At 70.8% G+C, this 111908-nt stretch carries 113 protein-coding genes (2 of these 113 only partly in view); 54 read left to right on the forward strand and 59 right to left on the reverse strand.

What is annotated here, in order from left to right; genetic code table 11:
- Together ACIBI9_RS15250 and ACIBI9_RS15255 are read left to right on the forward strand one after the other, a co-directional pair.
- Nucleotides 1–61, forward strand: the 3' portion of a protein-coding gene (locus tag ACIBI9_RS15250) for a type 1 glutamine amidotransferase domain-containing protein (RefSeq protein WP_397222658.1). The gene continues 608 nt to the left of window position 1, outside the view; only the last 61 of its 669 coding nucleotides appear in the window; the start codon falls outside the window, past its left edge; it ends in the stop codon at nt 59–61.
- Between the two features lie 85 nt (nt 62–146).
- On the forward strand, nt 147–1112 hold the full coding sequence (locus ACIBI9_RS15255; protein WP_397222659.1) for an alpha/beta hydrolase: 966 nt from the start codon (nt 147–149) through the stop codon (nt 1110–1112).
- A gap of 32 nt (nt 1113–1144) precedes the next feature.
- Here the strand turns inward: ACIBI9_RS15255 and ACIBI9_RS15260 are convergent, their stop codons facing one another.
- Nucleotides 1145–2200 (reverse strand): helix-turn-helix domain-containing protein, encoded by a 1056-nt coding sequence (locus ACIBI9_RS15260; RefSeq protein WP_397222661.1) that lies wholly within the window; start codon nt 2198–2200, stop codon nt 1145–1147.
- Between the two features lie 62 nt (nt 2201–2262).
- Here ACIBI9_RS15260 and ACIBI9_RS15265 point away from each other — a divergent pair, with 62 nt between their 5' ends.
- Genes ACIBI9_RS15265 through ACIBI9_RS15275 form a run of 3 tightly spaced genes read left to right on the forward strand, consistent with a single transcriptional unit; the run spans nt 2263 to nt 5143 of the window.
- Nucleotides 2263–3366, forward strand: a complete 1104-nt coding sequence (locus ACIBI9_RS15265) for an acyl-CoA dehydrogenase family protein (RefSeq protein WP_397222662.1) — start codon at nt 2263–2265, stop codon at nt 3364–3366.
- The gene (locus tag ACIBI9_RS15270; protein WP_397222663.1) at nt 3363–4325 is read left to right on the forward strand and encodes an acyl-CoA dehydrogenase family protein; all 963 of its coding nucleotides are present in this window, start codon (nt 3363–3365) and stop codon (nt 4323–4325) included. The genes ACIBI9_RS15265 and ACIBI9_RS15270 overlap by 4 nt, the downstream gene beginning before the upstream one ends.
- Complete coding sequence (locus tag ACIBI9_RS15275) at nt 4322–5143, forward strand: TIGR03619 family F420-dependent LLM class oxidoreductase (protein ID WP_397222664.1); 822 nt, start codon at nt 4322–4324, stop codon at nt 5141–5143. Before ACIBI9_RS15270 ends, ACIBI9_RS15275 begins: the two co-directional genes overlap by 4 nt.
- Before the next feature lie 7 nt (nt 5144–5150).
- Here ACIBI9_RS15275 and ACIBI9_RS15280 read toward each other — a convergent pair whose 3' ends face one another.
- The 7 genes from ACIBI9_RS15280 to ACIBI9_RS15310 form a co-directional block, all read right to left on the reverse strand.
- Nucleotides 5151–6995, reverse strand: a complete 1845-nt coding sequence (locus ACIBI9_RS15280; RefSeq protein WP_397222665.1) for a CHAP domain-containing protein — start codon at nt 6993–6995, stop codon at nt 5151–5153.
- Nucleotides 6996–7273: 278 nt separating this feature from the next.
- Nucleotides 7274–8023, reverse strand: a complete 750-nt coding sequence (locus tag ACIBI9_RS15285) for a glucose 1-dehydrogenase (protein WP_397222666.1) — start codon at nt 8021–8023, stop codon at nt 7274–7276.
- On the reverse strand, nt 8010–10025 hold the full coding sequence (locus ACIBI9_RS15290) for an acetate--CoA ligase family protein (RefSeq protein WP_397222668.1): 2016 nt from the start codon (nt 10023–10025) through the stop codon (nt 8010–8012). The genes ACIBI9_RS15285 and ACIBI9_RS15290 overlap by 14 nt, the downstream gene beginning before the upstream one ends.
- Nucleotides 10022–11530, reverse strand: coding sequence for a class I adenylate-forming enzyme family protein (locus ACIBI9_RS15295; protein ID WP_397222669.1), 1509 nt, complete (start codon nt 11528–11530; stop codon nt 10022–10024). Before ACIBI9_RS15295 ends, ACIBI9_RS15290 begins: the two co-directional genes overlap by 4 nt.
- A 15-nt stretch (nt 11531–11545) precedes the next feature.
- Nucleotides 11546–11869 (reverse strand): VOC family protein, encoded by a 324-nt coding sequence (locus tag ACIBI9_RS15300; protein ID WP_397222670.1) that lies wholly within the window; start codon nt 11867–11869, stop codon nt 11546–11548.
- Nucleotides 11866–12228 (reverse strand): Zn-ribbon domain-containing OB-fold protein, encoded by a 363-nt coding sequence (locus ACIBI9_RS15305; RefSeq protein WP_397222671.1) that lies wholly within the window; start codon nt 12226–12228, stop codon nt 11866–11868. Before ACIBI9_RS15305 ends, ACIBI9_RS15300 begins: the two co-directional genes overlap by 4 nt.
- A 127-nt stretch (nt 12229–12355) precedes the next feature.
- A complete protein-coding gene (locus ACIBI9_RS15310) occupies nt 12356–14077 on the reverse strand; it encodes a serine/threonine-protein kinase (RefSeq protein WP_397222672.1) in 1722 nt (573 codons plus the stop codon).
- Between the two features lie 167 nt (nt 14078–14244).
- Between ACIBI9_RS15310 and ACIBI9_RS15315 the strand changes: the two genes are divergently transcribed.
- Together ACIBI9_RS15315 and ACIBI9_RS15320 are read left to right on the forward strand one after the other, a co-directional pair.
- Nucleotides 14245–14850, forward strand: a complete 606-nt coding sequence (locus ACIBI9_RS15315) for an isochorismatase family cysteine hydrolase (RefSeq protein WP_397222673.1) — start codon at nt 14245–14247, stop codon at nt 14848–14850.
- Nucleotides 14850–15587: an SDR family NAD(P)-dependent oxidoreductase gene (locus tag ACIBI9_RS15320; RefSeq protein WP_397223305.1), complete on the forward strand. Its 738-nt coding sequence runs from the start codon at nt 14850–14852 to the stop codon at nt 15585–15587. Before ACIBI9_RS15315 ends, ACIBI9_RS15320 begins: the two co-directional genes overlap by 1 nt.
- A gap of 15 nt (nt 15588–15602) precedes the next feature.
- Here ACIBI9_RS15320 and ACIBI9_RS15325 read toward each other — a convergent pair whose 3' ends face one another.
- Nucleotides 15603–16748 (reverse strand): serine hydrolase domain-containing protein, encoded by a 1146-nt coding sequence (locus ACIBI9_RS15325; RefSeq protein WP_397222674.1) that lies wholly within the window; start codon nt 16746–16748, stop codon nt 15603–15605.
- A 38-nt stretch (nt 16749–16786) separates the two neighbouring features.
- Between ACIBI9_RS15325 and ACIBI9_RS15330 the strand changes: the two genes are divergently transcribed.
- Together ACIBI9_RS15330 and ACIBI9_RS15335 are read left to right on the forward strand one after the other, a co-directional pair.
- Complete coding sequence (locus ACIBI9_RS15330) at nt 16787–17695, forward strand: cyclase family protein (RefSeq protein WP_397222676.1); 909 nt, start codon at nt 16787–16789, stop codon at nt 17693–17695.
- Nucleotides 17696–17801: 106 nt separating this feature from the next.
- Nucleotides 17802–18944, forward strand: a complete 1143-nt coding sequence (locus ACIBI9_RS15335; protein WP_397222677.1) for a phosphatidylinositol-specific phospholipase C1-like protein — start codon at nt 17802–17804, stop codon at nt 18942–18944.
- Between the two features lie 9 nt (nt 18945–18953).
- On the opposite strand, the gene ACIBI9_RS15340 is transcribed toward ACIBI9_RS15335, so the two are convergent.
- Complete coding sequence (locus ACIBI9_RS15340) at nt 18954–20102, reverse strand: cytochrome P450 (protein WP_397222679.1); 1149 nt, start codon at nt 20100–20102, stop codon at nt 18954–18956.
- Nucleotides 20103–20200: 98 nt separating this feature from the next.
- Here ACIBI9_RS15340 and ACIBI9_RS15345 point away from each other — a divergent pair, with 98 nt between their 5' ends.
- Nucleotides 20201–20785: a TetR/AcrR family transcriptional regulator gene (locus ACIBI9_RS15345; RefSeq protein ID WP_397222680.1), complete on the forward strand. Its 585-nt coding sequence runs from the start codon at nt 20201–20203 to the stop codon at nt 20783–20785.
- Nucleotides 20786–20960: 175 nt separating this feature from the next.
- Here the strand turns inward: ACIBI9_RS15345 and ACIBI9_RS15350 are convergent, their stop codons facing one another.
- The 6 genes from ACIBI9_RS15350 to ACIBI9_RS15375 all read right to left on the reverse strand — a co-directional run bounded on the left by ACIBI9_RS15350 (nt 20961) and on the right by ACIBI9_RS15375 (nt 26982).
- Nucleotides 20961–22445 carry an AMP-binding protein gene (locus ACIBI9_RS15350; RefSeq protein ID WP_397222681.1) on the reverse strand — a complete coding sequence of 495 codons (1485 nt, stop codon included), beginning with the start codon at nt 22443–22445 and terminating at the stop codon, nt 20961–20963.
- 17 nt (nt 22446–22462) lie between these two features.
- The gene (locus ACIBI9_RS15355; RefSeq protein WP_397222682.1) at nt 22463–23518 is read right to left on the reverse strand and encodes an LLM class flavin-dependent oxidoreductase; all 1056 of its coding nucleotides are present in this window, start codon (nt 23516–23518) and stop codon (nt 22463–22465) included.
- 414 nt (nt 23519–23932) lie between these two features.
- Nucleotides 23933–24457 carry an NUDIX hydrolase gene (locus tag ACIBI9_RS15360; RefSeq protein WP_397222683.1) on the reverse strand — a complete coding sequence of 175 codons (525 nt, stop codon included), beginning with the start codon at nt 24455–24457 and terminating at the stop codon, nt 23933–23935.
- A 39-nt stretch (nt 24458–24496) separates the two neighbouring features.
- A complete protein-coding gene (locus ACIBI9_RS15365; protein ID WP_397222684.1) occupies nt 24497–24760 on the reverse strand; it encodes a hypothetical protein in 264 nt (87 codons plus the stop codon).
- Between the two features lie 85 nt (nt 24761–24845).
- Nucleotides 24846–25823: an aminoglycoside phosphotransferase family protein gene (locus ACIBI9_RS15370; RefSeq protein WP_397222685.1), complete on the reverse strand. Its 978-nt coding sequence runs from the start codon at nt 25821–25823 to the stop codon at nt 24846–24848.
- Nucleotides 25810–26982, reverse strand: coding sequence for an MFS transporter (locus tag ACIBI9_RS15375; RefSeq protein ID WP_397222686.1), 1173 nt, complete (start codon nt 26980–26982; stop codon nt 25810–25812). Before ACIBI9_RS15375 ends, ACIBI9_RS15370 begins: the two co-directional genes overlap by 14 nt.
- Nucleotides 26983–27055: 73 nt before the next feature.
- Here ACIBI9_RS15375 and ACIBI9_RS15380 point away from each other — a divergent pair, with 73 nt between their 5' ends.
- Nucleotides 27056–28078, forward strand: coding sequence for an ROK family transcriptional regulator (locus tag ACIBI9_RS15380; protein WP_397222687.1), 1023 nt, complete (start codon nt 27056–27058; stop codon nt 28076–28078).
- 250 nt (nt 28079–28328) lie between these two features.
- On the opposite strand, the gene ACIBI9_RS15385 is transcribed toward ACIBI9_RS15380, so the two are convergent.
- The 5 genes from ACIBI9_RS15385 to ACIBI9_RS15405 all read right to left on the reverse strand — a co-directional run bounded on the left by ACIBI9_RS15385 (nt 28329) and on the right by ACIBI9_RS15405 (nt 36016).
- The gene (locus ACIBI9_RS15385) at nt 28329–29552 is read right to left on the reverse strand and encodes a pentapeptide repeat-containing protein (RefSeq protein ID WP_397222688.1); all 1224 of its coding nucleotides are present in this window, start codon (nt 29550–29552) and stop codon (nt 28329–28331) included.
- A 628-nt stretch (nt 29553–30180) separates the two neighbouring features.
- The gene (locus tag ACIBI9_RS15390; protein ID WP_397222690.1) at nt 30181–31314 is read right to left on the reverse strand and encodes a M20 family metallopeptidase; all 1134 of its coding nucleotides are present in this window, start codon (nt 31312–31314) and stop codon (nt 30181–30183) included.
- A 10-nt stretch (nt 31315–31324) separates the two neighbouring features.
- The gene (locus tag ACIBI9_RS15395) at nt 31325–32869 is read right to left on the reverse strand and encodes an AbgT family transporter (RefSeq protein WP_397222691.1); all 1545 of its coding nucleotides are present in this window, start codon (nt 32867–32869) and stop codon (nt 31325–31327) included.
- A 70-nt stretch (nt 32870–32939) separates the two neighbouring features.
- Nucleotides 32940–34370, reverse strand: a complete 1431-nt coding sequence (locus tag ACIBI9_RS15400) for an ATP-binding protein (RefSeq protein ID WP_397222692.1) — start codon at nt 34368–34370, stop codon at nt 32940–32942.
- Entirely contained in the window at nt 34367–36016 is a 1650-nt protein-coding gene (locus tag ACIBI9_RS15405; RefSeq protein WP_397222693.1) for an FAD-dependent oxidoreductase, read from the reverse strand. The genes ACIBI9_RS15400 and ACIBI9_RS15405 overlap by 4 nt, the downstream gene beginning before the upstream one ends.
- Before the next feature lie 78 nt (nt 36017–36094).
- On the opposite strand from ACIBI9_RS15405, the gene ACIBI9_RS15410 reads away from it, so the two are divergent.
- Nucleotides 36095–36667 (forward strand): TetR/AcrR family transcriptional regulator, encoded by a 573-nt coding sequence (locus ACIBI9_RS15410; protein ID WP_397222694.1) that lies wholly within the window; start codon nt 36095–36097, stop codon nt 36665–36667.
- Between the two features lie 6 nt (nt 36668–36673).
- Here ACIBI9_RS15410 and ACIBI9_RS15415 read toward each other — a convergent pair whose 3' ends face one another.
- Together ACIBI9_RS15415 and ACIBI9_RS15420 are read right to left on the reverse strand one after the other, a co-directional pair.
- Nucleotides 36674–37435 carry an SDR family oxidoreductase gene (locus tag ACIBI9_RS15415; RefSeq protein ID WP_397222695.1) on the reverse strand — a complete coding sequence of 254 codons (762 nt, stop codon included), beginning with the start codon at nt 37433–37435 and terminating at the stop codon, nt 36674–36676.
- A gap of 50 nt (nt 37436–37485) precedes the next feature.
- Nucleotides 37486–38340, reverse strand: coding sequence for an RNA polymerase sigma-70 factor (locus tag ACIBI9_RS15420; protein ID WP_397223306.1), 855 nt, complete (start codon nt 38338–38340; stop codon nt 37486–37488).
- A 100-nt stretch (nt 38341–38440) separates the two neighbouring features.
- Here ACIBI9_RS15420 and ACIBI9_RS15425 point away from each other — a divergent pair, with 100 nt between their 5' ends.
- Nucleotides 38441–39115, forward strand: coding sequence for a ThuA domain-containing protein (locus ACIBI9_RS15425; protein ID WP_397222696.1), 675 nt, complete (start codon nt 38441–38443; stop codon nt 39113–39115).
- On the opposite strand, the gene ACIBI9_RS15430 is transcribed toward ACIBI9_RS15425, so the two are convergent.
- Complete coding sequence (locus ACIBI9_RS15430) at nt 39105–39518, reverse strand: TIGR03668 family PPOX class F420-dependent oxidoreductase (protein ID WP_397222697.1); 414 nt, start codon at nt 39516–39518, stop codon at nt 39105–39107. The genes ACIBI9_RS15425 and ACIBI9_RS15430 overlap by 11 nt on opposite strands.
- Before the next feature lie 77 nt (nt 39519–39595).
- On the opposite strand from ACIBI9_RS15430, the gene ACIBI9_RS15435 reads away from it, so the two are divergent.
- On the forward strand, nt 39596–40483 hold the full coding sequence (locus ACIBI9_RS15435) for a hypothetical protein (protein ID WP_397222698.1): 888 nt from the start codon (nt 39596–39598) through the stop codon (nt 40481–40483).
- Here the strand turns inward: ACIBI9_RS15435 and ACIBI9_RS15440 are convergent.
- Together ACIBI9_RS15440 and ACIBI9_RS15445 are read right to left on the reverse strand one after the other, a co-directional pair.
- Complete coding sequence (locus ACIBI9_RS15440) at nt 40480–41100, reverse strand: MerR family transcriptional regulator (protein WP_397222699.1); 621 nt, start codon at nt 41098–41100, stop codon at nt 40480–40482. The two genes, ACIBI9_RS15435 and ACIBI9_RS15440, sit on opposite strands and share 4 nt — an antisense overlap.
- Before the next feature lie 15 nt (nt 41101–41115).
- Nucleotides 41116–41964, reverse strand: a complete 849-nt coding sequence (locus tag ACIBI9_RS15445) for a LysR family transcriptional regulator (protein WP_397222700.1) — start codon at nt 41962–41964, stop codon at nt 41116–41118.
- 202 nt (nt 41965–42166) lie between these two features.
- On the opposite strand from ACIBI9_RS15445, the gene ACIBI9_RS15450 reads away from it, so the two are divergent.
- From ACIBI9_RS15450 to ACIBI9_RS15460, 3 genes are all read left to right on the forward strand, one after another.
- Nucleotides 42167–43237, forward strand: coding sequence for a thiolase C-terminal domain-containing protein (locus ACIBI9_RS15450; RefSeq protein ID WP_397222701.1), 1071 nt, complete (start codon nt 42167–42169; stop codon nt 43235–43237).
- Nucleotides 43238–43325: 88 nt separating this feature from the next.
- Entirely contained in the window at nt 43326–43859 is a 534-nt protein-coding gene (locus ACIBI9_RS15455; RefSeq protein ID WP_397222703.1) for an RNA polymerase sigma factor, read from the forward strand.
- Nucleotides 43856–44752, forward strand: a complete 897-nt coding sequence (locus tag ACIBI9_RS15460; protein WP_397222704.1) for a hypothetical protein — start codon at nt 43856–43858, stop codon at nt 44750–44752. The genes ACIBI9_RS15455 and ACIBI9_RS15460 overlap by 4 nt, the downstream gene beginning before the upstream one ends.
- 6 nt (nt 44753–44758) lie before the next feature.
- Here ACIBI9_RS15460 and ACIBI9_RS15465 read toward each other — a convergent pair whose 3' ends face one another.
- Nucleotides 44759–45757 carry an N-acetylglucosamine kinase gene (locus tag ACIBI9_RS15465; protein ID WP_397222705.1) on the reverse strand — a complete coding sequence of 333 codons (999 nt, stop codon included), beginning with the start codon at nt 45755–45757 and terminating at the stop codon, nt 44759–44761.
- Nucleotides 45758–45817: 60 nt separating this feature from the next.
- Between ACIBI9_RS15465 and ACIBI9_RS15470 the strand changes: the two genes are divergently transcribed.
- The 6 genes from ACIBI9_RS15470 (at nt 45818) to ACIBI9_RS15495 (ending at nt 51826) form a co-directional block, all read left to right on the forward strand.
- A complete protein-coding gene (locus ACIBI9_RS15470) occupies nt 45818–46687 on the forward strand; it encodes a MurR/RpiR family transcriptional regulator (protein ID WP_397222706.1) in 870 nt (289 codons plus the stop codon).
- A complete protein-coding gene (locus ACIBI9_RS15475) occupies nt 46684–47433 on the forward strand; it encodes a sugar isomerase domain-containing protein (protein ID WP_397222707.1) in 750 nt (249 codons plus the stop codon). The genes ACIBI9_RS15470 and ACIBI9_RS15475 overlap by 4 nt, the downstream gene beginning before the upstream one ends.
- 78 nt (nt 47434–47511) lie before the next feature.
- Nucleotides 47512–48873, forward strand: a complete 1362-nt coding sequence (locus tag ACIBI9_RS15480; RefSeq protein ID WP_397222709.1) for a cellulose binding domain-containing protein — start codon at nt 47512–47514, stop codon at nt 48871–48873.
- A gap of 11 nt (nt 48874–48884) precedes the next feature.
- Entirely contained in the window at nt 48885–50132 is a 1248-nt protein-coding gene (locus ACIBI9_RS15485) for an extracellular solute-binding protein (protein ID WP_397222710.1), read from the forward strand.
- Complete coding sequence (locus ACIBI9_RS15490) at nt 50133–51011, forward strand: carbohydrate ABC transporter permease (protein WP_397222711.1); 879 nt, start codon at nt 50133–50135, stop codon at nt 51009–51011.
- Nucleotides 51008–51826, forward strand: a complete 819-nt coding sequence (locus ACIBI9_RS15495; RefSeq protein ID WP_397222712.1) for a carbohydrate ABC transporter permease — start codon at nt 51008–51010, stop codon at nt 51824–51826. The genes ACIBI9_RS15490 and ACIBI9_RS15495 overlap by 4 nt, the downstream gene beginning before the upstream one ends.
- Here the strand turns inward: ACIBI9_RS15495 and ACIBI9_RS15500 are convergent.
- Entirely contained in the window at nt 51816–52766 is a 951-nt protein-coding gene (locus tag ACIBI9_RS15500; protein WP_397222713.1) for an N-acetylglucosamine kinase, read from the reverse strand. The genes ACIBI9_RS15495 and ACIBI9_RS15500 overlap by 11 nt on opposite strands.
- A 79-nt stretch (nt 52767–52845) precedes the next feature.
- Here ACIBI9_RS15500 and ACIBI9_RS15505 point away from each other — a divergent pair, with 79 nt between their 5' ends.
- The 9 genes from ACIBI9_RS15505 (at nt 52846) to ACIBI9_RS15545 (ending at nt 60599) form a co-directional block, all read left to right on the forward strand.
- Entirely contained in the window at nt 52846–53715 is an 870-nt protein-coding gene (locus tag ACIBI9_RS15505; protein ID WP_397222714.1) for a MurR/RpiR family transcriptional regulator, read from the forward strand.
- Nucleotides 53716–54450 carry a sugar isomerase domain-containing protein gene (locus ACIBI9_RS15510; RefSeq protein ID WP_397222715.1) on the forward strand — a complete coding sequence of 245 codons (735 nt, stop codon included), beginning with the start codon at nt 53716–53718 and terminating at the stop codon, nt 54448–54450.
- Nucleotides 54451–54469: 19 nt separating this feature from the next.
- Nucleotides 54470–55882, forward strand: coding sequence for an N-acetylglucosamine/diacetylchitobiose ABC transporter substrate-binding protein (gene ngcE, locus ACIBI9_RS15515; protein WP_397222716.1), 1413 nt, complete (start codon nt 54470–54472; stop codon nt 55880–55882).
- Nucleotides 55882–56793, forward strand: a complete 912-nt coding sequence (locus ACIBI9_RS15520) for a carbohydrate ABC transporter permease (protein WP_397222717.1) — start codon at nt 55882–55884, stop codon at nt 56791–56793. Before ngcE ends, ACIBI9_RS15520 begins: the two co-directional genes overlap by 1 nt.
- A complete protein-coding gene (locus ACIBI9_RS15525; protein WP_397222718.1) occupies nt 56793–57710 on the forward strand; it encodes a carbohydrate ABC transporter permease in 918 nt (305 codons plus the stop codon). The genes ACIBI9_RS15520 and ACIBI9_RS15525 overlap by 1 nt, the downstream gene beginning before the upstream one ends.
- A gap of 20 nt (nt 57711–57730) precedes the next feature.
- Nucleotides 57731–58576 (forward strand): phosphotransferase family protein, encoded by an 846-nt coding sequence (locus ACIBI9_RS15530; RefSeq protein ID WP_397222720.1) that lies wholly within the window; start codon nt 57731–57733, stop codon nt 58574–58576.
- Between the two features lie 190 nt (nt 58577–58766).
- Nucleotides 58767–59132, forward strand: a complete 366-nt coding sequence (locus tag ACIBI9_RS15535; RefSeq protein WP_397222721.1) for a type II toxin-antitoxin system RelE/ParE family toxin — start codon at nt 58767–58769, stop codon at nt 59130–59132.
- Entirely contained in the window at nt 59129–59446 is a 318-nt protein-coding gene (locus ACIBI9_RS15540) for a helix-turn-helix domain-containing protein (protein ID WP_397222723.1), read from the forward strand. The genes ACIBI9_RS15535 and ACIBI9_RS15540 overlap by 4 nt, the downstream gene beginning before the upstream one ends.
- A 652-nt stretch (nt 59447–60098) precedes the next feature.
- A complete protein-coding gene (locus ACIBI9_RS15545; protein WP_397222725.1) occupies nt 60099–60599 on the forward strand; it encodes a hypothetical protein in 501 nt (166 codons plus the stop codon).
- Between the two features lie 722 nt (nt 60600–61321).
- Here ACIBI9_RS15545 and ACIBI9_RS15550 read toward each other — a convergent pair.
- Entirely contained in the window at nt 61322–61495 is a 174-nt protein-coding gene (locus ACIBI9_RS15550; RefSeq protein ID WP_397222726.1) for a CsbD family protein, read from the reverse strand.
- Nucleotides 61496–62137: 642 nt separating this feature from the next.
- Between ACIBI9_RS15550 and ACIBI9_RS15555 the strand changes: the two genes are divergently transcribed.
- The gene (locus ACIBI9_RS15555) at nt 62138–62275 is read left to right on the forward strand and encodes a hypothetical protein (protein WP_397222727.1); all 138 of its coding nucleotides are present in this window, start codon (nt 62138–62140) and stop codon (nt 62273–62275) included.
- Here ACIBI9_RS15555 and ACIBI9_RS15560 read toward each other — a convergent pair.
- Nucleotides 62272–62694 carry a hypothetical protein gene (locus ACIBI9_RS15560; protein ID WP_397222728.1) on the reverse strand — a complete coding sequence of 141 codons (423 nt, stop codon included), beginning with the start codon at nt 62692–62694 and terminating at the stop codon, nt 62272–62274. The genes ACIBI9_RS15555 and ACIBI9_RS15560 overlap by 4 nt on opposite strands.
- Nucleotides 62695–62709: 15 nt before the next feature.
- Complete coding sequence (locus ACIBI9_RS15565) at nt 62710–63459, reverse strand: FHA domain-containing protein (protein ID WP_397222729.1); 750 nt, start codon at nt 63457–63459, stop codon at nt 62710–62712.
- 181 nt (nt 63460–63640) lie between these two features.
- Here ACIBI9_RS15565 and ACIBI9_RS15570 point away from each other — a divergent pair, with 181 nt between their 5' ends.
- On the forward strand, nt 63641–64192 hold the full coding sequence (locus tag ACIBI9_RS15570; RefSeq protein ID WP_397222730.1) for a GNAT family N-acetyltransferase: 552 nt from the start codon (nt 63641–63643) through the stop codon (nt 64190–64192).
- On the opposite strand, the gene metE is transcribed toward ACIBI9_RS15570, so the two are convergent.
- Nucleotides 64183–66330, reverse strand: coding sequence for a 5-methyltetrahydropteroyltriglutamate--homocysteine S-methyltransferase (gene metE, locus ACIBI9_RS15575; protein ID WP_397222731.1), 2148 nt, complete (start codon nt 66328–66330; stop codon nt 64183–64185). The two genes, ACIBI9_RS15570 and metE, sit on opposite strands and share 10 nt — an antisense overlap.
- An 87-nt stretch (nt 66331–66417) precedes the next feature.
- On the opposite strand from metE, the gene ACIBI9_RS15580 reads away from it, so the two are divergent.
- Nucleotides 66418–67257 (forward strand): LysR family transcriptional regulator, encoded by an 840-nt coding sequence (locus ACIBI9_RS15580; RefSeq protein WP_397223307.1) that lies wholly within the window; start codon nt 66418–66420, stop codon nt 67255–67257.
- Here the strand turns inward: ACIBI9_RS15580 and ACIBI9_RS15585 are convergent.
- Together ACIBI9_RS15585 and ACIBI9_RS15590 are read right to left on the reverse strand one after the other, a co-directional pair.
- Complete coding sequence (locus ACIBI9_RS15585) at nt 67250–67930, reverse strand: DNA alkylation repair protein (protein WP_397222732.1); 681 nt, start codon at nt 67928–67930, stop codon at nt 67250–67252. The genes ACIBI9_RS15580 and ACIBI9_RS15585 overlap by 8 nt on opposite strands.
- Nucleotides 67927–68595, reverse strand: coding sequence for a TetR/AcrR family transcriptional regulator (locus ACIBI9_RS15590; RefSeq protein WP_397222733.1), 669 nt, complete (start codon nt 68593–68595; stop codon nt 67927–67929). The genes ACIBI9_RS15585 and ACIBI9_RS15590 overlap by 4 nt, the downstream gene beginning before the upstream one ends.
- A gap of 100 nt (nt 68596–68695) precedes the next feature.
- Here ACIBI9_RS15590 and ACIBI9_RS15595 point away from each other — a divergent pair, with 100 nt between their 5' ends.
- From ACIBI9_RS15595 to ACIBI9_RS15605, 3 genes are all read left to right on the forward strand, one after another.
- Entirely contained in the window at nt 68696–69853 is a 1158-nt protein-coding gene (locus ACIBI9_RS15595) for an acetyl-CoA C-acetyltransferase (protein ID WP_397223308.1), read from the forward strand.
- 66 nt (nt 69854–69919) lie between these two features.
- Nucleotides 69920–71398 carry a glycoside hydrolase family 3 protein gene (locus ACIBI9_RS15600; RefSeq protein ID WP_397222734.1) on the forward strand — a complete coding sequence of 493 codons (1479 nt, stop codon included), beginning with the start codon at nt 69920–69922 and terminating at the stop codon, nt 71396–71398.
- A 4-nt stretch (nt 71399–71402) separates the two neighbouring features.
- The gene (locus ACIBI9_RS15605; RefSeq protein ID WP_397222735.1) at nt 71403–72074 is read left to right on the forward strand and encodes a pentapeptide repeat-containing protein; all 672 of its coding nucleotides are present in this window, start codon (nt 71403–71405) and stop codon (nt 72072–72074) included.
- Nucleotides 72075–72123: 49 nt separating this feature from the next.
- On the opposite strand, the gene ACIBI9_RS15610 is transcribed toward ACIBI9_RS15605, so the two are convergent.
- From ACIBI9_RS15610 to ACIBI9_RS15625, 4 genes are read right to left on the reverse strand one after another with little or no spacing between them, the layout of a single operon-like run.
- Nucleotides 72124–73164, reverse strand: a complete 1041-nt coding sequence (locus tag ACIBI9_RS15610; RefSeq protein ID WP_397222736.1) for an NAD(P)H-dependent flavin oxidoreductase — start codon at nt 73162–73164, stop codon at nt 72124–72126.
- Entirely contained in the window at nt 73161–73880 is a 720-nt protein-coding gene (locus ACIBI9_RS15615; protein ID WP_397222737.1) for a CoA-transferase subunit beta, read from the reverse strand. The genes ACIBI9_RS15610 and ACIBI9_RS15615 overlap by 4 nt, the downstream gene beginning before the upstream one ends.
- Nucleotides 73864–74634, reverse strand: a complete 771-nt coding sequence (locus ACIBI9_RS15620) for a CoA transferase subunit A (protein WP_397223309.1) — start codon at nt 74632–74634, stop codon at nt 73864–73866. Before ACIBI9_RS15620 ends, ACIBI9_RS15615 begins: the two co-directional genes overlap by 17 nt.
- A gap of 8 nt (nt 74635–74642) precedes the next feature.
- Nucleotides 74643–75371 (reverse strand): enoyl-CoA hydratase family protein, encoded by a 729-nt coding sequence (locus ACIBI9_RS15625; protein WP_397222738.1) that lies wholly within the window; start codon nt 75369–75371, stop codon nt 74643–74645.
- Between the two features lie 46 nt (nt 75372–75417).
- On the opposite strand from ACIBI9_RS15625, the gene ACIBI9_RS15630 reads away from it, so the two are divergent.
- Nucleotides 75418–76155 (forward strand): SDR family oxidoreductase, encoded by a 738-nt coding sequence (locus ACIBI9_RS15630; RefSeq protein WP_397222739.1) that lies wholly within the window; start codon nt 75418–75420, stop codon nt 76153–76155.
- 52 nt (nt 76156–76207) lie between these two features.
- Nucleotides 76208–77089: an SDR family oxidoreductase gene (locus tag ACIBI9_RS15635; protein WP_397222740.1), complete on the forward strand. Its 882-nt coding sequence runs from the start codon at nt 76208–76210 to the stop codon at nt 77087–77089.
- Between the two features lie 10 nt (nt 77090–77099).
- On the opposite strand, the gene ACIBI9_RS15640 is transcribed toward ACIBI9_RS15635, so the two are convergent.
- Nucleotides 77100–77753: an NIPSNAP family protein gene (locus tag ACIBI9_RS15640; RefSeq protein ID WP_397222741.1), complete on the reverse strand. Its 654-nt coding sequence runs from the start codon at nt 77751–77753 to the stop codon at nt 77100–77102.
- Nucleotides 77754–77952: 199 nt separating this feature from the next.
- Between ACIBI9_RS15640 and ACIBI9_RS15645 the strand changes: the two genes are divergently transcribed.
- From ACIBI9_RS15645 to ACIBI9_RS15655, 3 genes are all read left to right on the forward strand, one after another.
- The gene (locus ACIBI9_RS15645) at nt 77953–78240 is read left to right on the forward strand and encodes a hypothetical protein (RefSeq protein WP_397222742.1); all 288 of its coding nucleotides are present in this window, start codon (nt 77953–77955) and stop codon (nt 78238–78240) included.
- Nucleotides 78241–78284: 44 nt separating this feature from the next.
- Nucleotides 78285–78551: a hypothetical protein gene (locus ACIBI9_RS15650; RefSeq protein ID WP_397222744.1), complete on the forward strand. Its 267-nt coding sequence runs from the start codon at nt 78285–78287 to the stop codon at nt 78549–78551.
- 66 nt (nt 78552–78617) lie between these two features.
- The gene (locus ACIBI9_RS15655; protein ID WP_397222745.1) at nt 78618–79433 is read left to right on the forward strand and encodes a RimK family alpha-L-glutamate ligase; all 816 of its coding nucleotides are present in this window, start codon (nt 78618–78620) and stop codon (nt 79431–79433) included.
- Here the strand turns inward: ACIBI9_RS15655 and ACIBI9_RS15660 are convergent.
- The 7 genes from ACIBI9_RS15660 to ACIBI9_RS15690 are packed head-to-tail and all read right to left on the reverse strand — an operon-like array spanning nt 79416 to nt 86046.
- Nucleotides 79416–80627: a RimK family alpha-L-glutamate ligase gene (locus tag ACIBI9_RS15660; RefSeq protein WP_397222746.1), complete on the reverse strand. Its 1212-nt coding sequence runs from the start codon at nt 80625–80627 to the stop codon at nt 79416–79418. The two genes, ACIBI9_RS15655 and ACIBI9_RS15660, sit on opposite strands and share 18 nt — an antisense overlap.
- Before the next feature lie 39 nt (nt 80628–80666).
- Nucleotides 80667–81962, reverse strand: coding sequence for a DUF2252 domain-containing protein (locus tag ACIBI9_RS15665; protein ID WP_397222747.1), 1296 nt, complete (start codon nt 81960–81962; stop codon nt 80667–80669).
- A 58-nt stretch (nt 81963–82020) separates the two neighbouring features.
- On the reverse strand, nt 82021–83031 hold the full coding sequence (locus ACIBI9_RS15670) for a hypothetical protein (RefSeq protein ID WP_397222748.1): 1011 nt from the start codon (nt 83029–83031) through the stop codon (nt 82021–82023).
- Between the two features lie 49 nt (nt 83032–83080).
- Nucleotides 83081–83488: a PadR family transcriptional regulator gene (locus ACIBI9_RS15675; RefSeq protein ID WP_397222749.1), complete on the reverse strand. Its 408-nt coding sequence runs from the start codon at nt 83486–83488 to the stop codon at nt 83081–83083.
- Nucleotides 83489–83520: 32 nt separating this feature from the next.
- Nucleotides 83521–84291 carry an SDR family oxidoreductase gene (locus ACIBI9_RS15680; protein ID WP_397222750.1) on the reverse strand — a complete coding sequence of 257 codons (771 nt, stop codon included), beginning with the start codon at nt 84289–84291 and terminating at the stop codon, nt 83521–83523.
- Between the two features lie 11 nt (nt 84292–84302).
- Nucleotides 84303–85472, reverse strand: a complete 1170-nt coding sequence (locus tag ACIBI9_RS15685; protein WP_397223310.1) for an acyl-CoA dehydrogenase family protein — start codon at nt 85470–85472, stop codon at nt 84303–84305.
- Nucleotides 85473–85524: 52 nt separating this feature from the next.
- Entirely contained in the window at nt 85525–86046 is a 522-nt protein-coding gene (locus ACIBI9_RS15690) for a flavin reductase family protein (protein ID WP_397222751.1), read from the reverse strand.
- Between the two features lie 295 nt (nt 86047–86341).
- Here ACIBI9_RS15690 and ACIBI9_RS15695 point away from each other — a divergent pair, with 295 nt between their 5' ends.
- The 5 genes from ACIBI9_RS15695 (at nt 86342) to ACIBI9_RS15715 (ending at nt 91862) form a co-directional block, all read left to right on the forward strand.
- Nucleotides 86342–87511, forward strand: coding sequence for a thiolase C-terminal domain-containing protein (locus ACIBI9_RS15695; RefSeq protein WP_397222752.1), 1170 nt, complete (start codon nt 86342–86344; stop codon nt 87509–87511).
- Nucleotides 87508–87954, forward strand: coding sequence for a Zn-ribbon domain-containing OB-fold protein (locus ACIBI9_RS15700; RefSeq protein WP_394489763.1), 447 nt, complete (start codon nt 87508–87510; stop codon nt 87952–87954). Before ACIBI9_RS15695 ends, ACIBI9_RS15700 begins: the two co-directional genes overlap by 4 nt.
- Before the next feature lie 1205 nt (nt 87955–89159).
- Nucleotides 89160–89897, forward strand: coding sequence for a GntR family transcriptional regulator (locus tag ACIBI9_RS15705; RefSeq protein ID WP_355201549.1), 738 nt, complete (start codon nt 89160–89162; stop codon nt 89895–89897).
- 208 nt (nt 89898–90105) lie between these two features.
- Nucleotides 90106–90708: a GNAT family N-acetyltransferase gene (locus ACIBI9_RS15710; RefSeq protein ID WP_397222753.1), complete on the forward strand. Its 603-nt coding sequence runs from the start codon at nt 90106–90108 to the stop codon at nt 90706–90708.
- A gap of 473 nt (nt 90709–91181) precedes the next feature.
- Nucleotides 91182–91862, forward strand: a complete 681-nt coding sequence (locus ACIBI9_RS15715; RefSeq protein ID WP_397222754.1) for a copper homeostasis protein CutC — start codon at nt 91182–91184, stop codon at nt 91860–91862.
- A 5-nt stretch (nt 91863–91867) separates the two neighbouring features.
- On the opposite strand, the gene ACIBI9_RS15720 is transcribed toward ACIBI9_RS15715, so the two are convergent.
- From ACIBI9_RS15720 to ACIBI9_RS15745, 6 genes are all read right to left on the reverse strand, one after another.
- A complete protein-coding gene (locus ACIBI9_RS15720; RefSeq protein ID WP_397222755.1) occupies nt 91868–93010 on the reverse strand; it encodes a DUF6986 family protein in 1143 nt (380 codons plus the stop codon).
- A complete protein-coding gene (locus ACIBI9_RS15725) occupies nt 92994–94295 on the reverse strand; it encodes an FAD-dependent oxidoreductase (RefSeq protein WP_397222756.1) in 1302 nt (433 codons plus the stop codon). Before ACIBI9_RS15725 ends, ACIBI9_RS15720 begins: the two co-directional genes overlap by 17 nt.
- Nucleotides 94296–94314: 19 nt before the next feature.
- On the reverse strand, nt 94315–95460 hold the full coding sequence (locus tag ACIBI9_RS15730) for a class I adenylate-forming enzyme family protein (RefSeq protein ID WP_397222757.1): 1146 nt from the start codon (nt 95458–95460) through the stop codon (nt 94315–94317).
- 99 nt (nt 95461–95559) lie between these two features.
- Entirely contained in the window at nt 95560–97059 is a 1500-nt protein-coding gene (locus ACIBI9_RS15735; protein ID WP_397222758.1) for an AMP-binding protein, read from the reverse strand.
- A 45-nt stretch (nt 97060–97104) separates the two neighbouring features.
- Nucleotides 97105–98142 (reverse strand): hypothetical protein, encoded by a 1038-nt coding sequence (locus ACIBI9_RS15740; protein WP_397222759.1) that lies wholly within the window; start codon nt 98140–98142, stop codon nt 97105–97107.
- A 55-nt stretch (nt 98143–98197) separates the two neighbouring features.
- A complete protein-coding gene (locus tag ACIBI9_RS15745; protein WP_397222760.1) occupies nt 98198–99265 on the reverse strand; it encodes an LLM class flavin-dependent oxidoreductase in 1068 nt (355 codons plus the stop codon).
- A gap of 91 nt (nt 99266–99356) precedes the next feature.
- Here ACIBI9_RS15745 and ACIBI9_RS15750 point away from each other — a divergent pair, with 91 nt between their 5' ends.
- Nucleotides 99357–99842, forward strand: coding sequence for a hypothetical protein (locus ACIBI9_RS15750; RefSeq protein WP_397222761.1), 486 nt, complete (start codon nt 99357–99359; stop codon nt 99840–99842).
- Between the two features lie 295 nt (nt 99843–100137).
- Here the strand turns inward: ACIBI9_RS15750 and ACIBI9_RS15755 are convergent, their stop codons facing one another.
- Nucleotides 100138–101073 (reverse strand): acyl-CoA dehydrogenase family protein, encoded by a 936-nt coding sequence (locus ACIBI9_RS15755; protein WP_397222762.1) that lies wholly within the window; start codon nt 101071–101073, stop codon nt 100138–100140.
- Nucleotides 101074–101205: 132 nt separating this feature from the next.
- Between ACIBI9_RS15755 and ACIBI9_RS15760 the strand changes: the two genes are divergently transcribed.
- On the forward strand, nt 101206–101877 hold the full coding sequence (locus ACIBI9_RS15760; protein ID WP_397222763.1) for a hypothetical protein: 672 nt from the start codon (nt 101206–101208) through the stop codon (nt 101875–101877).
- A gap of 93 nt (nt 101878–101970) precedes the next feature.
- Nucleotides 101971–103713, forward strand: a complete 1743-nt coding sequence (locus ACIBI9_RS15765; protein WP_397222764.1) for a proline--tRNA ligase — start codon at nt 101971–101973, stop codon at nt 103711–103713.
- 593 nt (nt 103714–104306) lie between these two features.
- On the opposite strand, the gene ACIBI9_RS15770 is transcribed toward ACIBI9_RS15765, so the two are convergent.
- The 4 genes from ACIBI9_RS15770 to ACIBI9_RS15785 are packed head-to-tail and all read right to left on the reverse strand — an operon-like array spanning nt 104307 to nt 108130.
- Nucleotides 104307–105806 carry a tripartite tricarboxylate transporter permease gene (locus ACIBI9_RS15770; protein WP_397222765.1) on the reverse strand — a complete coding sequence of 500 codons (1500 nt, stop codon included), beginning with the start codon at nt 105804–105806 and terminating at the stop codon, nt 104307–104309.
- A 1-nt stretch (nt 105807) separates the two neighbouring features.
- Complete coding sequence (locus tag ACIBI9_RS15775; protein WP_397222766.1) at nt 105808–106302, reverse strand: tripartite tricarboxylate transporter TctB family protein; 495 nt, start codon at nt 106300–106302, stop codon at nt 105808–105810.
- Entirely contained in the window at nt 106299–107285 is a 987-nt protein-coding gene (locus ACIBI9_RS15780; RefSeq protein ID WP_397222767.1) for a Bug family tripartite tricarboxylate transporter substrate binding protein, read from the reverse strand. The genes ACIBI9_RS15775 and ACIBI9_RS15780 overlap by 4 nt, the downstream gene beginning before the upstream one ends.
- Nucleotides 107282–108130 carry a hypothetical protein gene (locus tag ACIBI9_RS15785; RefSeq protein ID WP_397222768.1) on the reverse strand — a complete coding sequence of 283 codons (849 nt, stop codon included), beginning with the start codon at nt 108128–108130 and terminating at the stop codon, nt 107282–107284. The genes ACIBI9_RS15780 and ACIBI9_RS15785 overlap by 4 nt, the downstream gene beginning before the upstream one ends.
- Before the next feature lie 26 nt (nt 108131–108156).
- On the opposite strand from ACIBI9_RS15785, the gene ACIBI9_RS15790 reads away from it, so the two are divergent.
- Nucleotides 108157–109266: a DUF5937 family protein gene (locus ACIBI9_RS15790; protein ID WP_397222769.1), complete on the forward strand. Its 1110-nt coding sequence runs from the start codon at nt 108157–108159 to the stop codon at nt 109264–109266.
- A 22-nt stretch (nt 109267–109288) separates the two neighbouring features.
- Here ACIBI9_RS15790 and ACIBI9_RS15795 read toward each other — a convergent pair whose 3' ends face one another.
- Nucleotides 109289–109762, reverse strand: a complete 474-nt coding sequence (locus tag ACIBI9_RS15795; RefSeq protein ID WP_394489725.1) for a ferritin-like domain-containing protein — start codon at nt 109760–109762, stop codon at nt 109289–109291.
- A complete protein-coding gene (locus ACIBI9_RS15800; protein ID WP_397222770.1) occupies nt 109759–110226 on the reverse strand; it encodes a hypothetical protein in 468 nt (155 codons plus the stop codon). Before ACIBI9_RS15800 ends, ACIBI9_RS15795 begins: the two co-directional genes overlap by 4 nt.
- Before the next feature lie 299 nt (nt 110227–110525).
- Between ACIBI9_RS15800 and rimP the strand changes: the two genes are divergently transcribed.
- Nucleotides 110526–111011 carry a ribosome maturation factor RimP gene (gene rimP / locus ACIBI9_RS15805; RefSeq protein WP_397222771.1) on the forward strand — a complete coding sequence of 162 codons (486 nt, stop codon included), beginning with the start codon at nt 110526–110528 and terminating at the stop codon, nt 111009–111011.
- 12 nt (nt 111012–111023) lie between these two features.
- Nucleotides 111024–111908 carry the 5' portion of a transcription termination factor NusA gene (gene nusA / locus ACIBI9_RS15810; RefSeq protein WP_397222772.1) on the forward strand. Its footprint extends 120 nt past the window's final position, so the window shows 885 of its 1005 coding nt (coding positions 1–885); the start codon lies at nt 111024–111026; the stop codon falls past the right edge of the window.

Raw genomic sequence — 111908 nt, forward strand, 5'->3', positions numbered from 1 at the left:
GGCCAGCGCAGCGCCGCTCGCGGAGCGCGTCCTCGACGTCCTCGCCGAACGGCGGGGCTGAGGAGCGGAATCGCCGCCGGATGGCGGTTGTTTGCCACGGCGCGGGCTCTGACCATCGAGGAGTGGCCCCATGGAAGGAATAACAGATGGCATTCCACCCCAACCTCGACCCAGAGATCCGCGCCTTTCTCGAGCGGACTCCGCTCCCGGCGTTCGACACGGCGAACATGACGCCCGAGGAGCTGCCCGGGCACCGTGCGCAGATCAACGCGTTCCTCGCGGCCGCGCCGCCGGCCAATACCGACGTGGTGATCGAGGACCGGCACGTGCCGGGGCCTGACGGCGCTCCCGACGTGCGGGTACGGATCTACCGCCCGGCGGGCGACGCCGAGGGGCGGCCGGGTCTGTACTGGATCCACGGCGGGGGGATGATCATCGGCACGCCCGAGATCGACGAGGCGATGATGATCGGCTACGTCGAGGAGCTCGGGTGCGTGGCGGTCTCCGTCGACTACCGGCTGGCGCCCGAGAATCCCCATCCCGCGCCGGTCGAGGACTGCTACGCCGGGCTGGTGTGGACCGCCAAGGCGGCGGGCGAGCTGGGCATCGACCCGGCCAGGATCGTGGTCGGCGGCGCCAGCGCGGGCGGCGGGCTGGCCGCCGCCACCGTGCTGCTGGCCCGAGACCGGGGCGGCCCCGACGTGGCGTTCCAGCTGCTCGTCTGCCCGATGCTGGACGACCGCAACATCACCCCGTCCAGCCACGAGTTCACCGAGGCCGTGGTCTGGGACCGGAGCGCGAACCTCTTCGGCTGGACCGCCCTGCTGGGCGACCGGATCGGCACCGACGACGTGCCCCCGTACGCGGCCCCCGCCAGGGCCACGGATCTGGCCGGGCTGCCGCCGGCGTTCATCGACGTCGGTGAGCTGGAGGTGTTCAGGGACGAGGACGTCGACTACGCGCTGCGGCTGTCGCAGGCGGGCGTGTCCACCGAGCTCCACCTCTACCCGGGGGCGTTCCACGGGTTCGACGGGATGGTCCCGGACGCCGAGCTCTCCAAGCGGGCGCGGGCGGCCCGGCTGGCGGCGCTCAAGCGGGCGTACGGGCTCTAAGGGCTCAAGCGGGCGTACGGGCTCTTAAGGGCTCAAGCGGGCGTGCCGGACCTGAGGTTGGCGCGCAGCCGTACCAGGGCGAGGGCCAGGTGGGCGCGCAGGCGGCCGGCCGCGTCGGCGAGCGAGAAGCCCAGCACGGACTCGGCCCGGGCGATGCGCGCGGCCATCGAGCTGTGGTGCAGGTGCACGGTGGCGGCCGCGCCGCGGACGGAGCCCGCCAGGCACAGCGCCCGCACCGCCGCCAGGGACTCCTCGCCGAGCCGCTCCATCGCCCGGACGTCGGCCAGCCCCGCGACCGCCGGCTCCGGCAGGTCGGCGAACAGCGCCAGGGCACCCAGCTCCGACCAGCGCATCACACGATCGTGCGGGCCGGTGAAGCGGAGCGCGGTCCGCGCGCCGGCCCACGACTCGGCCGCCCGCGCGCCCGGCAGCTCGGGTCCGATGCCCACCCGCGACCCCTCGGGAAGGTCGCGGGGCAGGGTGGTCGCCACCAGGACCGCTTCCGTGTCACCGATCCTGGTGGCGCGCACCTGGTGACCCATGGCGCGCAGGCCGGCGGCCAGCCCCCGGTCCGGCCCCCGGTCCGGCAGGGCGATCGCCAGGGCCTGGAGCGGGGCGGAGGGGGCGAAGCCGAGCAGGCGCAGGGCGCGGGCGCGTTCGGCCTCGTCGGTCTCGGCCGACAGCACCAGCTCCACCAGCGCGGGGTCCTGGCCAGACCGCGCCAGCGCGGCCGCGCGTTCCAGGGTGACCTCGGCGGCCACCGCGTACCGTTCGAGGACGATCTCGTCGAGCCCGTGCGCCGGCCCCTCGCGCTCCATCCAGACCGCCCCGAGCCCGTCGCTCAGCTCCCTGACCTGGGCTGGGGCCTCGGCGGGCGTGTCCACGGCGCCGCGGGGCGACGTGCGGGTGCGGCGGCCGGTGGCCGCGTCGAGCAGCCCGACCGGGCATTGCGCCAGCCGCGCCGTGGCCGCGAGCAGCGTGGGCACGCTCACGTGGTCGCGAAGCAGCGAGTCGAAGTAGGCGATCACCCGCACCGCGCTCTCCGCGTCGGCGTCGAGCGTGGACAGCTTCAGCAGCAGTCCCTGCATGGCCAACAGACTATGTCCGCAAACCGCTGTTCGAGCTACCAAGCGTGCGCTAGGTTGGTTATGTGGATCTCGACTTCTCCCCGGCCGAGCAGGGCTTCCGCGCCGAGGTTCGCGACTGGCTGCGCGCGCACGTGCCGGGATCGCTGCCGTCCATGGACACCTCCGAGGGCTTCGCCGCGCACCGCGCCTGGGAGGCGCTGCTGGCGGACGTGCGGCTGTCCGTCGTCTCCTGGCCCGAGAACTACGGCGGGCGCGGCGCCTCCCTGATCGAGTGGCTGATCTTCGAGGAGGAGTACTGGGCCGCCGGAGCCCCCGCCCGGGTCACCCAGAACGGCATCTTCCTGCTGGGCCCCTCGCTGATGCGCTTCGGCACGCCAGATCAGCGCAGACGGTGGCTGCCGAGGATGGCCAGAGGCGACGACGTGTGGGCCCAGGCCTGGTCGGAGCCGGAGGCGGGCAGCGACCTGGCCGCCCTCACCTCCCGCGCCGAGCCCGTGCCCGGCGGCTGGCGCCTGTACGGGCACAAGACGTGGAGCTCGCGGGCCGCCTACGCCACCCACGGGTTCGGCCTGTTCCGCACGTCGGGGACGCGGCACAAGGGACTGACGTACTTCCTCTTCCCCCTCTCGGACGTCGCCGTGCGGCCGATCGCGCAGCTCGACGGGCTGCCGGGGTTCGCGGAGCTGCACTTCGACGGGGTGTTCACGGCCGATTCGATGGTGCTCGGCGAGGTCGGCGAGGGCTGGCGGGTCGCGATGGCCACCACGTCCTCCGAACGCGGCCTCACCCTGCGCAGCCCCGGCCGCTTCCTGGCCACGGCCGACCGGCTGGTCGCGCTGGCCCGCGCCTCGGGCGACCCCGTGGCGGCCGACCGGGCCGCCAGGTGCTGGGTCGAGGCGGAGGCGTACCGGCTGCACACGTTCGCGACGGCGCGGCGGCTCATGGCGGGGGAGGAGATCGGGTCCGCGGCCAGCATGGGGAAGGTGTTCTGGTCCGAGCTGGACCTGCGCATGCACGCCCTGGCCATGGAGCTGCTGGGGGACCGGGCCGGGGAGGAGGGCTGGCTGGACGGGTTCCTGTTCTCGCTGGCCGGGCCCATCTACGCGGGCACGAACGAGATCCAGCGCAACATCATCGCCGAGCGGGTCCTGGGGCTGCCGAGATGAACTTCGGATTCACCGACGAGCAGCTCGCGCTGGCCGCCACTGTGCGGGACGTGCTGCGGGCGCACTGCCCACCGGCCGCGCTGAGGTCCGAGCGGCGGCCGGCCTGGGAGCAGCTGGCCGCGCTGGGGTTCTTCGGCCTGCTGGTGCCTCCCGAGTCCGACGGGCTGGGGCTCGGGCTGGCCGACGTCCTGCCCGCGCTGGAGGAGACCGGGCGGGCATGCCTGCCTGGGCCGGTCGTCGAGACCGCCGTGGTGGCGCCGTACCTGCTGCCGGACAACCCCAAGCTGGCCTCCGGCGCCCTGTGCGTCGCCGTGCTGCCGCCGGGGCAGGCGTACGCGCCGGACGCCGACCTGGCCGACCTGCTGCTGGTGGCCCGGGACGACGGGTGGCGCCTGGTCGCCAGGGAGTCCGTACGCCTCGTGCCCAGGACCGGGGTGGACGCGTGCCGTCCCGTGTTCGAGGTGGCCTTCGACGAGTCCGAGGAGCTGGGCGGCTCGGTCGCGCCGGCGCTGCGGCGGGCCACGGTGGCGACGGCGGCGCAGCTCGTCGGGGTCGCCAGGGAGCTGCTCGGGGTCACTGTCGCCTACGCGCGGGTCCGGACGCAGTTCGGCGCGGCGATCGGGTCGTTCCAGGCGGTCAAGCACCAGCTCGCCGACGCCGCCGTGGCGGTGGAGTTCGCCGCGCCGCTGGTGCACCGGGCGGCCCTGTCGGTGGACCGGGCCGTCGAGAGCGCCGACCGGGACGTGAGCGCCGCCAAGGCCGCCGCCGGCGAGGCCGCCGTGCTGGCGGCCCGGGTGGCGCTGCAGGCGCACGGCGCTATCGGGTACACCGAGGAGCTGGACCTGCGGTTCTGGCTCGCGCGGGCCTGGTCGCTGTCGGCCGCGTACGGCACCACGGCGGCGCACCGGGAACGCGTCCGCACCGCCCTCCTGGGCGACGACCCGCGGAGGTGGCCATGAAATACGGGGTGCCGCTCGGACTGGTGCATCCGGCCGCGTGGAAGGACGTGGCGGTGGCGGCGGACGAGCTGGGGTTCGAGTCGGTGTGGCTGCCCGAGCACCTCGTCTTCGCCACCGACCTGTCGCTCGCCCACTACCCGGGCACGTCCGACCCGGGGATCAAGCCCGGCACGCCACTGTTCGACGCGCCCGCGTACCTGTGCTGGCTCGCCGCCCTCACCTCCCGCGTCAGGCTCGGTACGGCGGTGCAGCTCCTCGCCCTGCGCCACCCCTTCGTCTCCGCCCGCGCGTTCGCCACCCTGGACGTGGTCTCGTCGGGGCGGGCGATCTGCGGGGTCGGCGCGGGCTGGTACCGGGGCGAGTGGGAGGCGGCCGGCGTCGAGTTCCGCACCCGGGGAGCCCGGCTGGACGAGGCGATCGAGGTCGTCAGGCGGCTCTGGAGCGAGCCGGTGGTCGCCCACTCCGGGAGGTTCTACTCCTTTCCTGAAGTCGCGTTCGAGCCCAAGCCGGTGCAGCCGCGGCTGCCGGTGCTCGCGGGCGGGGAGTCGGCCGCCGCGCTGCGCCGGGCCGCGCGGCTGTGCGACGGGTGGATCAGCATGCCGCACACCCTCGAGTCCATCAAGCCGCAGCTCGACCGGCTGGGGGCGGGGGTGCCGGTGACCGCGCACGCGTACGCGCTGGCCTCGCCCGACGAGGTGCCCGCCTGGGCGGCGCTGGGCGTGGAGCGGCTGATCGTACGGCCCTGGAGCCGCAGCCGGGACGCGGTGTCCCGGCTGGCGGCCTTCGCCGCCGACTACGGGGTCGGCGACGTGGCGTGAGGGTCGCTCAGGCGCGGTGACGTCCCCGCCTCCGGGGCTGGCCGGAGGCGTTCCGGCCGGGCTGGCTCGGGGCGTTCCGGCCGGACTGGCCGGTGGTGCTCCTGGCCGGGTGGCCGGAGGCGGCCCTGCCGGCGCCGACCAACTGGCGCTCGTCCTCGCGCCGGTACGGCTGCGGGGACCCGGCGGAGGCGTGGCGGCGGCCCGCCAGAGGGGCGTCCTGCGCGAACGGCTGCGCGCCGCCGATGTGCATGCCCTGGGTGGGCGCAGGACGGCGGTGGCGGCGGCCACGCGGCGGGAGGTCGGCCGTTCCGGACTCGTCGGCGGGGCGCCCGTGGCGGCGGCGACGTCCCTGGTACGTGGCGCCGATGTCGGGAGTGTCGCCGCCCCGGACGGCGGTCGGGCCGAAGGCGTCGAACGCGCTGGTCGCCTGGGGGATGACGATGCGCTCGAACGGCCCGGTGTCCACGAAGCGCTCCAGCGGTCCGGTGTCCACCAGGATCTCGACCGGCCCGCTCCGGGCGGGCTCGACCGGTCGGGAGCCGAAGAAGGCGTCGAACGGGTCGGCGTCCGCGGCTGCGCTGCGGGGCGCGTCCGTGGAGAGGTCGAAGGGGCGCGTGTCGAGCGGGCGCCTCCGGCGTCCGGCGGCCCGGGCGGCGGGCTGGACGGCGTCCAGAGCCGCGGCCGGCTGGAAGGCGTCCTGGGCGCCGGCGGGCTGGAGGGCTTCCAGGGCCGCGGTGTCCAGGGCAGCTGCGTCCAGGGCGGTGGTGGCCTTGAGGGTTTCCAGGGTCGCGGCCGGCTGGAGAGCGGCCGTTCGGCGGCTCGTACGGACCGGCTCGGCCTCGAGCTTGCGGCGGCGACGGCGGCGGTTGGCGGCCGGGCGGGGCGCCGTGGCCTCGGCGGCGACCGGGGCGGTCCGCAGGCGGCGGGTCTTGGCCACGGCCAGCAGCGCCAGGGCCGCCACCAGGGCCGAGCCGACCAGCGTCGGAGAGGAGATGGCGGGCATCGGGCCGGTGGCCGAGGCGTCCGCGTGCGTGGGGAGGGGCTCGGCGGTCGCCGCCGTGGTGTCGGCCGTCGTCGGCTTGGCGTGCTTGGCCTTCTTCGGCTGCTTGGGAGTCTCGGCGGCCGTGCCGTCCGAGACGGAGCCGGTGGCCACCTTGGGGGAGGCGGGCGAGGGGGCGGCCTGAGGCTCCTTCTTCGCGGGGGAGCTACCGGTCTCGGGGGCCTGGGCGGGCTCCTCGATCTCGCTGCGGGGGATCAGGGAGGTGAGCAGCTCGTTCCCGGGGGACTGGAGCACGCCGACGTCGGTGCCCGGCCCCTGCTTCAGCGCGGCCTGCTCCTCGGCCTTCTTCTGGGCCTCCCGCTGCTGCCGGGCCGCCTCCTCGTCCAGGCGGGACTTGATGCGCTCCGGATAGCCGTACCCGACGACCTTGCTTGTGTCACGTTCCTTGCGCTTGGCGACGCCTCCGTCGATGTTGCCCTCGATGGTGAAGATCGTGTCGCCCTCGACCCTCGTCACGATGCCGACGTGGTCGATGTTGTCGATGCTGTTGGAGCCGCTCCAGTCGTAGAAGACGAACGCGCCGGGCTTGGGCTTGTGGCCCCACGCCCCCTGCTCCTTGAACCACTCCGCGTGCGACACCGTCCACGCGAACTGCCCCATCCAGTCCTCGTACCCGAGCTTGTGGGCAGCCCAGGAGAGGTACATGTCGCACCATGGGGCGGAGCTGTAGTCGGCGTCGAACTCGACGTTCTTGCCGTACCAGGCACCGAACTTGGTGTACGCCCCTGATTTTTCGGCATACCCGAGCTGACTCTCCAGCAGCTCGATGAACTTCTGCATCTCTGGCGTCATGGAAGTATGGGGACACCTTCCGGGCAAGACCGGGTTTGCCCGCATAGATCCCGGGTAAAGGGACACCCCGTGACTAGTGGGACAAAACCGGAGGCTTGTCGTCTTCCGTGATGAGCGAGGCTACCGTGCCGTCTCGGCAGGTCAAGCCAGCACCAAGTGACGTTCAAGCTTTCCTAGACCAAGAACCCGCTGGTCAAAGATGCTGCCAGAAATGTCCAAGCTAAGGTGGTTTAATCCAAAAAGATCTACCTTGTTCCAGGTGAGAGCCTTGCCCCGAGTCAGTAGCCCGCGCCCGTGAGCAGCCCGCCGTCCACCGTGAACTCGCTGCCCGTGCAGTAGCTGGCCCGGTCCGAGGCCAGGAAGGCCACCACGTGGGACACCTCCACCGGCTTGGCGAAGCGCTTGATGACCATGGACTTCACGAAGGCGTCGGCGTCGACCTCGTTCATCAGGTCGGGATCCATCGCCATCGAGGTGTTGATCGCGCCGGGATGCACCGAGTTCACCCGGATCTTGAACCGGGCCAGCTCCCGCGCCGCCGACTTGGTGAGCCCGCGCACCCCGAACTTCGACGCCGAGTACGCCGACAGCCCCTCGGCCCCGACGTAGCCCTCGATCGAGGAGATGTTCACGATGGCGCCCCGCCCGGCCGCCTTCATGGGGTCGATCACCGACTTGATCCCGAGCCAGGTGCCCTTGAGGTTGACGCCGATCACCCGGTCGAAGTCCTCGGGCGACATATCGCTGATGCGCCGAAATTTCAGGATCCCGGCGTTGTTGACCAGCACGTCCAGCCGACCGTGCAACTCGGTGGCCGTCGCCACCGCCCGCTCCCACTCCTCGACACTCGTCACGTCGTGATGGACGAACGCGGCCCCGGTCTCCTCGGCCAGCGCCTTCCCCTCCTCGTCCAGCACGTCACCGAACACCACCCGCGCCCCCTCCTCGAGGAACAGCCGCACGTGCGCCGCCCCCATCCCGCGAGCCCCGCCGGTGATCAACGCGACCTTGCCGTCAAGCAACCCCATAACGCCCTCCAGCCGCGACGGCCACCGCCGCCGCCTCCATGGAGCGGTAGACGGGGATCCCCGCCGCCGCCGCGATCCGCCTCACTTCGTCCTCGACGCCCGGGGGCGCGCACTCGCCGTTCCTGGTGACGAGGGTGATCCTGGTGCCCGGCAGCGCGGCCTGCGCCTGCGCCACGGCCCGCGCGTACGCGTACAGGGGCTCCGCCGCGTCCCCGTACGTGAAGAACGCCTGGACGTTCACGTGCAGGACCACGTCGCCGTACGGCCGGCACCGCAGCAGCGCGGAGACCACCTCGGGCACGAGCCCGGCCCGCCCCAAGGGCCCAACCGGCACTTCGAGCGGGTTGCCGGAGGCCACCACCCCGAGCCCGCGCAGCGCCTCCAGCGCTTCCGGGGGCAGCGGATCCAGCCGTACCCCCGCCAGGTCGAACGCGTCGGCCGCCAGCACGCTCGCGCCCCCGCTCGGCCCCACCACCAGCACGCCGCCGGAGGCGTCGCGCGAGCCGTGCGCCTGGAAGTACGCCAGCACCCCGATCAGGTCGTCCTGGCTGGAGACCAGCACCGCGCCCGCCTGCTCGGCCACCGCCTCCCACACCCGCCGGTCGCTCACCATGCCGCCCGTGTGGGACGCGGCCGCCTCCTGCCCCTGCCCGGTCCGCCCGCCGACGAGCAGCACCACCGGCAGCTCCGCGGCCTGCAGCGCCTCGAACAGCTCGCGCCCGTCGCGCGGGTCCTCCAGGTACAGCCCGACGGCCCGCGTCTCCTCGTCCCGGGCGAGCCAGCGCAGCAACTCGGCGGGGGTCACGTCGGCCGAGTTCCCCACGGTGACGACCCGGCTGAAGGCCAGCCCGCGCCGTTCCCCGACCTTGATCACCTCGCCCGCGAGCCCGCCGCTCTGCGAGATCAGCGCCACCGGCCCGGCGGGACCGAGCCCGCCCCCGACGAACGTCTGCCGTCCCCGAGGGCTGTACACGCCCATGCAGTTGGGCCCCAGCAGCCGCGTGCCCGCCGCCCGCGCCGCCTCGGCCAGCTCCTCCTCCAGGTCCGGCCGGCCGACCTCGGCGAATCCGCCGCTCATCACCTGCACGAACGGCACCCCGCGCGCCTCCCGCAGCACCTCGGCGCAGCGTTCGGCCGGCACCGCCACGAGGGCATAGTCCACGTCCGCCTCGGCGAGAGACGGCACAGCCGGCACCCCGGCCACCTCGTCCGCCGTGGGATGCACGGCCACCAGCGGGACGCCCGCGGCTCGGTAGAAGCCGAGGAACATGTTCCCGAAGTTCGGCCTGGTCGTGGAGGCCCCGACGACGGCCACGGCTTTGGGCTCGAAGAGCGGCAGGAAGTCCGTCGCCGCACCGGACGCGCCCGCCACGGGCCCAGGAGAGGGCAGGTAGCGGGCGTCGACCGCGATCACCCCGGAGGAGCCGGCGATCACCGGGTTCAGCTCGAACTCGCCCAGTTCGAGCCGTTCCCACAGCCCGCCCGGGCCGCCGACCGTCATGAGCAGCTTGACCACCGCGTCCACGTCCACCGGCGGACCGCCGCGGCTCCCGTACAGGACGGAGGACCCGCGCAGCGACGCCAGCATGCGCCGCGCGTCCTCCTCCGAGATCGGGCAGAGCCGCAGCGCCGTGTCGCGCAGCGCCTCCGTCCACACCCCGCCCAGCCCGGTGAGGAGCACCGGCCCGAACCCGGGGTCCCGCACCAGGCCCACGATGAGCTCCACGCCGGCCTCGGCCTGCTCCTCGACGAGGAACCCCGCGACCTCCAGCCTGGCCCGCATGTCGGCTGCCCGCGCGGCGAGGTCCTTCCTGGAGAGCCCCAGCGCGACGGCGCCGACGTCCGACTTGTGCACCAGTCCCGGGCCGAACGCCTTCAGCACCAGCGGCTCGGCCAGCTCCCCGGCCCGGTCGAAGTCCAGGCCGTCCACCACCACCCCGCGCGGCACCGGCACCCCGGCCGCGCCGAGCAGCGCCTTGACCTCGTGCTCGTACGCGCTCACCCGAGCAGCTCGCGGATCTTCCCGCGCAGCAGCTTGCCGGGGCCGCCGGAGGCGTCCTGCGAGTGCGGCAGCGCGTCGGCCACCACGATGTGGTCGGGCCGTTGATGGGCGGGCAGGGTGTCGGCCAGGGCGAGCGCCAGCTTGGACGCGTCCAGCGTGTGCCCCGCGCGCGGCACGACCGCCAGCAGGACCTCCTGCTCGGAGGCCCCCTCGGGCACGCCCACCGCGCCGGCCTCGGCCACGCCGTCCAGCGCCGAGGCCGCCTCCTCGATCACGACCGGCTGCGTCCAGACGCCGCCCTTGAGTATCGAGTCCTCCCGCCTGCCCAGCACGCGCAGCACGCCGTCGGGGGAGAGCGTGCCGAGGTCGCCGCCGACGTACCACTCGCCGCGCAGCACCTCGGCCGTGCGCTCGGGCAGGCCGTCGTAGCCGGTCATCCGGTGCGGCCCGGCCAGGTTGATCTCGCCGACCTCGCCGACCACGCGCTCGCCGTTCGGATCCGTGATCCGCACCGCGTTGCCGGTGCGGGCGCGTCCCGAGGAGCCGAGCGGGATCGTGCCGTCGTCCACGCGGCCCATGCACGTGTACGGGGCCTCGGTCTGGCCGTAGTACGAGTACACGCCCGCCTGCGGCAGCCTGGCCTTGATCCGTTCGAGCATGGTGGCGGTCAGCGGCTCGCCGCCCAGCATGATCACCTGGATGGACGACAGGTCCACGTCCTCGTGCTCGGGGGAGGCGAGCAGGGCCGCGTAGAACGAGGGGATCTGTGAGAGATGCGTGACCCGCTCGCGGGGGACGACGCGCAGGAAGTTCGCCGGGCCCCAGTCCTGCTCCAGCACCAGCCGCATCCCGGCGTACAGGGCGGGCCCGACGATGGCGGGGAAGCCGATGCCCCAGATGATCGCGCCCGTACCGAACACCGAGTCGGGGCCGCGCGGCACGTCCAGCCAGATCTGCGCCGTGGCCAGCGACGACGCGTGCGTGTGCACGACCGCCTTCGGGAGCCCCGTCGTGCCCGAGGTGTAGTAGAGCGCCAGCGGGTCGTCGTACCGGCCGCTGATCGGCGGCTCCTCGTCGGAGTCGCCTTCGAGCTCCCGCACGTCGATCCACGTGGTCACGGCCGGGAGCGACTCCCTGATCTGCCCGACCACGCCCTCGACCGTCGCGTCGTACACGAACGCCGTGCACCCCGAGGCCGCCACCACGTCACGCAGCGTCTCCACCGGCCAGTACGGGTTCAGCGCCGCCGTCACCGCCCCGATCTTGGCCTGCGCGAGGTAGACCTCGGCCACCCGCAGCGTCTCGTTGAGCAGCGCCGCCACCCGCCGGCCCGGCCCCACCCCCTTCTCCAGGAGGGCGTGGGCGCGGCGGTTGACGTTCCTGTTGAGCTGGTCGTAGGTGAAGCTCTGCTCGCCGCAGTACGTGAGCGCGACCTGGTCGGGCGTGCTCAGCGCTCCGGCGGTCAGGATCGCGTGGCCGTAGTTGCCGTAGGGTGATCGCGCCATGGGGGAGGCCTCCAGTCAGAGGGGCTGATAGAGCACGAAGACGTTTCCTGAGGGGTCGCGCAGCACGGCCCGGACCTCATGCGGCCCCTTCTCGGGCTCCCGCACCACCTCGCCGCCGCGCGCCGTCAGCTCCCGCACGGCGTCCGCCACGTCGTCCACCTTGTACGACGGCGCGACCGAGGTCGTGACGTGCTCGGCGGGCCCGGCCAGCGCCACGGTAACCCCGCCGCCGTCGAGCGCCGCGAACCTGTCGCCGTCCCTGAACTTCACCGGCAGCCCGTAGAAGGCGATCGCCTCGTCCAGGTTCGCGACGGGGATGAGCACGTTGCCGAGCTTCACACGGACCTCCAATGGGGGAGTTCGTCGATGAACGTCACGCGTACCGGCATGCCGACGCGTACCTCGCCGGGGGCGCATCCCACCACGTGCCCGAACGCCCGCACACCGGCCGGCAGGTCCACCCAGGCCATCACGTACGGCTCCCGGCCCCGGTAGGCGGGGGCGAACGAGCGGTGCACGACGGTGAAGGTGTGCACGACGCCCTCGCCCTCGACCGGCTCGAAGACGAGTTCTCCGCCACCGCACCAGGGGCAGGCCGCCTCGGGGAAGTGGACGCGGCGGTCGCAGGACGTACAGCGCTGGACGACCAGCTCGCCGCGCTCGCAGGCGGCCCAGTACGCAGAGGTGTCACCGCTCATCGCTTGCCAAGCTAGCGCACGCTTGGTTACCCCACAAGGCCCCCACCGCCGCTTCGGCCCCGCCTCCGTTCCCCGCAGGGACCTCGGCTCCCCTCCTCTCCGAAAGGACCTCGGCCGAAGTATGGCGCTAAAGGGGCGGCTCCTCCGTGGGCGTCGACAGGGGCACCAGCATGGGCTCCTCGGAAGGCTCGTCCGACGCCCCGGCGAGGGGTTCCTCCGACGGCGTGGGCGTCCCGACGGCCGTCCTGCTGTGCTCCTCGCTCGGCGTAGGCGTAGGCGTGGGCGAGTGGGAAGGCGGCGGCGTGGGCGTGGGGCAGGCGGGACCGTCGACGGCGACCTCGCTCACCTGCGGCCCGTTCCCCGCCGCCGGCTCCGTCATCACCACGATGCCGACATACACCCGCTTCCCGCAGGAAACACCCCCAGGATCATGCGTGACGGCACTGCTGTAAGCCGTGCTCCCCCGCAGGGTCCGCGTCTCCTGCCGCACTGTCCGGGCCGCCCCGCCCTCTCCCTCCCGCCGCGTGTACGAGATCCGCAACCGTACGGGCCCCGTGCCGTCCGCCGAGACCTTGATCGCCCCCGCCGTGCCGGTCCAGCCCACGATGCCGGCGGCCTGCACCGAGGTGGGACGCGGCACCGAAGTCCCGCCCTGCCGCACCGTGGGAGGAGGGCTCGGGGGAGGGGAGACCGTGCGCGCGGGCGTGCTGCGCCGGGGAGCCGCGGACGCCCGGGTCCGGGTGGGCGTGGCCGCGTCCACGGGCGTCGGCTCCGGCTCGCTCTGCGCCGTCTTGGGCGGCGGCATCAGGATCGTGCCGGGCCCGGGAGGCATGCGCCCGCCCGACGCCATGAGCGAGATCGCCACGGCGACCACCGTCGCCCCCGCCACCCACAGGTGCGGCGGCAGCCGGGGCATCCGGAGCACCCGGTCCCGGAGGGTGGTCGTGACGCCGGAGGCCCGCTCGGTCCTGGCCAGCGGGAAGCGCAGGGCCAGCAGCGTGGCCAGCTCGCCCAGGTGCCGCCGCCCGCGCTTCTCCCAGTCCGGGCCGTAGCCGGCGACCGCGTCCTCCTCCAGCTCCGCCGCGAACTGCCTGGCCGAGGCGTACCTGGTCGCCGGGTCCTTGGCCATCCCGCGCCTGAGCAGGTCGCGCAGCGAGTCGGGCGCGACCTCGAGCGGCACCGGCTCCACCAGGTGCTTGTCCCGCATGCCCGGGACGTCCAGCGCCCCGTCCTCGCCCTCCTTGACGGCCCGGTACGGAGGCCGCCCCCTGACCGCCTCGAACAGCACGCACGCCGCCGCGTACACGTCCGCGGGCGGCCCCGCCCGGCCCTGCGTCCACAGCTCGGGAGACATGTACTCGGGGCTGCCCGCGGGCACGCCCGGCTCCTCCGCGTGCACGACCACGCCGAAGTCGGCCAGCTTGCTGGTGCCGTCGGCCTGGACCAGGATGTTCTCCGGCTTGACGTCGCGGTGCGGGACCCCTCGCTCGTGCGCGGCGGCCAGGGCCAGCAGCGTGCTCTTCAGCACGGTGAGGGCCGCCTCCGGGCTGATCCCGCGGCGCTCGGCCAGCAGGGTACGCAGCGACACGCCGTCCACCAGCTCCATGACGACGGCCGCCCTGGTGGGGGTCTCGACGTACTCGTAGAAGCGGACCACGTTAGGGTCGTCGATCTCGACGAGTTCGTGGGTGTCCGACCGGAAGCGGTCCATGAACTCGGTGTCCCTGCGCAGGGTGGCGTTCAGGTACTTGATCGCCACGTAGGCGCCCGTCTGCTGGTAGGTGGCGAGGAACACGCGGCCGGTACGGCCGGCGCCGAGCTGGCGGACTTCACGGTAACCAGGGACCAAGTCGAACCCCCATCAGCAGCCGTCAACGATTCGACGGTCTCACCCGGGGTTCGGGTTGTCACGACTGGAGATATTTCGCCGGGCGTTAATGCGAAATAACCCTGTGTCGCGGGTGATATGCTGAGGCGTCCCAAGCAAGCGCTCGGCTAAATCGACGGAGGTCGCCCGTGGAGCGCGTGGCCGTGCTGGTGATGGAGATGCAGAGGGGCGTCGTCGGCGATCTCACGAAATTTCCAGATCTGGTGGCGGCCTGCGCGCGGCACGACGTCGTCGCCAACGCCGCCCGCCTCCTCCACACGGCCAGGTCGGCCGGCATCCCGGTGATCCACTGCACGGCGGCATTCCGCCCCGACCGGGCCGGCTCCCACGCGGACAACTGCCCGTTCATCGTCGCCCTGCTCAAGGACCCCGCCCACATGCTGGAGGGCACGGCCGCCACCGAGGTCCTGCCGGAGCTGTGGGACGGCGGCGACCTGGAGAGCCGCCGCCACCACGGCTTCTCCCCGTTCACCGGCACCTCGCTCGACATGACGCTGCGCTCGCTGGGCGTCTCCCACGTGGTCGCGCTGGGGGTCTCGCTCAACCTGGGCATCCCCGGGCTCGCGCTGGAGGCGGTCAACCTGGGCTACCGGGTGACCGTGGTCAGGGACGCGGTGGCGGGCATCCCGGAGGAGTACGCGCAGGCCGTACTGAAACACACGATCAGCCTCCTCGCCACCCGCGCCACCACCGCCGACCTGGTCGAGGCCCTGGGAGAATGGGCGGGGAAGTGATGGACGGGCTGCGCCTGGACGGGCGCGTCGCGGTGGTCACCGGGGGAGCAGGCGCGATCGGCGCGGCCATCGCCACGGACCTGGCCGCGCTGGGCGCCGAGGTCGTCGTCGCCGACGTGGACCTGCCGAACGCGGAGAAGGTGGCCTCCGGCCTGCCCGGCGCGCGGGCGCTGGCCGTCGACCTGGCCTCGCCGGCGTCCGTCGAGGAGTTCGGCGGCGCCGTGGGCCCCGTGGACATCCTGGTGCACAACGCCGGGGTGTCGATCGTGGAGCCGTTCACCGAGAGCGACCCGGCGAACTGGGACCTCATGTGGCAGGTCAACCTGCGCGGGCCGATGCTGCTCACCAAGCTGCTGCTGCCCGGGATGGCGGCCAGGGGCCGGGGGCGGCTGGTGTTCATCTCCTCGGACGGCGCCAGGGCGGGGTCGGGCGGCGAGGGCGCGTACGCGGCGACCAAGGCGGCGCTGTTCGGCCTGGCCAAGACGCTCGCCCGGGAGGCCGCCAGGGCGCACGTCACCTCGAACGTGGTCTGCCCCGGCCCCACGGACACGCCGATGCTCCGCCGGGTGTCGGCGGCCGAGCCGGGGCTGGTGGACAAGATCGCGCGGGGCATCCCGCTGCGCCGTCTCGGCACGCCCGCCGACGTGGCGGGCCTGGTGGCCTACCTCTGTACGGATCGCGCCGCGTACATCACCGGGCAGACGCTGTCGGTGAGCGGCGGCGTGACCATGCACTGAGCGATCATGCGGCGGTCAGAGCGAGTCGTAGACGGCCTGCACCAGGCGCAGGCCGCGCAGGTTGCCCGAGACGGCGTTGGCCATCTTGTTCATGACGTAGCCGATGCCCAGGCCCCGCTCCGGGTCGCCGATGCCGAGGGAGCCGCCCAGCCCGGAGTGGCCGAACGCGGTCTCGGACGGCATCGGGAACGTCATCGACGGCCGCATGTAGCCGAGGCCGAACGACGTGTCCAGGAAGAGGACGCGGTCGGGGCCGTGCACGCGGGGGCGCACGGCGTCCCGCAGCGTCTCCGGGCGCAGCAGGTCGCCCGCGATCAGCGACCGGTAGAACCCGGCCAGCCCCCTGGCCGTGGTGACGACCCCGGCCGCGGGCCAGCCGGCGCGCAGGATGGCGGGGTGGTTCGCGCCGCCTTTGAGCCGGTGCATGCCGGGATTGCCGAGCGCCCGGTTCATGAGGCTGTGCGGATCGAGCGCGGCCTTGGCCATCTCGGCCGGCACCGTGTCCGTCTGCCCCTCGGTGGCCGCCGTTCGGGGGCGTTCACCTGCTTTGAGGCGGGCCGTGCGGGCGATCACCGTGTCCGGCGCGCCCACCCACAGCTCCAGCCCCAGTGGCCCGGCGATCTCGGCGGACACCAGCTCGCCGACCGACTTGCCCGTCACGCGCCTGATCACCTCCCCCACCAGGAACCCGTACGACAGCGCGTGATACCCGTGCGCCGACCCCGGCTCCCACAGCGGCGCCTGACCGGCGAGCCGGGCGGCGATGGCCGCCAGGTCCCCGAACTCCTCCACTGGCACCGGCTCCTCCACCACCGGCAGCCCGCTCTGGTGCGTGAGCAGGTGCTCGACGGTGATCGCCCCCTTGCCCCGGGCCGCGAACTCCGGCCACACGTCCGCGACGGCCCCCGGGACGTCCACCAGCCCCCGCTCGGCGAGCTGCAGCAGCACGGTGGCGGTGATCGCCTTGGTGCAGGAGTAGGCGAAGGCAGGCGTGTCGTGCTCCCACGGCCGTCCCGTGTGCCGGTCGGCGACGCCGCCCCACAGGTCCACGACCAGCTCGCCGTCCAGGTGGACGGCGAAGGCGGCGCCCAGCTCCGCACCGTCGGCGAGCTGCCGCTCGAACACCTCGCGCACGCGGGAGAAGCGCGGATCGCAGTGCATCACACCTCCGTGTGAGACAGGAGAAAGGAAGCGCTTACTTGGTTCACGAGCCTAACAACTGGGGACGATTCGGCCCAGACGATCAGCGCGGCACCCTCAACCTCCTCACCCCGGCCGTGGTGCTCGACGCCCTGCGCAGCGCCACCACGGGCGAGGTGCTGAGCCTGGCCATGCCGATCAAGGGCGCCACCTCCTCGCCCGCTCCCACGACGGTGCCGCACCTGCCGGGCCGTCCGCTGCCGCAGCACTTCATGTCCGTGGACGGCGGCGACTACGCGGCCGGCGCCCGCGCGATCGGGGAGGGCCTGTACGTGGCCGACGACGCGCTGGTCGTCAGCCACCACGGCACCACGACCCACATGGACGCGCTGTGCCACATGTGGTCGGGCGACGAGCTCTACAACGGCCACCCGGCGGCCCGGGTCCGCTCCTACGGGGCGACCAGGTGCGGCATCGAGCAGGTGGGCGGCGTGGTGGCCAGGGGGGTGCTGTTCGACGTGCCCCGGCGCCTCGGCCTCGACCACCTGCCCGCCGACTTCCGGATCCCGGCGGAACTGCTGGCCGAGATCGCCACGCCGCGGTCGGGGGACGCGGCGGTGATCCGTACCGGATGGCCTTCGGTCTGGGGCCGCTCGCGCGAGGAGTACTGGTCGGGCCAGCCCGGGCTGTCGGCGGAGGCGGGCCGCTGGCTCGCGGCGCACGACGTGTCCGTGGTGGCCTCGGACAACGCCGCCATCGGCGGGCTCAACGCCCGCGGCCTCGCCGACGAGGGCCTCGCCGACGACCTGCACCTCATCCTGCTGCACCGGCACGGTGTCCACCTGATCGAGATGCTCTGGCTGGAGGAGCTGGGGGAGAGGGGGTGTACGGAGTTCGTGTTCGTGGTGGCGCCGCTCAGGATCGAGGGCGGCACGGGCAGCCCGGTGACTCCACTGGCCATCCTCTGATCCTGACGTTTCCGCATATTTCCTAGCGCGTTTGGATATTTCGTGATCGACCGTTAACCCCTGACTCCGATGGTCTGTCCCGGTAAGCCCCCGTGCTAGGAGACCCATGCGCCGCCTCGCCCTCGTCGGCATCGCCGCCGCCCTGACCGCGCTCGCGTCCGTACCCGCCGCGAGCGCCACCACGGCCGGCCGCGGGAACCTGCGGATCAACCAGATCCAGACCATGGCCACCCACAACAGCTACCACCGCGAGCTGACCGACGCCGAGAAGGACGTGCAGCGCAGGACCGACGCCAACTGGTGGAACCTGCAGTACTCGCACACCGCCCTGCCGAACCAGTTCGGCGCCCAGCACGTGCGCGGCATCGAGCTGGACGTCTTCCCCGACCCGCAGGGTGGCCTCTACGCCAACCCGCTGGTCAGGCGGGACGCCGGGCTGCCGCCGCTGAACGACCCCGTGCTCGCCAAGCCCGGCTTCAAGGTGCTGCACTGGGCCGATCACGACTACGGCACCAACTGCTCGGCCCTGGTCACCTGCCTGCGCCAGGTGCGCGAATGGTCCGACGCGCACCCCGGGCACGTGCCGCTGACGATCCTCACCGAGTTCAAGAGCACCGACCCGGCCAAGGAGGCGATGGGCGGCGCCAAGAGCCCGGCGTGGGACACCGCGCTGATGGACGCCCTGGACGCCGAGATCCGGTCGGTGTTCCCCGACGACCGGCTCATCACGCCCGACGACGTCCGCCGGCCGGGGCTCACCCTCGAACAGTCCGTGCTCAAGCACGGCTGGCCCGAGCTGTCGTTGTCGCGGGGCAAGGTCATGTTCTTCATGGACAATCAGGGCGAGAACATCCAGACGCCCTACAAGGCGGGCCGGCCGAGCCTGGAGGGGCGGGTGCTGTTCACGAACTCGCGTCCGGGCCGCCCCGACGCCGCCTTCGTCGGCTGGAACGAGCCGCAGGGCGCCAACACCGCGCAGATCCAGGACCTCGTACGGAAGGGTTACTACGTGCGCACCCGGTCCGACGTGCCCTTCACCGAGGCCAGGTCGGGCGACACGAGCAGGCTGAAGGCGGCGCTGGACAGCGGCGCGCAGATGGTCAGCACCGACTTCCCCGTGATCGGCCTGTCAGCCAGAAACGGCAGCGACTACGTGGCGGAGCTGCCCGGCGGCGCCACGGCCCGCTGCAACCCGGTGAACGCGCCCTCCGGCTGCCGCGACCAGACCCTGGAACGCCTCAGCCGGTAGTAGCCGGCTTCATTCAGTTGTCGGCCAGGTCACCGGCAGGCACCGCACCCCGTACACCGAGGCGTCGTGCTTCAGCGGCACCTCGGTGGCGGGGACGGCCAGTCGTAGCCCGGGGAAGCGCTCGAACAGCGCCCGGTAGCCGATGCGCAGCTCGTTCCTGGCGAGCTGCTGCCCCAGGCACTGGTGTACGCCGTGGCCGAACGCCAGGTGCCGCCGCGCGTCCGGCCGGTCCAGTCTGAGCACGTCCGGATCCTCGAACACCGCGTCGTCGCGGTTGATCACGGGCAGGGACAGGGCGACCGTCTCGCCCTTCCTGACCAGCTCGCCCGCCACCTCCACGTCCTCGAGCGCCGCCCTGGACGGCGCCCCCTGGTGCAGGATCGACAGCCAGCGCAGCAGCTCCTCCACCGCGTTCTCCTGAAACGGCAGTCCCTCCTTCAGCAGCGCGAACACGCCCAGGGCCAGCATGTTCGCGGTGGTCTCGTGGCCGGCCACGAGCAGGATCAGCGCGACGTAGGTCAGCTCCTCGTCCGTCAGCTCGCCGGTCAGGCCGCTGATCAGGTCGTCGTCCGGCTCGACCCGCTTGCGGCGTACCAGCTCGCCCAGGTACGCGGTGAGGTCGGCCGTCGCCTGCGCGCCGTCCCTGCCTGGGGTGACGAGGGCGGCGCTGCGGTCCTGGAAGAAGTCGTGGTCGGTGTACGGCACGCCGAGCAGCTCGCAGATGACCAGCGACGGGATCGGCAGGGCGTAGGCCGTCACCAGATCGACCGGCGGGCCCGCCTTCGCCATGGCGGCCAGGTGGTCGGCCGCGATCTGCTCGATGCGCGGCTCCAGCAGGCGCATCCTGCGCACCGTGAACTGCCCGGTGAGCAGGCGGCGGTAGCGGGTGTGCTCGGGCGGGTCGGTGGCGGCGAAGAACCCCGGCGGGGCGGGCCTGGCGGGACCGCCGGGGCGCACGACGTGCATGGCGGAGTGCTTGAGCTCCTGCCTGGCGCTGAACCGCGGATCGCCCAGCACGGCGCGGGCCGCCGCCATCGTCGTGGCCAGCCAGCCCAGATGCCCGTCGGCCATCTCCAGCCGGGTCATCGGCGGCAGATCGGGCAGCGGCGCGGGCGGGTCGAAGGGGCACTCCTGGTTGCGTTCGATGGGAAGTCGCATAATTGTGAGAGTAGACTTTCATTTAAGAGTTGTATAGCGAATCAGTGTCTTCTCCTACGATTGGACTCGGGAGGTCGTAAACCGGAGAATGCGGAGTCATGAGCGATCGACCGGGCCTGCGCGAGCGGAAGAAGGCCAAGACCAGGGCGCTGATCCAGAAGGAGGCGCTGCGGCTCTTCCGGGAGCAGGGCTACACCGCGACGACGGTCGAGCAGATCGCGGAGGCGGCGGAGGTGGCGCCGAGCACCGTCTTCCGCTACTTCGCCACAAAAGAGGACCTGGTGCTGGTCGACCAGTTCCCGCCCTTCATGGAGGCGCTCCAGTCCGTCCCCGCCCACCTCAAGCCCGTGCCGGCGGTACGGGCCGCAATGCGGGCGGTGCTGGCCGGGCAGACGGCGGAGGAGTTCGCGGAGAGCATGGAGCGGGAGAAGCTCATGTTCATGGTGCCCGAGCTGTGGGCGGCCGGCCTGGACAACATCAGCGGCGTGGTCAGAACCATGCACGAGCAACTGGCGGCCAGGGAGGGCCGACCGGCGAACGATCCGGAGCTGCGCAATGTCACGGGGGCGATCGTGGGGGTGCTCATGGCGGTCTGGCTGGACCTGGTGAAGGACCCGACCCTGGACGCCCCGGCTGAACTCGACAAGGCCCTGGCCCACCTGGAAGCCGGCCTCCCCCTGTAACTCCCACCCACCCGGCCATGCCCGTGGTGACGCCACCGACAGGGCTGCCCCGCTCGGGTCCGCCTGCCCGCTCGCAACCGCCTGCCCGCCCGCCGTCGTCGGTCCGCCGGCGCTCGTCCCCGCGCCCGTTCCCCTGCGTCCGTGCGGTCGTCGGCTGGTCGCGGAGCCGTCTGGGTCAGGTGCCTGGGTAGTTGCCGCCGCCGTGTGCCGAGTCCAGGGCGTCGTAGTCGGGCGTGAAGCCGCGTTTCGGTATCGCGTCCACGAACGCCACGTGGCTCGGCTTCTTGTACGACGCCAGCTGCGTCCTGACGTGGTCGACGAGCTCGTCCGCGGTGGCGGTGGTGTCCGGTTTGAGGGCGACGACGGCCTTGACCGCCTGGTGCCAGGTGGGGTCGGGGACGCCGATGACGGCGGCGTCGGCCACGGCCGGGTGGGACTTGAGGGCGCGTTCCACCTCGGCCGGGTAGATGTTCTCGGCGCCTGATTTGATCATCCGGAGCTTGGGGCCGATGAAGGTGATGGTGCCGTCGGGTTCGCGGCGGCCGAGGTCGCCGGTGTGGTGCCAGCCGTACGCGGACTTGGCCGCATTTAAGTCGGGTCGGGCGAAATATCCGGAAAAGAGGGTCTTGCCGCGGGCGCAGATCTCGCCCACCTCGCCGGCCGGCAGCTCGCTCCCGTCCGGGCCCAGGATGCGTACCTGGACCAGCGGAGACGGACGTCCCGCGAACCCCGAGCCCCCATCGGCCAGCCCGAGGAACGTGAGCATCCCGCCGACCTCGGTCTGCCCGTACCCGCCCATCTTGGACCGGCACCACGGAGAGTCGTCCACCGTGATCATGCTGTCCCACTCGGCCGAGTGCGAGACGAACCTCAGCGACGACAGGTCGTACTTGCCCCCGGCGTTCGCGGCCGTCACCGCGTCGATCATCGGCCCGAACAGGAACGCCTGCGTCACCCGCTCGGCGTCGATCAGGCGGCAGACCTCCTCGGCGTCGAAGGCGGGCGTGAACACGTTCGTGCCGCCGATCTGGAACGTGGCCAGGCAGAACATCATCGTGCCCACATGGAAGAGCGGGCCGTTGTTGAGGAACGTGAAGCCGGGCTCCATCTGGCGTACGACGAGGAGCGAGGCGCTGTGGGCGACCAGGGCGGCGCTGCTGAGCAGGGCCGCGTTGGGGCGGCCGTCGAAGGCGGCGGTGTAGAGGGCGAGGACCGGCTCGCCGTCGTCCACCTGCGGGAAGTCCCTCGGGGATCCGCTCGCCACCAACTCCTCGTACTCGTCCCCGGCCCGCACGCACGTGCTCTCTGACACGGCCGTGGTGGCGTCCGAAGGCTCCCATACGACGATCTTTGGGGTCAGATCGGACAGTACGAACCGCAGCTCGTCCTCCGACTGCCGCCAGTTGGCCGGGCAGAGGATCGCGCCCAGCCGCGAGCAGGCCAGCAGCAGCTCCAGTACGGCGTGGGAGTTCTGGCCGAGCCACACCACCCGCTCCCCGGCCGCCACACCTCGTCCCGCCAGGGCGTCGGCCAGCCGGGTCACCCGGGCGTCGAGCTCGGGGTACGTACGCCGTACCTCCCCGTCCACCACCGCCGTGACCAGGGGACGGCTGCGGGCGTGATCGGTGAGGAGGTCTGACAGGGACAGGCTGTGGATCATCTGAGCCTCCCGAGGAGTTACCGGAACGCGGGCATGACTTCGGCGGCGAAGAAGCGCATGATCCGCTTCATCTCCTCCAGCGGCATCGGGCGGGTGCTGCCGAAGTCGCACAGGAGGTTCGAGAAGCCGGAGTCGCGCAGGAGGGAGATCTGCTGGATCACCCGCTCCGGGTCCCCGATCACGTCGAGCTGTTCCCACCGGAAGTCGGTCGACAGTGTGCCGCCCTTGAGGTAGCGGTCCTGGTAGTACTCGAAGCCCTGCGCGGCCCGGCCGGTCTTCGGGTCGATGGGGGCGCTGCGCTCGTTGAAGATCCGCGAGCGGTCGAACGACGCCTCGAACCGCGCCTGGTCCTCGCGCGCCTGTTCCAGCGTCGGGGCCACGTACACGCTGCGCGCCACCACCAGCTCCGCGCCCTCGGCGTGGCCCGCCTGCGCGGCCGTCTCCCGCCAGGTCTCCGCCGCCTTGACGACCTTGCGGAACGGCGCCGCCGGGTCGGCGAGGATGGGCAGCCCGCGCTCGGCGTACATGGTCACGGTCTCGGGGGAGACGGCCGCCACGTGCAGCGGCGGGTGCGGCGACTGCAGCGGTCCGGGGACGAGGCTCACCTCGGAGCCGGTCTTGTAGAACTTCCCCTCATGCTGGTACGAGTCCTGCGTCCAGAGGCCGACGATCACCTCCAGCGCCTCGTTGAACCGGTCGCGCGCCTCCGCCAGGTCTATCCCGAACCCCTCGAACTCGAAGCTCTGATACCCCCGCCCGATCCCCAGGTCCAGCCGCCCTCCGGACAGCACGTCCACCATCGCGGCCTCCTCGGCCACGTGGACCGGGTTGTGCAGGGGCAGCACCACGATGCCCGTGCCGAGCCGGATGCGGGAGGTGCGGGCGGCGGCGTGGGCGAGCATCGTGAACAGGTTGGGGACGACGCCGTAGTCCCGGAAGTGGTGCTCGGCCAGCCGTACCCCGTCGAACCCCAGCTCCTCGGCCAGCTCGACGAGCTCCAGATGGTAGTCATAGACGTCCTTGAAGCTTTGGTCGTCGAAGCGGTGGAAGAGGTGGAAGGTCGAGAACTTCATGCGGCGACCCCTCGGCAGGCGGCTAAACCAAGCGCTCGCTTGGGAGCGTACCACGCCCGCCAGGGTTGCCCTAGGGAGTCCCGGGGGAAACGCAAGGTCCTCCGCCGATGCGCGCGCTCCGCGCGACGGGAGCTCCAGGCTCCGCCCCCCTTCGACCCCCCGAAAACCCCGCTCGCTTCGCTCGCCAGCCCCCACCCCTTGCCCGGCTACCGGCTTGACCTGCTGGAGCCCACCCAAACCCCGCTCGCTTCGCTCGCCAGTCAACCGCCCGTTGCGTGGTTACCGGATGGGCTCGTTGGAGCCCTCTCCCGCCCGCGAGAGGACGGTCAGCCTACGGATCGGTGCGGCAGGCGCCTGTACGAGGCGACCGAAGGCGTGGAGCGGTGTTGCCGGCGGAACCGCGGTCGTGGGCGTCTACGCCTCTGTAAGGGCGTAGAGCAGGGCGTTCATGCTGGTCGCGCTGACGAGGTCACGCTTGTCGATCAGACGGCGGATGTCCGTGAGCGGCACCCACTCGATGCGTTCGGCCTCCCATGCCTCGGTAGGCGGGCCGATGTACCGGGCGTGGTCGGCGCGGAAGATGTGGTGCTCGGAGTCGGAGATGCCGCTGGTGGGCTGTGTATAGAGCAACGGACGCAAGGGGCCGGGCCGCCAGCCGGTCTCTTCCTCGACCTCCCGGGCAGCGGCCGCGATCGGCTCCTCGCCGTCGTCGATCTTGCCGATGGGGATCTCCCACCCCCAGGTGTCGGTGATGAAGCGGTGCCGCCAGATGAGCAGCACGCGATTCTGCTCATCTGTGACGACCGCACCGGCTCCGGGCGCGGTACGGATGAGCCGATGATCGAGATGCCTTCCATCCGGAAGCTCCACATCAGCCACCCGGACATCGAGCCATGGATCGGTGTAGAGCTGTTCTTCGGAGTGGACCTGCCAGCGCATGCGGCTGCTCCCATGATGGACGCCTGAATCGGCACCACGCTACAAGGGGATATCGGCCTGCTGCCTGGCGCGAGCGACGAACGCCTTGACGAACTGGGTGTCGGAGGCGTTCAGCGCCGTTGTCGCCGCCTCGATGCGTTCGGCGAGGCGCTCGGATTCCATGCCGGCGGTGCAGTCGAGCATGCGCTCAGCAGTGGAGGTGGCCTGTTTGAGCTCCCCTCGCTCGGCCAGGATGAGGGCGAGCGTCGCCAGCCGGTGCGCCTGCCCCCGCAGGTGGCAACTGTCCGCGAGGCGCAGTTGCACGGGTACACCGGCTGATCGGTCAACGTAACGGACCGTTCGGATGGATGGCGATCATCGGGCCGAGAACCCGCATGATGCTGGGATTTCAGGTGGCACGGAAGTCGGCGATGATCTCCTCCAGGTGCCGCAGGGCGGTCTCGGCGCGTACGGGATCGGCGTAGTAGGGGTCGTCGGGCACCGGGAGCGACGAGGCGAGGCCCCAGCCGCGGCCCCGCGCCCATGTCGCGTCGTCCACGCCGAGCGTCTCCCGGTAGACGTCCCGAGCCGCCGGAGGCAGGAACGTCCATGCGGGCAGCAGGTCCACGGCGGGATCTCCGACGGCGAGCGTGCCGAAGTCGATGATGGCGCTCAGCCTGCCCTCGACGGTCAGGAAATTCCCGGGCGCGAGGTCGCCGTGGATCCACACCGGCGGACCGGCCCAGGCGGGGGCCGCCAGGGCCGCCTCCCACACGGCCGTCACCGCGCCGGCGTCCACGATCCCGCGCAGCGCTTCGATCTTGGGGCGTACGCGGGCCTCGGCGGCGACCGAGTCGCGTTCGTCGCCCATCGGTACGCCGCGGAACGCGTTGCTCCACGACGGGCCGGGGCCGCCGGTCGCGTCGATCCGCTGCAGCGCACTGACGAACCCGGCCAACTGCTTGGCCGCCTCGACGGGATCGGCGAGGTCTTCCGTGGTCTCGCCCGGCAGCCACCGATAGACCGACCAGGGGAACGGGTAGCCCTCGCCGGGCTCCCCCTTCGCGAGCGGCTCGGAGATCGGCAGCGGCAGGTGCGGGGAGATCCGCGGCAGCCATTCGTGCTCGCGGTCCACCTGCCCGACCCATCGGCGATAGCGCGGCAATCGTACGGACATATTTGCGCCGAGCCGGAACGTCGCGTTGTCCATCCCGGAGCGCGGCACGGGAGAGAGAGGCAGATGGGCCCACTGGGGGAACTGCGCCGCCAGCAGGCGGCGTACGAGGGCCTCGTCGATCAGCGGGTCGCCGGGGCTTGACGTCGGCACGGACGGCTCCTTCTGGGTAAGAGGTGCGATCAGCGGGTCGTCGGGATCAGGCGTCGACACGGACGGCTCCTTCGGGGGAGAGGTGGGAGGGGCGCACGACGGGGGCGAGCACCGTCAGCAGCACGACCACGCACGTGATCAGCGCGAACGCGGCGGGGTAGCTGAGCGCGCCCGCGACCCAGCCCGTCACGGCCGGGGCGATCAGACCCGACAGGTACGTGATCGTCGCCACGCCCGCCACGCCCTCGCCCGGAGTCGTGCCCGCGTTGCCCGCCGCCGCGATCACGAGCGGCACGATCACCGCGATCCCCAGTCCGACCAGGGCGAACCCGGCGATGCCGAGCGCGGGCGTGCGGGCCGCGACCACGAGGGCGCCGCCGACCGCCGCCACGGCACCGCCCGCCCGGACGGTCGCCGCCGGACCGAGCCGACGGATGACGTGGTCGCCCAGCAGTCGCGCGCTCGCCATGCAGAGCATGAATACGGTGTATCCGGCGGCGGCCAACCCGGGGCCGGCGTCGGCGACGGCGGTCAGGTAGACGGCGGACCAGTTCGAGCTGGCGCCCTCGGCGAACGTCGCGCAGAACCCGACCAGCCCGATCGCCAGGACCCCGCGCGTGGGGAGCGCGAAGCGCCGCGGCGGAGGTGCGTCGCGTACGGAACCACCTGTCATCCCGCTGTCGGGGAGGAGGCCGCGCCCGGCCACCGCTCCGAGGCCGAGTAACGCGAGCGACATGGCCCCGAGGTGGATCCGGGCGTCGAGGCCCGTGTGCGCGGCCAGGGCACCGAGTCCGCCGGCGGCCAGGCTGCCGACGGACCACATGCCGTGCAGCCCCGACATGATCGAGCGGCCCAGCTGCCGTTCGAGGAGGACGGCGTGCGCGTTCATCGCGACGTCGCACATGCCCGCCGCCGCCCCGAACAGCAGGAACGCCCCGAACAGCCACACGGGCGACGGCGAGAGCGCGGGAAGGGCCAGGCCGGCGCACCACAGCGCGAGGAGGACACGTGTGGCGGCGCGGTTGCCGAAGCGGTAGGCGAGGCGGCCGGCCATCGGCATGCCCACGAAGGCGCCGATCGACGGGCACAGCAGCGCGAGGCCGAGGGTGCCCGGGGTGAGATGCAGGTGCTCCTGGATCCAGGGGATACGCGTGGACAGGCTGCCGGCGACGGCGCCGTGCGCGACGAAGACAGCCGCGATGGCGCGGTGATGGCTCATGACCCGAAAATTATCAGGCAGGGTTCCTGATGAAAAGAGGTTTTAGGCAGGGTCCCTGATTATTATGAGGACCGTGAAGACCGCCACCCCCGCCCTGGCCCGGGCGATCAACGACCGGCTGGCCCTCGACCTGCTGCTGGAGCACGGGCCGCTGACCGCGCCCCAGCTCCGCACGCTGACCGGGTTGTCCAGGCCCACCGTTTCCGACCTGATCGAACGGCTCATGGCAGGCGGCCTCGTCGAGGTCACGGGTGAGAGCGGCGAGGCCCGGCGGGGCCCGAACGCCCGCCTGTACGGGCTGGTGACGGACCGGGCCCACGTGGCCGGGGTCGACGTACGGCGCGACGCCGTCAACGTCACGGTCGCCGACATCACCGGCCGAGTGGTCAGCGAGGCCACGACGACGATCGGCGCGAGAGCCGACCTGGCGGCCCTCATCGCGAAGGTGGTCGGGGACGCGGTGGGGCGGCGCGCGCTGGACACGGTCGTGGTCGGGGCGCCGGGGCTGGTCGATCCGCGTGACGGGGAGCTGGTGTCGCCCAACGACGTGCCCGGGTGGCGGCGCGGCATGATGGGGTCCGTACGCGAGCACCTGGGCGTGCCCGTGATCCTCGAGAACGAGGTGAACCTGGCCGCCATCGCCGAGCTCCGCACCGGAGCCGCCCTCGGGAGCGAGGACTTCGTACTCCTCTGGCTGGACGACGGGGTGGGAGCGGCGGTCGTACTCGGGGGCCGGCTGCGCCGGGGGGTGTCGGGCGGCGCGGGGGAGATCGGGTTCCTGGAGGTCGGGGGCGTGGCGTTCTGCGATCTGGTGAACGCCGAGGTCCTACGAGGGCTTGACCAGGACGAACTGGGCCGGCGGATCGCCCGGGGCGCCTTCGCCTACGCCACCCTCCTCGACCCGGGCCTCGTCGTCCTCGGCGGGACGACGGGCCATGAGGGCGGGGGCGGGCTGGCGGAGCTGGTGGCCGACCACCTGCGCGCCCTGGCCCCGGCGCCCACGGAGGTCCGCGCCAGCACGGTCACGGGCAACGCGGTCCTGCAGGGCGCCGTCCTGACCGCCCTGGACCTGGCCCGCGACCACGTCTTCGGCTGACTTGGTCACCAGTGGCAAGCAAGACCATGCTCAACGAAGAGTCTGTCCGGTAGGGAGCATGGTGGCGTGAGCGCAGAGAACGCCATGCCCGCCGAGACGGCCCGCTCGCTGCTGTTCGCCCTCGCAATCCCTCCTCCGTCGATCTGGTCACGGTGGCCCATCTGGCGCAGGCCGCTCGGCGCGGCCTCCAGGCGGTTACCCGGGGGCCGTTGCCGTGTGCAGGGTCAGCCCAGTTGATATTCCGAGAGGTCTACGCTTCAACTATTACGCCGGCCGTCCGAGGATCGAAATTCGGCGGCCAACGTGTTGTGCTATCGCATCTTGCGCTGACGAGAATGGCTCCGTCGAGCACCGCCCTGGAAAGATCGGCCTGACGTAGGTCCGCACCGCGTAAATCGCAGGCATCAAACGATCGTCCGTCGGCCAGTACCTTTGGAGAAAGAAAACCATGGTGGGCCAGCAGACTGAGAGATTGATTGGTTTGCCGATGGGCGTAGTCGACGGATTGCGGGTCGGGGTGACTCGACAGCGAATCATCCTCCCAGTCTGTTGCCAAGTCGCATTTGGCCAAATATGCGCCGGCAAAGGTTGCCCCTCGCAGATCTGCATTGCGGAACGAGGCCCCGGACATGACTGTCATGGTGAAGTTGACATTCATGAGATTGGCGCTATCCATTTTGGCTTTCAGTAGATATGCTTGACCAAAATGTGCGTCGGCAAGTTGGGCGTGAGCAAACTTTGCGGCGCTCAGATTGGCGCCCATAAAATTTGCTCCCACCAGGTTTCCATAAGACAGGTTGCTGTTCTGTATGTCGCACAGCTGTAGGTTCCCATACCGAAGATCCAAACCCCGCAAGTCCAGATCCATGAGAGTTGCCGCCCGGGATCGACGCAGTCTTATCGCCTCTCCGATCTGCTCCGTGATCGCAGACCAATCCAATGTAGGACGGATCAGTGAGAACAACCGCATGGCTTCCTCTACATCGCGAGATGGAGCCTTCGCGGGCGGATCAGAATTTACTGTCGAGTCGGCGGGATCTGCTCTACGATCGATAAAGGCTTCCAGGATTCGGATGATGTCCTCTGACGGCACCGACCCTCGGTCTGATGCCTGTTGTAGGCCCTGCAGTCCGGCGATGCGTGCTTCTACTGAGTCGCTGTCGACTCGATTTAATGACGTCGCGTATTCGGTGGTGGCCTGGGTGGCATGGGTCATCCGCACCTGCAGGTAGCCGAAGAATGCAGTGAGCAGGAACAGGGTTCCGGCCGTCGCCTGCACCAGAGTTCCTCTGATCTCGTTCTCCAGCTTGATGCGGTCGGCTCCGACGGGAATGGAAGTATTTGCAATGAGAAGGCTCGGCCCGGCGATTGCAATCAGTACGACAGCCCCGATGCCGACCAAGGCGAAGATTGTGACGCTGTACCTGATGCCCTTGATGGTGGGTCCGGAGTTTGAACGGCGCATTCGAGGCATGTCGGCTCCCTGTGGCTTGCTGTCGTGGAACAGCTATACGGCAGAGATGGGCAGTGACCACGAGTTGGTGTAGGCCAGTATCGGGCAAGTTCTCTTGAGTGTGAAGGCCTTGGCGACTGTAAGCCGCATTTACTGAGCGGCCACCCTGCACCTATCGGGTACGCAATCCATCTCATATCGCATTGCGTGCCTTCGAAAAGGGCGCTGGGCACATCTCATGCCGAACTCGTCTCGGCGGTTACGACTCTGGATCCCGGCTGCCAGGCCAGGACAGGCTTCATACACCTCGTTCAGTCATACATACGGCTACATCAGTTCGATCGTCGACGTCGACCCGGTTGGGCTTGGGCGCACGAGGTCCGGGAGCGATCACCACGCGGGAGATCACCTTGGGCAGCACTTCGAGCCTCTCGCGCGGGGTTGCCTCATCCCACGCGTCGGCCACGTCCTTCCAGTGTCGAATCGCGACCGTCCCCTCGGGTGACGCCGCCGCGTCCCGCCTGATGGTCAGACCGCGGGCCCGGGCCACATTCGCCGTCCGGGCCGTCGACGTGCCACCTGCGGTGCCCCGCTCGCGGGGGTCGCCCCGTCCCAAGGCCACGTCCCGTGGGGGAGCCGCCGTGGGGCGTCAGGCGAGGGCGGTGATCAGGCCCATGGTCAGTGCCGTGCGCTCCGCGATGTGCTCCACCAGCACGTGCTCGTGCCGCGCATGCGCCCCGTCCCCCACCGCCCCCATCCCGTCCAGCACCGGCCGGCCCAGCGCGGAGACGAAGTTCCCGTCGCTGGCGCCCCCCACCGACGCCTCGTCCAGCAGCCATCCGAACCCGGCCGCCACCTCCTGCGCCTCCTTGAACAGCCGCTGGGAGGACGCGTTCGGCGTCATGGGCGGGCGGTTCCACTCCCCGGTGGCCGAGATGGTCACCCGAGGGTCCGACACGCTCAGGCCGGCGAAGACGTCGTCGATCCGTCCCATCTCGGCCGGATCAGTGACGCGTACGTCGATCCCGCAGCTCGCGTCCCCGGCTGTCACGTTGCGCCCGGTGCCGCCGCTGATCAGGCCGACGTTCACGGTGGTGCCACGTTCGCGGGAACCGGCCCGGGCCAGGGCGGTGACGATCTCGGCCAGGGCGTGGATGGCGCTCGCCCCCGCGTACGGGTCGAGCCCCGCGTGCGCCTCCACGCCGGTCACGCTCACGTTGAACAGCCCCACGCCCTTCCTGGCGGTCTTGAGCGCGCCGTCCTGGGAAGCCTCGAAGACCAGGGTCGCCAGCGCGTCCGCACTGGCCGCCTCGATGTGCGCGCGGGAGGCGGGGCTGCCGATCTCCTCGTCCCCGTTGAAGAGGTAGCGCACGCTCGGATGCGGCAGCCCGATCTCGCGCAGCCCGCGCAGGGCCCAGATCGACTGGACGAGGCCCGTCTTCATGTCGAACACGCCGGGCCCCGTCGCCTTGCCGTCCACCACCGCGAACGGCCACCCGGCCAGCGTCCCCGTCGGCCAGACGGTGTCGTAGTGGCTGAGCAGGAGCACGGTGCCGGGCGCGGTGCCCCAATAGGTCAGCTCCAGGATGTCGCCGTACGACCCGCCGTCGTGCAGGACCTCCTCGTCCGGTGTCCCGAGGCGTTCGACGGCCCGGCCGCGGATCTCGCGCAGCCCCTTGACCAGCATGGGCTTGTCGTAGCTGTGGGTTTCCAGCTCCACCGCGGCCTTGAGGTCGTCGAGCATGGCCGGGAGGGCCTGCCGGGCCCAGTCGGTGATCAACACGAGGTCCTTTCTAGGGAGTGGGCGCTCCGGGGCCGAGCGGGATGCCGAGCCACCAGAACACGAAGAACAGCAGCGTCCAGACGACGAGCAGGGTGAACGAGAGCGGGATGGTCATCGAGGCCAGCGTGCCGATCCCGGCCGAGCGCCGGTAGCGCTGGAGGAAGCCGAGCGCCATCACGAAGTACGGGCTCATCGGCGTGATCGCGTTGGTGCACGAGTCGGCGATGCGGTAGAGGGCCTGGGTGTACTCGGGCGGGATGCTCAGCAGCATCAGCATCGGCACGAAGACGGGGCCGACGAGCGCCCACTGCGCGGATCCGCTGGTCACCACCAGGTTGATCAGGGTGACCACGACCAGGATGCCCAGGAACACCACGGGCCCGCTCACCCCGGCCGACTTCAGCAGGCCGGCCCCGTCGATCGCGATGATCTCGCCGATGCCGGTCCACTTGAAGTACGCCAGGAACTGCGAGATCGCGAAGAACAGCACCAGGATCGGCGCCATCTCGCGGAACCCGTGGGCCATGAAGCCGGGGATGTCCCGGCTGCCGGTGATCGTCCCGGCGGCCTTCCCGTACGCCCACCCGACGGCCAGGAACGCCAGCGCGAGGAAGATCGCGATGGAGGTGAGCAGCGGCGACTGCACGATGCCGCCGTCCTTGCCGCGCAGCGGCGACCCGGCGGGCAGCACGGCCGCCACCACGGCGGCCACGTACACCACCAGCGCGATCAACGCGGCCCGCAGCCCCCTGCGCTCGGAGGCGCTGAGCGCCAGCGTGCCCAGATCGTCCTCAGAGGTGTCGGGGTCGATGGGCATCGACTCGACCCGGCGCGCCAGCACGCGCTCGGTGACCAGGGTGATCGTGGCGGCCAGCACCAGGGAGGAGGCCAGCGAGAAGAAGTAGTTGGCCAGCGGCGTGACCGTGTAGGCGGGATCGACCGTGTGCGCGGCGGCCGTGGTGAGCCCCGACAGGATGGCGTCGGTCGGCGTGATCAGCGGGCTGGCGTCGTAGCCTGCCGAGATCGACACGAACGCCACCACGATGCCCAGGATCGGGCTGCGGCCCACCGCGCGGAAGGCCAGCGCGCCGAGCGGGATGAGCACGACGTACGCGGCGTCGGAGGCCACGTGCGCCACCATGCCGGTGAACGCCAGCGCGAACGTCACCCACTTCGGCGACACCCTCGACACCCCGGAGCGCAGCACGGCGGCCAGCAGCCCCGAGCGCTCGGCGACCGCGACGCCGAGCATGACGACCAGGATCGTGCCGAGCGGCGGGAACGAGGTGTAGTTCGTGACCGCGTCGCCGACCATCATCCGGACGCCGTCGGCGGACAGCAGGTTCTTGGCCACGACGGTCTTGCCCGATGCCGGGTTGACCGCTGACACCCCCGCCGCCGCCAGACCCCAGCTGGTCAGCGCCAATAACGCGGCCAGGATGACGAACAGCCAGAACGGATGGGGCAGCCTGTTGCCCAGCCGCTCGATCCCGCCCAGCACCCGGAGGAGCGCGTTCAGGGACCGCGAACCTGACACCGTCTCGGACGCGCTCACGGGCACGCCTCCTTCCCGCATTTCGGTCAACCATTACACGCGGTAAGGAAGCGTCCTGACAAGAGTCAGGTCAAGAGACGGCGGCGACCGGCTCCCGGAGCGGCAGCCGTACCTCGAACCAGGTCTCGCCCGGAACCGAGCGCACCTTGATCTCCCCGCTGTGCCGCCCGGCCACGATCCGGTACGAGATGTCCAGGCCGAGACCGGTGCCCTGACCCACGCTCTTCGTCGTGAAGAACGGCTCGAAGATCCGGTCCTTGATCGCCTCGGGCACGCCGGGCCCGGTGTCGCCGATCTCGACGATGGCCTCGTCCTCGTCGTGCGCCGTGCGGATGGTGAGCGTGCCCTGGTCGCCCATCGCGTCGAGCGCGTTGTGGATGAGGTTCGTCCAGACCTGGTTGAGCTCGCCCGCGTAGCAGGGGATGGGGGGCAGCGTGCGGTCGTAGTCGGTGACCACGGTGATGCCCGGGGGGATCTTGCCGCGGAAGATCGCGACCGTGCTGTCGAGCAGGTCGTGCACGTCGGCCTGCTGGAACGGCGCCCGGTCCATCTGCGAGTACTGCTTGGCCGAGCTGATCAGCGACGTGATGCGCTCGGTGGCCTCGGTCACCTCGTTGAGCATCTGGGAGATCTCGATCGCCTTGGCCAGCCACTGCACCGCGGCGGGAGCGCGGTCCTCGCCCACCTTGCCGCGGATCTTCTCCAGCGCCTCGGGCGTGAACCCGGCGGTGACCAGCGCGGGAGCCAGGTCCCACGCGTCCTCGACGCCCAGCTCGTCCAGCGCGTCGCCCAGCTCGTCCTCGGCGTCGGACATCTCCAGCGGGCTGCGCTGGGGCATCTTGCCCAGGGCGGCGGTGCAGGACTCCTGCCACTCGATCAGCGTGCGCAGCTTCTCCGGCGGGATGCCCTCCTCGGCGAGCTGGGCGAGCTGGAGCCGCGAGGTCTTGATCAGCGAGCGCAGCTCGCTCGCGGCGCGCACCGCCGCGGCGGCCGGGTTGTTCAGCTCGTGCGTGAGCCCGGCCGTGATCGTGCCGAGCGCGGTCAGCCGCTGCCGCCGGTCGATGATCTCCCGCTGCATCCGCCCGCCCGACAGCATGCCGTCGAGCAGGTGCATCGCCATCGGGAACCACTCGGCCACGATGTAGGCGAACTTCTTGGCCGGCAGCATGAACATCCGCGTCGGCGCGGTCGTCCGCAGCGTGTGCTGGTAGGTCTGCGGCGCCCGGTCGCCGAGGTAGGCGCTGGTGGCGCCGCCGTAGACGCCGGGCTGCGACGCACGGGGCATCGCCACGGTCCCGGCGCTGACCGTCTCGCTGATCATCTGGATCTCGCCATCGAGCAGCACCGCGAAGCACTCGGCCGGGTCGCCCTGCTGGAGGATCACCTCGTCCTGGCCGAACGTGCGCACCTGCCCGCTGTTGGCCAGCTTGGTGAGCTGCTCGTCGTTCAGCCGCTCGAAGAGGAAGAGTTTGCGCAGTTCGTCGATGTCGATGTTGGTCATTGCTTCTCCAAGTAGCGATGCACGAGCGCGACGGCCATCGCGCCCTCGCCGACGGCGGAGGCCACTCTCTTGATCGAGTCGGCGCGTACGTCACCCGCGGCCAGCACCCCGGGCACGTTCGTCTCCAGGAAGTACGGCTCGCGCCGCAGCGGCCATTTACGCGGCCGCTTCCCGCCCTGCACCAGGTCGGGCCCGGTCAGCACGAACCCCTTCTCGTCGCGCTCGACCGTCTCGCCCAGCCACGACGTGTAAGGCTCGGCCCCGATGAACACGAACAGCCACTGCGCGTCGACCGTGCGCTGCTCGCCCTTGGTCGAGAGCGTCAGCCGCTCCAGGTGGTCGTCGCCTTCGCCACCGACGACCTCCGTCTGGAGGTGCACCTCGATGTTGGGGATAGCGGCGATCTGCTCGATGAGGTAGTGCGACATGGACTTCTCCAAACCGTCACCCCTCACCAACAAATTGACCTTGCTCGCGAATCCCGACAGGTAGACGGCCGCCTGCCCGGCCGAGTTGGCCGCGCCCACGATGTACACGTCGGTGTCCTGGCAGGACGGCGCCTCGGTCAGGGCGGCGCCGTAGAAGACGCCGCGGCCGGTGAACTCGTCGAGCCCCGGCGCGTCCAGCCGGCGGTAGGTGACGCCGGTCGCGAGGATCACCGCGTGCGCGGCGATCTCCCCGCCGTCCTTGAAGCCGATCACGCGTGCCTGCCCGCGCGGCTCCAGCGAGACGACCTTGCGCGCGGTCAGCAGCTCCGCCCCGAACTTCAGCGCCTGCCTGCGCGCCCGGTCCGCGAGCTGCTGCCCGGAGACGCCGTCGGGGAAGCCCAGATAGTTCTCGATCCTGGAGCTCTGCCCCGCCTGGCCGCCCGAGGAGTAGGCCTCGACCAGCACGGTCTTCAGCCCCTCAGAGGCGCCGTAGACGGCCGCGCCGAGCCCGGCAGGGCCGCCGCCCACCACGATCAGGTCGTAGAAGTCGGTGGCCGGCGTGGTCGACAGGCCCACCGCCGCCGCCAGCGTGGCCTGGTCGGGCGACTCCAGGGTGGTGCCCTCGGCGGTCACCACGAGCGGCAGGTGGCAGCCCTCGCCGGCCGCCTTCACCAGCTGCGCGCCCTCAGGGTCCTCCGACAACATCCACCGGTACGGCACATGGTTGCGGGCCAGGAAATCACGCACCTTGTACGACTGCGCCGACCACCGGTCACCCACCACACGCAGCTCGGACCGCTCCACCCGGTCCGTGCGCATCCAGGCGTCGAGCTGGCCGTCGATCACCGGGTAGAACTTCTCCTCCGGCGGGTCCCACGGCTTGAGCAGGTAATGGTCCAGGTCCACCACGTTGATCGCCTGGATCGCGGCGTCGGTGTCGGCATAGGCGGTCAGCAACACCCTGCGCGCGTACGGATACATGTCCATGGCGGCCTCGAGGAACTCCACGCCGTTCATCTGCGGCATGCGGTAGTCGGCCAGGATCGCCGCCACCTCGTCGCCCCGCAGCCGCATCTCCCGGACGGCCTCGATGCCGTCCCGAGCCGCCTCGGCGCGGACAATCCGGTATTCCTGGCCGTAGCGACGTCTCAGGTCCCGGGCCACCGCCCGCGAGACGCCCGGATCGTCATCAACAGTAACGATGACCGGCTTGTCCATGTCTTCTCCCCACTCGTCCCTACAGGAAGCATGTTATGTGCGGGGGAGTCAGTGAGCACTCGCTCATATCATGGTCGGATGCGTACACGCGATCGCATCATCGACGCCGCCGAGCAGGCGATTCGGGAGTTCGGCATCGCGGGTGCCACCACCAAGCGTATCGCCCAGCAGGCCGGTTGTTCCGAGGCGCTGCTCTACAAGCACTTCGCCGGCAAAGAGGCGCTGTTCCTCGCGGTCCTGCTGGAGCGGCTGCCCGCGCTCGGCCCCGCGCTGGAGCGGCTGCGGGAGAGCACCGGGCAGGGCGACCTGGCCGGCAACCTCACCGAGTTCGCGCTGATGGCGCTGGAGTTCTACACCAAGGCCGCGATCATCGCCTCCGGCCTGCTGGCCGACCCGTCGCTCATGGCGGGGTTCAGGGGCATGCTGGTCGCCAACGACATGGGCCCGCACCTGCCGATCCGGGCGCTGGCCGAGATCCTCCGGGCCGAGCAGCGCGGCGGCCGGCTCGACGAGGGGATCGACGCCGACGCAGCCGCGTCGATGCTGATGGGCGCCTGCTTCCACCGGGCCAACCTGTCGTACTACATCGAGCTCCCGGAGGCGGACGAGACCTGGGCCGCCGCGATCGCGCGCACGCTGGTGCGGAAGTGACGCCCGTTACGCGATGACGCGGCTCTCGCCGCCGTCCACCAGCATCGAGATCCCGTTCACGAACGAGGCCCGCTCGCTGGCCAGGAACGCCACCACGTCACCGACCTCCTCCGGGCTGCCGACGCGCCCGATCGGCACCGCCTCGCCCCGCCGGGCCAGCCCCTCCTCGTCGCCTGCCAGCGACCGCAGCCGATCGGTGTCGATCGGGCCCGGCATCACGTTGTTGACCAGCACGCCGTCGCGGGCGACCTCGCGGGCCAGCGTGCGCACGACGCCGGCCACGGCCGAGCGGGTGGCGTTGGACAGCGCCAGGCCGTCCAGTGCCTCGCGGGCCGACCTGCTGGTGATCGTGACGATGCGGCCCCAGCCGCGCGAGCGCATGTCGGGCAGGACCGCATACATCAGGCGTACGGTGCCGAGCAGGTTGCGCTGGACGGCGACGTCCCAGTCGGCCAGGCTCGTCTCGTCGAAGCGGCCGGACGGCGGCCCGCCGGAGCTGGCCACCAGGATGTCGATCGGGCCGAGCACGTCACGCGTCTCCTCGACCACCCGCCGGGCCGCGCCCGGGTCCTCCACGTCGGCCAGCACGGCGTGCACGACCTTGCCGTACTCCTGCAACTGCACGACCGCCTCCGCGAGCCGCTCCGGGTTGCGGGCGGAGACGCAGACGTCGCAGCCCTCCCGCGCGAGGCTCTTGGCGGCGGCGAGCCCGATGCCCGCGCTGCCTCCGGTGACGAGGGCGACCTTGCCCGAGATGCCGAGATCCATAGGGGCGACTATAGATCGTGCGGGCCATGGCCCGAGCGGCACCGCCGCGCTCAGCCAGGGGTGACGTGGGTGAGCTTGTCAGGGTTGAGCAGGCCGTAGATGCGTGTGATGAGGCCGTCGCGGACGTCGATCAGCACGACCTGGCGGTTGCCCGCGACCCGGGTCCAGAGGGCCGGCTGGCCGTTGAGCTCGATCAGCCGGGTGTCGGAGAAGTCGTACCGGCTGAGCAGGCCGTTGAGGAAGGCCGCCACCTTGTGGCGCCCGAGGATCGGCCGCAGCGCGGCCCTGACCCTGCCGCCGCCGTCGTTGTAGGACACGACGTCCTCGTGCAGCAGCTCGGTGAGCGCCGCCAGGTCGCCGCCCGCCGCCGCGTCCATGAACTTCGTCAGCAGCTTGGTGTGGTCCTCGATCGACGGGCGGAACCTGTCGCGCCCTTCGGCGAGCCGGACGGAGGCCCGGCGGTGCAGCTGCCTGGCGTTGGCCGCGGAGGTGCCGACGATCTCCGCGATCTCGTCGTACGGGAGCTCGAACGCCTCCCGCAGCACGAACACCGCCCGCTCCGGCGGCGACAGCCGCTCCATCATGTGCAGCGTCGCGTACGAGACGGTGTCACGCAGCTCGGCCGTGTCCAGCGGCCCCGCGTCCGACGTCATCACCGGTTCGGGCAGCCACGGCCCCGTGTACGCCTCGCGCTTGACCCGGGCCGAGCGCAGCTGGTCGAGCGCCAGCCGCGAGACCACGGTCACCAGGAAGGCGCGCGGCTCCTTGATCTCGCTCCGGTCGATGCCCTGCCAGCGCAGCCAGGCCTCCTGCACGACGTCCTCGGCGTCCCACATGCTGCCGAGCAGGCGGTAGGCCAGCCCGAGCAGCATGGGGCGGTGCTCCTCGAAGTCCACGGTTGGCATCATGCCCGGTCACCGCAGAGGGGGCCGAAGCGGGGGCAGCCGCGCGGAACGTGACAGTTCACGGGTGGAAAAGCCGCGGTAAGCATGATGAGCTTGGCGGGTGGCGAGAAATCTGATCCTGTCAGGAGGCCCGTTCCACGACTTCGCCGCCACGTCGGCCGCACTCGCCGGAGTGCTCGCCGAGGTGGGCGTCGAGTCGGAGATCACCGAGGACATCGCGGGCGCGCTGAGCGAGCCGTCGGAGGTCCAGCTCATCACCGTCAACGCGCTGCGCTGGCAGATGGGCCAGGACCGCTTCGCCGACCTGCGTGACGAGTGGCGCTTCGCCTTACCGGCGCAGGCCCGCACCACGCTCCTCGATCACCTCGACCGGGGCGGCGGGCTGCTGTGCATGCACTCGGCGTCGATCTGCTTCGACGACTGGCAGGGCTGGCCGCGCGTCCTGGGCGGCTGCTGGACCTGGCCCAAGTCCCACCACCCGCCGCTGGGGTGGACGGGCGTGCGGGTGCACGGCGATCACCCGGTGGTCGAGGGCCTGCGGGACTTCGACGTGGTGGACGAGGTCTACAGCGACCTCGACATCCTGCCGGACGTCGAGCCGCTGGCGTCCTCGAACGGCCAGCCGCTGGTCTGGGCGCGGCCGGTGCGGCGCGGCCGGGTGTTCTACGACGCGCTGGGCCACGACACCAGGTCGTACGACAACGAGGTGCACCGCACGATGCTCCAGCGGGCCGCGCTGTGGCTGCTGAAGCGGCCCGTCACCGTCACGGAGTGAACGACCAGCCGCTCCAGCGGGTCACGTCCACGAGGATCACGGGGCCGACAGGCCGGTGCTCGCGATACTGGCCGTATTTCGCCGCCAGCGCGTCGATCGCCGACTCGCGCTCCGGCCCCTCCTCCACGACCGCGGCCAGGCCGTCGGCGCGGGCCCACCACAGCCGGGCCCAGTCGTCCTCGTAGTGGTCGGCCAGCAGGCTGACCCGCGGGTTCTCCCGGATGTTGCGCACCCGTCTCAGGTCGGTGGTGGTCTTCGGCTTGTGATCGATCGCGGTCACCACCCGGTCCGCGACGACGGCGAAGGTGACGGGCACCAGGTGAGGTGTCCCGTCGCCGCTCGCCGTGGCCAGCCGCGCCACCCGCTCGCCCCGGAACCTCGCGCGGGCCCGCTCGCCGTCCATGCGCCCCATTCTCACCTCCGGCGAACCGGTCCGGAACTTACAAGACCGCATGTCGCGGACGTGGGCACGATGACGTCATGAACGTGAACCTTTCCGCGATCCCCGGCTTCCTCGCCGGGCACGCCCGTGTTCTGGACCGCCGCCGCTACGACCTGCTCATCGGCGACGGCGACGCGGCCTCCGTACTGGGTGCGCTGGAGGCCTACCGCAACCCCGACGGCGGCTACGGCTGGGGCCTGGAGCCGGACCTGCGCTCACCCGAGAGCCAGCCGGGGGCGGCGCTGCACGCCTTCGAGGTGTTCGAGAACGTCGCCCCCGCGACCTCGCCGCGGGCGGTGGCGCTGTGCGACTGGCTGGACTCGGTCACGCTGCCGGACGGCGGGCTGCCGTTCTCGCTGCCGCTCACCGTCGGCGAGGCCACCGCGCCCTGGTGGGCGGGCGGCGACCCGGACACCTCGTCCCTGCAGATCACCTCGATCTCCGCGGCCGCCGCCCACCGCGTCGCGGTTCATGACCCGGCCGTCGCCGCGCACCCGTGGCTGGAGCGGGCCACGCGTCACTGCCTCGACGCGATCCAGGAGCTCGACAAGGCGCCGCACGCGTACGTGCTGGCGTTCGCGGTGCGCTTCCTCGACGCCGTGTACGACACCCAGCCCAGGGCGGCCGACCTGCTCAAGCGGCTCGCCGCGCACATCCCCGCGGACGGGCGGGTGCCGGTCGAGGGCGGCACCGAGAACGAGGCGCTGCGGCCGCTCGACTTCGCGCCTCATCCGGGCCGGCCGGCGCGCGACCTCTTCGAGCCCGACGTGATCGCGGCGGACCTCGTACGGCTGGCGGGGGAGCAGAAGGACGACGGCGGATGGGACGTGGACTACGCGCGTATCTCCCCGGCCGGGGCGCTCGACTGGCGCGGGGCCGTCACCGTGAACAACCTCGCGTTGCTGCGCGAGAACGGCCTGGTCTAGGGGGACAGGCGGCGGGCCGACTCCGACTCCTGGGCCATGCGGCGCAGGGCCTCGAACGCCTTGCCGTACAGGACGGTGCCGAGCACCAGGGCCTCCACGGCGGCGTCGCGCGGGCCGTCGAAGGGGATGGTGTTCATCTCGACCTCGGAGACGAGCTTCTGCGCGATCTCGACGTACGGCTTCAGGTCGACGGGCAGGCCGAGCTGGCGCATCCGGACGATCGTCTGGGCCAGCTCGTCACGGGCGGGGGCGGTCGGCGAGATGTCCCAACCCTGGTCGGCGATGAGGCGGTCGACCTGGTCGCGGGCGAGCTGCCACTCCTCGCCGGGCTCGGGCTCGACCGCGGCGCTCAGGGCGTAGTGGGCGGTGCCGAGCATCAGGTGCATGGGGAGCGACTCGTCCTCGACGGCCTCGATGATCTTCTTGATCGAGGCGACGGGGAGCCGGCCCACTTCGAGCAGGGCTCGGATCAGGCGGAGTCTGCGCAGGTGGGACTCGTCGTACTCGGCTCTGGTCGCGGCTGTCTGCTCACCCTGGTGCAGCAGGCACTCGCGGAGGTAGTACTTGATCGTCGGGATGGCCACACCGGACTTGGCGCTGAGTTCGGAGATGCGCATCGCTAGATAATAGCGCTATCCAGATCGCGCGAGGTGCCGGGCCGCACTGAGGAGCTCGTGGACGTCCGTCTGGCGGTTCCAGAGAAAGACCACCTCCAGTGGCGGCACGTCCTCCTTTATAGGGACAAATGTGAGCGTGTCGGGGATCGAGGTGCCCTCGTGGACGCACAGCGCGTAGCCCGCGCCCTCCTCCACCATGTTGATGACCAGGTCGTGCGTGGCGGCGGCTGGGCCGAGGCGGGGGTGGAGGCGGTGCCGTACGAAGCCCTCCAGGAAGCGGCGGGCCCCGGCCACCGCGTCGGACTCCGGCATCACCAGCGGCTCGCCCGCCAGGTCCGCCAGCGACAGCGCCTCGTACGCCGCCAGGGGGTGATCGCGGTGGAGCAGGGCGCGCACCGGGAAACGGTGGATCAGCATGCGGGCCACGCCCCTGGGCAGCGAGCCCGGCGCGTAGCCGAGCCCGGCCTGCAGGGTGCCGTCCGCGATGGAGACGATCTGCTCGGCCGTCCCCATGGGAGCCACGCGCAGGTTGGAGGTCTGGAGCTGGGAGAGCAACCGGGCGACCACGTCCGCCAGCCCGTCGGCCACGCCCAGGCGCGCGGTCGTGACCTTGTTCCTGGCGGCGGCCACGGCGCGGTCGAAGGCGTCGACCGCCACGGTGGCCTGGGCCAGGAAGGCCTCGCCCGCCTCGGTCAGCTGCACGCCGCTGGACGAACGGCTGAACAGCTCGACGCCGATCTCCTTCTCCAGGGCTCTGAGCTGCTCCGACAGCGTGGGCTGTGCGATGTGCAGCGCGGTGGCGGCGCGGCGGAGACTGCCCGCGCGGGCGATCGCCATCGCGTACCGGACGTAGCGTAGATCCATCCCTCACCTCAGCGTGATGATGGGCTTATCGGTTGATCACTCCTCCGTATTACAAGAGGACCTGCCTCCCGTGAAGATACTCAGTTAGTCACTGGTGGCGACATTTCCGGATTGAATGCGGTTGCCGAGCAAGCGCTTGTCTCGACGGTCGGCGCGGGCTAGCGTGCGTCTACGGACCGGGCCACAGCGAGGGAGGCCGAGGATGCAGCCGTTCGGGGGGTTGGCGGCGGTGGCCGGGGTCGGGATGACGGCGCTGACCAGGGAGTCCGGGCGGAGCGAGCTGGAGCTGGCGGTCGAGGCGTGCCGGGCGGCGTGCGCGGACGCGGGCATCGGACCCCGTGACGTGGATGCGATGCTCAGCTACCACCTGAACGACTCCGCACCCGTCGTCCAGGTCGCGCGGGCCCTGGGGATCGAGCGGCTCGGGTGGCACAACGACATCGCCGGGGGAGGCACGCAGGCGGCGTCGATCCTGGGCGACGCGGCGATGCTCGTACACGCCGGTTTAGCGCGAAATATCGTGGTGTATCGGGCGCTCAATGGCCGCTCCGGCAAGCGCATGAACACCGTCTCCACCGGCCCCCAGGAGCGTTTCACGTACGGGCTGGCGGGCCCGATCCCGCTGTTCGCCCTGGCCGCGACCCGCTACCTGCACGACACGGGCCTCACGGAGGAGCACCTGCACGCGGTCGTCGCCCAGTCCAGGGAGAACGCCAAGGCCAACCCCCGGGCCCTGCGCCGCGAACCCCTGGAGCTCGCCGACTACCTCGCCCGGCCGTACGTGAGCACCCCCCTCCGCACGGTCGACTGCTGCCAGGAGACCGACGGGGCCTGCGCCCTCGTGGTCAGCGGCGTGCTCGACGGGCCGCGCATCCGGGCGGTCGTGCGAGGGGGAGGCCCCGGCTGCTCGTCGATGGACCGCGCCCCGGACGTCACCGCGATCTTCTCGGCGTACGTGGCGCCCATGCTCTGGGAGGCCTCCGGCATGCGGCCGTCGGACGTGGACGTGGCGCTGCCGTACGACGCCTACTCGTGGCTCGTGCCCCGGCAGCTGGAGGACTTCGGGCTGGTCGAGCGCGGGGACCTGGGGGCGTACCTGCTGGAGCGCCGCCACGCCTGGGTGAACCCGCACGGCGGGCTGCTCTCGGAGGGCTACGTGCACGGCCTGAACAACGTGGCCCAGGCAGTGAGGGAGCTGCGTGAGGGGCGTGAGGTGGCCCTCGTGACGGGGTTCGGCGGCAGCTACGGGAGCGCGGCCCTGCTCGTACGGTGAAAAATCGGCTGAAATGCCGATGGCGCCTCCGACATGTACGGGGTGATCCGATCCCGAGACCCGAGGAGGCCGACCATGGGGACCGCCCGTGGATGACGACCGGAGAACCCGGTTCGAGGCCGTTTACCAGCAGACGTACGAGCACATACTCGGCTACGCCATGCGCCGCTGCGACTCGCCGGACGACGCGGCGGACGTGGTCGCCGAGACGTTCGCGATCGCCTGGCGACGGATGGACGCGCTGCCGCCGGGCGGCGAGTCCAGGCTGTGGCTGTACGGGGTGGCCAGGAACGTGCTGGCCAACCACCGCCGCGGCCAGGCCAGGAATCGGCACCGGAGCATGGAGCTCGACGCCGACCTCGCCGACCTGTACGCCCACTCGCCCGAGACCGGCCTCGAACTGAGCGCGATAGCGCGGGCGTTCGGGGAGTTGCCCGAGGACGACCGGGAGCTGATCTCGCTGGTGGCCTGGGAGGGCCTGGACCGGGCCCAGATCGCCACCGTGCTCGGCTGCTCGCGCAACGCCGTGCGCATCCGGCTCCACCGGGCGCGCAAGCGCTTCTCCAAGGCGCTGGCCGCGGAGGGCGTGACCGTCAACCACCTGATCATGGAGTCCGCATGAACGAGTTGCAGCACCTCGCCAGGGTCCGCGACGAGGATCTGGCGGGTCAGGCGTCCGGCGCGGGGGCGCGGGCGCTCCTGTCCTCGATCACCTCCGAGGAGCCCGCCGCCGAGCCGGCCCGCCGCCGGACCCCTCGGTGGCGTGCCCGCCTGGTCGTGGGCGCCGTGGCCGTCACCGGGCTCGCCGCGGCCGCCGTGATCGCCCCCGCCGTCCTCGGCGCGCGCGGCCCCGCCACCTCCTACGCCAACTCCGCCATCGACATCGAGCTGCGCGGCGACATGTACGTGGCCACCATCAAGGACCCGTTCGCCGACCACGCCAAGTACACGCAGGGCTTCAAGGCCGTGGGCCTGGACGTGAACCTGGAGGTCGTGCCGGTGTCTCCCACCCAGGTGGGTCAGATCACGGGCATGCGGCTGAGCGGCCGGCTGGCGGCCAACGGCGAGTCCATCACCAACAGCACGACGCCCGAGGGCTGCGCCTTCGGCAGTACGGGCTGCGCGATGACCATCGAGGTGGCCCGCGGCTGGACCGGCTGGGCCTCGGTCCAGCTGGGGCGGGCGGCGCGGCCGGGGGAGAGGTACCAGAACTGGCGCTCGGCCATGAAGAAGGGCGAGATGCTGGCGGGCTACCGCGCCGACGGGAAGACCGTGGGCGAGGTCATGACCGAGGTTCGCCGGCGCGGCCTCAAGGCGGTCTTCCAGATCATCACCCCCGCGCCGGACAACGACGGTTACGGGGTGGACCCGAAGCAGCAGTCGGCCAAGGTCGGCGACGACTGGATGGTCTGGGAGGTCCAGTCGGAGCAGGCCGGCGTCGTGCGCCTGATGGTGACCAAGGAGCGACTGCGGAAGAACCCCGTCTACGGCGACGCGAAGATCGCGGACGAGTAGCCGGGGTCAGGCGGTGAAGGCGGCGTGCCGGGCCCGCGCCTCGGCCTCCGGGAGCAGGTCGCGGGCCGCCAGCCAGGCCGCGCCGTTCGCCGCGTCGCCCGACGTGACCGCGTCCGCCAGGAGGTCGTGGACCGCTCGCTTGACGGGGCCCTCCGCCGTGAGCACGCCACCTGCGAGCACGATGGGCAGGCCCGGCTCGTGCACCTGGGCTGCCGTGCTCGCCAGCCGGGCCGCGGCCTCGGCGACGAGGGCCTGCGCGACCGGGTCGCCCGCCTCGGCGGCCTGGCTGACGAGGGGCGCCAGCTCGGCGAGTGCGAGCGGCGGCCGGTCGTGCACCGCCCCCGCCAGCCGCGCGACCGGATCCTCGCCCACGCCTTCGGGTAGCAACTGCCGGACGACGAGCACCGCCAGCCGCCCGTCTGCGGCGTGCCCCTTTGCGAGTGCGGTGGCTGGAGTCGGTGGGCGGATCGGGGCAGGTGGGCAAGAGGAGGGCGGCTGGGGGGCGGCGAGGGCGCGGATGGTGGCGCGGGCGGCGGCGTGGCCGAGCCAGAAGCCCGACCCCTCGTCCCCGAGCAGCCATCCGTACCCGTCGGCGGTCGCCGTCTGCTCGTGGTCGGTAATTTTTGCCGCGATCGCCCCCGTCCCTGAGATCAGCACGGTGCCCGACGGTGCAGAGGTCCCGGCCGCGAAGGCGGTCACGGTGTCCCCGACAACCCGTACCGGCGGCCCCTGGGGGAGGAGCGGGCGCAGGACGCGCTCGGCCAGCTCCCGGCACGCCCGTGGATTGCCCGCCAGCCCGACAACCACCGCGCTGACGTGCGGTAACGAGGACGCAGCCGCTTCCTGGACGGCGGCGGTCAGGTGCGCGCAGGCCCGGTCCATGCCGAGGGTCACCGGGTTGGCGCCCGGCGCGTGCCCTCGCCCGACCGGCGCTCCGTCCACCGTGAACAGGGCGGCCCGCGACGAGGTGCCGCCGGCGTCAACCCCGAGTACGAGCTGTCGCATGTCAAAAATTATTGCCCAAATGCCTTGACGATGCCAGGGTCTGGGCATAATTTTCATCGCGTGGAACTACTCAACCGCATCCAGGCCGAGCAGCCCGACATGCCCGAGGCGCTGCGCAAGGTGGCCGAGGTGATCCTGGCCGCGCCCGCCGAGGCCGCCCGGCTGACCATCGTCGACCTGGCCGAGCGGAGCGGGACGTCCACGGCGACCATCACGCGCTTCTGCCGCGCCCTCGGCTTCACCGGGTACGCCGAGCTGCGCGTGGCCGTCGCCACCGAGACCGGCCGCAAGGCCCAGCAGACCTGGCACACCGACATCGGCCAGGAGATCCTCCCCGACGACAGCCTCGACAAGGTGCTCGGCGTCGTGTCCGGCAACGACATCCGCCTGATCCAGGAGACCGCCGACCAGCTGGACCTGGCCGTGGTGGAGAAGGCCGCCCAGGCGGTGGCCAGGGCCGGGCGGGTGCTGCTGTTCGGCGTGTCGAGCAGCGCGGCCGTGGCCAGCGAGATGGAATACCGGCTGCAGCGCATGCGCGTACCGACCTGGAGCAGGTCCGACGCCCACAGCGCGCTGACGGACGCCGCGCTGCTCGGACAGGGCGACGTGGCGATCGGGATCTCGCACAGCGGCCGGACCCGCGAGGTCATCGAGGTGCTCGCGGAGGCGAGCAGCCACGGCGCGATCACCGTGGCCGTCACCTCGCAGCCGCGCTCCCCGCTGGCCGAGGTGGCCGAGCTGGTGCTGACCACGGCCAGCCGCGCGACGAGCTTCAGGTCGGAGGGGTTCGCCGCGATCCACTCGCAGCTGCTGGTGCTCGACGTCGTGTACGTGTCGGTGGCCCAACGCACCTACGAGCGCACCAGGCAGGCATTCGACGTGACAGTCCGCGCGGTGGCCGGACATCGACTCCCGGAAGGGGATTTATGACAGTAGATCCAGCAAAATTCGCTCAGCACATCGCCGACCTCGTCCGGACGATCCCGGAGGACCCGGAGATCGTCCGAGCAGCCGGCCTCTTCACCAAGGCGGTGAGCGCAGGCGGCGTCATCCAGGCGTTCGGCTCCGGCCACTCGGAGGCCGTCGCGATGGAGATCGCCGGCCGCGCGGGCGGCCTCGTGCCCACCAGCAAGCTCGCGCTCAGGGACATCGTCCTGTACGGCGGCGCCCCCCGCTCCGAGCTGGACCGGTACGACCTCGAACGCGACCCGTCCATCGCCCGCGCCATCCTCGACCTGGCGCCCGTCCACCCCGGCGACCTGTTCGTCATCATCTCCAACTCGGGCGTCAACGGCGTGGTCGTCGAGCTGGCCACGCTCGTCAAGCAGCGCGGTCACGACCTGATCGCGATCACCTCGCGCGCCCACGGCGAAGCCGTCGCGTCCCGCCACCCCTCGGGCCGCAAGCTCATCGACCTGGCCGACGTCGTCCTGGACAACCGCGCGCCCTACGGCGACGCCGTGCTCCCCCTGCCCGACGGGGGCGCCTGCGTCGGAGCCGTCTCCACCATCACCTCGGCGCTGCTGGCCCAGCTCGTCGTGGCCCAGACCGTACGCAACCTTCTCGAAGCGGGCGAGGTGCCGCCGGTCTACCTGTCGGCCAACGTCCCCGAGGGCGACGCCCACAACCTCAAGCTGGAGGCGCTGTACGCCGGTCGCATCCGGCGCGGCGCCTGAGCGCCACACCAGAAGCCCCCACGAGCTCTGTTCGGCATGCCCGAAATCTGGGGCCGCACCTCGCAAGGAGAACCCCCCATGTACCGAAATATCGGAAAAGTTGTCCTCTCCTTAGCCCTCCCTCTCGTCCTCGTCGTCGTGGCCCTGGTCGCCCCGGCCAGCGCCCAGCAGTCCGTACGCCTCCAGTACCGCACCAGCGCTCCCGGCGCGAGCACCGCCCAGGCCGAGCCCTGGTTCCAGCTCTTCAACGACGGCACCACCACGATCCCGCTCAACCAGGTCAAGATCCGCTACTACCTGACCGGCACGGAGACCTACCGCTTCGCCTGCTCCTGGGCCGTGGTGGGCTGCTCGACGGTGACCGGGCAGTTCGTCCGCCAGTCGGGCGCCGACCAGTACCTGGAGGTCGGCTTCGCCTCCGGCGCTCTGGCCCCCGGCGCGAACACCGGCGACATGCAGCTGCGCTTCTACCGCGCGGACTGGCAGACGTTCACGCAGAGCGACGACTACTCCTACGGGCCCAACACCGCCTACACGAACTGGGACAAGGTCACCGTCCACGTCAACGGCCAGCTCGCGTGGGGCCGGCCGAACGGCACCGAGCCCACCCCCACTCCCACTCCCACTCCCACGGTTCCCCCGACGGGCTCGGCGGGCGTGCTGTTCGACGACTTCACGTACTCGGGGTCGAGCGACCCGCTCCTCGCCCAGCGCGGCTGGACGGTGCGCTCCAGTTCCGGAGGCCCCGGCGTGCCCGGCGCAACCTGGTCGCCCTCGGCGGTCTCGTTCCCCGGCGGCCTGCTGACGCTCGACTCCACCACGAACGGCACCGCCGCCGGCACCGTGCAGACCGAGCTGTCCACCGCGAACCGCAAGTTCTTCGAGGGCACCTACGCCGCCCGCGTCCGCTTCAGCGACGCCCCGGCCAGTGGTCCCGACGGCGAGCACGTGGTGCAGACGTTCTTCACCATCACCCCGCTGCGCTACAACCTGGACCCCGACTACGGCGAGCTCGACTTCGAGTACCTGCCGAACGGCGGCTGGGGCGAGCCGTCCAACATCCTCTACACCACCAGCTGGGAGACCTACCAGGCCGACCCCTGGCAGGCCGTCAACACCCACACCGAGGAGCGCGCGAGCTTCGCCGGCTGGCACGACCTCGTGATCCAGGTCTCCGGCGGCCGGATCAAGTACTACGTGGACGGCCGCCTGTTCGCCGACCACGGTGACATCTACTATCCCGAGACGCCCATGTGGATCATGTTCAACCAGTGGTTCATCGATCTCCAGGGCGCCACGGGGACGCGTACGTACCGGCAGCAGGTGGACTGGCTCTACCACAGCAAGAACGAGGTCGTCCCGCCCGCCGACGTCACCGCCCGCGTCGCCTCCCTGCGCGCCGCCGGCACCTCCTTCACGGACACCGTCCCCAACCCGTGACAAGGACCGCCATGAAGAAGCGCATCCTGGCCCTGGCGGCCATCTTCGCGGTGGCCGCGTGCGGCGCCGCCGAGGAGCCCAAGACGTCCGCGGGCCCCGCCAAGCTGACCGTCTGGATCATGGACGGCAGCGTCACGCAGGACCTGCTGAAGAAGTTCGAGACCGAGTACGAGGCGGCGCACAAGGGCGTGGACCTCGACATCCAGATCCAGGCGTGGGACGGCATCGGCGAGCGCGTCACCGCGGCCCTGGCCAGCACCGACGCCCCCGACGTGATCGAGGTGGGCAACACCCAGGTCGCCCAGTACTCGGCCAGCGGCGGCGTCACGGACCTGACCGGCAAGGTCGCCGAGCTCAAGGGCGAGGACTGGCTCCCGGGCCTGGCCCAGCCGGGCAACATCGACGGCAAGCAGTACGGCATCCCCTGGTACGCCGCCAACCGCGTGGTCGTCTACAACAAGGACCTGTACGCCAAGGCAGGCATCACGGAGCCGCCGAAAACCCGGGACGAATGGCTAAATATCACCGCAAAGCTAAATAAAGGCGGAAACGAGGGCATCTACCTGACCGGGCAGACCTGGTACGCCCTGGCCGGCTTCATCTGGGACGAGGGCGGCGACCTCGCCGTCCAGGAGGGCGGCAAGTGGAAGGGCGCCCTCGACACCCCGCAGGCCCTGGCCGGCATGGACTTCTACAAGCGCCTCCAGGCCCTCGGCAAGGGCCCCAAGGACGCCGACGAGGCCAACCCGCCCCAGCACGAGGTGTTCGCCCAGGGCAAGGTGGCCCAGATCATCGCCGTCCCCGGCATCGCCGCCCGCGTCCTGGAGGTGGACGACAAGCTCAAGGGCAAGATGGGCTTCTTCCCCCTCCCGGGCAAGACGGCCGACAAACCCGGCGCCGTCTTCACGGGGGGCTCCGACCTGATCATCCCGGCCGCGTCCAAGCGCCAGGAGGCGGCGTACGAGCTGGTCAAGGCCCTGGCGGGCGAGCAGTTCCAGACCGAGCTGGCCAAGGCGATGAGCTTCGTGCCGAACCGTACCTCGCTGGCCGGCGTGCTGTCCGGCGACGAGGGCACCGCGGCCATGGCGAAGGCCGCCGCGGGCGGCCGCGCCACCCCGAACACCCCCAACTGGGCCGCCGTCGAGGCCACCTCCGTGATCAAGCAGTACATGACCGCCGTGCTCACCGGCGCCGACCCCGCGACGGAGGCGAAGAAGGTCTCGGAGACCATCACCACGACCCTGAACAGCGGGTCCTGAATGCGCACCAGGAGCCTGTGGCCCTACCTGCTCATCGCGCCCACGGTGGCGGGCGGGGCCTTCCTCCTGCTCTACCCGATGCTCAAGGCCGCGGTGATCTCCTTCCAGCACTTCCGCATGGGGGAGCTGATCAGGGGCGGCGCGGCCTTCGTCGGTCTGGACAACTACGCCGAGCTGCTGGCCGGCGCGGAGTTCTGGCAGGTGCTGTGGCGCACGCTGGGGTGGACCGCGATCAACGTGGTGCTGATCGTGGTCCTGTCCACAGGTGTGGCGCTGATGCTCGCCCGCCTGCGCCGCGGCCTGCGCCTGGCCCTGATGAGCGCCCTCGCCCTGGCCTGGGCCACCCCGATCATCGCGGCCACGACGGTGTTCCAGTGGCTGTTCCAGTCGGAGCTCGGCGTGGTGAACTGGCTGCTGGTCGCGCTCGGGTTCGACTCCTTCCGCGGCTACACCTGGTTCGCCGACGGCACGGCCACGTTCGCCGTGCTCGTGGTACTCGTGGTGTGGCAGTCGGTGCCGTTCGCCGCGCTCACCCTCTACGCCGGGCTGACCACCATCCCGGTGGAGCTGTACGAGTCCGCCCGGATCGACGGCGGCACCGGCCGGCAGGTCTTCTGGAAGGTCACCCTGCCGATGCTGCGGCAGCTGTTCGCCCTGGTCGCCTCGCTGGAGGTGATCTGGGTGGCCAAGTGCTTCCCTCAGATCTGGGTGCTCAGCCAGGGCGGCCCGGACGGCGCGACGACCACCCTCCCGGTGTACGCGTTCAAGATCGCCCGGGTGCTGCACCGGTACGACCTGGGCTCGGCGGTCGCCATGCTCACCGTCGTCATCCTCGCCGTCGCCCTGGTCAGCAACCTGCGAAGGATGGTCCGCCAGTGAAGAGGCTGACGCTCAACGCGGCCGCGGTCGTCGTGCTCGTGATGACGATCTTCCCGGTCTACTGGATGTTCCTGACCGCGTTCAAACCGACCAGGGAGATCCAGGCGGCCACGCCGACGTTCTGGCCGGCGCACCCGACCTTCGAGCACTTCGTGACGGCGGTGAACGCGCCGGGGTTCTGGACCTACTGGCGCAACAGCTTCGTCGTCACCGTGGCCGCGGTGCTGGTCGCGCTGGTGACAGCGCTGCTGGCGGCGTTCGCGGTGGCCAGGATGCGCTGGCGGGGAAGAGGGGCGTTCGTGGTCGCGGTGTTCGCGGCGCAGATGGCGCCGTGGGAGGCGCTGCTGGTGCCGGTGTTCATCATCGCCAGGGACGCCGAGCTGCTGGACTCGCTGGCCATGCTGACCGGCGTCTACTTCATGATCACATTGCCGTTCACGATCGTGACGCTGCGCGGGTTCCTGGCCGCGATCCCGCCTGAGCTGGAGGAGGCGGCGCAGGTGGACGGGTGCGGCCGGCTGGTCGCCTTCCGGCGGGTGGTCTTCCCGCTGCTGGCGCCCGGGCTGATGGCGACGTCGCTGTTCGGGTTCATCACGGCGTGGAACGAGTTCGCGTTCGTGAACGTGCTGATCATCAAGGATCAGGACAGGCGCACGCTGCCGGTGTGGCTGTCGTCGTTCCGCGACGTCTTCGGCACGGACTGGGGCGCCACGATGGCCGCCGCCAGCCTGTTCGCGCTGCCCGCGCTGCTGCTCTTCCTGTTCCTGCAGCGCCGGGTGGGCACCGGGATGACGGCGGGGGCCGTCAAGGGCTGACGGCCGTGAACGCGGCGTGCAGGGCCTTGGCGTCCGCCTCCGCGAGCAGGTCGCGGGCCGCCAGCCAGGCCGCCGCGCCCGCCGCGTCACCCGCCGTCGAGACGCTCTTGCCCGCCAGCCGCTCCACCACGGCCTGCCGTACCGGACCCTCGCTGGTCAGGACGCTCCCGGCGAGCACCACGGGGCCGGACACGTGCACCCGCCCGAGGGTGGCGACCAGACAGTCGGCGGCATCCTGCGTGATCTTCAGCGCTGTCTCGTCGCCTGCCGCGGCGGCCCGGCTGACCAGGGAGGACAGCGCGGCCAGGCGCATGTGGTCGGCCTGCGCCAGCCGTACGATGCGATCGGCGACGGCACGCGGCGCGGCGGGCCGCTCGTCGCCGAGGAAGTGCTCCACCACGAGCTCGGCCAGCGCACCGGTGGGCGGCGCGCCGCGGTCGAGGGCGCCGACCACCGCCTTGACGGCTTGGCGGCCGATCCAGAAGCCCGACCCCTCGTCACCCAGCAGCCAGCCCAGCCCGTCGGCGATGGCGTCGAGCCGGAAGCCCACGATCCTGGCCGCCACCGCCCCCGTGCCCGACAGCAGCAGCGAGCCATCGGGCTCCGGCGAGCCCGCGGCGTAGGCGATAGGCGTGTCGCCCATGTAGCGCGGCCCCTCCGCGATGCCGTGATCGGCCCAGACCTTCGCCAGTTCGGGCACCATCTCCGCCACTTGCCCCGCCACGCCGGTCAGCGAGGCGACGACCCGCCGGCCGTCGTGCGTCCCCAGCGCATCGCCGAGCGCGGCGGCCACGTTGGACACCGCCTTGTCCAGCCCGTGAGCAGTGGGATTGCCCGCGCCGGCCCGCGCGTAGCCGACCCGGGTGCCGTCGAGCGCGTGGACGGCGACCCGCGTGGACGTGGCTCCGGCGTCGACACCGACCACTAGCGATTCAGTCACGGTCCGAGTCTGGGGGTTGACGCGGACCGGAAGCAAGAATAATTTTCGCCAGAAGACCGGGTATTCGGAAGGAATATTCGTGACTTCAGGAGCGCTTGGGCGCGTCGAAACAGAACTACCCGGTTTGCCGGAAGCTTTGCGCAGGGTCGGCGAGGTGATTCTCGGCGATCCGGCCGAGGCCGCGCGCTCGACCATCATCGCGCTCGCCGAGCGCGCCGGCAGCTCGCCGGCGACCGTGACGAGGTTCTGCCGGGCTTTCGGCTTCTCGGGGTACGCGGAGCTGCGCGTCGCGCTCGCCACCGAGACCGGACGGGCCGCGCAGGCGGGCTGGGGAGCGGGCGTCGGCCACGAGATCGGCCCCGACGACCCGCTCGACTCGGCCATCGAGGTGATGGCCGCCGCCGACGCCAGGCTCATCCAGGACACCGCGGCGCAGCTCGACCTCGACGTCGTCGCCAAGGTGGCCGACGCGATCGTGGCCGCGCCGCGCGTGCTCCTGGTCGGCGTCTCCACCAGCGGCAACGTCGCCGCCATGTTCGAGGGCCGGCTGCGCCGCATCGGCGTCCCCGGCTGGAGCGCCGGCGACGCGCACGTGGCCCTGTCGGAGGCGGCCCTGCTCAAGGCCGGCGACGTGGCCATCGGCATCAGCCACCGGGGCCGCACCCGCGAGGTCATGGAGGCGCTGGCCGAGGCCGGCAGCCACGGCGCGCTGACGGTCGCGGTCACCTCCTTCGCCCGCTCGCCGCTGGCCGAGCTGGCCGAGCTGGTGCTGACCACGGCCAGCAGGGAGACCACGTTCAGGCTCGGCGGGCTGGCCGCCGTCCACTCGCAGCTGTTCGTGCTGGACGCCGTGTACGTGGCGGTGGCCCAGCGCACCTACGAGCGCACCAACGAGGCGTTCGAGCGCACGATCAGCGCCGTGGAGAGCCACCGGGTGGAGAGAGGCTGAATGACGTACGCAACCGAGGTCCTCGATCTGGCCCGCCAGGTCACGGAGAGCCAGGCCGAGCCGGTGCGGGAGGCGGCCGCGCTGGTCGTGGCCTCGATCCGGGCGGGCGGCGTGGTCAACGCGTTCGGCTCGGGGCACTCCGAGGCCATCGCCATGGAGATCGCCGGACGGGCCGGCGGCCTCGTCCCCAGCAACCGCCTCTCGCCCAGGGACCTCGTCCTGTACGGGGGTCACCCGGCGAGCGTGCTGACCCCCGAGCTGGAGCGCGACCCGGCCATCGCGCACGAGATCTACGGCCTGGTGCCGGTGGCGCCGCAGGACGTGTTCGTGCTGATCTCCAGCTCCGGCGTGAACGGCACGGTCGTCGAGCTGGCCACGCTCGTCAAGGAGCGCGGGCACCCGCTGATCGCGCTCACCTCGGTCAAGCACAGCACTCAGATGACCTCGCGCCACCCGTCGGGCCGCAAGCTGCTCGACCTGGCCGACGTCGTGCTGGACAACGGGGCGCCGTACGGCGACGCCATCCTCGAGCTGCCCGGCGGCGGCACGTACGGAGCCGTGTCCACGGTCACCTCGGCGCTGCTCGCGCAGATGGTGGTCACCCAGGCGGTGGACGAGCTCGTGGCCATGGGCGAGACGCCCCCGATCTACATGTCGGTCAACGTGACCGGCGGCGACGAGCACAACAAGGCCCTGGAGAGCCGCTACGCAGGCCGGATCCGACGCGGATCATAGACAAGTCAGGAGCAGTCATATGCCCAACACCCCCCATATCAGCCGGCGTGAGCTCCTTCGCGGCGCCGCACTCGTACCCGTGGCAGGGGCGCTGGCCGCCTGCGCCACGCCCGCCGCCAAGCCCACCGCGTCGTCCTCGGCGGCGCCGGTCGCGACCAGCGCGGCCAATCCGTTCGGCATGGCGGACAACAAGCCGCTGGAGGTGTGGATCTTCGACGGCGGCTTCGGCCAGGACTACGCGAAGAACATCCACCAGCCGCTCTTCAAGGCCAAGCACCCGAACGTCGAGATCAAGCACAACGCGACCAAGGAGATCACCAAGGTCCTCCAGCCGCGCTTCGCCGGCGGCAACCCGCCGGACGTGATCGACAACTCCGGCGCCAACGCCATGGACTTCGGCGCGCTCGCCCAGGACGGCCAGCTCCAGGACCTCACCCCGCTGCTCGACGCGCCCAGCTGGGACGACCCGAACACCAAGGTCCGCGACACCATCGACCAGGCCGTCATCGACCTCGGCACGTACGACGGCACCTTCAGCGTGCTCGGCTACGTGAACTACATCTTCGGCATCTGGTACTCGCAGAAAGCCTTCCGCGACAACGGCTGGGAGGCCCCGAAGACCTGGGACGAGTTCCTCAAGCTCTGCGAGACCATCAAGAAGTCCGGCAAGATGGCGCCTTTCACCTATGCCGGGAAGTTCCCCCAGTACCTGTACGAGCCGCTGCTCACCATGGCCGCCAAGATCGGCGGCGCCGAGGTGCTCGTCAACATCGACAACCTCGAGGACGGCGCCTGGAAGACCGACGCCATGAAGACCTCGGCCACCGCCTGGGCCGAGATCGGCGCCAAGTACCTCATGGAGGGCACCGCCGGCCTCGACCACGTGCAGACCCAGACGGCCCAGAACAAGTACAAGGTCGCCATGCTGCCCTCCGGCTCCTGGCTGGAGAACGAGCAGAAGACGACCACCCCGGCCGACTTCGAGTACGGGATGTTCCCGATCCCCGACTTCGGCAGCTCGGACAAGCTGCCGTACGGCACCCTGCACAGCCAGCCGAGCGAGAACTTCATCGTGCCCTCCAAGTCCCCCAACCCGCAGGGCGGCATGGAGTACCTGCGGGCCATGCTGTCGAAGAAGGCGGCGGGCGACTTCAGCGAGATGGTCAAGACGGTCTCCGTGGTCAAGGGCGCGGGCGAGGGGCGGAAGCTGTCGCCGGGCGCCGAGAGCGCGACCAAGGCGTTCGCCGCCGCGGGCACGAACGTCGTCTACTACCGCTGGCAGACCTGGTACGCCCAGCTCAAGGACGAGGCCATCGCCGCCACCGGCGAGCTGATGACCGGCGGGCTCAAGCCGGACGCCTACCTCGAGCGCCTGCAGAAGAAGGCCGACGAGATCAAGAACGACTCCTCGATCAAGAAGTACAAGCGCTGATGATCTTCAACAGGTATCGCCGCGGGCTGTTCATCACCTCGTTCCTGGCAGCCCCGGTGATCCTCTATCTGGTCTATGTGATCTCGCCGTACATCCAGGCGTTCTACATCGCGATGACCGACTGGCGCGGCGTGACGGCCACGCCGACGTTCATCGGCCTGGACAACTTCAAGCGGCTCTTCAGCGACGGCACGTTCTGGAAGGCCGTCACGCACAACGGCGCGCTGCTCGTGCTGCTCCCGCTGATCACGATCATCATCGCCCTGTTCTTCTCCTTCCTGCTCAACGTGGGCGGGGCGCAGGGCACGGCGGGGATCCGCGGGTCGAAGTTCTACCGCGTGGTGTTCTTCTTCCCGCAGGTCCTGGCCGTCGCGGTGGTGGCGGTGCTGTTCCAGCAGGTGTTCCGGCCGGACGGCAGCGGCATGCTGAACGGCCCGCTGATGGCGCTCGGGGTCAAGCCGATCGGCTTCCTGTCCGATCCCGACGTGGCGTTCTGGTCGGTGCTGGGCGTCATGGTGTGGCAGGCGGTCGGCTTCTACGTGGTGCTCTTCTCCGCCGGCCTGGCCTCCATCCCCAGGGACATGTTCGAGGCCGCGCAGATCGACGGGGCCGGCCGGGTGAGCCTGTTCTTCCGCATCACGCTGCCGCTGCTCTGGGACACCGTACAGGTGGCCTGGGTCTATCTGGGGATCCTGGCGCTGGACGTGTTCGCGATCGTCTGGGTGATGACCGACCAGCACGGCGGGCCCGACTGGTCGACCACGGTCATGGCCGCCGAGATCTACCGCAACGCGTTCCAGTACTTCCGCTTCGGCTACGCCTCGGCGCTGGGCGTGATCATGTTCTTCTTCACCGTCGGCTTCGCGATCCTCTCGCTGCGCCTCACGCGGCGCGAACGAATCGAGTACTGATGACAACGATGGTCTCCTGGACGGCGGCCACCTCCCGGAAGCTCGCCCGCCAGGAGCGCAGGCGCCGGCTCGGCCCGATGGGCGTGCTGACGCATGTCGCGCTGCTGGTCTGGACGCTGCTGGTGATCGTGCCGATCCTGTGGACGTTCCTGGCCTCGGTCAAGAGCGAGGACGAGATCTTCGGTGACGCGTGGTCGCTGCCGGCCACGCTGCACTGGGACAACTTCGCCAGGGCCTGGGATCAGGCGCACATCGGGCAGTACATGCTCAACAGCATCATCGTGGTGTCGTTCAGCACGTTCGGGACGATGCTTATCGGGTCGATGGCGGCGTACGTGCTGGCGCGCTATCCCTTTCGCGGCAACCGGGCGATCTACCTGCTCTTCGTCTCGGGCCTGGCCTTTCCCGTCTACCTGGCCCTGACCCCGCTCTTCTTCGTCGTCCAGAACATGGGCAACGTGCCGCTGATCGGCCCCTTCATCGGCCTGAACACGCACGCGGGCCTGGTGCTGGTGTACATCGCGTACTCGATGCCGTTCACGGTCTTCTTCCTGTCGGCGTTCTTCCGCACGCTGCCCACGGCGGTGGGGGAGGCCGCGATGGTGGACGGCGCGTCGCACACCCGCGTCTTCTTCCAGATCATGCTGCCGATGGCGCGACCGGGCATCATCAGCATCACGATCTTCAACATCCTGGGCCAGTGGAACCAGTACCAGCTGCCACTGGTGCTGCTGCAGGAGCGCGACAAGTGGGTTCTCACCATGGGCATCGCCGACATCTCCACCGCCGCCGGATACGACCAGGACTGGTCCGCCCTCTTCGCCGCCCTGACCCTGGCGATCCTGCCGATGCTGGTGGTCTACACGGTCTTCCAGCGCCAGATCCAGAGCGGCCTGACATCTGGAGCCCTCAAGTAGCGGGGGCTTAGGCTGCGGGTGTGACTGGCGAAATCCGCGCGCTGCTGGCCCGCCATCTCCCCGACTATCGGGTGCGCTCCATCGATCGGCTGGGCCAGGGCCTCGACAACACGGTGTACGAGGTCAACAACGAATTACTGGTACGGCGTAACAAGGCGACGACCCCCGAGGAGAACCGCCAGGAGGTCGCCCGCCTGGCGGCCGTCAGGGAGTTGTCCCCGCTGCCGGTCCCCGAGGTGGTCTTCGCCGACGACGAGTCGGGGGTGATCGCGTACAGCAAGCTCCCGGGCGAGCCCCTCAACCGGCACCCCGTGGCCGACCCCCGGCTCCTGGCGCAGCCCCTGGGCGAGTTCCTCAGCGCCCTGCACGGCGCCGCGCCCGCCAGGATGCGCGACCTCGCGCCGCTGGACGCCTACCCGGCGCCGACCCTCCTCCAGGACGCCGAGCTCGACTACCGCGACGTCGAGGCCCACGTCCCGGAGGGACAGCGCCACCTGGTGGAGCGCTTCCTCCGGGAGCCGCCGCCGGACGAGCCCGGCGAGCTCCGCTTCTGCCACAACGACCTGGGCGCCGAGCACCTGCTGGCGGACGCGGCCGCCGGCACGATCACCGGCGTCATCGACTGGACCGACGCCGCCATCACCGACCCGGCCCACGACTTCGCCCTGATCTACCGCGACCTGGGGCCGGAGGTCTTCGAGCTGACGGTGTCGCACTACGCTTTCGCCCTCGACGAGGCGGACCGCGCCCGGGTGCTTTTCCACGCGAGATGCGCCCTCATCGAGGACCTGGCGTACGGCCTGAGCACAGGCCCCCACCACTACGCCGATGCCGCCCTGAGCCACCTGTCCTGGACATTCGGGTAGGTCACGCGGGGCCACCCACCCGTTGCCCTACTGGGTGGTGGGCCTGCTGGAGCCCGCCCCGAGCGGTCCTCGCTTCGCTCGGGCTGTTCGCCCTGTATGCGCAGGCTCCGCCTGCGCATACCCGCATCCGCCTCGAGAAATCTTGGAGGAATAGCTCTGTAGGGGTATACCGTTTACTATACTTCACCGCGTGGACGCCGAAGAGTGGGACGTCTATCTCGTCGACGAGGTGCGTGACTGGATCGACGGCTTGGACGACGCGACACTAACGCGAGTGGTGCAGGCGATCGATACGCTAGCCGAAGGCGGACCAGGGTTGGGACGGCCACTGGTCGATACGATCGCTAGCTCTCGGATCCCAAATTTGAAGGAACTCCGTCCCGGCACCGTGCGCATTCTCTTCACCTTCGACCCGTGGCGCTCCAGCATCTTGCTGGTCGCAGGCGACAAGGCGGGACAGTGGAACGCCTGGTACAGGAAGGCCATCCCGCTCGCCGAACAGCGGTACGAGATTTACTTGAAGGAACGCCGTGTGGAAGAGGAAGGCCGATCATGACAGGTCACGTACGCTGGAAGGATATTCGGGCCGAATATGTCAGTCGTGCCGGTGGCGAGGAAGCCGTGGAGGCGGGCAAGCAGGAGCTCCTTGCGGAAGTCCAAGGGCATCGGCTTGCTGAGATCCGGCGTAGCCGAGGTCTGACTCAGCGGGATCTGGCCGAGCGCATGGGGGTTACCAAGGGCCGTATTTCGCAAATCGAGCAGGGCAAGATTTCAGGGCAGGACGTCCTCGCTCGCTACGCCAGCGCCCTTGGCGGGCGGCTGCACCAGGCGATCTACTTCGACGATGGGGACATTGCCGCCATCGCCTGAAACGGTTCGCGAGGGGCTGGGGGTGTCGTGGTTCGCTGTCGGGGGGTCCGCTGGCGTTTAGTAAACCGTGGGAGAGTGCTGGCATGCCGCCGGCTTCGAGGTGACGTTCGCTCTGGCCCTGCCCCAAGCGCTCGGACAGTGCCAGGAGACTGTTCGGCATGGCCTGATCGCTTTCGAGCCCCTTGGCCCGGCTCTCCCACCTCCTGGGCACCGAGTGGGGACGAGCCGGCTGGATCGTCCTCGGCGGGTGCGTTGGCAGCCGGTCGGCCGCTCGTCCCACCCGCAGCCCGCCTCACTGAACGCCGAGCCGCCTCGGTGACCGGGAGCCGATTCCGGGCTACCCGATAAGCCGCCAGTCCGATAAAGCTCCTCGCCGAGTACCGGTTCCGCTCATCCGATAGTCGTGCATCGCCGTAACAGCGGAGGGTAAAGTTTAGGACACAAAGAGCTACCATCGCAGGGTGAGGAGCCGCAGGTCATGGTGCACCCGATGGCTACACTGGACATCGTGTCGGCCCCTGTGCCCCTTCGTGGCTCTGCGGCGGCTGTCGCCTACCTGCTGGCGACTGCCCGGGCGACCGGCACGCGTGTGAGCCGCACCAAGCTCTCCCATCTCCTCTAGCTGGCTGATCTTCGCGCAGTCGAGCAGGGGATGCCCGCCGGCTCCGGCCTCGAATGGCGTTGGAGCCCCAGCGGCCCTCAGAGCTTCCGTCTGGTCGAGGTCGAGCGTGACCTTCGTGAGGCGGGCGTGATCGTCCTTGATGAGAGTGTCGATCCTTTCGCCGGTCGTCGTGAGTGGACCATTCACCTGGTCGATGTTCCTCAGATGGCGGTGAGCACCGAGCTCGCCAAGATGATGCAGGCCGTTCTGGCCGACTACGGGAGACTTTCAGCAGGCCAGTTGTGTGACCTCGCGTGCCAGACGCTTCCCATGAGGGAAGCGAGTAGACAGCGCCGAGCCGACGCGCGACTCGATCTTGCCGGAGGGCCGCCCCTGCTTGACCTGGGCTCCGGACTGGCTCCCCTCCGCCGGTGGGCCGAGCGCAATCCGCTGTCCGAAGACGAGCCCGGCGGCATCGAGGATCTCGAGGAAGAGATCCGTCACCTCGCCGAGCATCGGGCGGAGGCGATCCGCCTCCTCTTGGAGGAGTAGGTGGCGGGTCCCTACATCGTCGGAGGCGTCTATCTCGTCACCGACAAGACGCTTCGTCTCATCCCTGAGGAAGAACGAGTGGTCCACGACGAGCGACGTCCCGTGGTGGTCGTCACCGGCGCTCAGTCCAACAGCGATCCCGAGTGGCCGTTCATTCTCGCTTGTGCCATCTCTGGGTCGACTTCGCGCCGAACGCGATTCGACGTTCAACTCGCCAAGGGCCAGGGGGAGCTGTCAAGAAATGCTGGATCAGGGTCCCGGCCGTGCAACCCTTGCCGAAGTACGCCCTCGAAGACCGCACCGGCGTGCTGGACGAAGACCTGTTGACCCAGGTTCAAGGCCGGCTCGCTCAGTATCTTGGCCTGCTCGACTGACAAATCGCCATGTGGCCCAAGACGGCGTGCATGGCCTTCGCCTGGGGCTCTTCGCGCTCAGAGAGCTCAGGCGTCGCCCTGTCGGGCCTGGTCCCGACCCTTGGAGGCGTTCGCTCCGTGAAGGCGCTTTTATCCAGGCGCCGGCTTCGCCCGCGTGTTCCCGTCGTCCAGAGCCTCATCGACTCACATGGATCTGGCCATCACATCAGTAGCGGCGCGGACGGCCGGGGCGTCCCTCGGGAACCAGCGTCAGAATGTGTGCTGGTTTATGTGTATCTTCTCGGCAGACGGCGGCGGAAGCCCATTGCTGATGGGTTTCCGCCGCCGTCCGTCGGTGTTGCGGAACTGCTATTTCTTGAAGGCGTCCTTCGCCTTCTCCTTCGCCTGCCGCAGATTGGCCTTGGCCTTCTCTGCCTTTCCCCTGGCCTGTAGAGACTCGTTGTCGGTGAGATCGCCGACACGCTCCTTGGCCATGCCTTTGACCTCCTCGACCTTGCCTTTGGCCTTTTCCTTCCTGGCCATATTCATCTCCTCCTGTGCGCATCCGGGCCCGCGGTTCACGCCTGGTGCCGCGGACGCGGGCACACGGTTTTCCGCTGTCCGGTAATGCCTTTCTCCACTGCCCGAGTGGCGGGCGAATACACGCTGCGCGGGCCTGGGCTCCGCAGGCGCCGGCACCGGGGGCTGCTGGATGCCACGGCGGCCGAGGTGTCCGTGGAGGCGGAGCTCCGAGGTCGGTGAAATCGGACCGCCGTCACCCGGCACGCACGCCAACCACTCGAGCACACCGAACGCCCTGCATACGGGGAGGGCGAACGAGGTGTCGCTGACCGCGGACGTCCGGGAAAGGTGAGCTGCACCTGCCGTAGCCCGTCGGCCATAACTTCCCGGTTGTGGTGCGTTGCGCTTTTTGTCGTTGATCGGCAGGCGCCCTTCGCCCGAACCTGATGCCGGAAAACATCGCGGCCATCTCACCCGTGGTCCATGGCATGACGCGCCCGGGGAGTTCGCCCGACACAACCTGAAACAGGGGACTTGGTGACAAAGAAGACGCACGGCTTGGGCCTTCCTGGGCTGCACCATGCTCCTCGTGGTGCGGCACGTCATCCGCTCCGGACTCCTGGACCCGGCGGCGCCTCGTCAGGAGATCAAGGGAATCCAGGCATGGCCGGGCTCTCCATTCCGGCCGGCTTCATCGTCGGACGGTGGATCATGATCGTCTGGCCGGTGGGCTACCTCGGCTTGCGGCTCGTCGCCGAGTGCTGCATCCGCGAGAACCGCAAGACCGCACGCTTCCCCTAGGAGCCGAGGAGGGCGAGCACTCCGGCGCCCAGCGGGCCGAGCCACTGGGCGATGCGGCCCAGGGCGTCGATCAACGTGGCGCCGGAGTCGGCGAGCGCTCCGGCGCGCGCCAGCCCCGAGGTGAGCTCCTGGAGGTGGTGGCCGGCCTGCTCCCTGTTGGGCGTCTCTCCTCCCACCGCGTCCTCGACCGCGGACAGTTCGCGCTCCGCGCTCTGGCGCTCGGCCGCGGACAGCCGCAGCTCGTCCAGGGCGCTCCTGATGGCGTCCAGGTCGGCCTGGAGGCCCTGGTTCGCGATCTGGTGCCCCGCGACGCCGTGGATGTCCCGCCCTGCGGTCTGGTGATGTCCGCCCACGTACTGGGTGCCGCTGCCGGCGTTCACCGGCCCGCTGACGTTCCCGAAGCGGAAGGTCTCTCCCATCGCCGCCACCTCTCCCTAACGCCGCGGCCCGCGCCGCCGCCGTCTGCGTTGCTCCGCGCGCTTGCGCGCGGCCTTGGACATGGACGAGCCGATCGCCGCGAGCACCCCGCCGGCCGCGAAAAGGCCGAAACCCGCGGGCGCCTGGGGAATACCGGGAACCAGCTCCTGCGTGAACGGGTTCGAGAAACTGTTCGAGGTCATGGCGCCGAAGATGAGGGACGCCCAAATGGCGAAGCCGGCCAGAGCGATCAACGAGCCGAGGACCAAGAGCACGCGCCCGAACCCTTTTCCCTGGAAGACTTCGTCGAACGGCTCATAATCGGAATTGACTTGGATGTCGTAATTGTCGCCATAAATGTCTCGGCCGGCGTTCTGGTGATGTCCGCCCACGTACTGGATGCCGCTTCCCGCGTTCACCGGCCCGCGTACGTCCCCGAACTCGTAACCTGCCGACGGACCCGCCGCGGCAGGCAGGACGAACCGCAGCTCCGCGTACCCCATCCGCAGCTGGTCCCCGTCACGGAGCACTTGACCACCGGCGATCTTATGGCCGTTGAGCCAGGTCCCATTTCGCGACCCGAGGTCGTTGATGACCACGTGGTCGCCGTTCCGGTCGAGCGACGCGTGGCGCCGGCTGACGCCGTCGACCTCCAGCAGGATCCCCGAACCCCGCATGCTTCCGATCTCGGTGTGCCCCCCGGGAATGTCGAACCTGATCCCGGCCATTCCCCTGCTGATCACGAGCAGCTGGGGCTGAGAACCCATGCGCACCTCCCCACGGCGCCGGCCCCCGAATTACGAACAGCGTAATTAAAGCAATAATAGGCTCGATCCGGTGAGGCTTTCATAAGAGCCGCCGAATACCCTCAATAGGATGGCTCCGAAATGAAGCGCCGGGCGGAAAACCGCTCGCGGTGGGGTGCGGCGGAGTGGTTTGCTGCCGGGCATGACGTCTGCATGGGTAGGTCAGCTGGTCCGGTTGCGCGCCATCGAGCCCGAGGACTGGGAGGCGTTCCACTCCTTCGACGAATACTCCGACGCGGTCAGGAACGGCCACCAGCTCTTCCCGCCGCAGTCGGCGGCGCGGTCCAGGAAGTGGGCCGCCGAGCTGGCCGAGCGGACCCAGGACCTGGACGACGTGCGCCTGGTGATCGCCACCAGGGAAGGGAACGTCCCGGTCGGCATGATGAACACGCACAGCGTCGACCGGGTGCACGGCACCTTCGCGTACGGGATCGGCATCGGGACGCCCCACCACCGCAAGGGGTACGCCGGTGACGCCGTCGTCCTGCTGCTGAGGTACATGTTCTTCGAGCGCCGCTTCCAGAAGGCCGAGGCGGGGGTCTACGGCTCCAACGAGGCGTCGCTGGCGCTGCACCGGCGGCTGGGCTTCGTCGAGGAGGGCCGCCGGCGCAGGAGTCACTACGCCAACGGCCGTTACGACGACGAGGTCCTGTTCGGCATGACGATCGAGGAGTTCACCGAACGCTACGCCTGAAGGCCCGCACGGACCCGGCGGGTGGCCGTGACCACGTTCGCCAGAGACGCCTCGACCTCCTCGTACGTCCGGGTCTTCAGCCCGCAGTCCGGGTTGACCCAGACCCGCTCCGCCGGCAGCACCGACAGCGTCCGGCGCAGCAGGTCCTCGATCTCCGAGGCCGCGGGCACCCGCGGCGAGTGGATGTCGTAGACGCCGGGTCCGAGCCCCCGCCCGAAGGCCCCGACCGTGCCCAGGATGCGCGCGCCCGAGCGGGCCGACTCGATGGTGGTCACGTCGGCGTCCAGGCCGTCGATGGCGGCCAGGATCTGGTCGGCGTCCGAGTAGCACAGGTGGGTGTGGATCTGCGTGCGGTCGCCGGCCCCCGACGTGGCCCGGCGGTACGCGGCCACCGCCCACTCCAGGTAGTCGGCCTGCGCGGCCCGCCGGAGCGGGAGCAGCTCACGAAGGGCGGGTTCGTCCACCTGGATGACCGACACCCCGGCCGCCTCCAGGTCGCGGACCTCCTCCCGGACGGCGTCCGCCACCTGGAACACGACGTCGCGCAGCGGCAGGTCGTCGCGGACGAAGGACCAGGCCACGATGGTGACGGGGCCGGTGAGCATGCCCTTGACCGGCTTGTCCGTGAGCGACTGCGCGTACGTGGCCCACCGCACCGTGATCGGCGACGGGCGGCCGACGTCCCCGTGCAGGATCGGCGGCCGGGTGCAGCGGGAGCCGTACGACTGGACCCAGCCGTTCCTGGTGACGGCGAACCCGTCGAGGTGCTCGGCGAAGTACTGCACCATGTCGTTGCGCTCGGGCTCCCCGTGCACGAGGACGTCGAGCCCGAGGCGCTCCTGGACCCGGATGACGTGCTCGATCTCGGCCTCGACCTGCCGCTCGTAGTCGGCCTGCGAGAGCGTGCCCGAAGCGACCGCGGCCCGCGCGGCGCGCAGCGAGCCGGTCTGCGGGAACGAGCCGATCGAGGTGATCGGCAGCGCGGGCAGCCGCAGGTGCCCGGCCTGCGCCGCCGCCCGCACCGCGTACGGGCTGCGCTCCTCCGGCACCACGGGCGCGGGCAGCGCCACGGAGGGCGCACCGTGCGGAGCGTCCCGCAGGGGAGAACGCGCGAGCGCCACCACCTCCGCCACCTTCTGCTCCGCGAACGCCAGCCGACCCTTCAGCGCGGGGTCCAGATCGGGCTCCGCCTCCACGTCGTAGGGCACGTGCAGCAGCGAGCACGACGTGCTGACCACCACCTCCGAGGCGCGGACGGCGCCCAGGGCGGCCAGGGCGCGACCGGGCGAGGTGCGCCACACGTCGCGCCCGGACACCACGCCCGCCACCACGGTCTTGCCGGTCAGGTCGAGCGCGGGGACGGTGCCCCGGACGAGGTCGATCCCGATGGCCTCCACCGGGGTCTCGGCCAGGACCGGGAGGGCCTCCCCGAGGTCGCCGAAGTAGGAGGCCACGAAGAGGCCCGGCCGGGTGGTGAGGGAGCCGAGCCGGGAGTAGGCGGCGCGTACGGCGGCCAGCTCTTCGGCGGTCCGGTCGCCGACCAGCGCGGGCTCGTCGAGCTGGACCCACGAGACCCTCTCGGCGGCCAGCGCGGACAGCAGCTCCTCGTAGCAGGCCAGCACGTCGTCCAGCCGGTCCAGCGCCGACCCGAGCAGCAGGAACGTCACCGGCCCCACCACCACGGGCCGCGTCTCGTACCCCAGCGCCCGCGCCTCGCGCACCTCGGAGAGCGGCTTGGCCGCGTCCAGCTTGAACACGGTGTCGGGGCCGATCTCCGGCACGATGTAGTGGTAGTTCGTGTCGAACCACTTCGTCATCCGCAGCGGCGCCAGCCCCTCGGTGCCCCTGGCCATCGCGAAGTAGGGGTCGCCGGCCTCGCGGTAGCGCGCGGGCACCGCGCCCAGCAGCACCGCCGTGTCCAGCACCTGGTCGTACAGCGAGAACGTGTTGGACGGCAGCCCTTCCAGCCCCAGCTCGGCCAGCCTGCGCCAGGTCTGCTCCCTGATCTCGGCCCCCACCCGCTCGAGCTCCGCCCGGCTCGACCGCCCGTCCCAGTACGACTCCAGCGCCCGCTTCAGCTCCCGTCGCGGCCCGATCCTCGGATATCCGAGCACCGTGGTCCTGGGGAATGTGGACATGTCTCTGGCTCCCTTGATCTCGTTCGGCTGATCGCAGGCATCCTGCCGAGCACTCGGGAGCTCATGCATCATGGATTGGTGCTGCTTATGCTCAAGGAGATGCACTGCTTCGCCAGGGTCGCGGAGCGGCTCAGCTTCTCCAGGGCCGCCGCCGACCTGGGGATGTCCCAGCCCGCCATGAGCCAGGCCATCACCCGGCTCGAGCGTGCCGCCGGCGTCAAGCTCTTCGAGCGGACGGCCCGCGACGTGCGGCTCACGGCGGAGGGCAAGGCGCTGCTGCCGTACGCGGAGCAGGTGATCGAGTCGGTCGGGGCCTTCGAGGCCGAGTCGGCCCGGCTGGCCAGGCCGACCATTCATCTCGCTTATCCACCGCTCGTCGGGACGCTGGCGGCGCGGATCGTCAGGCGGCTGGCGGGCCGCACTCCGGCGATCGGCGTGGAGCTGCGGGCGGCGGGCCGGGGCGCGGCGGTGCGGGCGCTGGCGGACGGCGAGGTCTCGGCCGCGATCCTGGCCACTCCGGCGCCGGCGCAGTTCGTGACGGCGGCCAGGTTTCACGTCACCGTCGACCACCTGGCCGTGCCCGCGGGGCACCGGCTGGCCGCCCGGTCCAAGGTCACCCCCGGCGAGCTGGGCGGGCAGGTGCTGCTCACGCCGGGCAGCCGCCCGTGGCCGGGGCTGCCGGGGCGCTCGCGCATGGCGGCCGACGACGACTTCGCGGCCGCGCTCGACCTGGTGGCCGCGGGCGCCGGGCTGCTGCCGATCCCGCAGCTCCTGGTCAGGGCCATCAGGAGGGACGACGTGCGCTTCGTGCCGCTCGACGCCGGCGACCTGCGGATCACGTACGCGCTGGCCTGGTCGAAGGAGCGGGTCACACCGGAGCTGATGGCTCTGGTGCAGGCAGTCCAGGATGCCCTGTGGACTAGGTGAGGGGGAGGTTCTTGAGCGCCTCGCGGCGGCTCAGGCCCGTGATGCCCTTGGCGTTGACGTAGCGGAGCACTTCGTCGGGACTGGTCTTGGCGTATTCGCGTAACGCCCAGCCGATCGCCTTGCGCGCGAAGAAGTCGTTGTCCGACAGGCTCGGCTCGATGCACGCGTACAGCAGGGCCGTGTCGGTGCGCTCCTTGAACCGGTTCTGGCTGAGGATCGCGGTACGCCGCTTCCACAGGTCGGTGTCGTGCGCCCACTCCAGCATGAGCGGCCGCATCGAGTCGGGGTAGGTGGTCAGCAGCCCGCCGACGCGGTGGGTGGCCAGCTCGTCGACGAGGTCCCACCAGGCCCCGGTGACGATCATCTCCTCGTACATCGGCACCGTGTAGAGGGTCTGGTAGTCGCGGTAGAGGTGGTAGCCGGACAGCTCGACGGCGGCGTAGCGCTCCTCGCGGAACTCGGCCTCCCGCCACAGCGCCAGCACGGCCCGCCGCCACTCCGGCGCGGTATCCAGCCGGTGCTCGGCGAACACCCGCCGCAGCGCCGCCCGCCTGCGCACCGCCTGGACGCCGAGGAACGGCATCGTCGACTTCATGTACGCGCGCATCGCCTCGGCCTTGCCGGGCTCCGCCGCCCCCTGCAGTGCCAGCCGCACTGCCTTGCCGATGCTCATCCCTTTTGCGTGCTGCGCTCGCCGGTGGCGAGACCGTCGAACAGCACGGTGATGTAGTGCTCGGCCAGCCCGGATGTGTTGAGCCGGCCGCCGGGGCGGAACCAGCGCACGGCGACCCAGATCGTGTCGCGGATCATGCGGTACGTCAGCTTCGGATCGACGTCGGACCGGAACAGCCCGGCCGCCTGGCCCGCCTTGATCTGCGTCACCCAGATCTGCTCGACCTCGTCCTCGGCCTTGACCAGGTAGTTGAACCGCTCGAACTGCCGCAGGTAGTTCCAGTCGTTCTGCATGACGGTGATCGCGGCGCGGTGCGGCTCCAGCGTGCCGAACCCGATGCGGACCATCTCCGACAGCACCGTGCGGGCGTCGGCGCTCGTGTCGACCGCCGCGCGGTAGCGGGCGATGAGGTCGTCGAGGAAGGTGGACAGCACCTCGTCGACGATCGTCTCCTTGGAGTCGAAGTGGTGGTAGAGACTTCCGGAGAGGATGCCGGCCTCGTCGGCGATCTCGCGTACTGTCGTGGCCTGGAAGCCCTTGCGCGCGAAGAGCTCCGCGGCGAGCTTGACGAGGTGGTCGCGGCGCTCGGAGGCAGACCCTGAGGAGCCCGCGCGCTGGCGCTTGGCCGGGGTGGTCGTGGTGCCGGAGTTCTTACGCGTGGTCACGACACCATTATGAGCCCTCGCACAATCGCTTGTTCACCTAACCGGCCCAGCTCATGCGGCATTCCTTGCCATACCAAGCGCTTGCTACGATGCGATGATGGTGAACGAGGCGTACATCGTCGGAGCCGTCCGTACCCCCGTCGCGCGCAGGAATGGCGGCCTGGCCGCGGCCCACCCCGCCGATCTCGGCGCGCACGTGCTCAGGGAGCTGATGTACCGGACGGACGCCGACCCGGCGGCCGTCGACGACGTCATCTTCGGCTGTGTGGACACGATCGGCCCGCAGGCCGGGGACGTCGCCCGCACCTGCTGGCTCGCGGCCGGGCTCCCCGAGGAGGTGCCCGGCGTCACGGTGGACCGCCAGTGCGGCTCGTCCCAGCAGGCGCTCCACTTCGCCGCCCAGGCCGTGCTGTCCGGCACGAGCGAGCTGGTGGTGGCCGGCGGCGTGCAGAACATGAGCATGATCCCCATCTCGGCCGCGATGCTCGCGGGCCGCGCCTTCGGCCACGAGACGCCGTTCGGGGGATCCAAGGGCTGGGTCGAGCGGTACGGCACGCAGGAGGTCTCCCAGTTCACGGGGGCCGAGCAGATGGCCGCCACCTGGGACCTGTCACGCGAGGAGATGGAGCGGTACGCGTACGAGTCGCACCGCCGGGCTCTCCATGCCATCGACGCCGGGCACTTCGTGCGCGAGATCGCCCCCTACGAGGGCGTGAGCACGGACGAGTGCCCGCGCCGGGACACCACGATCGAGCGGATGGTCGGGCTCAAGCCCCTGGTCGAGGGCGGCCGGCTCACCGCGGCCCTGGCGTCCCAGATCTCCGACGGCGCGGCGGCCCTGCTCGTCGCCTCACCCAGGGCCGTACGGGAGCACGGCCTGACCCCGCGCGCCCGCGTGCACCACCTGTCGGCCCGCGGCGCCGACCCGATCGTGATGCTCTCAGCCCCCATCCCGGCCACCGCCCACGCCCTCGGCATGACGGGCCTGTCCATCGACGACTTCGACGCGATCGAGATCAACGAGGCGTTCGCGCCGGTGGTGCTGGCCTGGATCAAGGAGACCGGCGCTGACCCCGCCAAGGTGAACCCGAACGGCGGCGCCATCGCGCTCGGCCACCCGCTCGGCGCGACCGGCGCCGTGCTGGCGGTGAAGCTGCTGCACGAGCTGGAGCGCACGGGCGGGCGGTACGGCCTGCAGACCATGTGCGAAGGTGGAGGCCAGGCGAACGTCACCGTCATCGAGCGGCTGGCCTCCTGAAAGGAAGGTGCTGACGTCAGAAAATAGCTCTAGCAAATAGGAAACTTTCCTATTAGATTTCGGGTCATGCCCTTGAGCGGTGACCTGCTTCGCCTTGCCGACGCCGTCCTCTTTCCCGGTTTCGCCGGGCACACGCCTCCCGACTGGCTCCGCCGCCGGCTCGGCGAGGGGCTGGCCGGCGTGGCGCTGTTCTCGCGCAACATCGCCGACCCGGCTCAGGTGGCCCGGCTGACCGCCGCGCTGCGCGCGGAGAACCCCTCGGTGCTCGTCGGCACCGACGAGGAGTCGGGGGAGGTCACGCGACTGGAGGCGGCCACGGGGAGCAGCCGCCCCGGAGGGTACGCGCTGGGCGTCGTGGACGACGTGGCCCTGACCGAGGCCCTGGCCAGGGACCTCGGCGGCGACCTGGCGGCGGCGGGCATCACGCTCGACTTCGCCCCCTCGGCCGACGTGAACTCCAACCCGGACAACCCGGTCATCGGCCTGCGGGCCTTCGGCGCGGACCCGGCCCTGGTCTCCCGGCACACCAGGGCGTTCGTCCGCGGCCTGCAGTCGGCGGGCGTGGCCGCGTGCGCCAAGCACTTCCCCGGGCACGGGGACACCTCGGTCGACTCGCATCACGGCGTCCCCGTGGTGGCCGACGACGGGATCGAGGACGCGCTGCTCCCTTTCCGGGAGGCGATCAAGGAGGGCGTCAAGGCCGTCATGACCGGCCACCTCCTCGTGCCCTCGTACGACGCCGAGCTGCCCGCCACGCTCAGCCCCAAGGTGCTCACCGGGCTGCTGCGGGAGGAGCTCGGGTTCGAAGGGATGATCATCACTGACGGCATCGAGATGGCCGCGGTGTCGGGGGCGTACGGGATCGGGGGCGCCTCCGCCCGTGCCATCGCCGCGGGGGCCGACGCGATCTGCGTCGGCGGCGAACGGGCCGACGAGGCCACCGCCGCCGGCATCCGCGACGCGATCGCCACGGCGGTGACCCAGGGACTGCTGCCCGAGGAGCGGCTGGCCGACGCCGCTCGAAGGGTCCGCGAGCTGGCCTCATGGGCCGCCTCCTCGGGCAGCCAGGCGTCCCGCGACGGCTCCGTCGGCCTGGCCGCCGCGCGCCGGGCGATCCGGATCACCCGCCGGTCCACCGCCCCCGTGCTGCCGCTGACCTCGGCCGCGTCCGTGGTGGAGCTGGCCCCGCAGATGAACCTGGCCATCGACAGGAGCACGCCGTGGGGCGTCGGGGAGCCGCTCGCCCGCCTGCTGCCGGGCACCGTGGTGACGCGGCTGGCGGTGGGGGCCTCGACGGGTTCGGCGCTGGAGCACCTGCTCGGGGAGGCCACCGGACGGCCGCTGGTGATCGTGGTCCGGGACGTGCACCGCCATGCCTGGCAGGAGCAGGCGCTGCGGCACCTGCTCAGCGCCCGGCCCGACGCCGTGGTGGTGGAGATGGGGCTGCCCGAGCGGTCGGACCTGGGCGCCGTGCACATCGCCACGTACGGCTCCGCCCGGGTCTGCGGGCAGGCAGCGGCCGAGGTGCTCACCGGTAGGCTCTGATCCCGTGAACTTCGACGGCGAGGATCTTTCCCGCAAGGCACTGGCCGACCGGCTCCCGGCCGACGAGACGCACGTCTTCCGCGAGTGCGACCTGACGGAGACCGATCTGTGGGGCGCCCCGCTGGCGGGGGCCAGGTTCGAGTCGTGCGTCCTGGACCAGACCGACTTCCGCAAGGCCGACCTCGACGGGGCCTCGTTCACGGGCGGGGGCGGGCTGCGGACCCGCTTCAACGACGCCGACCTCATCGACGTGACGTTCACCGACGTGGACCTGTCCTCGGCCCAGTTCGGCGGCGCGCTCCTCACGGACGTCTCGTTCGCGGGGTGCCGCATGATCGGTGCCGCGCTGACGGGCTCGCGCGGCACCGGCTTCAAGATCGCCCGCTCCAACCTGACGCTGGCCAACCTCGGCGGGTGCTCCCTGCGCAAGGAGGTCATCGAGGGAGTCCGCTTCGACGACGCCGACCTGTCGGGGTGCGACTTCACGGAGGCCACGTTCAGCGACTGCCGGCTGATCGGGACGCGCCTGCTGCAGACCAAGTTCAACAAGGCCGACCTGCGCGGGGCGGACCTGGGAGAGCCGGACGACGCGAAGCTGCGGGCGTTCGCGGGCGCGATCATCAACCAGACCCAGGCCAACGCCATCCTGGCCGCCCGCGGCATCACCGTGCTCTGAGCCCGGCTGCGTCAACGCTCCTCGCGCCGGCCCGCCGCGCTCACCGCGGTCAGGACGTCTCCATCGTGCGGCCCAGGTGGGTCAGGGCGGTCTCGGCCTCGGTCATGATGCGCTCGATCAGCTCGCGGCAGGACGGCAGGTCGTCGATCACGCCCACCACCTGGCCCGACGCCATCACCCCGAGGTCCGCCCGGCCCTCCACCATCGCGGCCCGCAGCAGCACCGGCGTGTTGGCCGCCTGCAGGACCTGGGCCCAGGTCAGGTCGCGCGCCTGCCTCATGCGGCGGCCCTCGCGCAGCATCTCGCCCCACGACAGCCCCGACAGCCGCTTGAACCTGGCCCCGTTCACCACCGCCCTGACCAGGCGCGAGCGCTCCAGCGACGCCACGAACGGGGTCAGCAGGACCCGGTGGGGCACCCCGTCCACCTTGGTCGTGACGACCGTGTCCCTCGTCGCCAGATAGAGCTTCTTCACCTCGTCGGGCACGGGGGAGTCGCTGGTCAGCAGGAACCTGGTCCCCATGGCGATCCCGCAGGCCCCGTAGGCCAGCGCCGCCACCAGCCCCCGCCCGTCGAAGAAGCCGCCGGCCGCGATCACCGGGATGTCCACCGCGTCCACGACCTGGGGCAGCAGCAGCGTCGTGGCGACGGAGCCGGTGTGGCCGCCGCCCTCGCCACCCTGGACGATCACCGCGTCCACGCCCCAGCCCGCCACCTTCTCCGCGTGCCGACGCGCCCCGACCGACGGGATCGTGACCACGCCCGCGTCCTTGAGCCGGGCGATCAGGTCCCGCTTGGGCGCCATCGCGAACGACGCCACACGTACGCCCTCCCTGATCAGCACCTCGATCCGCTCGGCGGCGTCGTCGGCGTCGGAACGGAGGTTCACGCCGAACGGCGCGTCCGTGCGCTCCTTCACCCGTCTGATCGCGGCGGTCATCTCGGCCACGGACATCGTCGCGGCGCCGATCACGCCGAGCCCGCCGGCCTGGGAGGTGGCCGCCGCCAGCCGGGCGCCCGCGACGTACCCCATGCCGGTCTGCACGATCGGGTGGCGGCACCCGACCAGGGACGTCAGCGCGGTCCTCACGCCGGCTCCCGGTCCCGCAGTCGTCCGGGGTCGAGCCGGTCCATGACCTCCAGCTCCTCGACGGTCGGCCCGCGCGTCCGGGGCACGTTGTTGGGAATGTCCAGCTCGAAGCCGGTCGCCGCCACCACGTCGTCCACCTCGACCCCCGGGTGCACCGACACCAGGCGCATGGACCCGTCGGGGGTGCGGAAGTCCAGCACGGCCAGGTTCGTCACCACGCGGCGCAGGTCGAAGGCGCCCCTGTCGGTCCCGACCCCGCTGACCATGTCCACCGAGGGCACGAACACCCGAGGGGAGTGGCGGGGGATCCAGTAGCTGGTCGGGTCGCAGCGGGTGTTCCCCGGGGCGCCCCGCACGCCCAGCAACTGCGCCTTGGGGCGGGCCCAGTCGCCGATGCAGGAGATGTTCGTGTTGCCGTACCGGTCGATCTGGCTGGCCCCGAGCATGACGTGCCGGCGCCCGTTCAGCACCAGCCACAGGTGCTCGCGGAACGGCAGCCAGCCCTCCACCACCCCGGGCGCCTCGCCCAGCGCGGGCACGTCGCCGGTGAGCAGGCAGGTGCCGTCGTGCGTGAGCAGCTCCGGCTCGAACGTCAGCCGCGCCAGCCGCGCCGCCAGCACCGTGACCGGCCCGCCGATGCCCGCCGCCAGGATCTCGCCGTCGCCCCGGAACGCCTCCGCGCACGCCACGACGCACACGTCAGCCCTGCTGCTCATCGAACTCCTCCCAAGGCGTCTCCACGTAGCGCCGCTGCAGCGCCTCGTCGCGCCCGTAGTCGGGCTCGCACGCGGTGAACCCCGCCCCGCCGGGCGCCTCCACCACCCCCGCCACCATCGACCGGCTGATCAGCAGCGACTGCACGGGCCCTTCCTTCAGCAGGTTCTCCACGACCCGCTCGCACGAGACGTAGCAGCGCCGCGCCGCCTTGGCGTAGAGGTCGTCGAAGTACGGGTCGGGCCCCAGGTACTGGGCGTTGCCCCGCGCGTCGGCCCGGTTCAGGTGGACCAGGGCCACGTCCATGGTCAGCGCGGGCACCGCGACCAGCTCCTCCCCGTCCGCGTACGGCGACCGCACCGTCCGCAGCCCCGGGTTGACGCGCAGCACGTCCGACCCCAGCCCCGCCCGCGTCGGCAGGAACGGCAGCCGGTGCGCCGCCGCGAGCAGCCCGAACATGAACATCCCCTCGTCGTACTCCACGAACTCGATCTCCCCGGCCTGCCTGGCCCGCCGGAAATGGGGTTCCAGGGGGATGGAGTCGAGCGTGACGAACGGGGCCACGACCTTGCGCACCTTCTTGGCCGCGCACAGCATGCCCACGTCCGGGCCGCCGTACGAGACGATCGTGAGGTCGGTGGCGGCGGAGCGCAGCAGGGCGCGGACGAGGGCCATCGGCTTGCGCCGCGAGCCCCAGCCGCCGATCCCGATCGTCATCCCGCTCTCGACCGTGCCCGCGACCTCCTCGGCCGACATCAGCTTGGTCACGTGAATCGCTCCCTGTGCCGGTCTCCGGCGCCCATCAGGTTCAGCTCGAAGGTGAAGCCCTGCTCGAAGCGGTAGCTGCGCTTGACGTCCACGGGGTCGATGCCGTTGAGGGACTCCTTGGCGCGGCGGATCACGTACGGGTCCTTCGCGGCGATCTGCCCCGCCACCTCCAGCGCCGCGTCACGCAGCTTGTCGCGCGGCGCCACCTCCAGCACCGACCCGAACGCGTGCAGCTCGGCGGCCGTCACGTTCCTGCACGTGTAGACCATGGCCCGCATCAGGTGCTGCGGCACCAGCCTGGCCAGGTGCGTGGCCGCGCCCAGGGCGCCCCTGTCCACCTCGGGCAGCCCGAAGTAGGCGTCGTCGCCGGCCACCACGATGTCGGCGTTCCCCACCAGGCCAACGCCGCCGCCCAGGCAGTGGCCGTGCACCGCCGCGATCACCGGCACCGCGCACTCGTAGACCGCCGCGAACGCCGCGTAACACGCCCGGTTGACCCCGACCAGCGCCTCGTACCCGTCGGCGTCCCGCAGCTCCTTGATGTCGACCCCGGCGTTGAACCCGCGCCCCTCGGCCCGCAGCACCACCACCCTGGTCTCCGGATCGTCCCCGGCCCGCCGGACGGCCCCGGCCAGCTCCTCCCAGCCCCGTACGGTCAACGCGTTCACCGGCGGCACGTCCACGACCACCTCGGCGATCGGCCCGGCCCGCAGCGTGATCCCCATCGGACTCCCTGGTTGCACCTAACGCTTGCTTGGTACGGTAGCACCCGTGACCGTGACTTACGACTACGCGGGCAAGGCCGTCCTGGTGACCGGTGGCACCCAGGGCATCGGCGCGGGGATCGCCCGCGCCTTCCGGGAGGCGGGCGCCGACGTGACGGTCTGCGCCCGGCGCGAGCCGGCCGTCCAGGCGCCGGGGATCCGGTTCGCGCGGGCCGACGTGCGGGTGGCCGAGGACGTCGAGCGGCTGATGTCGGGGTTCGACCGGCTGGACGTGGTGGTCAACAACGCCGGCGGCTCGCCGTACGCGCCGCTCGACGGCACCTCGCCGCGCCTGCACGCCAGGGTCGTCGAGCTCAACCTGACGGCCCCGCTGCTGGTCTCGCAGTACGCGTACCCGCTGCTCGCCGCCGCCGGCGGGGCGATCGTGATGATCGGCAGCGCCAGCGGCGCCCGCCCCTCACCCGGCACCGCCGCGTACGGCGCCGCCAAGGCCGGGCTGCACCACCTGGCCCGCTGCCTGGCCGCCGAGTGGGCCCCGGAGGTACGCGTCAACACGGTCGTCGTCGGCCTCGCCGCCACCGAGAACGCCGCCTCCCACTACGGCGGACAGGAGGACGGGATGGGGGCGGCCATCCCGGCGGGCCGGATGGCGACGCCCGCCGACGTGGCCGCGGCCTGCCTGTGGCTGGCCGCGCCCGGCTACGTCACGGGCGCGGAGGTACGGGTGGACGGCGGCGGAGAGATCCCCGCCTGGCGGCACCTGGCCTCCAGCGACATTTCCTGATATCTCTGCATGATCCTTCTGGGAGGTCTGTGTGGGAATCTGTGCTGGCCGCGTGGTGATCGTGACGGGCGGCGGACGGGGGATCGGGAGGGAGCACGCGCTGGAGTTCGCCCGGCAGGGCGCCCGCGTCGTGGTGAACGACCTCGGCACGGGCCCCGGCGGCGAGGGCAGCTCGGGAGGCCCCGCGCTGGAGGTGGTCGCGGAGATCGAGGCGCTCGGCGGCCAGGCGGTGGCCAACTGCGACGACGTGTCCGACTGGGGCGGCGCGGCCCGGCTGGTCAAGACCGCCGTCAGCGCGTACGGCCGCCTCGACGTCCTGGTGAACAACGCGGGCTTCCTCAGGGACCGGATGCTCGTCTCCATGACCGAGCAGGAGTGGGACGACGTCGTCCGGGTCCATCTCAAGGGCCACTTCCTGCCGCTGCGCCACGCGGCGGCGTACTGGCGGGAGAGCGCCAAGGCGGGCGAGCGCGTCACGGGCCGGGTGATCAACACCTCGTCCGGCGCGGGCCTGCTGGGCAGCGTCGGCCAGGCCAACTACTCGGCCGCCAAGGCGGGCATCGCCGCGCTGACCCAGGTGGCCGCGGCCGAGCTGGGCAGGTACGGCGTGACGGTGAACGCCATCGCCCCCGCCGCCCGCACCCGCATGACCGAGGAGGTGTTCGCGGCGACCATGGCCATGCCGGAGTCCGGCTTCGACCCCATGGACCCGGCCAACGTGGCCCCGCTCGTCGTCTGGCTCGGCTCCGAGGGGTCGGGCCACGTGACGGGGCGGGTGTTCGAGGTGGAGGGCGGCTCGATCTCACTGGCCACGGGCTGGCGCCACGGCGAGCCGGCCGAGCGCGGCGCCCGCTGGGATCCCGTGGCCGTGGGCGACGCGGTCGCCGGGCTCCTGGCCTCCGCCCCGTCCCCGGAGCCCGTGTACGGGACGTGAGCCGGGCGGGTCAGCGCATGGCCGAGCGGGCGGTCGGGCGGAGCAGCAACCGCTCGGGAGCCGCCGTCAGGCGGGACTTCAGCATGGGGAGGTCCACCTCGCGCTCCTCCTCGGCCGGGTCGAAGCGGGCGAACCACACGAACACGTTCTCCCCGGTCCGGATCGGAAGCCGGGGGAAGTTGTTCTCCGAGTGCTCCGTCTCCAGGCACGCGACGGGTGGCACCCCGGCCTCGGCCAGCACGGGCGCGACCTCCCGGGCGAAGAAGGCGGAGAAGCCGTCCTCGACGTGGTAGATCGTGGCGGCGTACAGGGACTTCGGCAGCTCGGTCGCGCCCGCGGGCGGCCGTTCCCAGGCCGGTGGCTCGGCCCCCACGGAGTGCAGGAGGAGCACGTCGTCGCTGTCGATCATGGTGGCGTTGGCGGCGTCCCGGTGGGCCCGCCACACGGGCCCGCCGTAGAAGGCCTCCAGTGCGTCCTTGCGTGCCGCCATGGACGGGAACGCGCGTAGCCAGGCGAACCGGTCGGGCGCGCCCTCGACGCGGAAGGTGCCGGCGACCCGCATGCCCGTCGCCTCCTGGGTCTCAACGAATTCGCGCTCGAACAGCTCGATCAAGGTGTCCCGCTGCCCGGGCAGCAGCGTGTACTGGCGTAGTTCGAAGATCATGCGGCGGACGCTAGGGCCAGGTCACTGACACCTGCTGTCAGCGTATTCGGCGAATAATGTTCTGGTAACACAGAGCTACCGGTCGGCAACTCACGGTTATATGCTCGCTGTGACCTTGATCTCCTGCGGTCAAGGAAGGTCAAAGGGGCGGCGCGCCCGTGCTCGCCGGCCCTGAACCCTACCGGCGAAGGAGCAGAAGTTGATCAAAAGAGCGTGCGCCGCCGCAGCCGTGCTGGCCGCGGCCGCCGGCGGCGCACTCCTGGCCGCCCCGGCACACGCTGACGACGACTGGTGGGGGCCGCTGAGCGGCGACACCCGCGCCGGCAACTGGAGCGGCAACAGCGACTCGTCCCAGTCCGGAAACAACTTCGGGGACGTCACCTCCGTCAACCGCGGCAGAGACTCCTCGACCAACGTCAACAACGTCAACGGCATCGCGTCCACCGCCACCAACGGTGGCATCACGGTGACCTACATCTTCTACTGACCGGCTGACGTCCAAAGCCAACACGATCTGAAAGGACCACGACCATGGTGAAGAAGCTCTGCGTGACCGGTCTCGTCGCCGCCGCCGCTGCCGGGGTGACCCTGCTGGCGGCGCCCGCGTACGCGGACGTCAACGCGGGTAACTCCAGCTCCAACCGCGGCTCCTCGCAGTCGGGCAACAACTTCGGCAACGTCGTCAACAGCAATGTGAGCGGCCGCGCCGCGACCAGCGTCAACAACGTCAACGGCAACGCCGTGACCGCCACCAACCGCGGCGCCGTGGGCATCGAGGACGTGGTCGAGATCGACTAGCCGGACAGGATGCGGACGCGGGCCAGGTCCGAAATAGCCTGGCTCGCGCCGTACTAGCATCCGTGGGTGACTCTTTGTGCCTATGTAACGTTTGAAGATCCCCGCGGTGGCGACGACGAGCGCGACCCGGTCCTTTCCGCCTGGCGCGAGGCGGGCATCGGGGGGCGGGTCGAGCGCTGGGACGACCCCGCCGCCGACTGGAGCGCGTACGACGCCGTGGTCGTCCGCTCGGTCTGGGACTACGTCCTCAGGCGGGAGGAGTTCCTGGAGTGGGCGCGCGGCGTGGAGTCCGTCACCAAGCTGCTCAACCCCCGCTCCGTGCTGGAGTCCAACACCGACAAGACCTACCTGCGTGACCTGGGCGTGCCGATCGTGCCGACGCACTGGTCGTCGCAGGACCTGCCGCACTGGCCCGAATACGTCGTCAAGCCGGCGATCTCCGCCGGCGCCCGTGACACCGCCAGGACCGCCGATCGCGACAAGGCCCAGGAGTTGGCCGCCGCGATCGAGGCCGGCGGGCGCACGCCGATGGTGCAGCCGTACCTCGACATGGTCGAGGCGGAGGGGGAGACCTCGCTGCTGTACTTCAACGGCCGCCTCAGCCACGCCGTCCGCCGCGTCCCCATGCTCGCCCAGGGGGCGAGCGGGCAGGACGACGCGCGGGCCAGGTTGCGCACACCAGCCCCGGACCAGGTCGATCTCGCGGAGAAGGTGCTCGCCGCCGTACCTCAGCCCCTTCTCTACGCCAGGATCGACCTGGTCCGGCTACCCGGGGGTGAGCCGGTGGTCATCGAGGTGGAGCTGACGGAGCCGTACCTCTACCTGCGGTGGGAGCCGCAAGCGCCGGCGAACTTCGCCAAGGCGCTACGCGAGCTGCTCTGAGTCCTTCACCCACAGGCGCAGCAACCCTCTGAAGTGCTCGACGAAGCGGTCGCGCTCGTGGGCCGGGTACGTGGCGGTCACGGTGTCCACCAGTAACCGGTCGAACTCGGCCCCGGCCACCCACTCCAGCACCACCTCGTCGATGTGCGCCAGGTGGTCCTGGCAGAACTCGTGGTAACGCTCGGTCTCGAAGTACGCGTCGGCCAGCCGGCGGTATTCGGCCAGCCGCTCCTCGTACGTCCCGCTCACGGAGAAGTAGTCGTGCGTCTCCAGGTCGATGCGGGGCCTGCGCCGGGTGGCCACGCAGAACACGCTCCACTTCACCAGCGTCTTGATCGCCCAGGGGAAGTAGTAGTGCAGGCTGGTCAGCGCCACGTCGGGGCATGCGTTGGCGTAGTCGATCGGGTGCACGTCCGAGCCCTTGACCAGGGTCTCGCAGGAGTTGAACTCCCACCGGAAGAACGCGTTCACCAGCTTCCCGATCGTCACCACCTCCTCGCCCACGGACGGCGACAGGAACTCGTGGTCGACGACGTAGCGGTCGTGCATCGGCTCCTCGGGCCTGAAGCGCATGACCATGGTCTCCGCGCCGATCGACAGGGACCTGGCGAACGCGTCGTACCCGTCGATGGCCTGCTGGAGGTGCATGAGCATCTCGCCGCTCTGGTCGTAGGCCCGGTGCAGCTCGTCCCGGTCGCGCACGAGTGAGACGCCGCGCCAGGCCCCGCCGTCGTAGGGCTTCATGATCAGCGGGTAGCCGATCCGCTCCGCGACCTCGTCCAGGTCGAAGGGCTGGTTGTAGCGGGCCGCCGTGTAGGCGTACCGCGCGTTGTCGACCGGGTTCTTGAACGGGACCAGCACCGTCTCCGGCACCTTGAGCCCGAGCCGCATCATCGCGCAGTACGCCGTGTGCTTCTCCATCGACTGGAACGTGAACGGGCTGTTCAGGAGGTAGACGTCGTCCATCATGGCGACCTTCTTGAGCCACTCGCGCGGGTGGTAGTACCAGTACGCCAGCCGGTCGATCACCAGCTCGTGCCGCGGCTTCGCGCGCAGGTCGAACGGCTCGATCGTGAGACGCTCCACGTCGAACTCGCCCACCCCCTTGATGGGCCCGAGCCGCCGCAGCACCGTCTCGAACGCCGACGGCCAGTCCTCCTCGGTCCCCAGCAGCAGCCCGATCAGATGTCGCACGACGTTCCTCCTGCCTGACCGCCCGCGCGGCGGCCGGAGTCAGACGCCAGGGAGCCGGCCGTTGCGGAACAGGTCGACGAACCGTTGATGGTCTTCCCGGGCCTGTGCCCCGTACCGGTGGGCGAAATCCACCAGCATCCCGATAAATCCGGGTTTGTCGTTGCCAATGACCGCCATGATCGCCTCCTCCGTGGAGAAGTCGACCAGGTCGTGACTGGACTCGTCGTCGGCCACCGAGTGCATGCGCGCCACCGCCCGCCCCAGGTCCTGCACGATCGAGCGCAGCTCGGCCGGCTCGTTCACGTCGTCCCAGTCCAGGTCCGCCGAGTACGGCGACACCTCGGCCACGAGCTGCCCCACCCCGTTGAGCGTCGTGTACCCCAGCCAGGGATCGGCGTACGCCTGCAGCGCCCGCTGCGACTCCGCCGTGCGGTGCCCCTGGTGCAGGAAGTACGAGGCCACCTTCTCGTCGGCGACGTGCCGGGCCACCGCGGGCACGGCCGCCTGCTTCATGTAGAGGATGACGTCGTTCTCCAGCGCCTGCGAGCGCCCTTCCAGCAGCAGGTTGTACGAGGGCAGCCCCGCGGACCCGATGCCCACGCCCTTGCGCAGCGCCACGTCCTTGATCACGTGCTCGACCGGGTTGGCCTGCACCGGCAGCGTGGTCAGGTATTCCTCGAACGCGGCCAGCACCGCCTGCCTGCTCGCCGCGTCCACCGGCTCCCGCCCCTCCATGAGCGCGAACCGCCGGTCGTAGTCGTCGATCACGGTCTCGACGTCCAGCAGCGCCACCCGCGTGCTGAGCCGCGCCGTCTGCAGCACCCGGTGCAGCACGCCGGTGGTGGTGTCCAGGGTGAGCGAGCCGATCGCGTCGTCCCCGCCCGCGGCCAGGGCACCCAGCTCGACCAGGTACGCGGCGGCGAAGTCGGTGACGAGCACGCTGATCGAGTCGTCGGACAGGGCCTTGGCGTAGCCGATGAGCGCCACGCTGGCGGCGAAGCGCTTGAGGTCCCAGAGGTACGGGCCCACGTAGGCCTCGTCGAAGTCGTTGACGTTGAAGACGAGGACGCCGGAGGCGTTCATGTACGTGCCGAAGTTCTCCGCGTGCAGGTCGCCGTGGATCCACACCCGGCTGGTCGGTTCGTCCAGGTAGGAATGGTCCGCGTAGGACTCGGCCATGTCCGCGTAGAACAGGCAGGCACTGCCCCGGTAGAACGCGAACGGGGAAGCCGCCATTTTCCGAAATTTCCGCCTAAAAGCCGCGGGGTCTCGCTTGATCGACTCGCCGAACTCTGCCATGAGGACATCGAGCAGGAAGGAGGAGCGTGCGCCCATGTCTCGGACACTAGATCCCCGTGACCTTGCCGACCACCCTGATCTTTCCCTGACAGGCTCAGGTCAGGGTGGCGGCGCCCGCGCCCGGCAGCGATCGCAGCCCCACCGCGGCCAGCGCGCCGGCCAGGACGGTGAGCAGGACGCATTGCGTGGCGACCACCGTCGCGATGTCGCCGGTCGCCGATCCGTAGAGGTCGATCAGCAGGCTCAGCCGGCTCAGCAGCAGGAGCAGGCCGGCGATCGACAGCCCGAGCGCCCGGGACGGCGCGGGCCCGCGGGCCATCGCGAACGCCGAGCCCACGACCAGCGCGGCGATCGCCGTCCCGTCGAGGTCCAGCCACAGGGCCAGCCATTCCGACTCGTAGAGCCGCAGGGCCAGCCACACCTCCGCCCAGGCCAGCATCATGAGGCCGGTGGCCGGCGGAGCCAGGGTCAGCCACCACGACCGGCGCGGCGGGGTGACGTCACGATGGAAGCCCAGCAGGAGCGCGATCACCGGTGCCGCCGTGACCACCATGCGGCCCGCCTCCGTCCACAGCCCGTCCCCGGCGGGTCCGGGCAGGACCAGTGCGATCGCCTGATAGGCCAGAAGAGGGGCTGTGCCGAGCAGCGCCGCGACCTTGGCCAGGCGCGGCCGGGCCCGCATGATCGCCGTGAAGGCCACCACGGCGCAGAGGGCGGAGCCCAGATCCCGGAGCGCCATCAGGCGCTCGAAGGATTCGGGCGCGCCCGCGAACGGGGTGGCCGCGATCCTGAGCGCGCTCAGCACGTCGGCCGCGACGAGGACGCCGTACACCGCCTGGTAGGCCAGCCCCAGCAGCGCGGCGAGCCGGACGGCCTCGCCCCAGGCGAAGGATCGCGGACGGTCGCGCACGGCGCCGAGCCGCAGCCGCACGGACAGCGCCACGACGCTGGCGATCTCGCCCCAGCTGGGACGCGCGTTCACGTCGTCGGGCACGTCGCCGGACATCTCCATGAACGTGGCCGCCATCTCCTCCTCGCGCTCGGCGCGGTAGAAGGCGGGCAGTAGGCGCAGGACGCGACGGTAACGGTGTTCGAGCAGGCTCACGCGGTGCCTCCGGCGGGCAGCGGCCGGATGAGGCGGGGGTCCGGGCGGCTCATGCGGCACCTCCGGCGGGCAGCTGTCGCGGACGTGGCGATATCGGCGTTCGGGCGGCCTCGCGTGGTGCCTCCGGCGGGCGCCGCTCCGGGGAGCGCCTCGCGCGCAGGCGGGCGTTGGCGGCCTCGGCGTTGGCGGCCAGCCTGGCCGCCTCCTGCTCGAGCACGCCGGCGCCCTCGTCGGTCAGCCGGTAGTACCGCCGCAGCCGCCCCTGCTGCACTTCCTCGCGGTCGGGCGCGACCAGGCCCTCGGTCGAGAGCCGGTCGAGCACGCCGTAAAGCGTCCCGATCTTGAGTTGCACGCGCCCCTCGGACAGGCGATCGACTTCCTGGACGATCCCGTAGCCGTGGCGCGGCTCGTCCACCAGCGCGATCAGCGCCAGGAACATGGGCTCCGTTATGTTCACGCGCCCACGATATCCTGCCTCTCAGGATATCGTCACGGATGCTGCGAGGAGACCGAGACCACCTCGCCCGTCATGTACGAGGAGTAGTCGCTCGCCAGGAAGACGATCACGTTCGCCACCTCCCACGGCTCCGCCGACCGCCCGAACGCCTCCTTGGCCGCCAGCTCCGCCAGCAGCTCCTCGCTGGTCACCTTCGCCAGGAACGGGTGGACCGCCAGCGAGGGCGCCACCGCGTTCACCCGCACGCCGTGCTCGGCGGCCTCCAGCGCGACGCACCTGGTCAGCGCCATCACCCCGGCCTTGGCGGCCGCGTAGTGCGACTGCCCGTGCTGGGCCCGCCAGCCGATGACCGAGGCGTTGTTCACGATCACGCCGGAGCCCTGGGCGATCATCTGCCTGAGCGCGGCCCTGGTGCAGCGCATGGTGCCGTTGAGGGTGACGTCGATGACCGTGTGCCACTGCTCGTCGGACATCTCGGCCAGCGGCGCCGTACCGCCGAGACCGGCGTTGTTGACCACCACGTCGAGCCTGCCGTGCGCCTCCACCACCGCGTCGAACAGCGCCAGCACCTGCGCCTCCGACGTCACGTCGCACGGCACGGCCAGCGGTTTGACGCCGGTGAGCTCGGTCAGCGCGTCGGCGGCGGCGGCCAGGCGGCGCTCGTGCCGGTCCGAGACGACGATCGTGGCGCCCTCCTCGGCACAGCGCCTCGCGGTCGCGTAGCCGATGCCCGCCCCTGCGGCGGCCGTCACGAGCGTCACCTTGCCGTCGAGCAGTCCGTGCGCCTTCGGGTACGGGGGCATCCGTGCTCCAATCAGCGGGGGAGTCCCAGGGTGCGCTCGGCGATGATGTTCCGCTGGATCTCGCTGGATCCGGCATAGATCGTGTCGGCGCGGCTGAACAGGTAGAGCCGCTGCAACTCGTTCAACTCGCCCTGACAGGGCTCGCCGGGGTGGCCGGGCTCGCCGGGGCGGCCGGGCTCGGCCGGCCCGGCCACCAGCCCGGCCTTTCCCTGCACGGCCTGGGCCAGCTCCCCCAGCCTCCTGTGCCACTCCGACCAGTAGAGCTTGGCGATCGACACCTCGGGCCCCGGGTCCGGCCGCAGCATCCGCAGCGCGTTCAGCCGCATGATCTCCAGCTCCAGCCACGACTGGACGAGCCTGTCGCGCAGCACCGGGTCGTCGATCGCACCCGTCCTGCCGGCGGTCTCGACGACCTTGGCCAGCTCCCGCCTGAACCCGATCTGCTGCCCGAGCGTGGAGGCGCCGCGCTCGTAACCGAGCGTGGCCATCGCCACCCGCCAGCCGTCGCCCGGCGCTCCGAGGATGTTCCCGGCCGCCGTGCGCGCGCCGTCGAAGAACACCTCGTTGAACTCCGACGTACCGGTGAGCTGCACGATCGGCCGCACGTCCACGCCCGGCCGGTCCATGGGGACGAGCAGGTACGACAGCCCCTTGTGCCGCTGCGAGCCTGGTTCGGTACGGCACAGCACGAAGCACCAGTCGGCCACGTGCGCCAGCGAGGTCCACACCTTCTGCCCGGTGACGACCCACTCGCCGCCTTCCAGGTGCGCCTTCGTCTGGACGTTGGCCAGGTCGGAGCCCGCCTCGGGCTCGGAGTAGCCCTGGCACCAGAGCTCGTCGCCGCGCTGGATCGGCGGCAGGAAGCGGTCCTTCTGCTCGTCGGTGCCGAATTCGAGGATGGTCGGGCCGATCAGCCCCTCGCCGATGTGGCCCACCCTGGCGGGGGCGTCGGCCCTGGCGTACTCCTCGTAGAAGGCGACCTGGTCCTCCAGGGACGCGGCGCGGCCGCCGTACCGCTCGGGCCAGCCCAGGCAGGTCCATCCGGCCTTGCCGAGGTGGCGCTCCCACGCCTGCCGCAGTTCATGGCCCTCGTGCTCGCGCCCGGGCCCCCCGAGCCCTCTGACGTGCGCGAACTCACCGCTCAGCGCCTCCTCCAGCCAGGCCCGCGCCTCTTCCCGCAGGCCCGGCGCGCTTGGAGGGACGTGCTCGCTCCGTTCTGATCCTGCGCGCCCATCAGAGACGCTCAACGAAGCCTCCGTAGCCCCCGCGGAAGAACAGCAGCGGGCCGCCCTCGGAGTGCGTGTCGAGCTGGAGCACCCGGGCCACCACGATCATGTGGTCGCCCGCCGGGTGCTCGGCCTCGATCGCACAGTCGATCCAGGCCAGCGCGCCTTCGAGCACCGGGTTGCCACCGGGGGAGCCGGTCCACTCCAGGCCCGCGAACTTGTCGCCGCCCTTGGTCGCCATCTGGGCGCACACCGCCTGCTGGTGCTCGGCCAGCACGTTGACGGTGATGACCTTGGCACCGCGCACCTTGGGCCAGCTGCTGCTGGTGTAGGCCACGCAGAACGCCACCAGGGGCGGATCGAGCGAGACCGAGGTGAAGGAGTTGGCCGCCAGGCCGCACGGCAGGCTGCTCGTCGGATCGACCGCCGTGATCGCCACCACACCGGTCGCGAACCTCCCGAGCACCTGCCGGAAGCGGCGGCTGTCGAGGTGGCCGTTCGCGCTGTGGGGTGAAGGGCCGGTTTGCATGGCGGCTCCGTTGCGAATCCTTCGCTGATGGGGCGTCGGAAGGCCGCGACAGCCGTCCGGCGCGACGAGCCGGGCAGCGTGTGTGCTCATGGTCCGCCTCCTAGTCCACCGTCTGCGCTCTATCATACCAAGCGCTTGCTTGGACGGTAGGTCGAACCGGGAAACCATGTCAAGTTCGCATGCCACACGGGGCGTACGGTCCACTGTCACCCGGTCGCCCACCCCTCCGTTCACGCGTGAGCCATGCGAGGGGGTGCGTTGACATGGGGGAAATTTCCGGCCTAACGTGACGTTTGTGCCCAAGCGCTTGCTTGATGTCCGAGACCGCACCGCGATAGCCGGGGTCGGCTACACCCCCTTCACGAAGGACTCGGGCGTCAGCACCCTCACGCTGGCCTGCCGTGCCGTGCTGGCCGCGCTGGAGGACGCCGGGCTGGCGGTGGACGAGGTGGACGGGCTGGCCACGCACCGCGTGGGCGACTCCGCCGCCCCCACGCTGGTGGCCCCCGCGCTGGGCCTGACCGATCTCGCCTGGCACCTCGACCAGTTCGGCGGTGGCAGCGTCTCGCATGCGGTCGTCGGTCAGGCGGCGCTGGCGGTGGCGGCCGGGGTGGCCGAGACGGTGGTCTGCTACCGGGCCATCAACGCCCGTTCCGAGTTCCGCATGGGCGGCACCGGCCGGGGTGTGCCGGTGAGCCCGGAGGTGCAGTACCAAGCGCCGTACGGGTATGTGGCGCCGCCGCAGCAGTACGCCATGTACGCCCGAGCACACATGTTGAAATATGGCACTCAAGCCGAGCATTTCGGCCACCTGGCCGTCACCCAGCGCGCCAACGCGGCCAAGAACCCGCGCGCCCTGATGCGCACCCCCATCACCCTGGACGACTACCTGGCGAGCCGGTGGATCGCGGAGCCGTTCCGGCTGCTGGACTGCTGCCTGGAGACGGACGGGGCCTGCGCCGTGGTCGTCACCACGGCCGAACGCGCCCGCACTCTCCGCCGCCCCCCGGTGCTGATCTCGGCAGCGGCCTGGGGCGGCGGCACGTCCCACCTCTCGGGCCCGTCCACCGACCCCACGGTGACCGCGGCCGCCGCCCTGGCCCCCCGCCTTTATGCGCAGGCCGGGCTGGGGCCGGAGGACATCGACGTGGCCGAGCTGTACGACTGCTTCACGTACTCGGTGATCGTCCAGCTCGAGGACTACGGGTTCTGCGAGAAGGGCGAGGGCGGCCCGTACGTGGCCTCGGGCGCGACGGCGCCGGACGGCCGCCTCCCGGTCAACACCCACGGCGGCTTCCTGTCCGAGGGCTACGTCCACGGCATCAACCACATCGCCGAGGCGGTCTCCCAGCTCAGAGGTGACGCGGGGGACCGGCAGGTGCCGGGGGCCGAGGTCGCGCTGTCCACGGCCCAGCCCGGCTACATCCTGCCGGCCACCTCCGCCCTGATCCTGAGGAGATCATGATGACGGCCTACCGGCCCGAACCCGACCGGGACTCCAGGCAGTGGTGGGAGCGGGTCGCCGGGCAGGAGTTCGCCGTTCAGGAGTGCGACGGGTGCGGGGCGGTGCGCTTCCCGGCGCGGGCGTTCTGCCCCGAGTGCCGCACGGAGGCGTGGCACTGGCGGGAGGTGGAGCCCGAGGGGGTGGTCGAGAGCTGGATCGTCAACCATCAGCCGTTCATGCCGGGGTTCGGGGTGCCGTACGTGGTGGTGATGGTCCGGCTGGCGGCGGTGCCGGGGTGCTTCGTGTACGGGAACTGGCGTGGGGACGGCTCTCCGGAGCGCGGTCGGCGGGTGCGGGCCGCCTACCGCCGGGTCGACGAGCGGTTGACCCTGGTGGACTGGGCGCCGGTGGACGATGACGGGAATCTGGATGCTCATCCGGTCCAGCGCAAATCCTCCCGCTAGTTGACCTTGCGCCGGAAATTGGATTGGTACCGGAAAATCCCACCAGTCCCACCATCACGAAGCAGCCCCCAGGTTCGGCTCCGAGGGTTGATGATGATGGCAGAAGGCGTCGACACGGACGGCTCGGACTGGCGGCAGACCATGACTGACGGGATCTCGGTGGCAGGTGTGACCTGCGGGTCACGAGTCGCGATCCCTCCTGCCCGCCGGTCCTCGACGAAACCATTCAGCCGGTCGTGCCGTGCCGTGACGGCGCCCGGCCCCGCACACCGGAGAAGCGTCTCCCTGGACGGGGCCCGGTCATGGTCGGCGGGTGGGGTCGCCCGTGGTGACCGTACAGGATGGGGTGGACGGCCGTTCTGGGCGACGGCGACTGCTTCGGAGTCGGTGAGGACCTCATGGGGTGGTCCGCCGTTCTGGGCGACGGCGACTGCTTCGGGATCGGCGAGGACCTTTGGTGACGTGCGCATCCGGAGGGCGGCGGGCACCTGGGGATCGGCGAGGACCCGAAGGTGGGCGAGCGCCTGGGAATCGGTGCGGTCGGCGGTCACTCACGCGCCTGGGGCGCGGTCTCCGCCTGGAAGGGCGCGGCCCCCGCCCGTGGCGGGAAGGCGCGATGCGCGGCGTTGGTCCCTTGGAGGAAAACGCGCCCTGGCGGGCGTGGGGGACCCGCCAGGACGCGCTTCCTGTCCCGTGCGCGACGGCGCCAGGACTCCGGCGAGGGATGGAGTCCTAGACCGTTGGTTCGCGCACGGAGTCGATGGGGGAGTGTGAAAGCTCCCGCTGCCGGTAACGTGCGGCGATGCGTTGAGCTGCACCAACCGGGTCATCAATGGGGTGCGTGACGGGGGCGCCACCCTCCTCATTCCAGACAAAGGATCCGTCATTGCACCACACGGTCAGCTCAGTCAACACCGATAGCTCGCGCACACCGATGCCCATGCTCTGGTAGGTGTGGGTGAACCCCTGGCGACGCAACCCGTAACGCAGTAAACGTGTTGCTTCGCAAGGGGCATGCCAGGGCAGGTACGGCGTACCCGTGCGGACCGGCAACACTGGCCTTCACCCCCTCACCGGCCTTTAGATGGATTTGTACCAACGAATGGATGATGGGCCGGTGGAGGCGGTTCGGTCAAGGGGTTGTGGCCTGCTAGAACCAGATCGTCTAAATTGTTGGAACAAAAGGGGTGAAAGTGGCAAGGTCGGTGCTGTATCAGCAGGTGGCTGCGGAGTTGCGTCGAGCCATCTACTCGGGTGTCCTCGGCCCGGGATCACAGCTGCCGACCGAGGCGCAGCTCATGGAAGACCATGGGGTGAGCAGGAACACCGTAAGGCTGGCCCTGGGCGAGCTCGTCAATGAGGGGCTCGTTACGCGCACGCCGCGGCGCGGAACCGTGGTCAGAGACCGCAGACCGCTGCTGATCTATCCGCAGCGGGAGCTGGAGCCACAACCTTCTGGGGAATTGCGGGAAGCCTTCGCCTATGCCGTGGCGCAGGAAGGCCGCGAGCCAAGCCAGTACATCGAGGTGCTGACGGTTTCTCCCGTCGAGGAGATCGCCAGCAGACTGGAGTTGGCTGATGGGGAATTGGCGGTGGTGAGGCGCCGTCTGCGTTTCGTGGACGGCCAGCCGTACAACACCAACGATTCCTACTTCCCCCGTGATCTGGTTGCCGACTCTGAGATCGCCAGGCCCGGAGACATCGCGCGAGGGGCGAACCGGGTGCTGGAGGAGCTGGGGCATGCGCAGGTGCGCGTCACCGACGACATCTGGGCCCGCATGCCCAACCAGGAGGAGGCCGAGCGCCTCCAGCTCGAGCTCGGCACGCCAGTCATGGTGTATGTCCGAGTCGGATACGACGGGGCCGACATGCCAGTGCGTGTCGCGGTGTCGGTGCTGCCCGCCGACAAACATTTGATCAGATACGAGCTCGATGGCCGCTAACGAGCTCGGTTGAAGGGGTGATCCCGCCGGCTGGGGCCGGGCGCAGCGAGAAATTAGCCGCCTCGCTGGCCTAGGGGAGTCGTGCATACTCCCCTAAATCGCCATTTATCCATATATATCGGGTTGAGGCCCCATTTTCGGCTACGCGCACCATTGCTTCATCACGCTTTGCGTATGCGCGTAAACCCTACGCAACGGGAGTTTTATTATGCACACCAACACGCTGCTTCACCCGCTCGCGCTCCGCAGAGCGGAACCCGAGGACCTTCCCGGCGTACTCACGCTGCTCGCGGACGCCGCCGAGTGGCTCTACTCGCAAGGCGTACGGCAGTGGCCGCGCGGGGGCTTCGGCCCCGAGCGCATCGTGCCGCTCATCGAGGAGCGGGTGCTGTTCGTGCTCGACGACGAGCTCAGATACCTCGACCCCGACGAATCGGCCCCGCCGGTAGCCACCATAGCCCTCGACAACCACGCGGACCCCGAGTTCTGGACACTCGACGACGACCCCAGGGCTGCCCTTTATGTCCACAAGCTCGCCGTGGCCCGTCCCTGGTCCGGCAGCGGCCTCGGGGACGCCCTCCTGGACTGGGCCTGCACCTCCGCCCACGCGGCCGGGCTGCCGTGGTTGCGCCTGGACTGCGCCAAGGGGAACCGGCGGCTGCAGGAGTACTACCGCAGGCGCGGGTTCCGCCACGTCCGTACGGTGGACCTTCCCCATCGCGCGTCCGGCGCCCTGTTCGAACGCCCGTCAGGAGACCTGGCCACAACGGCCTTCCGTGACCTGACCATGGCCGAACTCATCTCCGCCTGACACCCCGCACCCACGGCCCCGGTCCCCCGGGATCGGGGCCAAGCGTGCCTTCCGCCACGCCCGCGTCCCCCCCGTCCGACGGGGAGACGCCGTGCCTCGCATACCAAGACGCATGCGTAGTGCACCCAGCGCGCAGAGGTGGACGGCGTGCTCGTCTGGCGCGTGCTGCGTCGGATGGCGTGGCTCGCGTGCCGAGGCTCCTTCAGCGTGCGCAGGAGGGGCGGCGTGCGCGGTGGGTGGCGGGGCGCGGCGTGTGTGGTGGCCACGCAGCCGCGTCCGTTCGGTGCCCGTGGTGGGCTGTGGGCTTGTCTGGCGAGGGTTGGGGTGTTGGGCAGGGGGCCCCGGTTGTGCGGTGCTGTGGGGGCGTTTGGGGGCCTGGAGCGGGCCTCTGGGCGATGGGGGAGGCCGTTGGCGGGGACTTTTTGGTGTGATCAGCGGCGGAACGGTGCAGAGCACCATATAACCTCTCCTCCATGACCGGATCCCTGCTCGAGGTGATCGCCCTCAACGTGCGTGACGCCGTGGCCGCCGAACAGGGTGGAGCCGACCGGCTGGAGGTCGTCGCCGACATGGCGGCCGACGGGCTGAGCCCCTCCCCGGAGACGGTTGCCGCGATCGCCGCGGAGTGCCCCCTCCCTCAGATGGTGATGCTCCGCTGTGACGCCAACTTCATCGCCGACCCCGACGTGCTCGACCGCCTGAGCCGGGACGCCAAGGCGTTGGCGCAGGCGGGGGCGGCGGGGTTCGTGTTCGGGTTCCTCGACGGCTCAGGGAAGGTCGATCTCCCGGCGACCGAGGCGCTCATCCACGCCGTCTCGCCGCTCCCGTGGACGTTCCACCGGGCGGTCGATCACGCCGCCGACGTCCAGGCGTCCTGGCGGGCCGTGCGGCTGCTGCCCAACCTCGCCACCGTGCTCACCTCGGGCTCGCCCAACGGGGTGGGGCAGGGGCTGCCGGTGCTGAGGGCGCGCGCCGAGGCCGGTGACGGCTCGATCATCCTGGCCGGCGGCGGGCTGAAGCCGGCGCACGTGCCGGCGCTGCTCGACTACGGCATCCGCGCCTTCCACGTGGGCTCCGCCGTGCGGGCGAGCTGGTCCGACCCGGTGGAGTGGCGCCTGGTACGCCAGTGGCGGTCCCTGGTCGAACGCGACTGAGACCGCTAGGGCAGGGCCGCGTCCGCGCGGCTGAGAGCGGCCACCAGCGTGCGGATCGTGGCGGGCTCGTCCATCAGGCCGCCCTCAGCCTCCCGCTGCTCCTCCCACGCCCTCACCCGCTCCCGGTACGCGTCATAGCGATCGAGGTGGAAGGCGTAAACGGTGGCGAAGCGGCTCACCAGATGGGAAGGGTGCATGTCCCACCCCTGGTAGAAGCCGTGCCGCAGCGAATGCCTGACCAGCTCGGCGTGCCGCCGCCACAGCGCGTGCACGTCACCGGTGAGCCCGGAGGCGGGCGCGGCGGCCAGAGAGCCGTCCGACAGCTCCACCCTCGTGCCCGCGAACGCCGTCTGCATCACGTGCCGGGCATGATCGCACGCCGGATGGTCCAGCCGCTGCTCGTGCGGCGGCAGCCCGATCGCGGCCGTGTAGTCGAAGACCCCGAAATGCGCCGCCGCGAGCCGCCCGCCCAGCGACTCCGCCAGGTCCCCGCGCAGGAAGGGCAGCGTCTGCGGCGCCTCCACCTGCATCTCGAACCGCAGCCGCACCTCCAGCTCGTCCTCCAGCCGGCCCAGCACCTGCGTGAACTGACCGAGGTAGGCCTCCATGAGGATCTTGGGAAAGGTCACCGTGAAGCCCCGCGGCAGCTCGCCGGCCCGCTCCATCAGCCCCGAGAGGAACAGGTCGAGCGTGCGCACCGACCGCGCCGGATTGCCGTCGGCGAACGACTTCACCCGAGGCCCCCACCGCCGCGGCAGCGTGCCCGCCGCGTGCATCGTGGCCACCGCCTCGACGGCCTGGGCCACGTGGTCGTCCTCCACCAGGTCGGGACGGACGCCGTACCCGTCCTCGAAGTCGATGCGCAGGTCCTCGATCGGCTCCGAGGAGAGCTTCTGGATCACCTTGGGGTGCACGGCGGCGGCCAGCCCGCCGGGCACCCCGAAGACCTCCGCCAGCGCGGCGGGATCGGGCAGGTGCGCCTTGACCAGGGACAGCGCCTGGTCGCTCCACTCGGACAGGGTGCGGATCGAGAACCGGTCGGCCGGGACGTAGACGGTGTGGACCGGCTGCCAGCCCTCGCCGGTGGAGGGATAGCGGGTCTGCTGGAGCCGGTAGGCCTCGTCGAACCCCTCAGGAACGGCACGCACGGAGCATTGCCTCCAGGCCGACCAGCTTGACGCGTTCGCCCCGGCCCAGCGACCTGGCCAGCTCGCCCTCGGCCGCCTCGATCGCCAGCCACTCCTCGTACGTCACGGGACGCACCCCACGCGCGGCCAGCAGCGCGTCGATGGCCCCGCCGCTCACCCGCGGGTGATCCGAGAGGTCGGAGAGGAGCGTGCGGACCGTCTCGGCCGCGTCGGACTTGTTGGTGCCGATCACCCCGGTTGGGCCGCGTTTGAGCCAGCCTGCCACGTATTCGCGGTCGCGCACCCGCCCGGCCTCGTTCGGCACGGTCATGGTCTTTTCCGAGAACGGCACCCCGGGCAGCGGCACGCTCTGGTAGCCCACCGAGCGCAGCACCATGCCGACCGGCAGCGTCTCGAACTCGCCCGTGCCGACCACGCGCCCCTCCTCCGACAGGCGGGTGCGTTCGAGCTTGAGGCCCTCCACCCGCTCGGTGCCGAGGATCTCCACGGGCCGCAGCCAGAAGCGCACGTCGAGGCGGCGCGGGCGGCCCACCGGGTTGCGGGCGGCCCACGACTGCAGGACCTTGATGTTGCCCTGGACCTGGCGCGGGAAGTCGACGCCCAGGACGACGGCCTCGTCGGGGCGGACGCAGACGTCGGCGTTGGCCAGCTCGCCCAGCTCGCGCAGCTCCTTCAGGGTGAACTTGGCGTGCTCGGGACCGCGGCGGCCGATCATGTGGATGGCCTTGACCTGGCTCACCTCGAGGCGTTCGAGCACGTCGTGCGGCACGTCCGTGGACCGCAGCTCCTCGTGGGTCTTGGCCAGGATGCGTACGACGTCGACCGCCACGTTGCCGACGCCGATCACCGCGACCTCGGAGCTGTCGAGCGTGAACCGCCCCGGATCGACATCGGGGTGCCCGCAGTACCAGTTGACGAAGTCGGTCGCCGCCACGCTGCCGGGCAGGTCCTCGCCGGGGATGCCGAGCTTCCTGTCGACCATCGCGCCCGTGCAGTAGACGACCGCGTCGTAGGCGCCGAGCAGGTCCTCGACGGAGACGTGCTCGCCCAGCGTGACGCCGCCGAGGAAGCGGACCTCGGGCAGCTCGAGCACTTTCCGCAGGTAGTTGGCGATCGACTTGATCGACGTGTGGTCGGGCGCGACGCCGTATCTGACCAGCCCGTACGGGGTCGGCAGGCGTTCGAGGACATCGACCTCGACGGGCTCGGCCGACTGCTTCACCAGAGCCTCGGCCGTGTAGATCCCGGCGGGGCCCGACCCGATGACCGCCACGTGCAACGCCACGCTGCCTCCTAAGACTCGGTTACACGCGTCCCACCAGATGTAACCGGCCGGTGTGATCCAGGTATCCCCGATCGCCGGTCCGGATGAACCCGTCTCTCGCGAACACCGCATGATCGATGCTCTTGCCAACGTAGCCGCTCATCACCGCCTCGGAGCGGAGGAGCACCTCGCCTTCGTCCTCATCTGACAGTACGCGTCCGTCGGCGTTTCTGATCGATACGTCCACACCGTCGCGTGGCCTGCCGACACAGACCTCGGCGTCCCCGGGCGGGTCGTCGGGCCGGGTGCCGAGCCCCAACCCTGCTTCGGTGCAGATGTAGCGGTTGCACACAGGCACGCGGTATCTGTCCCGCAACGCCCTGATCAGTTTGGGCGGGGCGGGCGCGCCGGCGGACAGGATGAGGGCCAGGTCCGGCAGGTCCCCGCCGCAGGCCAGAATGCGCGAGAGCTGGTACGGGGTGCCGTGGAGCACTTCGATCCCGCGCTCGCGGATCACCTTGACCGCGGCGTCCGGGCTCCATTCGGGCAGGACGTGACAGGTCCGCCCGGTCTGCAGGAACATCGGCAGCCGCGTGACGAACCCCAGCCGGCCCAGCGGATGCGGCACCAGCCGCGCGTCGCCCGTCCCCCAGCGCGTCCCCGCCCCGTGGGCTCTGATGGCCTCCAGCTGCTTGTTGCCGAACACGACCCCTTTGGGCGGTCCCGTCCTGCCCGAGGAGAACGTGATCACGACCGGTCGTGAGGGGCCCGGCGGGAACGGCGGCGGTGGCGGCTCCCGCCTGCACAGGCTCCCGAGCCGGATGGGGCCGCCGCGCTCGATGGGCAGCGTCACCACATCGAGCCCGGGCAGCGGCGGGAGCACCCCTGGGGCGGTGATGACGATGGCCGGGTCCAGCCGGGCCAGCAGCTCCGGCCGCTCGGTCCCGATGCCGGCCGTCACCGCGTCGATCTTCGCGGCCGCCACGTAGCAGATCACGAACTCGGGCCCGTCGGGCAGCGCCAGCGCCACGACGTCGCCGATGCGCGTACCTCGATGGGCCAGCCCGGCGGCCACCTGGTCGGAGAGCCGGTCCAGGTCGGCGAAGGTCAGCACGGTGGAGCCGGCGACGACAGCAGCGCGCCCCCCGAATCTACGTGCGGCCTCCCCGGCCAACAGGCGCAACATGGCAGCTCCTGGGGCAGATGGCGCTAATTTGACCCTACCCGCCTTGGAGCCTCGTCAGACGGCTTCGCGCCCCCGTTCTCACCTTGCGGGAGATGGAGCTCACTCCCTCAGAAGAGCCTCGGCCGACGTACGGAGCGCCAGCTTGTCCACCTTGCCGTTCACGTTCACCGGCAGCGCGTCCACCACCACGACCCGCCGGGGCACCTTGTAGTTGGACATGTTGCCCTTGGCCCAGCCGATCAGCCCCTCCGGATCGACGGCGACCCCGGGCCGCGGGACGACGTACGCCACCCCCGCCTCCCCTCTGACCGGGTCCGGCACGCCCACGACCGCCACCTGCGCCAGCGACCCCTCCCGCAGCAGCAGCGACTCCACCTCGGCCGGCGACACGTTGAACCCGTTGACGATGAAGAGCTCCTTCTTGCGATCCACGATGGCGAGGTTGCCCGACGGGTCCAGCACCCCCACGTCCCCCGTGTGCAGCCACCCGTCGCCGTCGACGACCTCCGCCGTCCTCGCGGGCTCGCCCCAGTACCCCCGCATCACCCCGTAGCCCCGCTGCAGGATCTCCCCGCGCTCCCCGGCCGCGACCTCCTTGCCGTCGTCGTCCACGATCCGCACCTCGATCCCGGGCACGGTCCGGCCGGTGGTGTTGGCGATGACGTCGATGGGGTCCCCGGCGCGCGTCATGGAGACGACCGTGCCCTCCATCAGCCCGTACGCGTTGATCATCCGCTCCAGCCCCACCCGTTCCACCAGCCGTGTGATCAGGCGGGCGGGGACGGCGGCGGCGCCGCAGATGGCCACGCGCAGCGAGGACACGTCCCAGGACTCGCGGTCCAGCTCGTCCAGTATCCGGTGGAAGAGCGTCGGCGGCCCGGCCAGCACCGTGATCCGCTCGGAGGAGATCAGCGACATCAGGGCGTCGGGCGTGAAGACGGGGATCGGCAGCATCGTGGCCCGGCGCAGGACGCAGGCGACGAGCCCCGCGTTCAGCCCGAACCCGTGGCTGAACGGGGCGATGATCGGATAGCGGTCGCGGTCGTCGAGGGTGACGATCTCGGACCAGTCCCAGTAGCCGCGCAGGACCTGGGAGTGGTCGATCATGACGCCCTTGGGCACGCCGGTGGTGCCCGACGTGGACATGATCTCGCACAGGTCGTCAGGGCGTATGGCGAGCGCCCGCCCCTCGGCCTCCTGAGCGGAGACGCGCGTGCCCAGGGCGGGCAAGTCGTCCGGGCGGCGCAGGCCGGAAAGGGGCGGCAGCAGGTCGGCGAGAGGGGCGGCCGAGGGGCCCGCTCCGGTGATGAGCACCTTGGCGCCGGTCTTCTCGATCAGCTGGGCGGCCTCGATGCCCTTGAAACGGGACGAGAGCGGCACGATGACCGCCCCCGCGTCCCAGATGCCGAACGCGTGCCGCACCCAGAACGCCGAGTTCACCCCCCACATCGCCACCCGGTCACCGGGCCCGACGCCGAGGGCGATGAGGCCGCGGGCGATCTCGGCCGCCGAGGCCCGCAGCTCGGACAGTGTCATCCGGGTGCCGCCCTCGGCGACCACGATGGCGCCGGGGTGGTTTTCTGCCTGGTCGCGAAGCATGCGGGGGAGCGTTCCCCAGTCCGGCATCGGTGCCATCGGTTGCCCCTAGGTGATGAGAGCGCGGTCCCTTCCGAGGTGGTGGCCGCGCAGGTCGTTCACCGTGCCCGGAGTGGGGGTCTCGGAGACGTCCTGGGCGATCTCCACGTTGATCGAGATGGGCGTCAGCGCCTGGACGGCCTGCTGGATCCGCGACTTCCACATGGGGTTGCGGACCAGGCTCGCCCGGCTGAACGTGACCGTGAGCACGGCCGCGTCCAACGTCCCCTGGCGGCTGATCGACAGGTCCCAGCCGGACACGCCGTCGACCTTGGACAGCGCCTTCTCGATGCGCGGCAGCGCCAGCCACACGCCCCTGACCAGCACGTGGTCGCCCACCGTGTGGGCCGGCGCGGGTATGCCCGCACCGCCGAGCCTGGCGACCTGGCCGGTCCTCAGCACGGTGTCACCGGCCGCGGAGGTGATGACCAGCTCGGCGAGCTCGGCCGCGGGGTCGGGGGAGTCGTCCTTGGTCAGCGCCGCCAGGCCCAGCACGTCGTCGGCGAGCGGCGTGAGCGGGTCGTCCTCCGACGCCCGCCACGCCAGGGCGCCGCCGGTGAACGGGCCGGCGAACACCTCCGTCACCGTGGCCTCGAACTCTCCCGCCAGGTGGGCGATCGTCCGCTTGGAGGCGATCTCGCCGGTGAGGACGATGTTCCTGAGCCCGAGGTCCAGCGGGTCCAGCAGGAACTCCAGGTGCAGCCGGGCCAGGAAGTCCATCGCGCCCGTCGGGGTGATGACCAGGGTGGAGGCTTTGAGGGCGGTCAGCGCGTGGTGCAGGCGCATCCGGCCGCGCGGGCCCACGTCGGCGGCGGCCTCGGCCACGTCGGCCGCGGCCGCCGTCCAGAGCGCCCCGGCGGGTTCGGCGAGTGCCACCACGACGCGCTCGCGCTCGCCGACCCCGCACTCGCGCAGGGCCTTGGCGGTCAGCACGTGGTCGCGGGGGTCCAGCGGGACGGCGCTCGACAGGTCGGGGGAGACGAGCAGGAGCCCGGTGGCGGAGCGCGCGGCGGCGCCGAGGTCGTCACGGGTGAGCCAGCGGGCCATCAAAGCACCATCTCCGTACGGTCGAGCGTCCGGGGCACCGGGTGAGGGCGGGCCGTCAACGTGCCACCTCGGTCATGAACAGCGTCATCGAGTCGCACACCCGCTCATGTGCCAGCCCGCCCACCTGCGCCTGGATGATGAGGTCCGTCGCGCCCGCCTCGGCGATCCTGGCCAGGGCCTTGCGCGAGCCCTCCACGTCGTCGACCACCACCATCAGGTGCTCCCGCAGCGTGGCCATCGACTCCTCGGGCGGCATCCCGGCCGCGAGCTGCCCCAGCACCCGGTGGGTGGCGTGGCGGGCGTCGTAGTAGTCGGGCGGGGTGACGAGGTTGACCTGGCGGCGGATGTACCACAGGACCGCGTCGGCGGCCGAGGCGGTCGCCTCGTCGCGAGTGGGGGCGACGTACCAGGGGATCATCAGGGCGACGCGGCGGCTCGCGGGGTCGAATCCGTGCTCCGCCAGACATTCCCGATATTTCGCGATGTCGGAGGCCACGTCGTCGATGCCCTTGAGCATCGTCATGCCGAGCAGGTTGTATCCGTGCTTGGCCGCCGCCAGATAGCCCTCCAGCGAGGTCGACGCCACCCACACCGGCGGGTGCGGCCGCTGGGCCGGGCGCGGATAGACGGCCACGTCGGGGATCTCGAAGAACTCGTTCGAGCGGCTGACCGGCTCGCCGTCGGCCTGCCAGATGGCCAGCGTCGCCTCCAGCGAGTCCTCCCAGATCTGCCGCGACTTCTCGAACGGCCGCTGGAACGCCTGGTACTCCAGGGGCGAGGCCCCTCGTCCCGTGCCGAACTCCACCCGGCCGCCGCTCAGCACGTCCAGCGTGGCGACCCGCTCCGCCGTACGGATCGGGGACTGGAACGGCAGCAGCACCACGCCGAGCCCCAGGTGGATGCGCTCGGTGCGCTGCGAGATGGCGGCCAGGACCAGGTCGGGCGCGGAGGAGTGGGAGAAGCCCCTGGTGAAGTGGTGCTCCACGAACCAGGCCGTGTCGAACCCCAGCCGGTCGCCCAGCACGACCTGGTCGACCACGTTCTGGAACGTCTGCTGCTCCACTTCGCGGGTGCGACCGCGGACCTCCAGCTCATACCCCAGGCTGATCCGTAGGGACGTCATCGCGCCTCCGAAGTAGTGAACCAAGCGCTCGCTTGGTAGAGCGTATCAGCAGCGAACACTTGCGGGAAGGGCGCGGACCCGATCAGAGTGGATGCCTGTGAAGCGAAAGCACGCGCTGCGGCGGCCTAAGGACGGCCTGTTCCCCGATTTCGCCGACGACGACCTCTCGCTCACCAGCGCCCGCAGGTATGAGGCGTTCGGCCGGGTGATGGCCGCGCTGGCCACCGAGGCCGACTTCATCGAGTCGTGCCGCGACCTGACGTGGTGGCGCGGGGCCGATCACAGCTGGCACATCGAGTGGCGCGACGGGCCGTACGCGTCCGAGGTGGCCTTACTGCTGGCCCAGCAGGTGCGCGACCCCGACTACGACGGCCCGCTCGTCACCGAGGCCGGGCCGGGGAGCAGCGGTTCGGCCGTGCTCGACGTGATGGGGGTGCGGTTCGAGCTGCGCGCGATCGACCCGATCGGGCGGGCCACCGTACGGGAACGGCCCGGCTTCTGGCGCCTGGCCGAAGCCCTCGACACCACCCGCCGGACCAACACCCGCCACCCCTGGGAAGAACTGCTCGGCGGCTGACCCGTTCCCCACGCCCGGCGGCAACCTCCACTCCCTCCCTCAGAAGCACCCCCGCCGGTACCCCTCGAAGGCATCCCTCACCCGCACCCCCAGAGGGATTTCCGCCGGTCACCGCCGCTGTTCCCGCTCTGGGACCTCGGCCTCCAGCACCGCCGCTTTTCCTCCTGAAGGGACCTCTGCCCGACACCGCCGCTTCCCTCGCGGAGGGACTTTTACCCGGCACCGCCGCTTCCCTCCTCCTGTAAAGGGACCTCCGCCGAAGTGCGGCGGGGTGCAGGCGTGCGGGCGCGGAACGCTAGCCGAGGGCGTGGGCCGCCAGGCGGGCGCGATGGGCCTGCGGCGGCCCGAAGAGCTGCGCGTCCGAGGTGGCCCGCTTGAGATAGCGATGCGCAGGATGCTCCCAGGTGATCCCGATCCCGCCGTGGACCTGGATGTTCTCGCCCGCCGCCGCCAGATACGCCTCCGTGCAGTACGACCCCGCGATCGCCGCGTACACCTCGTCGACCGCCGCCACCCCGGCAGCCGACCTGGCCGACTCCACCACCAGCAGCAGATCGGCGAGCTTGTGCTTGATCGCCTGGAACGACCCGATCGGCCGCCCGAACTGCCGCCGCCGCTTCGCGTGCTCCACCGCCATCTCCAGGCACCGCTGCGCCCCGCCCACCTGCTCGGCGGCCAGGGCCGCGATCCCGAGGTCGCGCACGCGGGGCCACGACGAGCCGTCGCCGAGCCGCCGTACCGGGGTGTCCTGGAAGGAGAGCTCCTGCAGCGGCCGGCTCTCGTCCATGGTCCGGTACGTCCTGCGCCGGTCGGGCACGCCCGCCACCAGCAGCCCGTCCACGTAGACCAGCGCCAGCTCGCCCGCCATCGCGTACGGCACCACGCCCGTGAGCAGGCCCGACTCCAGCCGGAGCGTGCCCTCGCCCGGCGCCACCACGGTCGCGGTCGTGGCGCCGTCGGCCAGCGCCGGGAGCAGGTCGTACGCCCCGCTCGCCGTGAGCGCCTCGACGGCCATCACCGCCGTCTGCAGGAAGGGGTGGGGCGACAGCGCCCGGCCCAGTTCCTCGCTCACGGCAGCCATTTCGGCCGGACCGCATCCCGCCCCGCCGTGTTCCTCGGGGACGAGCAGCCCCGCGATCCCCACGTCGCGCGCGAAAGCCTGCCACGGTGCGTCCGGCCGGTCGGCGAGGTAGTCGCGGACGACGGCGCGGAGCTCATCGGGGAGTGCCACGGATCGATATTAACCAATCGATTGCTTGTTTGACATCCGGGTGACCGAAATTTGCCTTTTTTGTACAGTCACATAATCTGGCACTGGTCATCCCACGGGTTACCCGGTGGAGGGTTGACCAGGGAAATGGATATGAACGACATCAGCATCGACTATGCCGACCTCGCCGAGTACGACCGGCGGCAGCGCGGCATCGAACGTCACCTTCTGTCGGCTTTCTTCGGAGGACTCGCCGTCGGGCTCGTCGGCATGCTCCTTGCCGGCAAGGGTCCCGCATGGGTCGGTCAGATCTACGACCCGTACGCCTACCTCGGCCTGTCGCTGGCCGTGGGCGCCACGGCGTCGGGGTTCGGGTGGGCGTTGCTGACGACGTTCCTGGCAGTGGCCTCCACGATGGTCGCGGCCCTGGGCGCGAGCGCGCTGAAGGGTGACATGGCCTTCGACGTCGTCGGAGGCAGCGCCGCCGGGCTCAACTGGACGCTCGCCCTGCTCGTGGTCCTGGGCCTGCTGGCGTTCGCCACCCGCAGGGAGGACGTCTGGGGCGACCTCGCGGCGGGCGCGGTCGGCGCGACGCTGATCGCGGACGTGGTGGACCGGGCGACGCCGGGGTTCATCGACAGTGAGCGGTCGTTCTGGCCGGTGCCGGCGCTGTTGATCGGGTTGCTGTCCGTCGTGCTGGTGCTCGTGCTGCGCAGGAACGGCTGGGGCCGGGTACGCGCGCTGGCGCTGTCGGCGGTGTTCGCCGGGTTGTTCACGGCGTTTCTGGCCGCTTTCGTGTCCGGATGGATCCCGTTGACGGTCTGAGTCCTGCGGGACCTGTGGATAAGCTCGCGCGCGGTGCCACCCGAAGTCGATAGCCTGTAATCCTTCACATCCAGGTTCGAGCAAGGAGTAGCCGTGTTGCTGCGCATGTCGTCGTTGTTTCTTCGCACCCTGCGGGACGACCCGGCAGACGCGGAAGTGCCGAGCCACAAGCTTCTGGTCCGCGCCGGCTACGTTCGCCGGGTGGCGCCGGGCATCTACTCCTGGCTGCCCCTCGGCAAGATGGTGCTGGAAAACGTCACCAGGATCGTCCGCGAGGAGATGAACCGGATGGGCGGTCAGGAGGTGCTCTTCCCCGCCCTGCTGCCCCGCGAATACTACGAGGCCACCGGCCGCTGGACCGAATACGGTGACACGCTCTTCCGCCTCCAGGACCGCAAGGGCGCCGACTACCTCCTCGGTCCCACGCACGAGGAACTCTTCACCGACATGGTCAAGGGCGAATACTCCTCGTACAAGGACTATCCGGTCACCCTCTACCAGATCCAGACCAAATACCGCGACGAGGCCCGGCCCAGGGCGGGCATCCTGCGCGGGCGCGAGTTCCTGATGAAGGACTCGTACTCGTTCGACCTCGACGACGACGGGCTCAAGCACTCCTACGAGCAGCACCGCGACACCTACATCCGCACCTTCGACCGGCTCGGCATCGAATACAAGATCGTGTTCGCCCAGTCGGGGGCGATGGGCGGGTCGGCGTCTGAGGAGTTCCTGGCGCCCACGCCCACCGGCGAGGACACGTTCGTGGCCTGCCATTCGTGCGGCTACGCGGCCAACGCCGAGGCCGTCGTCACGCCGGCGCCCGCCGCCCGCTCGATCGAGGACGCGGCGCCGCTGCAGGTCATGGACACGCCCGACACCCCGACCATCGAGACGCTGGTGTCGTACGTCAACGAGCACCACGGCCTGTCCGTCACCGCCGCCGACACGCTCAAGAACGTCGTGGTCAAGGTCACCACGCCGGGCTCCGACAAGGTCGAGACCCTGATCATCGGCGTGCCCGGAGACCGCGAGGTCGACTTCAAGCGCCTGGAGGCGGCGCTGGCGCCCGGCGAGCCCGCCATCTTCGAGGCCGCCGACTTCGCCAAGCACCCCGGGCTCGTACGCGGCTACATCGGGCCGCAGGTCCTGAGCTCGCTCGGCATCCGCTACCTCGTCGACCCCCGGGTCGTCACCGGCACGTCCTGGGTGACGGGCGCCAACGAGCCGGGCAAGCACGCCGCCAACGTGGTGGCCGGGCGCGACTTCACCCCCGACGGCACGATCGAGGCCGCCGAGGTGCGCGCCGGCGACCCCTGCCCCCGGTGCGGCTCCGGCCTGTCCATCGACCGCGGCATCGAGATCGGCCACATCTTCCAGCTCGGTCGTAAATATGCCGACGCCGCCGGCCTCGACGCCCTCGGCCCCGACGGCAAGCCGATCCGCATCACCATGGGCTCCTACGGCATCGGCGTCTCCCGGGCCGTGGCGGTCATCGCCGAGCAGGCCCACGACGCGCTCGGGCTCGTGTGGCCCCGCGAGGTCGCTCCCGCGGACGTGCACATCGTCGGGACCGGCAAGGAAAACCAGGTGGAGGCGGCCCTGGAGCTGGGGGCCGAGCTGGAGTCGCGCGGGGTGCGGGTGCTCGTGGACGACCGGCCTTCGGTTTCGCCGGGGGTGAAGTTCAAGGACGCCGAGCTGCTGGGGCTGCCGACCATCGTGGTGGTCGGGCGCGGGCTGTCGCAGGGGGTCGTGGAGCTTCGCGACCGGGTCTCCGGGGAGAAGTCGGAGATCCCCCTGTCCGAGGCCGCCGACCGCATCATCGCCGCCCTCGCCTGACCCTTCGCACCGGGCCCTCCCACGAGGGCCCGGCGCGCCGTCCCTTCGACCCGCCTCCGGAGGTAACGCACCCCTGGAGGCTTGATCCTCGCCTGAGGCGAGCCACCCTCGAACGCCACGCACCTCGGGCGGTGATGTGCCTTCGGGAGTTGCCGGGCTCCGGGAGGCGATGCGTTCCTTGGAGGCGGTGCCGCACCCGCCCCCTGCCATCACGTCGTGCCGGGCGCTGCAAGGCGGCGTCTCGATGAGCCCCGCTCACGTGGTTGGCCACCGTGCACGTGCGCCGGGCTCCGCCGTACGCCGTCTCGCCGACGCGGCGCGTTTGGGGGTCCCGTAGGGTTGCCGCGATTGGGGGCGTCTCCCACGGCGTTGCTGCGTTGTGCCGTGCCGGTCGCCGCCCTATCGCCCTATCGCGCTGCCGTCGCGCCCCGCTGCGCCGCGGCCGTTGCGCGCCGCTCCCGCAGCCGCCGTGAGCCGCTGTTGCGCCGTTGTATGCCGCTGCGCCGTTGAACGTCGCTGCCGTCGGACGGCGTCGCGTGCCGTTCCGACGGGGTGGCCGTGGGGGAGGGCACGCGAGGGGCGGGCTTGAGGCGTCAGGCGGTGGGGACGGGGGTTTTGGTGCGGCGGCGGAGCAGGGGCGGGCCGATCAGGCAGGCGGTGGCGATGAGCAGGACGGCCAGGGAGACCGGGCGGGTGACGAAGATCGAGGGGTCGCCCTCGCTGAAGGCCAGGGCGCGGCGGAACTGGACCTCCATCAGCGGCCCCAGCACCGCTCCCAGGATCAGCGGCGCCACCGGGTACCGGGCCCGGTGCAGGACCCAGCCCAGCAGCCCGAACCCGTACGCCACCAGCACCTCGAAGACGCTCTGGGAGATCGAGTAGACCCCCAGGGTGGCGAAGGCCAGGATGGCGGCCGTGAGGAGGGCGGCGGGGACGCTGAGGAGCTTCACCCAGACCCGGATCAGCGGCAGGTTGAGCACCAGCAGCATCACGTTCCCGATGTAGAGGCTGGCGATCAGCGTCCACACCAGCACCGGTTGCTGGTCGAAGAGCTGCGGCCCGGGTTGCACGTTGTAGATCTGGAACGCGATCAGCAGCATGCTCGCCGTGGCCGACGTCGGGATGCCCAGCGTCAGGAGCGGCACCAGGACCCCGGAGAAGGCCGCGTTGTTGGCCGCCTCCGGCCCGGCCACGCCCTCGATCGCGCCCTGGCCGAACTCCTCCTTGTGTTTCGACAGCCGCTTCTCGACGTTGTAGCTCAGGAACGTGGGAAGCTCTGCGCCCCCGGCGGGCAGCGACCCGATCGGCAGGCCGAACAGGGTCCCGCGCAGCCAGGGCTTCCACGACCGGCGCCAGTCCTCGCGCGTCATCCCCACCTTCCCGGCGACCGCGACCGGAGGCTGTGACGGCTGGTGCCGGGAGGCGGCCGTGGAGATCGCCTCCGCCACCGCGAACAGCCCCACGGCGACCGCCACCACCGACAACCCCTCGTAGAGGTCCGGCACGCCGAACGCGAACCGCGGCTGCCCGGTCATCTGGTCGATCCCCACCATCCCGATCGTCAGGCCGAGGAACAGGCTCGACAGCCCCCGTACGATCGAGTCCCCCATGAGCGAGGTCACCGTCACGAACGCGAGCACCATGATCGAGAAGTACTCGGCCGGCTGGATCAGCTTGGCGATGTTCGACATGCCGGGGGCCAGGAACGTGATGACGACCGTGGAGATCGTGCCCGCCACGAACGACCCGATCGCCGCCGTGGCCAGGGCCGCTCCCGCCCGACCGCGCCTGGCCATCGGATAGCCCTCGAGCGTCGTGGGGATCGAGGCCGTCTCACCCGGGATGTTGAGCAGGATGGCGGTCGTCGAGCCGCCGTACATGCCGCCGTAGTAGATCCCGGCGAACATCACGAACGCCCCCACCGGATCGAACACGAACGTCAGCGGCAGCAGCAACGCGATCGTCGTGGCCGGCCCGAGCCCGGGAAGCACGCCGACCAGCGTGCCGACGGTGACGCCGAGCATGGCGAGCAGCAGGTTCTGCAGGCTCAGCGCGTGGCCGAAGCCGTCCAGCAGGTTGCCGAGCACGTCCATCTCAGATCGCCAATCTGACCAGGCCCGGCGGCAACGAGATGCCGAGGAGCCGGTCGAACAGGAAGTACGTGGCCAGCGCCAGCGCCAGCCCCACGAGCACGTCGCGCACCAGCCTCCTGCTGCCCAGCACCCTGGCGACGGCGACGAAGAAGGCGGTGGTCGCCTGCCAGTAGCCGGCCGGGACCAGGAGCAGCGCGTACGCGGCCAGGCTGCCGATCAGCAGGAGGACGGAGGGCCAGTGCGGTTCCCCTGACGCCTCACCGCCGACGTCGGTGGTGGCGGCGGCCGGGGGTGTCGCGTCCGGCTCCCGCGTACCCGGTCTGAAGGCCTGGACGACCCCGATGACCGACACCACCGCCAGCCCGACCCCAACCAGCAGCGGGAACGCGCGCGGCCCCACCGCCTGGTAGCCCTCGCCCTGCGGGATCGCGAACGCCTGGGCCAGCACCACCACGGCCGCCGCCAGGAATCCGAGCGAGACGATCCGCTGCGTCACTTGCCGAGCCCCAGTTCGTCCAGGATGGTGGTGACTTGGGTGCGCTGCTGGGCCAGCACCTGGCCGAACTGGTCGCCCGGCCGCCAGTCCTCGACCCAGTTGTTGCGCTCGAGCACCTTCTTCCAGCAGGAGGTCTGGCGCACCTTGTCCAGCAGGCCGATGACGTCCTGCTGCTGCTCCTTGGTCAGGCCCGCGGGCGCGAGCACGCCGGCCAGCGTGGAGATCGCCGCGTTGGCCAGGCCGAGCTCCTTCATCGTGGGCGCGTCGATGCCCGCGACCCGCTGCTCCGAGTCCACCGACAGCACCCGCAGCTCGCCAGCGGAGATCTGCGGGCGCAGCTCGGCGACGGTGTCGATGCCGGCCGTGGCGGCGCCGCTGAGCAGCAGGTTCAGGGACTCGCCGCCGCCCGCCGTGGGCACGAAGTTGACGTCCTTGGCGGCGACGTTCCGCTCCTTGGCCAGTCCCGCCACCGTCATCTGGCCGGGCCCGCCGAGCGAGCCGCCCGTCCACTTGACGCTGTGGGGCTTGGCCTCCATGGCGTCCAGCAGCGACTTCAGGTCCTTGTACGGCGACTTCTCCGCCACCACGATCGCGGTCGGCCCCCGGCTCAGCCCGGCCACGGGGGTGAGGGTGGACAGGTCGACCGGCGACTTGTTGTTCACGATGCCGCCCAGCATGGTCACGCTGTCCATGACCATGAGCTGGTACGGGTCGCCCTTCTTCTTGGCGAACTGGGCGAGCCCGATGGTGCCGCCCGCGCCGGGCACGTTCGTGACTGTGGTGTCCACGTCGGCCACCTTGCACTCGCTGAGCGTGCTGGCGATGCCGCGCGCCCGCGTGTCCCAGCCGCCGCCGGGGCTGCCCGGCGCCATGATCGACAGGGGCTTGCTCGGATAGCCGCCGCCCGATTCGGCGGCCTCGCCCACGGCGCAGCCGCTGAGCGTCACAGCCACCGCGGCGGCGGCCAACAGCTTGATCTTCATGATGACTCCCGGGGGATGAGGATCGATGCGAAGAAGTCCTTGACCGGCTCGAGCACCGACATCGGGTCGTGACCCACGCCCGGCACGACGTCGAACCGCACTCCGATGCCATGGGCCTCGAAGTTGTCGCGCAGCGCCTTGAGCCGATCGACGCGGGTGACCCCGTGGGCGTCGGCGCCGTCCATCCAGTTGGAGTCGCCCTGGTTGTTGATCTCCCAGGTCTCCACGTCCGCGCTGCCCACGACCATCTGCACCGGCACGTCACGAAGCTCCTCGAATTTAGGAGCGCTGCCGAACTCCTCCTCGAACCCCTTCAGCCCGATCCACCACGGGCTGCTGTGATCGATGTACGTTATCCGCCCTGGTGCACCGATTGACAATCCGGTGAGCCGGTCGGGGTGCAGGTAGGCGAAGCGGTGCACGAACTGCCCGCCGCCGGAGAACCCGTGCAGGAGGAACCGCTCGGTCCGTACGTTGAAGCGCTCGCCGATCTCCTCGACCATGGCCAGCAGCGCGTGGTCGAAGCGGATGTCGCCGTACTTGAGGAACTTGAAGCTGTGCAGGTCGTGCGGGTCGTCGCCGATGCCGGCGGGGAAGAGCGGGGCCAGGACGACGCAGCCGTGCTTCTCGGCCCACTCGGCGAAGTTGTCCCGGTACTGCGGTCCGCGCCGTCCCGTGCCGTGCTGGAGAACCGCCAGTGGCAGGGGAGCGCCGTCCGGGTCGTGCGCGGACGGTACGTACAAGCAGTAGGAGAACCTCTGGTCGTACCTCGACGCGAATACGGTCGTCGCACCTGCCGAATAGAAGCCGGTCGGATGCTTGACCACGTGCAGTTCCTCAGCCATGACGCCACAGCCTGGGGAGACACTCGGTGACTCTCAAGCAGATTGACGTCAACGCGGTAATCTGCAGGGTGGCCGTCACGCTCCTCCTCGACTCCCCCGGCACCGGATCCGTCGCCGTCCAGCAGTCGCCGCTGGCCGAGCTGTGCGCCTGCCTCCATGTCCTCGACGAGCCCGGCCACCACCCCGGCAGTGCGAGCTGGGTGGCCAGGGCGCACGCCGGGCTGGACAGCGAGCTGCTGGCCACGGCCGCCGCCTGGGCGCCGCTCTGGAGCGCCTTCCGCGCCCGCTACCTGCTCCCGCTGTCGGCGGGGCCGGCGCGCACGCTGGACGGTGAGCTGCGGGAGGTGGCCGGGCTGCCCATCGGCGACTTCGTGGCGATGACCGTGCAGGCCCTCATCGGCAAGAACGACACCGAGCTGGCGCCCAGGCTCAGCGACGAGGTGCTGCACCGGCTGCGGTTGATCTCCTCCAGCCGCATGGAGATCGGCGCCCGGCTGCGCGCCGATCCCGAGGCGTTCCGCGGCGAGCTGCTCGGCTTCCTCGCCGACTTCGCCGCCGCGGCCTTCGACGCCGAATGGCCGTCGCTGCGCCCGGCCCTCGACCGCGATCGCGCGGAACGCGTACGGGACCTGCACCGGCGTGGCGCGCTGGCCCTGGCCGACCTCCCGACCGCGTCCACGTCGTCCGACGGGCGAAGGCCGCTGCGGATCGTGTTCGACAAGCTCTACAACGCCACCGCCCGCGTGGACGAGGGCCGGCCCTGCCTGCTCGTCCCGACCGTCCACGGCCGGCCGCACTTCGTGATCAAGCACTACCCCGGCTACCCGGTCGTCATCCAGTACAGCGCCGACGGCGCCGCCACGCCGACGCTGGAGACGGCCAGGCGCCGGCTCGCCGCGCTCCAGGATCCGACCAGGCTGCGGCTGGCGTACGCGATCCTGCGCAACCCCGTCGCCACCTCCGAGCTGGCCATCCAGCTCGGCATGACCGCGCCCCAGGTCTCCAGGCACCTGCGCAGGCTCAGGGAGGCCCAGCTCGTGCACACCCACCGGCGCGGCTCGGTCGTCTACTACCAGCTCGACGCCGACGCCGTCGAACGCCTCGGCCCCGACCTGCTCTCCGTCCTGTACCGGTGAAGAGCTCGCGTATTGCGGGGGGTCAGCCGCCCTCCTGCGACGCCGAGGGCGACGAAGGCGGGGAGGGAGGGGGCGCCGCCGCGGGCATGCCGGGGAAGGCGGGGGGCTGGGCGGGGCGGAAGGCGTACGAGCGGGTCGTCGCCTCCTGCATGGCCTGCGCGGCGTAGCGGCGCAGTGAGACGTCCTGCGCGGCGGCCAGCTCCAGATAGGCGGCCGTGACGCCGGTCTCCAGGTGCACCGCCAGCTTGGCCGCCAGCGCCGGCCCGGAGGGGAAGAACGGCAGCGCGTAGGACGCGTCGGGCTCGGCCGGCCGCCCGCCCCGCGCCGTGATCAACGTGCGGAGCTGGTCGCGGCGCGCCCGGTGGGCGTCGAAGGCCGCGCTCATCCTGGCCCGCAGCGACCCCGACGTCCGCGCACCCAGCAGCCCGTACGCGAACAGCACGGCATGCTCGGCGGCCAGCGCCTTGCGGAGTTTCTCGACGTCGTCAGGGTTCACAGCGACCTCGGCAGGGCGAGTGCGTGGGCCGCCTCGCAGGCCCCGATGCTGGCGATGAGCTGGGCCACACCCGGTGAGACGCCGTCGAGCTGCTGGATCCGCAGGGCCGCCGCCTTGCGCTCCAGGTCGCGCAGGCGGGACAGGGACGGCTTGGGGGTGGGAGTCGGGGTGGAGGCGGCGGTGACGGGCGGCGCCGAGGCCACGGTGACGTATTTGCGTAGCTCGTTCACGTGGGCCTGGTGGCGGTCACGGAACGGCACCAGTTTCCGGGCCCCGCCCGAGATCAGCGACGAATAGAGCGCGATCGTCCGCTCCTTCTCCGCGATCAGGTCCTTCAGCAGCACGGTCTCAGGGGAGTCGGAGGCCTGGACGGACGGCTGCGGCGGGCCGGTGGTGCTGCAGGCGGTGAGAGCGGCCGCTCCGCCCGCCAGCAAGGCTCGCCGGGAGAGGTGACGCGGGCGCACGGGCTAGGACCTCCAGTGACGGTGGAGCCGACCGACGGGAAAGCCGCCCATGGGCAGGCGCGCCCGATCGACGCCGCGGCGGCGGGCCCTTCGGGGGCTTTCTCGTCGGTAGCATCGTACGGGCTGGTGCCCGCGATCGCTGTCAGGCGACGCTCCGCCATTCGACCACGACGAGTGGCGCTCTTTCCGTGCCCCCATACAGATAGGGTGTCAACTGTCGTCGCTGGCTGAGCGGCCAGACGGCGGAGAGCCAGAGGCGAGGTCCGCCCGGCTGAGACATGACAATAGGGGAGGTCGATATGGGCAGCGCGTCACCCCGCGACCACCTGATGAAGCTCCTTGAGCCTGTGGTCAGCGCGGAGGGCCTCGATCTTGAGGACATCACGGTCACCCAGGCCGGCAAGAGACGGCTGTTGCGCGTGATCGTCGATCGCGACGGCGGCGTGAGCCTCGACGACGTGGCTGATGTGAGCCAGGCCGTCTCCGCGGCCCTCGACGACGACGACTCGATGGGGCAGGCGGCCTACACGCTGGAAGTCTCCTCGCCGGGCGTCGATCGCCCGCTCACCGAGCCACGCCACTGGCGCCGCGCCGCGAAACGCCTGGTGAAGGCCGAGATGAGAGACGGCAACGTGGTGGAGGGCCGCATCCTGGCCGCGGACGAGGCCGGTGTCGACATCGACGTCGCGGGCACCGCACGCAGGCTTGATTACGAGGACCTGACCCGGGGACGGGTACAGGTGGAGTTCCGCCGGATCGACGACGTCGACGGCGACGAAGGCTAAGGGGGAGCCGTCGTGGACATCGACATGAGCGTCCTGCGCAGCCTCGAGCGAGAAAAGGACATCTCCTTCGACCTGGTCGTCAAGGCGATCGAGGACGCGCTGCTGATCGCCTACTTCCGCACCGACGGCGCCGCCTCCAAGGCGCGCGCCCAGCTCGACCGCAGCAGCGGTCACGTCACGATCTTGGCCGCCGAGCTCGACGAGGACGGCGAGGTCGTCAGGGAGTACGACGACACGCCCAACAACTTCAGCCGGATCGCCGCCACCACCGCCAAGCAGGTCATCCTGCAGCAGCTGCGCGACGCCGAGGACGAGATCAACTTCGGCGAGTTCGCCAGCCGCGAGGGCGAGCTGGTCTCCGGCGTGATCCAGCAGGGCAAGGACCCGCGGGTGGTGCTGGTCGACCTCGGCAAGATCGAGGCCGTCCTGCCGCACGCCGAGCAGGTCCCCGGCGAGGAATACGTGCACGGAGAGCGCATCCGCGCCTACGTCGTGCAGGTGAAGAAGGGCCACAAGGGCCCCTCCGTCACTTTGTCGCGCACGCATCCCGGGCTGGTGAAGAAGCTGTTCGCGCTGGAGGTGCCCGAGATCGCCGACGGCACCGTGGAGATCGCCGCGGTGGCGCGCGAGGCGGGCCACCGTACGAAGATCGCGGTCCGCTCCCGCAAGCCCGGCGTCAACGCCAAGGGCGCCTGCATCGGGCCGATGGGCTCGCGGGTGCGCAACGTGATGACCGAGCTGCACGGCGAGAAGATCGACATCATCGACTGGTCGGAAGATCCGGCGGAGTTCGTGGGGAATGCCCTGTCACCGGCACGTGTTTCCCATGTCGAGGTGCTCGATCTCGAGGGACGCGTCGCACGGGTGACCGTGCCCGACTACCAGCTTTCGCTGGCC

The sequence above is a fragment of the Nonomuraea sp. NPDC050451 genome, assembly GCF_044458585.1.

Bases quoted from the DNA above. Each gene is read 5' to 3' on its own strand.
- ACIBI9_RS15680 (WP_397222750.1), bottom strand. From the start codon at position 84,291: ATGCCCCCGTACCCGAAGGCGCACGGACTGCTCGACGGCAAGGTGACG.
- ACIBI9_RS15785 (WP_397222768.1), bottom strand. From the start codon at position 108,130: ATGGCTGAGGAACTGCACGTGGTCAAGCATCCGACCGGCTTCTATTCG.
- ACIBI9_RS15745 (WP_397222760.1), bottom strand. From the start codon at position 99,265: ATGACGTCCCTACGGATCAGCCTGGGGTATGAGCTGGAGGTCCGCGGT.
- ACIBI9_RS15545 (WP_397222725.1), top strand. From the start codon at position 60,099: ATGCCCGCCGGCTCCGGCCTCGAATGGCGTTGGAGCCCCAGCGGCCCT.
- ACIBI9_RS15295 (WP_397222669.1), bottom strand. From the start codon at position 11,530: ATGGCGCGATCACCCTACGGCAACTACGGCCACGCGATCCTGACCGCC.
- ACIBI9_RS15475 (WP_397222707.1), top strand. From the start codon at position 46,684: ATGACAGTAGATCCAGCAAAATTCGCTCAGCACATCGCCGACCTCGTC.
- ACIBI9_RS15305 (WP_397222671.1), bottom strand. From the start codon at position 12,228: ATGAGCGGTGACACCTCTGCGTACTGGGCCGCCTGCGAGCGCGGCGAG.
- ACIBI9_RS15560 (WP_397222728.1), bottom strand. From the start codon at position 62,694: ATGGGAGAGACCTTCCGCTTCGGGAACGTCAGCGGGCCGGTGAACGCC.
- ACIBI9_RS15480 (WP_397222709.1), top strand. From the start codon at position 47,512: ATGTACCGAAATATCGGAAAAGTTGTCCTCTCCTTAGCCCTCCCTCTC.
- ACIBI9_RS15275 (WP_397222664.1), top strand. From the start codon at position 4,322: ATGAAATACGGGGTGCCGCTCGGACTGGTGCATCCGGCCGCGTGGAAG.
- ACIBI9_RS15340 (WP_397222679.1), bottom strand. From the start codon at position 20,102: ATGCGACTTCCCATCGAACGCAACCAGGAGTGCCCCTTCGACCCGCCC.
- ACIBI9_RS15580 (WP_397223307.1), top strand. From the start codon at position 66,418: ATGCTCAAGGAGATGCACTGCTTCGCCAGGGTCGCGGAGCGGCTCAGC.
- ACIBI9_RS15345 (WP_397222680.1), top strand. From the start codon at position 20,201: ATGAGCGATCGACCGGGCCTGCGCGAGCGGAAGAAGGCCAAGACCAGG.
- ACIBI9_RS15750 (WP_397222761.1), top strand. From the start codon at position 99,357: ATGCCTGTGAAGCGAAAGCACGCGCTGCGGCGGCCTAAGGACGGCCTG.
- ACIBI9_RS15420 (WP_397223306.1), bottom strand. From the start codon at position 38,340: ATGCCAACCGTGGACTTCGAGGAGCACCGCCCCATGCTGCTCGGGCTG.
- ACIBI9_RS15550 (WP_397222726.1), bottom strand. From the start codon at position 61,495: ATGGCCAGGAAGGAAAAGGCCAAAGGCAAGGTCGAGGAGGTCAAAGGC.
- ACIBI9_RS15625 (WP_397222738.1), bottom strand. From the start codon at position 75,371: ATGGGGATCACGCTGCGGGCCGGGCCGATCGCCGAGGTGGTCGTGGAC.
- ACIBI9_RS15525 (WP_397222718.1), top strand. From the start codon at position 56,793: ATGACAACGATGGTCTCCTGGACGGCGGCCACCTCCCGGAAGCTCGCC.
- ACIBI9_RS15260 (WP_397222661.1), bottom strand. From the start codon at position 2,200: ATGCAGGGACTGCTGCTGAAGCTGTCCACGCTCGACGCCGACGCGGAG.
- ACIBI9_RS15700 (WP_394489763.1), top strand. From the start codon at position 87,508: ATGATGACGGCCTACCGGCCCGAACCCGACCGGGACTCCAGGCAGTGG.
- ACIBI9_RS15325 (WP_397222674.1), bottom strand. From the start codon at position 16,748: ATGCACTGCGATCCGCGCTTCTCCCGCGTGCGCGAGGTGTTCGAGCGG.
- ACIBI9_RS15520 (WP_397222717.1), top strand. From the start codon at position 55,882: ATGATCTTCAACAGGTATCGCCGCGGGCTGTTCATCACCTCGTTCCTG.
- ACIBI9_RS15735 (WP_397222758.1), bottom strand. From the start codon at position 97,059: ATGCTTCGCGACCAGGCAGAAAACCACCCCGGCGCCATCGTGGTCGCC.
- ACIBI9_RS15780 (WP_397222767.1), bottom strand. From the start codon at position 107,285: ATGAAGATCAAGCTGTTGGCCGCCGCCGCGGTGGCTGTGACGCTCAGC.
- ACIBI9_RS15405 (WP_397222693.1), bottom strand. From the start codon at position 36,016: ATGGACAAGCCGGTCATCGTTACTGTTGATGACGATCCGGGCGTCTCG.
- ACIBI9_RS15350 (WP_397222681.1), bottom strand. From the start codon at position 22,445: ATGATCCACAGCCTGTCCCTGTCAGACCTCCTCACCGATCACGCCCGC.
- ACIBI9_RS15585 (WP_397222732.1), bottom strand. From the start codon at position 67,930: ATGAGCATCGGCAAGGCAGTGCGGCTGGCACTGCAGGGGGCGGCGGAG.
- ACIBI9_RS15285 (WP_397222666.1), bottom strand. From the start codon at position 8,023: ATGGGGTTGCTTGACGGCAAGGTCGCGTTGATCACCGGCGGGGCTCGC.
- ACIBI9_RS15445 (WP_397222700.1), bottom strand. From the start codon at position 41,964: ATGGATCTACGCTACGTCCGGTACGCGATGGCGATCGCCCGCGCGGGC.
- ACIBI9_RS15770 (WP_397222765.1), bottom strand. From the start codon at position 105,806: ATGGACGTGCTCGGCAACCTGCTGGACGGCTTCGGCCACGCGCTGAGC.
- ACIBI9_RS15335 (WP_397222677.1), top strand. From the start codon at position 17,802: ATGCGCCGCCTCGCCCTCGTCGGCATCGCCGCCGCCCTGACCGCGCTC.
- ACIBI9_RS15570 (WP_397222730.1), top strand. From the start codon at position 63,641: ATGACGTCTGCATGGGTAGGTCAGCTGGTCCGGTTGCGCGCCATCGAG.
- ACIBI9_RS15410 (WP_397222694.1), top strand. From the start codon at position 36,095: ATGCGTACACGCGATCGCATCATCGACGCCGCCGAGCAGGCGATTCGG.
- ACIBI9_RS15400 (WP_397222692.1), bottom strand. From the start codon at position 34,370: ATGACCAACATCGACATCGACGAACTGCGCAAACTCTTCCTCTTCGAG.
- ACIBI9_RS15620 (WP_397223309.1), bottom strand. From the start codon at position 74,634: ATGTCGGCCGAGGAGGTCGCGGGCACGGTCGAGAGCGGGATGACGATC.
- ACIBI9_RS15375 (WP_397222686.1), bottom strand. From the start codon at position 26,982: ATGAGCCATCACCGCGCCATCGCGGCTGTCTTCGTCGCGCACGGCGCC.
- ACIBI9_RS15415 (WP_397222695.1), bottom strand. From the start codon at position 37,435: ATGGATCTCGGCATCTCGGGCAAGGTCGCCCTCGTCACCGGAGGCAGC.
- ACIBI9_RS15760 (WP_397222763.1), top strand. From the start codon at position 101,206: ATGAACGACATCAGCATCGACTATGCCGACCTCGCCGAGTACGACCGG.
- ACIBI9_RS15490 (WP_397222711.1), top strand. From the start codon at position 50,133: ATGCGCACCAGGAGCCTGTGGCCCTACCTGCTCATCGCGCCCACGGTG.
- ACIBI9_RS15510 (WP_397222715.1), top strand. From the start codon at position 53,716: ATGACGTACGCAACCGAGGTCCTCGATCTGGCCCGCCAGGTCACGGAG.
- ACIBI9_RS15485 (WP_397222710.1), top strand. From the start codon at position 48,885: ATGAAGAAGCGCATCCTGGCCCTGGCGGCCATCTTCGCGGTGGCCGCG.
- ACIBI9_RS15450 (WP_397222701.1), top strand. From the start codon at position 42,167: ATGCAGCCGTTCGGGGGGTTGGCGGCGGTGGCCGGGGTCGGGATGACG.
- ACIBI9_RS15640 (WP_397222741.1), bottom strand. From the start codon at position 77,753: ATGATCTTCGAACTACGCCAGTACACGCTGCTGCCCGGGCAGCGGGAC.
- ACIBI9_RS15440 (WP_397222699.1), bottom strand. From the start codon at position 41,100: ATGCGCATCTCCGAACTCAGCGCCAAGTCCGGTGTGGCCATCCCGACG.
- ACIBI9_RS15600 (WP_397222734.1), top strand. From the start codon at position 69,920: ATGCCCTTGAGCGGTGACCTGCTTCGCCTTGCCGACGCCGTCCTCTTT.
- ACIBI9_RS15715 (WP_397222754.1), top strand. From the start codon at position 91,182: ATGACCGGATCCCTGCTCGAGGTGATCGCCCTCAACGTGCGTGACGCC.
- ACIBI9_RS15740 (WP_397222759.1), bottom strand. From the start codon at position 98,142: ATGGCCCGCTGGCTCACCCGTGACGACCTCGGCGCCGCCGCGCGCTCC.
- ACIBI9_RS15255 (WP_397222659.1), top strand. From the start codon at position 147: ATGGCATTCCACCCCAACCTCGACCCAGAGATCCGCGCCTTTCTCGAG.
- ACIBI9_RS15430 (WP_397222697.1), bottom strand. From the start codon at position 39,518: ATGGACGGCGAGCGGGCCCGCGCGAGGTTCCGGGGCGAGCGGGTGGCG.
- ACIBI9_RS15540 (WP_397222723.1), top strand. From the start codon at position 59,129: ATGACAGGTCACGTACGCTGGAAGGATATTCGGGCCGAATATGTCAGT.
- ACIBI9_RS15385 (WP_397222688.1), bottom strand. From the start codon at position 29,552: ATGCCTCGAATGCGCCGTTCAAACTCCGGACCCACCATCAAGGGCATC.
- ACIBI9_RS15320 (WP_397223305.1), top strand. From the start codon at position 14,850: ATGGACGGGCTGCGCCTGGACGGGCGCGTCGCGGTGGTCACCGGGGGA.
- ACIBI9_RS15710 (WP_397222753.1), top strand. From the start codon at position 90,106: ATGCACACCAACACGCTGCTTCACCCGCTCGCGCTCCGCAGAGCGGAA.
- ACIBI9_RS15435 (WP_397222698.1), top strand. From the start codon at position 39,596: ATGAACGTGAACCTTTCCGCGATCCCCGGCTTCCTCGCCGGGCACGCC.
- ACIBI9_RS15615 (WP_397222737.1), bottom strand. From the start codon at position 73,880: ATGAGCAGCAGGGCTGACGTGTGCGTCGTGGCGTGCGCGGAGGCGTTC.
- ngcE (WP_397222716.1), top strand. From the start codon at position 54,470: ATGCCCAACACCCCCCATATCAGCCGGCGTGAGCTCCTTCGCGGCGCC.
- ACIBI9_RS15565 (WP_397222729.1), bottom strand. From the start codon at position 63,459: ATGGGTTCTCAGCCCCAGCTGCTCGTGATCAGCAGGGGAATGGCCGGG.
- ACIBI9_RS15360 (WP_397222683.1), bottom strand. From the start codon at position 24,457: ATGCGCTGGCAGGTCCACTCCGAAGAACAGCTCTACACCGATCCATGG.
- ACIBI9_RS15650 (WP_397222744.1), top strand. From the start codon at position 78,285: ATGGTGAAGAAGCTCTGCGTGACCGGTCTCGTCGCCGCCGCCGCTGCC.
- rimP (WP_397222771.1), top strand. From the start codon at position 110,526: ATGGGCAGCGCGTCACCCCGCGACCACCTGATGAAGCTCCTTGAGCCT.
- ACIBI9_RS15665 (WP_397222747.1), bottom strand. From the start codon at position 81,962: ATGGGCGCACGCTCCTCCTTCCTGCTCGATGTCCTCATGGCAGAGTTC.
- ACIBI9_RS15730 (WP_397222757.1), bottom strand. From the start codon at position 95,460: ATGTTGCGCCTGTTGGCCGGGGAGGCCGCACGTAGATTCGGGGGGCGC.
- ACIBI9_RS15460 (WP_397222704.1), top strand. From the start codon at position 43,856: ATGAACGAGTTGCAGCACCTCGCCAGGGTCCGCGACGAGGATCTGGCG.
- ACIBI9_RS15270 (WP_397222663.1), top strand. From the start codon at position 3,363: ATGAACTTCGGATTCACCGACGAGCAGCTCGCGCTGGCCGCCACTGTG.
- metE (WP_397222731.1), bottom strand. From the start codon at position 66,330: ATGTCCACATTCCCCAGGACCACGGTGCTCGGATATCCGAGGATCGGG.
- ACIBI9_RS15465 (WP_397222705.1), bottom strand. From the start codon at position 45,757: ATGCGACAGCTCGTACTCGGGGTTGACGCCGGCGGCACCTCGTCGCGG.
- ACIBI9_RS15555 (WP_397222727.1), top strand. From the start codon at position 62,138: ATGGCCGGGCTCTCCATTCCGGCCGGCTTCATCGTCGGACGGTGGATC.
- ACIBI9_RS15355 (WP_397222682.1), bottom strand. From the start codon at position 23,518: ATGAAGTTCTCGACCTTCCACCTCTTCCACCGCTTCGACGACCAAAGC.
- ACIBI9_RS15690 (WP_397222751.1), bottom strand. From the start codon at position 86,046: ATGCAAACCGGCCCTTCACCCCACAGCGCGAACGGCCACCTCGACAGC.
- ACIBI9_RS15280 (WP_397222665.1), bottom strand. From the start codon at position 6,995: ATGACGCCAGAGATGCAGAAGTTCATCGAGCTGCTGGAGAGTCAGCTC.